This window comes from Caulobacter sp. KR2-114, assembly GCF_049446115.1.
Classification (GTDB): domain Bacteria; phylum Pseudomonadota; class Alphaproteobacteria; order Caulobacterales; family Caulobacteraceae; genus Acaudatibacter.
Genome location: NZ_JBMSEC010000009.1, coordinates 56365 through 170867, shown reverse-complemented (window position 1 = coordinate 170867; position 114503 = coordinate 56365). Strand labels below are relative to the sequence as shown.

Genomic DNA, 114503 nt, shown 5'->3' with positions numbered 1-114503 from the left:
CAGGGTCAGGAAGGCCTGGCGGCCGCGGGTCATCAGGAAGGCCAGCTGGCCCACCGGCGCCAGGGCCCGGCCAGCGACCATGACGATGGCGATGATCGCGCCCATGGAGATCTTGCCGGCGTCGAACAGGTAGAAGCCGCCCACCACCAGGCCGATGCTGATGCCCTGCTGGCACAGACCCGCCAGGTTCACCGCCACCGCCGACAGCTTGCGCAGCTGCTCCTGGGTGGCCGCCGACATGTCGGCGTAGCGGCGCCAGCGGCCGAGCATGCGGCCTTCGCCGCGCACCGCCTTGATGGTTTCCAGCCCGGAGATGGTCTCCACCAGGGTGGCGTGCTGCAGCGAGGAGTCGGCCTGGGCGTCGCGCAGGGCCGAGGTCATGTTGCGCTGCAGGCTGAAGCCGGCGGCGATCATCACCCCGATGCCGATCAGCGGCACCAGGACCAGCGGTCCGCCCAGCACCAGGATCAGGCCCAGGAACAGGAACACGAACACCATGTCGACCAGCAGCACGATGGTGGTCGAGCCGAAGAAGTCGCGCACGCTCTCGAACTCGGAGATGCGCTTGGCGAAGGCGCCGGTGTTGCCGGTGCGGGCCGAGAGCGGGGTGTTGACCACCTTCTCGAACAGTCGCTGCGACAGCCGCGCGTCGATGTCGCGGCCCACCTCGTCGACCAGCTGGGCGCGGGCATAGCGCAGCAGGAACTCGAAGCCGAAGGCGAACACCACGCCGATGGCCAGCACCCACAGGCTCGCCTCGGCCTTGTTGGGGATGATCCGGTCATAGACGTTCATGGTGAACAGCGGCATGGCGAAGCCCAGCAGGTTCACCGCCACCGCCGACAGGGCGACGAAGCCGAAGCTGCCGCGCGCCTTGTAGAGTTCGCTCCAGAACCAGTGGTCGCGCGCGCGGCGCACCATGTCGCCGCCATAGCCCCGCTCGCGCGAGGGGTCGGCCGAGACCACCAGCGCCCGCCCGGTGTAGTCCCCGGCCAGGGCGGTCAGCGCCTGCCAGGTCTCGACGCCGGTGCGGGGTTCATAGACCCGGCCCTGCCCCTCCCGGACCTCCAGCAGCAGCACCGCCCCGCGTTCGCCCATCTCCAGCACGGCCGGCGTGTGGCGCTTGTCCAGCCGGCGCAGGGGCACGGGCATCAGGTGGCTGCGGAAGCCCACACGCTCCAGGGCCGACTCCGCCTGGTGGAACGGCAGGCGGCCCCGCTCGTCGAGGGCGAGGCCGGCCAGCAGGGTCACCGACGAGGCGGGCCGATCGTAGAGCGTGGCCAGCCGCTGCAGGCAGGACAGCACGGGATCGGCGGACGCCTGCGTGGAGGCGCCGCCCCCGGCGGCGCCGGGGAGCGCCGGCGGTCCATCCAGGTCGAGGGGGTGGTTCAGGTCGACGGCACTCAGGGCGAACCCTCCACAAGCGTACTGGCGGCCGGTGTCTGGACGCCAGACACCGGCAAGGGGCCTTGGCCCATCACATCGAACTTATCGATGTGATCGTTTCCAATCGTTTAGGGCAAGACCTTGATGGAATAGCCATCATCAGTCCTGCCCCGCCCCCTTCTAGTCGACGTGATGCCGGGACATGGTCTCGGCCGGCGGGGTCGCCGCCACGCCGAAACGGTCGCGCGCATCGGCCTTGGCGTCCGAGGGCCGGCTGACCCCCAGCACGTCCAGCAGCTGGCCGGTGGCGGCCAGCACCTTGTACTCGGCGAACAGCTCGGCGAAGCGGGCCGTCTCGCGTTGGACCTGGGCGTTGTAGCGGGTGTTCTGGGCGTCCAGCACATCGAGCAGCGAGCGGCGGCCGACGCGGAACTGTTCGCGGTACGAGTTGACCAGATCGTCGGAGACCTTGGCCTGGGTTTCCACCTGGCCCAGCAGGACGGCCTGCTGTTCGCGGCGGTTCCAGGCCTGCTGCACGTCGGTGTCGACCTCGCGCATCACCTGCAGAAGCCGGTAGCGCTCCTCGCTGGCGCGGCGCACCTGCTCCTGCACGTTGGCCTGGTTGATACCGCCGCTGAACACGTTCCAGCGCATCACCACGCGGCCCAGGACGTCGGTGGTCTGGTTCTCGAAGCCGTCGATGTCGTTGCCGGCCCGGCCGGTGAACTCCAGCGACACCTTCGGCCCGAGCGCCGACTTGGCCTGGCGGATCAGCGCCAGCGCCGCATCCACGTCCGCCTGGGCGATCTTGACCCGGGGGTTGTTGGTGCGGGCCAGGCCCACCGCGTCGGTCTGGTTGGCCGGCAGCTGCGCCGTGATCGGCGGCGGCAGGGTGGCGCTGTCCAGGGTCACCCCGGTGCGCGCCGAAAAGCCGATCATGGAATCCAGCAGGTCTTCCTGCGCCTCGGTCACTCGGGCGCGGGAGGCGTGCATGCGTTCCTCGGCCTGCTGCAGGTCAGCGACGCTGATCGAGCCCTGCTGCACCCCCTGGCGCAGGTCGGAGACCATCGCCGAGTGGAAGGCGACGTTGTCCTGGCCGATGGCCACCAGCCGCTGTTCCAGCAGGAAGTTCAGGTACTCCTTGACCACGTCGAGGGCGATGAACTCCGAGCGCTCCGACACGCGGGTGGCCGCGCCGTCGCTGCGGGCCGCCTGGCGATCCAGTTCGGAGCGCCGGTAGCCGGAGTCGAACAGCGTCTCGGACGCCGTCAGACCGACCTCGACCGGCTTGAGGGTGCGGTTGTCGATCCCCAGGATGCGGCGGGTGGGATTGTCCAGCCGCTCGATGCCGGCCGACGCCTCAAGGTCGGCGCGCGGCAGGTACAGGCCCTGGGCCTGCTTGCGCTCGAACTCGATCGCCTGCTTGTCCTGCACGGCGGTCTGGATCTCGGGGTTGGAGGACACGGCCGCCTGGACCGCATCCTTCAGTTCGACGGCCATCGCCGACGGCGCGAACGCCGCGACCAGGGCAAGGGCGCTGGGCGCGAGATAGGCCCAGCGGAGCTTGTTCCGGAAAGTCATTTTGCGCCTCTTGATGATCATTGGCCGCCGACGGAGATCTCGACGCGGCGGTTGAGCGGTTCCTTGACCCCGTCCGCGGTCTGCACCGCCGGGCTGGTCTTGCCCTTGCCTTCGACGACGATCTGCTGGGCCGGCACGCCCTGGGCGGCCAGCATGTCGGCGATGTTGTGCGCCCGCCGCTCGGAGAGCGCCTGGTTGTAGCCGAGGCTGCCCGACAGGTCGGTGTGGCCGACCACGTGCAGGCCGCTCCAGCCGCAGGACTTCATGCCCTCGATGGCCTGGGCGACGATCGGGCCGGCCTCCGCCGGGGGCTGGTCGACGTCGAAGCCGAAGTAGACCTTCAGCGGCATCGGCGTGGAGCACACCGGCGCGGCCGCGGGCTGCGGCGGCGGGGGCGGCTCGGCCGGCGGCGGGGGCGGCGGCGCGGGGGCGGCCAGCATCCGCTGGTAGGCCGCATCGCAGATGTCGATGCTGGATTCATCCACCTGGCCGCTCTTGAAGAAGCCGATGGCGATGCCGCAGGCGACCTTGGCGTCCTGGGCGTCGTGGAAGCGCGGATCGGCGGCCTTCACGATCTCCGGCGCCGTGGTCATCTTGACCGCAGCGTCGAAGCGTTTCTCGACCTCCGCCCGCATCTCGCCCTGGGAACCGAGGCTCAGGATCGGCGATTTCGGCGCCCCCTGCGCGTGAGCGGCGCTCGCCCAGCAGGCGAGTCCCAAGGCTGAACAAAGCACTGTGTATCGGAAGGACATCGGACCCCCTCGCCCTCGGCGGATTTCAGATTGGTCTGGCGGCGGCGGCCGCGGGCGCGCGCTCAGACATGAGCGTGCGTCGCGGCCGCGTGGGCCATCATGGTGGACAGGATGTGCGCGGCGTCGCCGCCGCCGCCGCTGAAGGCGAACATGGCCGAGCTCGCCGCCAGGGCGTCGCCGCCGGCATGCGCCGGACCGGCCGCCAGGGTGGCGACGCCGGCCCCTTGCCCGCCGCTCACCAGCGCGCCCAGGTCGTGGGCGGCGTCGCCGGTGTGCAGGGCGTCGGCCAGGATCTTGGCCACCGCCTGGACGTTGGCCGCCGGCAGGCCCTGGCTGGACAGTGACGGCGCGGCACCCGCGGCGAACTTGCCGCCGGCCGTCCCGTCCATCGCCGCCAGGCCGCGCATGTCGATCCCCTGCGAGATCAGCGGCAGACCGCCGCCGCCGCCCGAGGTCAGCGCGCCCGGCGACGTCAGGCCCGACGCCAGCGGCGAGCCGGCCAGCGACGTCTCTGCGGAGAGCTCCGCGCCCGAGAAGGCGTGGGCTGCGCCGGCCGGCGCCGTCGTCACCGGGCTCACCGGTTCGGACAGCAGCGATGCGACATGTTCGCCGAGATTCGGCCCCTCGGAGACCGGCGCCGTCACCGGCCCGGCGAGGGTCGGCGTCGGCGTGGTGTCGGCGACCAGCGCCGCGGCGTGCGGCTGGGCGGCCGCGGCATGCCCGTGGTCGATGCCCGCCACCAGGCCGGCGGCGACGAGGCTGGCAGCCAGGCCGCTGCCCGGCGGCAGGTAGCCGCGCCCGGCGTCCACGGTGCGACCGGTCGAGGGCATGCTGCTGGAACCGGTGGTCGCCGGCGCCTGGCTGGTGGCGAACGCCGCGTCGGCCGCGGTGGTCGTCTGGCCGTTGGCGTAGGTCACCGTGGTGGTGCCCGCCACGCTCACGTCCCCGCCGGCGGCGACGTAGCTCTTGCCGTCGCTGGTCAGGTTGATGCTGGTGATGCCCATCTGGGCCAGGGTCTTGAACTCGCCCGCGTCGACCACGCCGTTGCTGTTGGCGTCGACCCACACCCCGAAGCTGGAGAACGGAGCGTCGGCCGCCGACAGCACGCCGTCGTGGTTGCTGTCGAAAGCGGTCAGGCCCTGCAGGTCGCTGGTGGCGCCCTGGACGAACTGGGAGAAGCTGATCACCAGCTTGCCGCCATTGTCGAGGGCCAGAATGCCGTCCTGCGGCGCGGCCCAGGCCGTGGAGACCAGGCCCGACCCGTAGTTGAAGGTCACGCCCGCCGCCTGGCTGAGGAACTGCGCCCCGTCGCCGTTCAGGTCGATCACCACCGGCGCCGCCAGGGCGAAGGGCGCGAGGCCATCGGCCACGTGCACGGTGAAGGCGCCCGAGGTGGCGACGTCGCCGTCGCCGTCGGACACGGAGGTGGTGAAGGTCAGGGTCTCGTTGACCACGGTCGACTGGGTGCCGGCGGCGATCAGCGACACCTTGCCGTTGCCGCTGGTGTCGTAGAAGTCGATGTAGTCGATGTAGGTCCCGATCGGGGCCGAGAGCTGCAGGCCGGCGCTGGAGTTGGCCGCGGTGATCTGCGCCGAGGTCAGCTGCATGATGCTCGAGCCGGCCGCGCTGCCGTCGGCGTTCTCGTAGACCACCTTCACGAAGATGGTGTCGGACGTCGAGAAGCCCGGCAGCTTGAAGTCGGCGTAGCCGATCAGCGGGCCGCTGAAGCCGCCGGCCGGCGGCGTGGAGACGTTCGCTTCGTGGAAGTCGAAGCGCATCAGTTCGCCGACGTTGAACACGTTGTTGTCGACGCCCCAGCCCGGGGTCGAGCCGTTGACCGCCGCCTGGGTCACCGTCCCGGCCCAGGTCGAGGTGTTGAAGCCCGAGGTCGTGAACCCTTCGACGATCGAGATGTTCTGCACGCCGGCGGTCAGGATCTGCTCGCCGGCCGGACCGGCGCCGAACGAGGTCGAGCCGCCGATCGGCGTGTTGACGATCGCCCCGTCCAGCTTGGCCAGCAGGTCGAAGGTGTACTGGCCCGACGTCCCGGCCGCGGGGTTCACGGTCAGGGTGAACACTTTCACCGTGTCCGTCCCGGCGTCATATGAGCCGTTGTTGTTGGCGTCCTGGTAGCCGGTCAGCACGCCGCCCGAGAAGCTGGTGACGATGTTGTGGCCGCCCGAGGTGATCGGGGCCGAAGCCGAGGCCGAGTAGGTGATGTTGGTCACCGAGCCGATGCCGTCGGCGCCCGGCGTCAGGTGCAGAGTGCCGGTCGCCAGACTGCCGACCGTCGAGCCCGTCTGCTGGCTCTGCACCGTGCCGATGGTCGGCACGTCGTCGATGGCGTTGACGGTGATGGTGTTGGTGACGGTGTTCCCGTTCGCGTCCGTCACCTTGTAGGTGAAGGTGTCGGCGCCGCTGACCGTATCGGTCCCGTTGTTCGCCGCCGGGCTCTCCGTGACCGGGCTGGTCAGGGTGTAGCTGTAGGTCCCGTTGGCGTTCAGCGTCAGGGTCCCGTGGGTCCCGGTGGCCGAGCCGACCAGGCTGTAGGTGAAAGGCCCCGTCCCGCCGCTGACGTTGTCGGCCACGGTGCCGGTTCCGGTCGCCGTGCCATTGCCGGCGTGGCTGCCGATCACCGCGATGCCGGCTTCGTTCACCGTCACCTGATCGTTGGTCGCCGACAGGCCGCTGTCGCTGAGGTGGATGACCAGCTGGGTGGTCGACTTGTCGCCATCGCCGTCAGTGACGGTGTAGCTGAAGGTGTCCGTGGCCCCGGCCGGCGGCACGAGGTTCGGCGTCGACACGTAGGTGTAGCTGCCGTCGGCGTTGATGGTCAGGGTCCCGAAGGAGCCGGCCACCGAGGTCGCGACGCTGCCGCTGGTCGAGGCCTGGACCCCCGCCGCGACGCCGGTGACACCGTGGCCCGCGCCGCCCTGGAAGCCGTCCGCCCCGGGCACGTCGTTCGCCAGCACGCCGGCGCCTGCCGCCACCGTCAGGGTCGCACCCTCGGCGACGTTGCCGGAGTCCGCATGGGCGGTCGGCGTGTCGTCGATGGCGTTGATGGTGATGCTGTTGGTGACCGTGTTCCCGTTGGCGTCCTTGACCTGATAGGTGAAGGTGTCCGCACCATTGATGGTGTCGGCCCCGTTGTTGGCCGTAGCCTCCGTCACCGGGCTGGTCAGGGTGTAGCTGTAGGTCCCGTTCGGGTTCAGCGTCAGGGTCCCGTGGGTCCCCGTGGCCGAGCTGACCAGGCTGTAGGTGTAGGGGCCCGTGCCGCCGCTGATGTTGTCGGCCACCGTGCCGGTCCCGGTCGCCGAGCCGTCGCCGGCGTGGCTGCCGATCACGGCGATGCCGGCTTCGTTCACCGTCACCTGGTCGCTGGTCGCGGCCAGGCCGCTGTCCGTCAGATGGATGACCAGCTGGGTGGTCGACTTGTCGCCGTCACCGTCGGTCACGGTGTAGCTGAAGGTGTCGGTCGCGCCGGCCGGCGGCACGAGGTTCGGCGTGGAGACGTAGGCGTAGCTGCCGTCGGCGTTCAGGGTCAGGGTCCCGAAGGAGCCCGCCACCGAGGTTCCGACGCTGCCGCTGGTGGAGGCCAGCGTGCCGGCCGCGACGCCGGTGACGCCATGGCCCGCGCCGCCCAGGAAGCCGTCGGCCCCCGCGACGTCGTTGCTCAGCACCCCCGCCGCGGCCGTCACGGTCAGGGTCGCGCCCTCGGCGACATTGCCGGAGTCCGCATGCGCGGTCGGCACGTCGTCGATGATGTCGACCTTCAGCGTGCCGCTGGCGGTGGAGCCGTCGCTGTCGGTGACCACCACGGCGAAGCTGTCGCCGGGGGCGACCGTGTCGGCGCCGTTGTTGGACGTCGCCTCGTTGACCGGCGTGGTCAGGGTGTAGCTGTAGCCGATCGAGCCGGCGGCGATGCTGGTGATCTGGATGTCGCCATGCGCCCCGTGGATCACCTGGCCGACGGCGGTCACCGCCGTGCCGCCCACGGTGACCGTGTCCGGGCCGTCGCCGGGGGTGTAGCTGATCGTGCCGTTGGTGACGTGCGACGGACCCGGGTTCGACCCCGTGGCCAGGCCCGCCTCGTTCACCAGCGCTCCGGCCGCGCCTTCGGTCGGCAGGGTCAGGGTCGGGATGGCGTTGCCGATGGCGATGGTCAGCGTCGTCGTCGAGGTGTCGCCGTCGCCATCCGTCAGGGTGTAGTGGAACACGTCCGAGACGCCGCCGGGCGTGCCGGCGTGGCGGACGTAGCTGTAGCTGCCGTCCTGCTGGATGGTCAGGTCGCCGTAAGTTCCGGTGACGGTTGTGCCGCCGCCCGGGACTGCGGTGACGGCCCCGGCGCCCTGCGCCGAGGAGACGTGCGCCCCGTCCGCGCCCTTGGTGTCGTTGCTCTCGACGTTGCCCACGATCGGGCCGTAGGTCCCGGCGGCCACATTGCCGGTGTCGGGGCTGGCCGTCGGCACATCGTCGATGGCGTTGACGGTGATGGTGTTGGTCGCCGTGTTCCCGTGCGAGTCCGTCACCTGGTAGGTGAAGGTGTCGGCGCCGCCGACCGTGTCGGTCCCGTTGTTGGCGGTGGGTTCGGTGACCGGGCTGGTCAGGCTGTAGCTGTAGGTCCCGTCGGGATTGAAGGTCAGGGTCCCGTGGGCGCCCGCGGCCGGGCTCAGCAGCGTGAAGCTGTAGGGGCCCGTGCCGCCGGTAACGTTGTCGGCCACCGTGCCGGTCCCCGTCGCCGAGCCGTCGCCGGCATGGCTGCCGATCACGGCCAGGCCGGCTTCGTTCACCGTCACCTGGTCGTTCGCCGCCGCCAGGTTGGTGCCCGCGACATGGATGGTCAGGGTGGTGGTCGACAGGTCGCCGTCGCCGTCCTTGACCGTGTAGACGAAGGTGTCGTCGGCGCCGGCGGGGGGCACCGAGTTGGCCACCGACTGGTAGGTGTAGCTGCCGTCGGCGTGCAGGGTCAGCGTCCCGTAGGCCCCGGCGATGCCGCTGTTCACCCCGGTGGTGACCGCGGTGGTGGTGTCGCCGCCGGCCGTGCGCACGCCAACCACGCCGCCGCCGGCGGCAAAGCCGTCAGCGCCGGGCACGTCGTTGCTGAGCACGCCCGAGGCGGCGACCGTCAGGGTCGCCCCTTCCGTCACCAAGCCGGTATCGGCATGGGCGGTCGGCACGTCGTCGATGATGTCGACCTTCAGCGTGCCGCTGGCGGTGGAGCCGTCGCTGTCGGTGACCACCACGGCGAAGCTGTCGCCGGGGGCGACCGTGTCGGCGCCGTTGTTGGACGTCGCCTCGTTGACCGGCGTGGTCAGGGTGTAGCTGTAGCCGATCGAGCCGGCGGCGATGCTGGTGATCTGGATGTCGCCATGCGTCCCGTGGATCACCTGGCCGACGGCGGTCACCGCCGTGCCACCCACGGTGACCGTGTCCGGGCCATCGCCGGGGGTGTAGCTGATCGTGCCGGCAGTCGTCGCCGAGGCGCCCGGGTTGGAGCCCGTGGCCAGGCCGGCCTCGTTCACCAGCGCCCCGGCCGCGCCTTCGGTCGGCAGGGTCAGGGTGGGCGTGGCGTTGCCGATGGCGATGGTCAGCGTCGTCGTCGAGGTGTCGCCGTCACCGTCGGTCAGGGTGTAGTTGAACACGTCCGAGACGCCGCCAGGCGTGCCGGCGTGGCGGACGTAGCTGTAGCTGCCGTCCTGCTGGATGGTCAGGTCGCCGTAGGTCCCGGTGACCGTCACGCCGCCGGCGGCCACCGCCGTGTCGGCGCCCGCGCCCTGCGCCGAGGAGACATGCGCCCCGTCCGCGCCGAGGGTGTCGTTGGTCTCGACATTGCCCACCACCGGGCCGTAGGTCCCGGCCGCCACATTGCCGGAGTCCGCATGTGCGGTGGGCACGTCGTCGATGATGTCGACCTTCAACGTCCCGCTGGCGGTGGAGCCGTCGCTGTCGGTGACCACCACGGCGAAGCTGTCGCCGGGGGCGACCGTGTCGGCGCCGTTGTTGGACGTCGCCTCGTTGACCGGCGTGGTCAGGGTGTAGCTGTAGCCGATCGAACCAGCGGCGATGCTGGTGATCTGGATGTCGCCGTGCGTCCCGTGGATCACCTGGCCGACGGCGGTCACCGCCGTGCCACCCACGGTGACCGTGTCCGGGCCGTCGCCGGGGGTGTAGCTGATCGTGCCGTTGGTGACGTGCGACGGACCCGGGTTGGAGCCCGTGGCCAGGCCGGCCTCGTTGACCAGCGCCCCGGCCGCGCCTTCGGTCGGCAGGGTCAGGGTGGGGATGGCGTTGCCGATGGCGATGGTCAGCGTCGTCGTCGAGGTGTCGCCGTCGCCATCCGTCAGGGTGTAGTTGAACACGTCCGAGACGCCGCCGGGCGTGCCGGCGTGGCGGACGTAGCTGTAGCTGCCGTCCTGCTGGATGGTCAGGTCGCCGTAGGTCCCGGTGACGGTCACACCGCCGCCCGCAACCGCGGTGTCGGCCCCCGTCCCCTGCGCCGAGGAGACATGTGCGCCGTCGGCGCCCTTGGTGTCGTTGGTCTCGACGTTGCCCACGATCGGACCGTAGGTCCCGGCGGCCACATTGCCGGTGTCCGCATGCGCGGTCGGCACGTCGTCGATGGCGTTGACAGTGATGGTGTTGGTGACGCTGTTCCCGTGGGCGTCCGTCACCTTGTAGGTGAAGGTGTCGGCGCCGCCCACCGTATCGGTCCCGTTGTTGGCCGTGGCCTCGGTGACGGGGCTGGTCAGGGTGTAGCTGTAGGTCCCGTTCGGGTTCAGCGTCAGGGTCCCGTGGGTCCCCGTGGCCGACCCGACCAGGCTGTAGGTGTAGGGCCCCGTGCCGCCGCTGACGTTGTCCGCGACGCTGCCCGTGCCCGTGGCCGAGCCGTCGCCGGCGTGGCTGCCGATGGCCGGCAGTCCGGCCTCGTTGACCGTCACCTGGTCGTTCGTCGCGGCCAGGCCGCTGTCGCTCAGGTGGATGACCAGCTGGGTGGTGGACGTATCGCCGTCACCGTCGGTGACGGTGTAGCTGAAGGTGTCGGTTGCCCCGGCCGGCGGCACCGCGTTCGGCGTGGAGACGTAGGTGTAGCTGCCGTCGGCGTTCAGGGTCAGGGTCCCGAAGGAGCCCGCCACCGAGGTTCCGACGCTGCCGCTGGTCGAGGCCAGCACGCCCGCCGCCACCCCGGTCACGCCATGGCCCGCGCCGCCCTGGAAGCCGTCGGCCCCCGCGACGTCATTGCCGAGCACGCCCGAGCCTGCCGTCACCGTCAGGGTCGCGCCTTCGGCGACGTTGCCGGAGTCCGCGTGCGCGGTCGGCGTGTCGTCGATGGCGTTGACGGTGATGGTGTTGGTGACGCTGTTCCCGTGGGCGTCGGTCACCTTGTAGGTGAAGGTGTCGGCGCCGCTGACCGTGTCGGTCCCGTTGTTGGCCGAGGGGGCCTCGGCGACCGGGCTGGTCAGGGTGTAGCTGTAGGTCCCGTTGGCGTTCAGCGTCAGGGTGCCGTGCGCGCCGTTGGCGCCGGACACCAGGCTGTAGGTGTAGGGGCCCGTGCCGCCGGCGATGTTGTCGGCCAGGGTGCCCGTGCCGGTCGCCGAGCCGTCGCCGGCGTGGCTGCCGATCACGGCGATGCCGGCTTCGTTCACCGTCACCTGGTCATGGGTCGCCGCCAGATGGCTGTCGGCCAGATGGATCACCAGCTGGGTGGTGGAGGTGTCGCCGTCGCCGTCGGTGACGGTGTAGGTGAAGGTGTCGGTCGCCCCGTTCTCCGGCACCGCGTTCGGCGTGGAGACGTAGGTGTAGCTGCCGTCGGCGTTCAGGGTCAGGGTCCCGAAGGCGCCCGCCACCGAGGTTCCGACATTGCCGCTGGCCGAGGCTACCGTGCCCGCTGCGACGCCGGTGACGCCGTGGCCCGCGCCCCCCAGGAAGCCGTCGGCGCCCGCGACGTCGTTGCTCAGCACACCGGCGCCGGCCGCCACCGTCAGGGTCGCGCCCTCGGTGACGGAGCCGGAGTCGAGGTGCGCCGTGGGCGTGTCGTCGATGATGTCGACCTTCAGCGTGCTGCTGGCGGTCGAGCCGTCGCTGTCGGTGACCACCACGGCGAAGCTGTCGCCCGCGGCCACGGTGTCCGCGCCATTGTTGGCGGTGGATTCCGTGACCGGCGTGGTCAGGGTGTAGCTGTAGCCGATCGAGCCGGCGGCGATGCTGGTGATCTGGATGTCGCCATGCGTCCCGTGGATCACCTGGCCAACCGTGGTCACCGCCGTGCCGCCGACAGTCACCGTGTCCGGGCTATCGCCGGGGGTGTAGCTGATCGTGCCGGCAGTCGTCGCCGAAGCGCCCGGGTTCGACCCCGTGGCCAGGCCGGCCTCGTTGACCAGCGCCCCGGCCGCGCCTTCGGTCGGCAGGGTCAGGGTGGGCGTGGCGTTGCCGATGGCGATGGTCAGCGTCGTCGTCGAGGTGTCGCCGTCACCGTCGGTCAGGGTGTAGTTGAACACGTCCGAGACGCCGCCAGGCGTGCCGGCGTGGCGGACGTAGCTGTAGCTGCCGTCCTGCTGGATGGTCAGGTCGCCGTAGGTCCCGGTGACCGTCACGCCGCCGGCGGCCACCGCCGTGTCGGCGCCCGCGCCCTGCGCCGAGGAGACATGCGCCCCGTCCGCGCCGAGGGTGTCGTTGGTCTCGACATTGCCCACCACCGGGCCGTAGGTCCCGGCCGCCACATTGCCGGAGTCCGCATGTGCGGTGGGCACGTCGTCGATGATGTCGACCTTCAACGTCCCGCTGGCGGTGGAGCCGTCGCTGTCGGTGACCACCACGGCGAAGCTGTCGCCGGGGGCGACCGTGTCGGCGCCGTTGTTGGACGTCGCCTCGTTGACCGGCGTGGTCAGGGTGTAGCTGTAGCCGATCGAACCAGCGGCGATGCTGGTGATCTGGATGTCGCCGTGCGTCCCGTGGATCACCTGGCCCACCGCCGTGACGGCGGTCCCGCCCACGGTGACCGTGTCGGGGCCATCGCCGGGGGTGTAGCTGATCGTGCCGTTGGTGACGTGCGACGGACCCGGGTTGGAGCCCGTGGCCAGGCCGGCCTCGTTGACCAGCGCCCCGGCCGCGCCTTCGGTCGGCAGGGTCAGGGTCGGGATGGCGTTGCCGATGGCGATGGTCAGCGTCGTCGTCGAGGTGTCGCCGTCGCCGTCCGTCAGGGTGTAGTTGAATACGTCCGAAACGCCGCCGGGCGTGCCGGCGTGGCGGACGTAGCTGTAGCTGCCGTCCTGCTGGATGGTCAGGTCGCCGTAGGTCCCGGTGACCGTCACGCCGCCGGCGCCCACCGCGGCGCTGGCGCCTGCGCCCTGCGCGGCGGAGACATGAGCCCCGTCCGCGCCCTTGGTGTCGTTGGTCTCGACGTTGCCGGTCACCGGACCGTAGCTGGCGCCGGCGACGCTGTTGGTATCGGCATGGGCCGTGGGCGTGTCGTCGACGATGTCGACCTTGAGCGTGCCGCTGGCGGTCGAGCCGTCCTGGTCGGTTACCGTCACCGCGAAGCTGTCGCCGGCCGGCACGGTGTCCGCGCCGTTGTTGGCGGCCGCCTCCGTGACCGGGTTGGTCAGGGTGTAGGTATAGCCGATCGCGCCGGCGGCGATGCTGGTGATGGTGATGTCACCGTGCGTCCCATGGATCACCTGGCCCACCGCCGTGACGGCGGCGCCGCCCACGGTGACCGTGTCCGGGCCGTCGCCGGGCGTGTAGCTGATCGTGCCGGCCGTGACGCTGGACGAGCCGGGGTTGGAGCCCGTGGCCAGGCCGGCCTCGTTCACCAGCGCGCCCGCCCCGCCTTCGGTCGGCAGGGTCAGGGTCGGCGACGCATTGCCGAGGCTGACGGTGAGCGTGGTGCTGGACGTGTCGCCGTCGCCGTCAGTCAGGGTGTAGCGGAACACGTCCGAGACGCCGCCGGGGGTGCCGGCGTGGCGGGTGTAGGTGTAGCTGCCATCCTGGTTGATGGTCAGGTCGCCATAGGTCCCGACCACGGTGACGCCGGCCGCGCCGACCGTGGCGGCGGCCCCCGCGCCCTGCACCGAGGTCACGTGAGCGCCGTCGGCGCCCTGGGTGTCGGCGCCCGTGCCGCCGCTGGTGGTCCCGGCGCCGGTCATCACGTTGCCGGACTTCGGACCATAGGCGCCAGCCGCCAGGGCGTCGGTGTCGGGGCGCGCCAGCGGCACGTCGTCGACGATGTCGATCGTCAGCGTCGCGGCCGCTACGTCGCCCGTCGCGTCGGTCACCGTGACGGTGAACGGATCGGTGACGTTGTCGCCCGAGGTGACGGTGTTCAGCGTGTAGGTGTAGCCGACCGTCGTGCCCGAAATCGAGGTGATCGACAGCACGCCGTCGGCGCCCTGGATGGTCTGGCCGACGCCGGTCACCGCAACGCCGTTGATCGCCAGCACCGCCGGCTGGTCGCCGGGCGTGTAGACGATGGTCCCGGACGCGGTCAGGCCGACTCCGGGATTCGATCCCTGAGGCAGGCCGGACTCGTTGACGGACTCGACCGCGTTGGCGACGCCCCCGACGGGGCCGCCGGGCACCTCGACGTCCACCGACGGCAGCTGGTTCGCCGCCGCGTTGGCCTGGGTGAAGGTGATCGTGCCGAACGCCAGCTCGGTGGGCGGCAGCAGGCCGGTGATGCCCAGCCCCTGACCGATGTTGCCCACCGGAACCGAGAAGTCGCCGCCCGAGCTGCCGGGCGGTCCGGCGGCGGGCTGCACCTGATTGGTGTTCTGCAGCAGGGCGGCCAGGTTCTCGGTCGGCACCTGGATGTCGCCGATGTCGATCTGCGGCGGAACCACCGCGCCGTTGACGATCAGGATCTTCGAGCCGTCCGGCAGGTCGACCACCAGGTCGTGCCCGGAGACGTGGATTTCCTGCAGGGTGACGTTGGCCGGCAGGTGCACCACCCCATCCGGCCCAGGCACGACCCGTGTCACCTTGCCCACGTGGGCCGCCGAGGCGACGAGCGTGGCCAGGGCGGCCGCCATGGGCGAGCCGACCGGCGACCCGGGCCGCGCGCCAGCCGCGCCGCTCAGCGCCGCGACTTCCAGCCGCCCGGCAGGGTGAACGGCAGCGCCGTCTTCACGAGCCGTGCGGGCTTCGCCATCGCTTCCAGAAACTCGACCGGACCGGTCCATGTCGCCAAGCCCCAACCTTAATGAATAATTAAGGAGACCAATAGCGCGCGGACGGGGCTACGGCAAACAGCGTTCGCCTAGAATGCGAATCTTGGCCAGACGGCACGTTTGATGCGCGATTGGCGCCTATTGCCGCGAAATTTGGGATGAATATTCCCGAAAGCCGCCGCTTCACGACCTCACGGTTAATAGGGCGGCATATCCTGTTATGCATGCCGCCGGCGCGGCGGGCATGGCGATGCTACTCAAATTGGTATCCAAATTACGAATATCCGCGCTATGTATTCACCAGATATATACCACGCAAGGCAAGCTTTCGTTCGCCAATAAAATAAAGCACGCCTTCACTTGAATCGCTCAGACTGTTGTCATGAGCAAAACGCTGTTCTCAAATCAGTATTTCGTTAGGCATAGCCGCGCCGCATCGGCGCGACGAGGGCGCAGCCTCGGCCTTGCCTGCCTGGCGATATTGCTTCAGTCCTGCGCCAGCGCGCCGACGACGGCGTCGCTCGGACCGCAACGAGCGCGGCCCATGCAGGCCGTCACGGCGCATCAGGTCGCGGCGACGCCCATGCTCCGCCCGGCGATCGACGCTCACCCCGCCAGCGCGCCCGCGGCCCCGGCCGTCACCCCGCCGCAGAGCCGCCTCGCCCAGGTGGAACAGCGCCAGCAGGTTGCGCCGCCGGCCGAGGCCGGGCGGCAGGACGACCAGCCCGCCGCCGTCACCCGCATTTCCTACACGCCCCCGGCCGCGCAGACGCCTGTCCGGCCGCACAGCTTTTCGCCCGCGCCCCCGGCCACCCAGGAACCTGGCGCGCCGAACCTGTTCGGCTCGGTGGCGCTGGCGGTGTCTCACACCGCCGAAGATTCCCAGTGGCGGCGGGTCGTCGACAGCCGCCTGCCGGACGGACAGGGGCCCTGGACCCGCATTCTCGATCGCGCGCGCGGTCTGCCGCTGCTCGAGCAGCTGCAGGTGATCAACGCGGGCGTCAACCAGGCCGTGACCTTCACCTCGGACATCCAGCAGTATGGCGTGGACGACTACTGGGCTACGGCGCGCGAGACCCTGACCAGCGGCCGCGGCGACTGCGAGGACTTTGCGATCGCCAAGCTTCAGCTGCTCGAGGCGCTGGGCGTGTCTCCGGACAGCCTCTATCTGGTCGTGGCGCGCGACCTGGACCGTCAGGCCGACCACGCGGTGCTCGCGGTGCGGGCCCAGGGCCGCTTCTGGATCCTGGACAGCGCCGCGGGCGTGATGACCGCCGAGAGCGTGCGCGACTATCGCCCGATCCTGACCTTCAGCGCCCGCCACGCCTGGGTGCACGGCTATCGCCGCGCGCCGGACGTGATGATGGCGTCGGCGGGCGAGGTCGGCGGCGCACACTGACCCTCGCCGGCCTGATGCTGTCCGGCCCGACGGCGGCCCTCTGATTGGCGAGGCTCGACAGGGCCGCGCCGCCAAGAAAAGGATCTTGTCGAGGCCCAGGTCTATACTGACTTGGCGGCCGGCTATTCTTCCAGGTCGGGGAATCCCAGCAACAACGGGCCGGCGCCGCCGGCGGCCGAGACGAAGCGGGTGCGCACCACGCAGCGGCCAGCGCCGTCGCGGAAGATTGCGTTGCAGCCGCCGACCGCACCGGTCTCCACCCCCAGCCGCTCGGCGATGGCCGGCGGCACGTCGATGACCGGCTGCGTTGACGCCTTCAGGGGCAGCCCCCGCTGGTTCAGCAGCGCCCGCATCGGCGCGTTCAGCTGCAGCACCTTCATCGTCCGGGTCAGCACCACCGCCGGCTGCGGCATGGCGTCGACCACCGCGGCCCAGTCGGGGCGCGCGCCGTTGGTCTCGGCGATCTCCAGCAGGTCCAGCAGATCGGCCGCATAGCGGGCGCGCAGGTGGGCGCTCTGATTCACACGCTGACCCAGCCGTCCAAGCGCGGCGGCCATCTCCTCGGCCAGGGAACGGCGGTTGCGCCGCGCCACCAGACCCATGACGGTCCAGAACACCGACTCCAGGCGGAACGCCTTGCGCTCGCCGGCGATGGAGATCACCCGGAACTGCGGCTCCAGCCGCGGGTCGCTGCGGGCGATGTCGAAGGCGGAGGGATCCTGGAGGGCGCTCATCGTTCGCGCAGCGCCTCCGAGCGCGCCTTGAGGACCGGCTTGAGCAGATAGTCGAGCACGGTCTTGCGGCCGGTGATGATGTCCGCCGTGCAGACCATCCCGGGCGTGATCGGCAGATTGCGCCCGCCCGCGGAGACGAAGGCCCTGGTGGTCTCCACCAGCACCGTGAAATAGGCCTCCTTGGCCTGTTCGTCGTAGATGCTGTCGGCCGACACCTGGACCACGTGGCCAGGGATGCCGCCATAGATCGAGAAGTCGTAGGCGGTGACCTTGACCAGGGCGGCCTGGCCGACGCGGATGAAGGCGATGTCGGCCGGCTTGACCCGGGTCTCCACCAGCAGCTTGTCCCCGACCGGGACGATTTCCATGATCTTCTGGCCGGCGTTGACGAAGCCGCCGACGGTGTTGACCTGCACGTCGTTGACCACGCCCTCCACCGGCGAGCGCAGTTCCGTGCGGTCGAGCTTGCCTTCGGCGCCGCGGCTGGATTCGTGGATCACCGCCAGCTTGGCGTTCAGCTGGCTGGCCTCGTCCATGGCTTCCTGGCGGAACTGGTAGACCGTCTCGGAGACCTGCGCCTGCGCCTCGGCGATCGCGGCCTGGGCGCGCGAGGCGGCCTGCTCCGACGCGGCCAGGCGGCCCTGGATGTCCGAGAGATCGCGGCGGGCCTGCAGCAGCTCGGTCTGGGGCACGATGGACTTGGCGGCCAGCGGCTCGAGCATGTCCACCTGCTTCTGCGCCAGCGCCTGGCTGTTGCGCAGGCTGGCGGTGGTGGCCTGGGCCTCGGCGAGGTCGCGACGCCGCTGCTCCACCGTCGCGAGCGCCGCCTCGCGCTTGCTGGACAGCGCCTGGGACCTGACCTGCTGCAGCTGCGCCTCCTTGGCGCAGTCGTCGGGCGAAGCGGCCTTGACGGCGTCCGGACAGGTGTAGGACTGCCCCTGCGCCTCCTGGCCGAGGCGCGCCGCGCGCACGGTCAAGGACCGGTCCTCGGCCTGGATCTGCCCCAGGGCGGACGAGGACTCGGTGTCGTCCATGCGCACCAGCAGCTCGCCCTTGGTGACCTTCTGCCCCCCGCGCACCAGGATCGCCCGGACGGTGGCCGGCTCCGAACTCTGGATGATCTGCCCCCGGCTGGAGGGGATCACCTTGCCCTGGGCCCGGGCCACCTCCTCAACCGGAGCAAAGGCCGCCCACGCCAGAAAGACGATCAGCCCGAACGCCGTCACCGCGATGACCAGGCGCGACCCGCGCAGCCCCTTCACCCAAGCGAGGCTCTCCTTGAGCCTATTTCCCGACATCATGCGCAACTTCGACTTCGCCATTACACCTACCGCACGAAAAGCGTGCTGCAAGAACCGCACCACGACAATAGTACGGCCGCCCAGCCCGGCAGCATAAGCCACATAACATGGGCATACCAAATTGATTAGGGGCAACCCTTATGCTATCGGTCCGGGCGCCAAGGGTTAATTTATGGTTAAGAAGAACCCAGGCTTTCCCCACCGGCGCACGGGGCGCGCCGCAGAAAACAGAGCCGACCGAAATGGTTGCCGTAGATGTCTTGAGCGCGCAGGCGCGCAGCGCCGCCGCCGGACGAAGGACGCGATGGGCCGCAGGCCTCACCCTGGGCGGCGCAGTCGCCCTGGCCGCCGTCTGGATGGCGCAGCCGGCGTCGAAGCCCGCGCCATCCGCCCGACCCGTCGCGCGCCCGGCGGCGCAGCCGGTCCACTTTTCCGAGACCGACCCCGCGGCCGGCGGCGCGCAGCTGACCGCCGAGGCGGCGGCGCAGATCAACGCCGCGATCCCGTTCTCGGCGCTGCCCGTCCGCGCCGCAGCGCCGTTCCGCCTGGCGGCCGGCGCCGACCATGACCGCGCCCTCGGCTGCCTGACCCAGGCGATCTACTTCGAAGCCGGCTTCGAGCCCCGCGAGGGCCAGGAAGCCGTCGCCCAGGTTATCCTGAACCGGGTGCGTCATCCGGCCTTCCCGAAGACCGTCTGCGGCGTCGTGTACGAAGGCGCCGGCGCGCCGGGCTGCCAGTTCACCTTCGCCTGCGACGGGGCCCTGGCTCGCACCCCGGCCGCGGCGGCCTGGGGCCGCGCCCGCGCGGTGGCCCAGGCGGCGCTGGAGGGTCACGTGCAGAGCCAGGTCGGCGAGTCCACGCACTATCACGCCGACTACGTCGCGCCGTACTGGGGCCGGCAACTGGCCAAGGTGGCCAAGATCGGCGCCCACATCTTCTATCGCTGGCCCGGCGCCTGGGGCGAGCCGCAGAGCTTCGCGATGCGCTATGCCGGCCACGAGACGCCCTGGTCGCCCACGCCCGCCGGGATCGCCGCGCCGCCGACGCAGGTCGCCGCCGCCGGGCCGGAAGAACCGCACGCGCCGGACGATGTCGGCGGTCGCGTGGTCGTCGGCCTCGGCTGGACCCCGGCGGCCCCGCAGCCGACGACGGATTCCCTGGCGAAGATCATGGCGAACCAGAACGGGACACCCGCCAGGACGGCCCAGGCCGCCGTGGCCGGCGGCGCGGGCGCCGGTGGCAGCTGAGCCGCGCCGCCAGGCGGGCATCCGCACGCGCCCGATCGGCAATGATCGGGTGCGCCCGCCTTCAGACTGTCAGACTTTGAGAGATTGATCCGCCGCGCTCCGGCGAGCGGCGTGGATCGCGCAGGTGTTCGCGCAGCCGTGGCTAGCGGAATTCCGGCGGCGTGCCGACGCCGAGCACCTCGCGGTAGAGCACGGTCTTCAGCCAGCGCTGATACTGTTCGGGGTTCCAGCCGCTCTCGCGCACGAAGGCGCGGAACACCAGGGGCCCGGTCATCGACCACAGGATGTCTGCGGCCTGGGTGGCGCTCAGCTTGGGCTTCAGCAGCCCCCGCTCCGCCCACTGGGTGGTGAACACCTTCAGCTCGTTCCAGCGGCGGCTCTGCTCGCGTTCCCACAGGCTGGCGAACGCCGGATCGACCTGAACGGCGCTCCATGCCGCGCCCACGCCGCGGGCGTTCTGGGCGCCGGCGTCCACCGCCCGCTGCACGATCGCCGTCAGCTGATCCATGGCGTCTTCCGGCGTGCGCGCCGGCGTCGACGGCAGGTCTTTCAGAGTCGACTTGGCGAACAGCCGGCTGAGGATCGCCCGGATGATGTCGGCCTTGGCCGGATAGTAGATGAACACGGTGCCGGTCGAGACGTTCGCCTGCTCGGCGATATTGGCCAGCGACGTCGACGAAATGCCGTGCTTGTCGAACAATGCCTCGGCCGCGTCGACGATACGTTCCTTCGTCGCCACGGTGTTGGACTCACGCTTCCCCACTGCCCGCCGCTCCTGTTCAACCCCCAAGCAGTTCAGACAAAGCTCAATTTGGGTAATCGAGCAAAGTCTGAGGTACCGATACCAAACGGCGCATCGATATTTTCAAGCGCAAGAGTACTGAAGCTTTTACGATTTGTACACCACCGCCTCTGCTGCAGAGCGACGCCGATTGCCGCAGGCATCAGAAGGGCCAAGCCGCCGGGCAGGCCGGCGGCCTCGTGGCGAGGCTATGAGGCGTGACTGAGGGCGGCCGGCAGCGGCGTCGTGGCGCGCCAGGCGCGCAGGCGCTCGGCGGAGCGGCTCATTTCAAGCCGGGCGATGGCGCGCTTGTGCACCTCGTCAGGCCCGTCGGCGATGCGCAAGGCGCGCAGGCCGGCGTAGCTGCGGGCCAGGCCGAAGTCCTCCGACAGGCCGCCGCCGCCATGCGCCTGCATGGCGTCGTCCAGCACCTTCAGGGCGGTGCGCGGCGCGGCGACCTTGATCATGGCGATCTCGAGCTGGGCGGCCTTGTTGCCGGCCTTGTCCATCATGTCCGCGGCCTTCAGGCACAGCAGGCGGGTCATCTCGATGTCGAGGCGGGCGTCGGCGATCCGCTGTTCCCAGACCGACTGGTCGGACAGGCGCTTGCCGAACGCCACGCGCGACTGCAGTCGCTCGACCATCTTCTCCAGCCCGACCTCGGCGGCGCCCAGGGTGCGCATGCAATGGTGGATGCGGCCGGGGCCAAGCCGCCCCTGTGCGATCTCGAAGCCGCGTCCCTCGCCCAGGATCAGGTTCTCCACCGGCACCCGCACGTCGCGCAGCACCACTTCGGCATGGCCGTGCGGGGCGTCGTCGTAGCCGAACACCGGCAACATCCGCACCACCTGGAAGCCGGGCGCGTCGGTGGGCACCAGGATCTGCGACTGCTGGGCATGACGCGAAGCCTCGGGATCGGACTTGCCCATCACGATCGCCACCTTGCAGCGCGGATCGCCGATCCCGGAGGACCACCACTTGCGGCCGTTGATCACATAGTGGTCGCCGTCGCGGCGGATCGAGGTCTCGATGTTGGTGGCGTCGGACGAGGCCACGTCCGGCTCGGTCATCAGGAAGGCCGAGCGGATCTCGCCCTCGAGCAGCGGCTGCAGCCACCGGGCCTTCTGGTCCGCCGAGCCATAGCTGCGCAGCACCTCCATGTTGCCGGTGTCCGGCGCCGAGCAATTGAACACTTCCGAAGCGAAGGCGACGCGGCCCATCTCCTCGGCGCACAGGGCGTATTCCAGGTTGGAGAGGCCCGCGCCCAGGTCATCGTGGTCCGAGGGGTTGAGGAACAGGTTCCACAGGCCCTCGGCATAGGCCTTGGCCTTGAGCCCCTCGATCGCCGGGATCACGCTCCAGCGTGCGGCGCCCTCCTGGGAGAGGTGCTGCTGCACCGCCGGGATGGCGCGGTAGACGTGCGCCTCCATGAACGCGCGCACCCGATCGCGCCACTCGACCTGCCGTTCGCTGAGACTGAAGTCCATCGTCCTGTCCTCTTGCTTTGGACGAAGGCCTAGACCGCAGCCGGCGTCCCGCCTTGAGACAGATCAACCGGCCGCCCGGGCCGGGAAGCGCCCTAGGCCCGCTTCACGTCCGCCACGCGGTAGGTCCAGGCGTGGTCATGCGCGTCGCGGAAGGTCACGTACTCGCCGATGCGGAAGTGGTGGTCGCCAAGGTGAAAGCCGCGCTCGTCCGGCTGTTCGTTGGTCGGGTCGTAGTCGATGAACCAGTTCTCGCCGCGCCGGGCCAGGTGGCCGGTGGTCGCCGGCTCGCCGTCGGCGAAGTGGCGGACCACGCACCTGGCGTGCTCGTGCGAGAAGGCCTCGCCGTCCAGCCGCCCGTCCGCATCCAGCGGCGCGACGATCACATAGCCGCGGCGATCGTCGCCCTCGGCGAACTCGGTTCCAGGGTTGCGCGCCATCTGCAGCACGATGCGGGAAAGAGACATGGCGTCCTCCGTCGAAAGTTGAGCTGCGATTAGCGGCGCCCGGCGCACGGGGCCTTGAGCGACGTCAAATGGCGCTCAAGGCCGCCACACCAACCGGAAGCTGATCTGGATCAAGGCGCGGCGCGGGCTGATGGCTCAATCAGCGGTTCCCATGGAACACGCCGTCATCCTCGCCCATCCGAACCCCGCCAGCGTGAACGCCGTTCTGGCCGGGGCCTACGCCGACACGGTCCGCAGCCTGGGTCACCAGGTGGTCGTGCGCGATCTCTATGCGATCGGCTTCGACCCCTGCCTGCACGCCGACGAGCTGCCCTGGGCGCCGGGCTTCGCCCCGCGGCCCGACGTGGTCGCCGAGCGCGCGCTGCTGGCGAACGCCAGGGTGATCGCCTTTGTCTATCCGTTCTGGTTCAACGCGCCGCCGGCGATGCTGAAGGGCTACGTCGACCGGGTGTTCGGCGAGGGCTTCGGCTTCGGTCCCGCGGCCGGAGGGACCAGTCCGCTGCTGACCGGCCGCTCGCTGATCAGCATCAGCACCTCCGGCGCCCCGGACCACTGGGTGGCGCGCACCAGCGCCCTGACCGACCTGCGCCGTGGGTTCGACGACCACGTCTCGGCGGTGTGCGGCCTGACGGTGCTCGAACACGTGCACGTCGGCGGCGTCACCCCCGGCATTCGCCCCGACGCGGTGGAGGCGATGGCCGCCCGGGTCGCCGACAGCGCCCGCAAGCACTTCGCGCCCGCCTGACCGGCCCGTCCCCTCGACAAGGAATCCCTGCGATGAGCTACGCCTCCCTCATGCTGCACGTCCGGCCCGGCCCCGAGGGCGCCCCGCTGCTGGCGGCGGCCGTCGATCTGGCCCGGCGGCTGAACGCGACCCTGATCGGGGTCGGCGCGGAGATGTTTCCGCCGGTGGTGTTCGACACCGGCTACGCCTACGTCGAGGGCGAGATCTACGCCGCCCTGCGCGAGACGCTGGAGCGCAACCTGAAGACGGCGCACGACGCGTTCCACGTCGCCACCGAGGGCCTGGCCGAGCCGGCGCTGTGGGAAGCGGGCCTGGAACAACCCGCCCCCGCGGTCGCCCGCGCCTCGCGCGCGGCGGACCTGATCATCGCCGCTGCGGCGACCGGACGGGTCGACCCGTTCCGCGAGGCGCCGCCGACCGACCTGGTAATGACCGCCGGGCGGCCTGTGCTGGTCCTCGCCTCGGAGGGCGAGCCGCTGGCCGGCGAACGCGTCGTCGTCGCCTGGAAGGACACCCGCGAGGCCCGCCGGGCGCTGGCGGACGCCCTGCCGCTGCTGGAGCGGGCCAAGGAGGTGCTGGTGCTGGAGGTCTGCGAGAGCGACGACGTGGAGGCGGCCAGGATTCGCGCCGGCGACGTCGCCCGGGCGCTGGAGCGGCATGGCGTAGCGGCCCGGCCGACGGCGTGCGCATCGCACGGCGACGCCGGCGGCGAGATCCTGCAGCAGGCCCGGCTGTTCGGCGCCGACCTGATCGTCGCCGGCGCCTATGGCCACAGCCGGCTCGGCGAATGGATCTTCGGCGGCGTCACCCGCGCCCTGCTGGCGCAGGCAACCACCCATCTTCTGCTCAGCCACTGACGCAGCCCTGATCCGGCTGTAGCCTGACCCCGGCGCAAGCGCGCCACCCCCCAAAGACAGGAGGCGGCGATGACCACGCGCAACCTGGACGCCCTGTTCCAGCCCAAGTCCATCGCCCTCATCGGCGCCAGCAACCGCCCGGCCAGCGTCGGCGGGGTGCTGGCGCGCAACCTGCTGGAAAGCGGCTTCAAGGGGCCGGTCCTGGCGGTCAATCCGCACGAGGCGTCGATCCGATCGACCCTGTGCTATCCCGACGTCGCCGCGCTGCCGGTGGCGCCGGACCTGGCGGTGATCGCCACCCCGCCGGCGACCGTGCCCGGGCTGGTGGCCGACCTCGCGGCCCGCGGCTGCCGCGCGGCCGTGGTGATCACCGCCGGCTTCGGCGAGGCCGGCGGCGGCGGCGCGGAGCTGAAGGCGGCGATGCTGAACGCCGCCCGGCCGACGGTGATGCGCATCGTCGGGCCCAACTGCCTGGGCGTGATCTCGCCGCGCGAAGGGGTCAACGCCAGCTTCGCCGACGGCGCCCCCCTGCCCGGCAACCTGGCCCTGGTCGCCCAGTCCGGCGCGGTGACCACGGCGGCGCTCGACTGGGCCACGGCGCGTGGCTACGGCTTCTCGCGCATCGTCACCCTGGGCGACATGAGCGACGTCGACTTCGGCGACATGCTCGACTTTCTGGCGCTGGACGCCGACACCCGGGCCGTCGTGCTCTATGTCGAGAGCATCACCCAGGCGCGAAAGTTCATGTCCGCCGCCCGCAGCGCCGCGCGCAACAAGCCCGTGGTGGTGATCAAGGCCGGGCGCAGCGCCGCCGGCGCCCGGGCCGCCCTGTCGCACACCGGCGCCCTGGCGGGCGCCGACGCCGTCTACGACGCCGCCTTCCGCCGCGCCGGCCTGCTGCGGGTGTTCGAGCTGCGCGAGCTGTTCAACGCCGTGACCACCCTGACCGCCGGCGGCGCGCCGGTGCGCGGGGAGCGGCTGGTGATCGTCAGCAACGGCGGCGGCGCGGGGGTGATGGCGGTCGATTCTCTCGACGCCCGCGGCGGGACTCTGGCCGAGCTGTCGGACGAGACCAAGGCGCGGCTGGCCACGGTGCTCCCGGCCGCCTGGTCGAAGGGCAATCCGGTGGACATCATCGGCGACGCCGGCCCCGAACGTTATACCGCCGCCCTGGACGCGGTGTTCGCCGACCCGGCCGCCGATGCTGTGCTGGCGCTGAACTGCCCCACCGCCGTCGCCGATTCCACCGCCTGCGCCCAGGCGGTGATCGAGGCGACCCGCGCGCACGGCCTGCGCCGGCCGGTGCTGACGGCCTGGCTGGGCGAGACCACCCCGGCCAAGGGCCGCGCCCTGTTCGCCGGCGCCCGCATCCCCACCTACGAGACACCGGACGAGGCGGTGCACGCCTTCGCCCAGATGGTGGAATACGCCCGCAACCAGGCGCTGCTGCTGCAGACGCCGCGCGGCGACAGCGACCCGCAGCCGGACCGCGCCGCCGCCCGGGCGCTGATCGCCGCCGCCAGGGCCGAGGGCCGCACCCGGCTCACCGACCCGGAAGGCAAGGCGCTGCTGGCCGCCTATGGCGTCCCGGTGGTGGAGACCCGCACCGCCGCCACCCCGCAAGAGGCCGGCAAGGCGGCCGCGGCGATCGGCGGACCCGTCGCCCTGAAGATCCTGTCGCGGGACATCAGCCACAAGTCGGACGTCGGCGGCGTGGTGCTGGGGGTGATCGGCGTGGACGCCACCGAGGCCGCCGCCAGCGCCATGCTGGAGCGCATCCGCCAGGTCGCGCCACAGGCCCGGCTGGACGGCTTCATGATCCAGCCGATGATCCAGCGGCCCCATGCCGAGGAACTGATCGCCGGCCTGAGCGTCGATCCTACCTTCGGGCCGGTGGTGCTGTTCGGCGCCGGCGGGGTGGCGGTGGAGGTGATGGCCGATCGCACCCTCGGCCTGCCGCCGCTCGACGACCGCCTGGCGCGGGACATGATCGGCCGCACGCGGGTGTCGAAGATGCTGGCCGGCTATCGCGACCGCCCGGCCGCCGACACCGCGGCGGTGGCCGACGTGCTGGTGCGCCTGTCACGGCTGGTGGCCGACCTGGAAGAGGTCGCCGAACTGGACATCAATCCGCTGCTGGCCGACGAGACGGGTGTGCTGGCGCTGGACAGCCGCGTGCGGCTGACCGAACCGGACGCCCCGCCGAGGGCGGCCATGGCCATCCGCCCCTATCCCGCCGGGCTGGAGCACGACCTGCCCGCCGGCGACGGCGATGTGCTGCACGTCCGCCCGATCCGTCCGGACGACGCCCCGCGCCTGATCGACCTGGTTGACCGCAGCGCTGCCGACGACGTGCGCCTGCGCTTCCGCAGCGGCCTGGCCCGCCTGCCCGACGTCTGGGCCGCGCGCCTGTCGCAGATCGACTACGACCGCGAGATGGCCTTCGTCGCCGAGGACGGCGGCGGCGACATCCTGGGCGTCGCGCGCATCGCCGCAGACCCGGAAAACGAGGAGGCCGAGTTCGCCCTGATGGTGCGCTCCGATCGCCAGCGCCTGGGCCTGGGGCATGCGCTGCTGTCGGACGTGGTCGCCTACGCCCGCACGCGCGGCCTGCGCCGGGTCTGGGGCGAGATCGCCCGCGACAACCACCGCATGCTCGACGTGGCCAAGGACCTCGGCTTCAGGCGCACGCCGTGCGAGGACCTGGCCTATGTGCGGGCGGTGATCGACCTCACGGCGCCCGCCCCGGCCCTGGACCAGGCCACCGCAGTTTCACCCTGAAGGGGGTTAGGCTAGCGCCCCCGCTCGCCCAGACGGCGGACGCGGCGCAGCATGCGTTGGCGCGAGGCCGGCTGGTCCACGGCCCCGAACAGCGTCCGCCGCACCGGGGCGAAGCCGCACAGCCGGAACAGGCCGCGCTCCAGCGCCCGCGTGCCGAAGGCGCCGAACGCCAGGGCGTAGACCGCGGCCGGCATGCCCATGGTGACGATCAGCCGCGCGGAACGCCCGGACAGCAGGCCCCGGCCCAGGCTCCCGGTCCCGGGCGCCGGGATGGCGAAGCCATAGCGGAAGACCTGCTCGAGAAAGCCCTTCAGCAGCGCAGGGGCGCCGCCCTGCCAGAGCGGGTGGACGATCACCAGGTGCTCGCACCACAGCACGGCGTCCTGGGCGGCCAGGATCGACGGGGCGGTGGCCGGGCCGGCGAAGGCGTCGGCGGTGCGGATCAGGGGGAAGTCCTGGGCCCCGACGTCGATGTGTCGCACCTCATGACCGGCCTCGACGGCGGCCGCAGCATAGACGTCGGCCAGCGCCGCGCAGAACCGCCGGGGATCGGGGTCCGGGTGGCCGTTGATCAGCAGAATCCGTGTCATGCCCGGTGCGGCGAAGGTCCCCGGACCAGATCGAGCGCCATGGCCAGCAGGCCGGCCGAGGCGGCGGCCACCGCCAGGGCGACGTAGCAGGACGGGCAGTGCAGCCCGCTCTCGTGCGGCTGGCCGCAGATCGGGCCCCAGGCCGACGCCGCCCAGACGGACGGGCGCATCAGGGCCTCGAACCAGACTCCGGCGCCGGCGAGTCCGGTCAGGCCGGACAGCCCCAGCAGGCCGGCCAGGCGGCGGGGCGTGATCGCAGGATGCATGCTGCTGGTCCTCCTTGGCCACAGCGCGCCGGGTCGCAGGCGCGCGGACGACAATGGCCACCCTGATGCCGCATCCGCCGCAGGGGGGCTTTGACATCGATCAAGGCGACGCTTCCGGGGCGCGGGCATGGCTCGGCCACGTTCAGGCAAGGCCGGGATTCCATGAGCACTACAGCTGTTCCAAACCGAGGCGCCACGTCGCCGCCAGCCGACGCGGTCGGCTGGTTGATCTTCTGCGTCGTGGGGGCGCTGGTCGCCACCCTCGCCACCGCGGCGTCGCCCGACCCGCTGTTCCGCTTCCAGGGCTACATCTTCATGGGCGGCCTGCTGGCCGGCGCCGTGATGCTGACCCTGGGCATGTCCTGGGACCGCTTCGCGCCCCAGCCGGACAAGTACATGGACGGCGTGATCAAGGCGGGCGCCATCGCCACCGTGTTCTGGGGGATCGCCGGCATGCTGGTGGGCTGCATCATCGCCGCCCAGCTGTCCTTCCCGAAGATCTTCTATTTCAAGGACTTCGGCTTCCTGAACTTCGGACGCCTGCGGCCGCTGCACACCTCGGCCGTGATCTTCGCCTTCGGCGGCAACGCCCTGATCGCCACCTCCTTCTGGGTGGTGCAGCGCACCTGCAAGGCGCGCCTGTTCGGCGGCGTGACGCCCTGGTTCGTGTTCTGGGGCTACCAGCTGTTCATCGTCCTGGCCGCGCTGGGCTACCTGGTGGGGATCACCCAGAGCCAGGAATACGCCGAGCCGGAGTGGCTCACGGACCTGTGGCTGACCGTCGTCTGGGTCGCCTACCTGCTGGTGTTCCTGGGCACGATCTGGAAGCGCAAGGAACCGCACATCTACGTGGCCAACTGGTTCTACCTGGCCTTCATCGTCACCATCGCCATCCTGCACCTGGTCAACAACCTGGCGATCCCGGTCAGCTTCCTCAACCACCGCAGCTATTCGGTGTGGTCGGGGGTGCAGAGCGCCCTGGTGCAATGGTGGTACGGCCACAACGCGGTCGGCTTCTTCCTGACCGCCGGCTTCCTGGCGATGATGTACTATTTCATCCCCAAGCGGGCTGAGCGGCCGATCTACTCCTACCGGCTGTCGATCGTGCACTTCTGGGCGCTGATCTTCATCTACATCTGGGCCGGCCCCCACCACCTTCACTACACCGCCCTGCCGCAGTGGACGCAGACCCTGGGCATGACCTTCTCGGTGATGCTGTGGATGCCCTCGTGGGGCGGCATGATCAACGGCCTGATGACCCTCTCGGGGGCCTGGGACAAGCTGCGCACCGACCCGGTGATCCGCATGCTGGTGGTCTCGCTGGCCTTCTACGGCATGTCGACCTTCGAAGGTCCGGTGATGTCGGTGCGCACGGTCAACGCCCTGTCGCACTACACCGACTGGACCATCGGCCACGTGCACTCCGGCGCCCTGGGCTGGGTCGGCTTCGTCACCTTCGGCTCGCTCTACTGCCTGGTGCCGTGGCTGTGGAAGAAGGACCGCCTGTATTCCGACGCCCTGGTGGAGTGGCACTTCTGGATCGCCACCACCGGCATCCTTCTTTACATCACCGCGATGTGGGTCTCCGGCATCATGGAGGGCCTGATGTGGCGCGAATACACGCCGCAGGGCTTCCTGGCCTACTCCTTCATCGAGACCGTCGCCGCCAAGCACATCGAGAACGTCGTGCGCCTGGTCGGTGGCCTGATGTACCTCACCGGCGCTCTGATCATGGCCTACAACCTGTGGCGGACGGTCCGTCTGCCCAGCTCCGAGCGCGCCCTCAACCCCGCCAACGCTGCGCCGGCCATGCCCGCGCCGCTGGCCATGCCCGCGGAGTAAGCCCCATGGCCAGTGTCTGGGCACGTCACGGCAAGCTGGAGCGGCATTCGCTGCTGCTGCTGATCGCCATCATCATCGTCGTCGCCATCGGCGGCATCGTCGAAATCACCCCGCTCTTCTATCTGGAGAGCACCATCGAGAAGGTGGACGGCATGCGCCCGTACACCCCGCTCGAGCTGGAAGGGCGCGACATCTACATCCGCGAGGGCTGCTACCTGTGCCACTCGCAGATGATCCGCCCCCTGCGCGACGAGGTGGAGCGCTATGGCCACTACAGCCTCGCCGCCGAGAGCATGTACGACCACCCGTTCCAGTGGGGCTCCAAGCGCACCGGGCCGGACCTGGCCCGGGTCGGGGGCAAGTACTCCGACGCCTGGCACCGCGACCACCTGATCAATCCGCGGTCGGTGGTGCCGGAATCGGTGATGCCGCCCTACGCCTTCCTGGCGGACAAGCCGCTCGACTACCGCGACGTCGCCGACAAGATGCGCGCCCTGCGCATCACCGGCGTGCCGTACACCGACGCGCAGATCGCCGCGGCGCAGGACGACCTGCAGAGCCAGGACGACCCCACCCAGAGCCAGCGTTCGCTCAAGAGCCACTACGGCCAGAAGGTCAACGTCCGGAAGTTCGACAGCCAGGCCGGCGGCCCGGTCACCGAGATGGATGCGCTGATCGCTTACCTGCAGATGACCGGGACCCTTGTGGATTTCTCCACCTACAAGGCCGACGCCCCGGCCAACAAGCGGTGACGGCATGACCTACGAAACCGTCTCCCGCATCGCCCAGCAGGGCGGCGCCGTCTACTTCCTGGTGATCTTCGTGATCGCCGTCGCCTACGCCTTCTGGCCCCGCATGCGCGACACCTTCGAGAAGGCCTCCCGCGCGCCCTTCGACGAGGAGCCCCCGCAATGAGCCACGATCCCAAGGACACCCACGTCGACGAAGCCTCGGGCGTCGCCACCACCGGTCACGAGTGGGACGGCATCCGCGAGCTCGACAACCCCCTGCCCCGCTGGTGGCTGTGGATCTTCTACGGCACCATCGCCTTCGCCATCGGCTACTGGGTGCTGATGCCGTCGTGGCCGGGCGTAACCGGCTACACGCCGGGCGTGCTGCACGACTCCGCGCGGGCCCAGGTGGTCAAGGATCTGGCGGCGCTGCAGCAACAGCGCGCCGCGCAGACCGCCCGGCTGCAGAACGCCTCGCTGGAACAGATCGAGAAGGATCCCCAGACCCAGGCCTACGCCCTGGCGGTGGGCCAGTCGATCTTCGGCGACAACTGCGCCACCTGCCACGGCACGGGCGGCACGGGAAGCAAGGGCTATCCCAACCTGCGCGACGACGTCTGGCTGTGGGGCGGTTCGCTGGAGGACATCCAGCGCACCATCACCTACGGCGTGCGCTCGGGCGACGCCCAGGCCCACGACCTGCAGATGCCGGCGTTCGGCCGCGACCAGATCCTGCCGCCCGAGCAGGTCAGCGACCTGACCGAGTATGTGGTCTCGCTGTCGCACCGCCCGGCCGACCCGGCCGCCGTCGCCCGCGCGGCGCCGGTGTTCCAGGCCCAGTGCGCCTCGTGCCACGGTCCGGCCGGCCAGGGCCAGGCCCGCCCCGGCGCGCCGAACCTGACGGACCGGGACTGGCTGTACGGATCCGACCGCGCGTCGATCCACGACCAGATCTGGAACGGCCACGGCGGCGTGATGCCGGCCTGGCGCCACCGCTTCGACGCCAACACCATCAAGGCGCTGGCCGTCTACATCCACGCCAACGCCGCGGGTCAGTAAGCCAAGCCGATGGTCACCGTGATTGACAGGACTGCGTCCAGCACCGCCCACGACCCCGCCTCGGCGGCGGCCGTGGCGCGGGGCAAGGGCGACGCCAAGGGCGGGCTCTACAAGCCGCGTACGCCCATCTATCCGAAGCTGGCGCACGGCCGCTGGCGGACGATCAAGTGGGTGATGCTGGTGCTGACCCTGGGGGTCTACTACGGCGCCCCCTGGATCCGTTGGCACCGTCCCGACGGCCTGCCGCAGCAGGCGATCCTGGTCGATTTCACCGGCCGGCGGTTCTACTTCTTCTTCATCCAGCTGTGGCCGCAGGAGGTGTACTTCATCACCGGCCTGCTGGTCATGGCGGCGCTGGCGCTGTTCCTGACCACCGCCCTGTTCGGCCGCCTGTGGTGCGGCTACGCCTGCCCGCAGACGGTCTGGACCGACCTCTATATCGCGGTCGAGCGGCTGTTCGAGGGCGACCGCAACGCCCGCATGCGCCTCGACGCGGCGCCGATGAGCTTCAACAAGCTGTGGCGCAAGGGCGGCAAGCACCTGGCCTGGCTGGCGATCGCCATGGTCACGGGCGGCGCCTGGGTGCTGTACTTCCATGACGCCCCCAGCCTGCTGAAGACCTTCTGGATCGGCCAGGCGCCGATGACCGCCTATGTCTCGGTCGCGGTGCTCACCTTCACCACCTACGCCCTGGCCGGGCACATGCGCGAGCAGGTCTGCACCTACCTGTGCCCCTGGCCGCGCATCCAGGGCGCCATGCTCGACGACCACTCGCTGCAGGTCACCTACCGCCGCGACCGCGGCGAGCCGCGCGGGCCGCACAAGAAGAACGAGAGCTGGGCGGGCCGGGGCGACTGCGTCGACTGCAACCAGTGCGTGGTGGTCTGCCCGATGGGCATCGACATCCGCGACGGCGGCCAGATCGAATGCATCAACTGCGGCCTGTGCGTCGACGCCTGCGACGAGATCATGCTGCGGCTGGACCGGCCGCGCAGCCTGATCAGCTACGACACCGACGCCGCCGTCGCCGACCGCGTGGCGGGGCGCAAGCCACAGTATCAGTTCGTCCGCGCCAGGACGATCTACTACGCCGTCGCCCTGACCCTGGTCAGCGGCCTGATGGTCTGGGGGTTCATCCACCGCAGCCCGGTGGTGTTCGACGTGCTGCGCGATCGCAACCCGACCTTCGTGCGGTTGCATGACGGCGCCATCCGCGACGGCTACACGCTGAAGATCGCCAACCGCAGCTTCCAGCGCCAGACCTACCAGGTATCGCTGACCGGGCTTCCGAACTACGCCCTGAAGACTCCCGGCGCCGCCCCGCTGACCGGCCCGATCTCCGTCGTGGTCGAGCCGAACCAGGTGGAGTCCGTGCGGCTGTTCGTCACCGTGCCCGCCGCCGCCGTCACCGCCCCCAGCCTGCCTGTCACCTTCCGCCTGAGCGCCGGCCCCACCCGGGCCGACACCCCCTCCGTGTTCCTGTCTGGAGCTGCGAACCCGTCATGAACCCCTCGGCCGCCCGACCCGGCTTCCGCATCAACGGCTGGCACGTGCTGGCGGCCCTGGTGCTGTTCTTCGCCGCCGACATCGCCATCAACACGCTTTTCATCGTGCGCGCCTACAAGACCTTCCCCGGCGAAGTGTCCGTCACGCCGTACGAGGACGGCCTGCTGTACGACGCGGCGCTGAAGCAGAAGACGGCGCAGGACGCCCTGGGCTGGCGCCTCACGGCCGGGGCGCTGGACGGCGAGCGGATCACCGTCACGGCGGCCGACGCCAAGGGGGCGGCGATCGGCGGGCTCACCGTCAGCGGCCTGCTGCAGCGGCCCGCCACCGAGACCGGCAAGCGCACCGTCGCCTTCCGCGAGGTGTCCCCGGGGACCTACGAGGCCCGCGCCGGCGACCTTGGCGGCGCCTGGGACCTGAATCTGACGGCCACGGACGCCAAGGGACACAAGTTCCTGGCCGAGCGGCGTCTGGTGCAACCGTGAGCGCCCTCGGCGTCGTCGCCCCCGGCGGCCGCACGCCCGCCCCCGGCCGCGCCAGCCTGGAGCTGCTGGTCCCCGGCGCCCGCTGCGCCGCCTGCATGTCCAAGATCGAGCGTGGCGTGGCCGCCCTGCCCGGCGTGGCCGAGGCGCGGCTGAACCTGTCGGCGCACAAGCTGAGCGTCACCTTCACCGGCCCGGCGGGCGATCCCACGCGCCTGATCGACGCGCTCGACAAGCTCGGTTACCGCGCCGCCCTCTACGATCCGGCCCGCGCGCGGGAGGCCGAGGACGAGGAAGGCCGCCGTCTGGCGCTGGCGCTGGGCGTCGCCGGCTTCGGCGTCGGCAACGCCATGATGTTCACGGTGCCGGTCTGGGCCGGCCTGTTCGGCCAGGAGCTGGAGCCCGCCACCCGCACGCTGATGTACTGGATGGCGGCGATCGTCGCCACGCCGTGCGCCCTCTACGCCGGCATGACCTTCTTCAAGTCGGCCTGGTCGTCGCTGCGCCGCGGCCGCGCCAACATGGACGTGCCGATCAGCATCGGCGTGATCCTGACCCTGATCGTCAGCTTCAGCGAGACCCTGCGCGGCGGCCGCCACGCCTATTTCGACGCCGCCGTCACCCTGATCTTCCTGCTGCTGATCGGCCGCTGGCTGGACCACAAGCTGCGCAGCAAGGCGCAGGGCGCCGCGCGCGACCTGCTGGCGCTGCAGAGCCCCATCGCCCGGCGCCTGGACGACGCCGGCGCGCCGCGCCCGACGCCGATCGGCGAGATCGTCGTCGGCGATCGGCTGGCGGTGGCCCCCGGCGAGCGCGTGCCCCTGGACGGCGTGGTGCTGAGCGGCGTGTCGACCCTGGACAACGCCCTGATCAGCGGCGAGACCGCGCCCGCGCCCGCGGCGCCGGGAACCGCGGTGCACGGCGGCGCCGTCAACCGCGACGCCCTGCTGGTGGTCGAGGTCAGCGCCCGCGCCGAGGACTCCACCCTGGCGGCGATCGCTCGGATGATGGAGGCCGGGGCCCAGGCCAAGTCGGTCTACGTCCGCCTCGCCGACCGCGCCGCCGCCATCTATGTGCCGGTGGTGCACAGCCTGGCGCTGGCCACCTTCATCGGCGTCTGGGCCCTGGGCCTGGGCGCGCACGAGGCGCTGATGCGCGCGGCCGCCGTGCTGATCGTCACCTGCCCCTGCGCCCTGGGCCTGGCGGTGCCGGCCGTGCAGATCGCCGCCTCGGGGCGGCTGTTCCAGAAGGGCGTGCTGGTGAAGTCGGGCGCGGCCCTGGAGCGGCTGGCCGAGATCGACCACGTCGTGCTCGACAAGACCGGCGTGCTCACCGAAGGCCGGCCGCGGCTGGTCGATGCGCCGCCCGTAGTGGTGGCGCGCGCCGCCTTGCTGGCGCGGGCCTCGCGCCATCCGCTGGCCCGCGCGGTGGCCGCCGAGGCAGGCCTCGGCCTGATCGCCGACCGCTGTGTCGAAACCCCCGGCCAGGGCGTCGAAGGGGTCATCGACGGCCGCACGGCCCGGCTTGGCAGCGCCGCCTTCGTCGGCGTCGCGACCCCGGGTCTGGAGACCGAGCTGTGGTTCGACGCCGGCGACGGGACCAAGGTGCGCCTGGTGTTCGCCGACGCCCTGCGCGCCGACGCCCGGGCGGCCATCGACGCCCTGAAGGCCCGCGGGCTGACCGTCGAGGTGCTGTCCGGCGACGGGCCGGAACCCGTGGCCAGGGCTTGCGCGGCCGCCGGGATCGAAAGCTGGAGCGCCCGCCTGACCCCGCTGGCCAAGTCGGACACGGTCAAGGCGCTGCAGGCGTCCGGCCGCAAGGTGCTGATGGTCGGCGACGGCCTGAACGACGCCGCCGCCCTGGCGCTGGCCCACGCCTCCATGGCCCCTGGCGCGGCCGTGGACGCGGCGCAGAACGCCGCCGACCTGGTGTTCGAAGGCTCCGGCCTGATGGCGGTGGTCGCCGCCGTGGACGTCGCCCGCGCGGCGCGGCGCCGGTCGCTGGAGAACTTCGGCTTCTCGGCCCTGTACAACCTGGTCGCCGCCCCGGCGGCGGTGTTCGGCCTGATCAACCCGTTCGTGGCGGCGATCGCCATGTCGGGCTCGTCGCTGGCGGTGACCCTCAACGCCCTGCGCATGGGCCTGGCGGCGCGCTCCGCGAAGACGCCCGCGCCCGTGAACGCCGGTCCAGCGGCAACGCGCCCAGATCTGGAACTGGCTCGCCCATGAACATCGTCCTGTTTCTCGCCCCGGCCTCGGTGCTGATCGCCCTGGTGGGCCTGGGGGCCTTCTGGTGGACCGTGCGCAGCGGCCAGTACGACGATCCCGCCGGCGACGCGGCGCGGATTCTCAATGACCAGATCGACGACCGGCCGGGTTGATCTGGATCACGGCGCGCCGGGGGGCGATCCGCCAGAAGACCGGTGAAGATTTGCCGGAGTCCCCCATGACCGTCGTCGACCGCACCGCCGCCATGCAGCTGCGTCGCCTGTCCCTGCTGCCGAAATACGACGGCCGCGCGCCGCGCTACACCAGCTACCCGACGGCGGTGCAGTTCACCGGCGAGATCGACGCCGACCGCTATGGCGCCTGGCTGGGCGAGCTGGCGCCGGACGAGGCGGTGTCGATCTATGCGCACATCCCGTTCTGCGCCCGGCTGTGCTGGTTCTGCGGGTGCAACACCCGCGTGGTGACCCGCCAGGATCCGATCCACGAGTATGTGCGGCTGCTGCAGCAGGAGATCGGCATGGTCCGCGAGCGCCTGCCCGGGCGGCTGAGGGCGCGGGAGATCCACCTGGGCGGCGGAACCCCGAACATGCTGTCCCCGGGCGATCTGGAGCTGCTGTTCGGCGCCCTGCGCGACGCCTTCGAGATCATTCCGGGCGCCGAGATCGCCGCCGAGCTGGATCCCCTGCGGCTTACCGACGACTGGATCTCCGCCGCCGCCGCCCAGGGACTCACCCGGGCGAGCCTGGGGGTGCAGGATCTGTCGCCGGACGTGCAGGCGGCCGTCAACCGGCACGAGCCCTTCGGCCTGATCCGCGACGCGGCCCACGCCCTGCGCGCCGCGGGCGTCGGCTCGCTGAACCTCGACCTGATGTACGGCCTGCCGCGCCAGCGCACCGCCGACGTGCTGAATACGCTCGACCAGGTGCTGACCCTGCATCCGGACCGCATCGCCCTGTTCGGCTACGCCCACGTGCCGTGGGTCAAGCCGCACCAGAAGCTGATCAACGACAAGGACCTGCCGGGCGCGGCCGAGCGGCTGGACCAGAGCCAGGCCGCCGCCGACCGGCTGGCGGCCGAGGGCTATGTCGCCATCGGCCTGGACCACTTCGCCCGTCCGGGCGACAGCCTGGCGATCGCGGCCGAGGCGGGCGAGATACGCCGCAACTTCCAGGGCTACACCACCGACGGATGCCAGACCCTGATCGGCTTCGGCGCCTCGGCGATCGGCCACATGCCGCAGGGCTTCGTGCAGAACCAGTCGGCCGAGCTGGCCTGGCGCCAGGCGATCGAGGCCGGCCGCCTGGCCACCGCCCGCGGCGCCGTGGTGACCGAGGAGGACCGCTTCCGCGGGGAGATCATCGAGGAGCTGATGTGCCGCCAGCACGTCGACCTCGAGGCCGTCTGCCGCCGCCACGGCCGCGCCCTCGCCGACCTTGCCGATGAGCTCGCCGCGCTGGAGGGCTTCGTCGAGGACGGGGTGGTGTTCCGGCACGGGCCGCTGGTGACCGTGACCCCGATGGGAGCGCCCTTCCTGCGGTCGGTCTGCGCCGTATTCGACGCCTATCTGGACCGCAGCCTCGTGCGCCACTCTGTGGCCGTCTGAGACGGCGCTCTCCGGACTTTCCCCAGACCCTCGCCGCGACTGGACTGGCTGGCTGGCTGGCTGGCTGGCTGAAGTTACGTGGCCGGGCTTGCCCGGCGACAGCACGCATGGCCCCCCAAATGCAAAGCGCCGCCTCCCGGGGGTTGGGAGGCGGCGCTGCTGCGCGGGAGAGGTTGGGCTCCTGCGCGGGTCCGGAGGCCGGGTGAGGGAGCGGCCGTCCGGCGTTCGGTGTCGATCAATCCTTCTTGGTCGGGGGCGGCGACAGCTGATCACGCAGGGACACGACGCCCAGGACGCCGGCGAAGGTGACAAAGCCGGCGATCACCAAGCCCATGTACAGGGTCTGGACCATGGTCGGCAGCAGCATGGGATTCCTCTCCGTTCTTGCAGGTGACTATTCGCAGAGCCCGGTGAGCGCCTCGCGGTCGGCCAGCCGCACGTGGCGGCAGCTGCTGACGGCGATGAGCTCGAGGCCCTGGAGCTGGGTGAAGGAGCGCGACACGGTCTCGATGGTCAGGCCCAGGTAGTCGGCGATGTCCTGGCGCGACATCGGCAGGTCGAAGGCGTCATGGCCGCCCAGGCGGCGGGCCACGTCCAGCAGGAAGCTGGCCACGCGCTCGGCGGCGCTGCGGTGACCCAGGCGCAGGACGTGCTCCTGGCTGCGCTGCAGGTCGGCGACCGCGGCGCGCCACAGCAGGCGGGCGAATTCCGGAGCGGTGTCGGCATTGTCCAGCAGGGCGGACCGGCGAACGGCCACCAGCTTGGTCGGGCCGAGGGCCTCGGCGCTGGTGCGGTGCACGGCGGAGGGCTCGAAGCCGAAGCAGTCGCCGGCCAGGTGGAACTCGCAGATCTGCCGGCGGCCGTCGGCCAGGATGCGGAAGGTCCGCACCGCGCCGCTCACCACCCGGTAGACGCTGTCCGCCCGCTCACCCTCGCCGAAGACCTCCTCGTCGCGCGAGAAGTTCAGGGTGGGGCCGTTCAGCTCCACCGTCTCGGCGGGCGAAGCGAAGCCGCCGGCCGCCACCCCCCACGGAACCGGGGTCGCGGGGACAAAGCTGTGGGCTGCGGCGTGGGCGGTCATGAGTGGGCTCCGTCTGGCTGACGGTTCATGCCTACCCGGGCCTGCGCGGCTCCGAAATTCGGGAGCAACACCTAAGGGATGTTACGTATCCGGCAAATCATTGCGTTTTTTCAAAGAGTTCGACGTTTTTGCCGAGACCGCGGACGACAGGCCTCAGCTGCGGGCCTCAGCCGCTGCGCGACACCATCACCATGCGCACCAGGTCGGACAGGCTCTTGGCCCCCATCTTGGTCATCACGTGCGCGCGGTAGATCTCGACCGTCCTGGGGCTGATATCCAGGTCGAAGGCGATGACCTTGTTGGCCTTGCCCAGCACCAGGCCGTCCAGCACCTGCGCCTCCCGCTGCGACAGGGAGTTGCGCCGCGCGACAATCTCCGCCCGCTCGGCCACCTGGGCGTCGCTCTCGGCGCCGGTGCGCAGCGCCTGGCGGACGGCGTGCAGGATGGCGTCCTCTTCGAACGGCTTCTCGATGAAGTCGGCGACGCCGGACTTCATGGCCTCCACCGCCAGGGGCACGTCCGCGTGGCCGGTGATGACGATCACCGGCAGGCCCACGCCCTGGGCCTTCAGCCGGCGCACCAGTTCCAGGCCGTCGATCTCCGGCATGCGGATGTCGGTGACGACGCAGCCGCGCGCCGCTTCGGCCACGTCGAGGAAAGCCTGGGCCGAAGGGTAGGTCGTGGCGGGCACGTCCACCGAGCTCAGCAGGAACTGAAGCGAGTCGCGCACGTCGGCGTCGTCGTCGACGATGTGCACCTGCGGCTCAGAGCTCATCAGCCATCCCGGTGTTGTTGGGCAGGGTGAACACGAAGGTGGCGCCGCCCGCTGGGTTGCCCTCCGCCCAGATCGAGCCTCCGTGCGCCTCGACGATCGTCCGACAGATCGACAGCCCCACGCCCATACCATCCTTCTTGGTCGTCAGGAACGGCTCGAAGAGGTGCTCCGCCACATCTGCGCTGATTCCCGGCCCCGTATCCGACACCCGCACCTCGGTCAGGCCTTCGCCGCGCTCCCGCGTCTCGATGGTCAGCTCCCGCCGGCGACTGGTGCGCATGGCGTCGATGGCGTTGCGGATCAGGTTGATCATCACCTGCTGGATCTGCACCCGGTCGGCCAGCACGCTGTCGACGCGGGAGTCGAAGCGCATGACCGTGCGGATGCTCCACTCGTGCGCGCCGACCATGGCCAGGGCGTTGGCCTCCTCGATGATCGCCGCCAGGCTCTCGATGCGCCGCTCGGTCTCGCCGCGGCCCATGAAGTCGCGCAGCCGCCGGATCACGTCGCCGGCCCGCAGGGCCTGTTCCACCGCCTTGTCCAGGCCGTTGCGGATGGCCGCCGCGTCCTCGGGCCGGCCACGCTCGATCATCCGCTGCGAGCCGCGCAGGTAGTTGGCGATCGCCGCCAGCGGCTGGTTGAGCTCGTGCGCCAGGGCCGAGGCCATCTCGCCCATGGCGGTCAGCTTGGAGACCTGCACCAGCTCCGACTGCAGGTGCTGCAGCTTGGCCTCGGTGCGGTCGCGCTCGGTCAGGTCGCGCACGAAGCCGGTGAAGAAGCGCCGGTCGCCGGAACGCATCTCGCCGACGGCGAGCTCCATGGGGAAGCTGGAGCCGTCGCGTTTCTGGCCCACCACCACCCGACCGATGCCGATGATCCGGCGCTCGCCGGTCTGCAGATAGTGGCTGATATAGCGGTCGTGGTCCTCGCGGGTGGGCGAGGGCATCAGGATGGCGACGTTGCGGCCGGCCACCTCCGCAGCGGTCCAGCCGAACAGCCGCTCGGCGGTGGCGCTGAACGACTGGATGCGACCGTATTCGTCGATCACCACCATGGCGTCCGGAACGGTGGCCAGGATCGAGCGCAGGTGCGCCTCGCGCTCGGCGACCACGGCGGTCGAGCGCAGCAGCCCGGCGCGGTTGCGCTGGAACCATTCGCCGCCGATGGCGAGGCCCAGGCCGATCACCATGAACAGGCCGGCCTCCACCGGCGTCGGCGGCTGGCGCCAGACCTCGATCTGGATGGCGACCGCCAAGGCCCCGCTCAGCAGCGTGGCCAGCAGGCCAGGGCCGAAGCCGCCGACGGCCGAGGCGACCAGCGCCGCCGGCACGAACAGCAGGAAGATCGAGCCGGCGGCGAGGTTCTGGTCCAGGATCACCCGCAGCGCCGCGGCGGCCAGCGCGCAGAGCACGGCCGTGGCGTAGCGGACGATCCGACGCGAGACGTTCGGGGTGGCCGAGCCGACCGGGGCCTGGCTCATCTCACCGTTCCAGCCGTCGGCGCCCCCCAGGGTGGCGTCAGAGTCGGTGACCACGCCACCCCACAGCGCCGGAAACCCAGGCCGGCGAAGCGGCGCGCGCCTGCGCCCGCGCGGGTGACCACATGCCCATGGCGACCGACAGCACGCCGATGGCGGTCAGCGCCAGTCCGGAGGCGCCGAAGCCCGACACCGCCAGGCCTGCGCCGCGCACGACCCGCTCCACGGCGCGCGCACGACCGCTGGTGTGCGAAACCACGACAGGGGTGGGGGGCGACGGCATGACAGGTCCTCCCTGGCCTGCGGCGGGCCGCGCCGCAAGGTGTTGAACGCGAACCCTGCCCCGGCCGGAGCGGTCGCGCCTTGATTCACGTCAATTCCGTGCGCAAGGCAAAGTTCCCTGCCCGCCACGCAAGATCGAATTCGATCAGGCGACGGGACTTCAGGAGCCGCTCCAGCGGCGCACCCGCCCGACGTCCACATGGACGAAATCCGAGGACGGGTAGTAGCCGACCCCGCCCGCGCCGAGGCTGAGCGCCGCATCGTGCAGATGGGTCAGCTCGACGCCCGGCACGCGGATATCGATCGCCTCGCCGAGCATGTGCAGGCTGCCGGTCGCCACCTCGCCGCTGCGGGCGTGCAGGGCGGCATTGGTCGTCGGTGAGCGGTAGCCGGAGATCACCTGGAAGCGTTGGCCGGTCTCCAGGCGAGCGGACAGCGTGTTGAGCAGGTCCAGCAGCCTGGGGCTGATCACATGCTCGTCGCCGGTGCGGAAGTCGCGCAGCACCCGGTTCACCGCCGCCAGGGCGTCCGGCACATAGGCGCCGTCCTCCCAGTACGCCACGTCCAGGGCCTCGTCGGTGTGCAGGTTGTGGAAGCCCAGCTTGCGGACGCCGGTGGAGGCCTGGGCCAGCCGCGGGGCCGCCGCCGACACGGCGACCATGGAGGCTGCGCCAAGCATGCGTCGCCGCGACCAGTCCATGCGCATCCCCGTCAGCTGCCAGGGCGGTATCCTAGCGCGGCTGCGGCGAACTGGCCACTGCGGCGCCCGGTCCCAGCAGCGCTGCGGCCAGTTGCGCGTCCCAGCCGTAAACGTCGGGCCGCGCCTGCAGTCGGCCCGAGGCGTCGGCCGCCGCCGTGCGGTAGACCACGAACACCGGCGTATGGACCGCCAGCGCGACGCGGCGCGTGGCCTTGGCGGCGATGGCCGCATCGATGTCCGCCCGGCTCCAGCCCTGCGCCGCCAGCAGCGCCGCGGCGAGCTCGCGCGGCGCTTCCAGGCGAATGCAGCCGTGGCTGAAGGTGCGTTGCGGCCGGGCGAACAGGGCGCGCGCGGGGGTATCGTGCAGATAGACGCCGAACGGCGAGGGCATGTCGATCTTCACCGCGCCCAGCGACGACCGCGGCCCGGGCGCCTGCACCAGCTGGCCGCGGATCACGCTGAACCCGTTGCGCGCGAGATAGCCCGGCGTGCGGCGCTCATGCGGATACAGCTCCTTCGCCGCGATCGAGCCGGGGACCACCCAAGGCGGATTGAACACCACCCCGTCGGTGGCCGAGGCGAAGCTGGGCGTGCGCCGGTCGGCCCGGCCCACGACCACCTTCATGGCCAGGGCGGGCCTGCCGGCCTGGAACAGGGTCAGGGTCTGGCTGGCGATGTCCACCTCGATGCGCGCCGGCGGCGGACTGGCCGGCATCCAGCGCTCGCGCTCGAGGTTGAGGTCGATGGTCTGCAGCCGCGCGGCGGCGGGCGCGTCGAGGGCGGCCTGGGTGGCGCCGTCGAGCGCGCCGGTCTGCGGCAGGGCATGGTTGGCCTGAAAGCTCGCCAGGGCCGCGGCGAGTCCGGGGTCGAGCAGGTTGGGATCGGGGGCGACCGGCGCGGTGAAACCGGGCGCAGGCCTTGCGGGGGCGGCCGGGGGGGCCGCCGGGGGGGCCGTGGTCGCGGCCGGGGCCTCGGGCGGCGCAGCGTCGTAGCCTTCCGCCGCCAGCCGCGCGCGCAGCAACGGAACACGAGGGTCCTTGCCGCCGGGCGGCGTAGTCGGCCCCGGACCGACGGCCGCCCAGCCGCCGGCCGCGACGATGGCGACATAGCGGGTGCGCAGCGCCGCCAGAGACAGATAGGCCGGGCCGCTCGGCCGCAGCTGACCGGCCCACGCGGCGATCCGGCCACCGCCGAGAGCGGCGGCCACGTCGGCGGCCGCGTCGTAGGGCGCCTTCAGCGCCCACTCGCGGTTCACCGCGGCGGGGCGGGCCAGGCGGCCGTGCGACAAGGCGGCCAGGTCGGTCGCGCCGGCGACCAGCGAGGCCTCCCCGAGACTGCTCTGGGTGGGATCCGGCGAGACGGCGTCCCGGGCCGCGGTGGCCAGATCCGGGGCCGGCAACCCGTCCGCGCTCGCAGCGCGAGCGGCGGCGACCAGGGCCGCGACGTCATCCGGGGTGAAGGCGGCCGCGGCGCAGGACGCGCCGCCGACGGCCACGACCGCGATCACCGTCGCGGCGAAAGCCAGCACACGCACGGCGGTGGTCAGGCGGCGTGGGACAGGTGGTCGGGGATCATCGGCACGCCGAACGCGCGCCAGACGGCCGGCAGCCGGAAGGCGGCGCGCGACGCCTCGGTCAGAGACCCGAAGCTGGTCGCCCGGGCGCTGTCGTCCTCCCAGACGACGCCCCCGGACGGCTCCAGGCGCAGGTATTTCTCGTGCGCGCCGCCGCCCTCGAAGCGGGCGACGATGGCAGGATGAGGCGCTTTCGGCTGTTGCTGGAGCATGGTGGCGTTCCCTTTCGCTGACCCGATGCTGGCCCCGCCAGCCGCCGCGATCCATTCGGGACCATCCCCTAAGCAATAGCCCTTAGCGCTGGCCGCCTGCGGACCCCGGGCCAGGAGATCGAGGGCCAGGAGATCGAGGGCGAAGTCGAGGCCGGCGGAGCGCCGGGAGCGCGGCCAGGGACTTGCGCCACGTCAAGGCGGCGCGCCACCGCGCGCGCCACCCTCGGGCCATCATGCCGGAGGTTTCATCGTGACCCTTAGCCCCTTCCCCGACGACGCGCTGACGCTGGCCGACGATCGTGGATTTCACCACTTCCTGGGGCGGGTCTATCTGCAGATCGCCGGCGGACTTGGACTGTCGGCGGCGATCGCCGCGGCAGTGGCCGGCGTTCCGCAGATCCAGGCGCTGTTCCTGCAGCATCTGGACGGTTCCGCGCTGGGCTTCACGGCGCTGGGGCTGGTGGCGGTGTTCGCCCCCTTGGGGCTGATGCTCATCGCCAGCCTGGGCGGCGGGCGCAACAGTCGCGCCGGCTCGTCCGCGCTCTACTGGTCGGTCTGCGCCACCCTGGGCGTCTCGCTCAGCATCCTGCTGATGGGCTACACCGACCAGTCGCTGACGTCGGCCTTCCTGACCGCGGCGGCGGCCTTCTGCGCCATGACCGTCTGGGGATTGACGACCCGGCGCGACCTGGTGGGCTGGTCGGGCTTCCTGACCCTCGCCCTGGCGGGCCTGCTGGTCGGCTGGCTGCTGGAGAGCTTCTTCCCCAACGCCGGCGGAAGCCTGTTGCTGGACAGCGTCGGCGTGATCGTGTTCGGCCTGCTGGTGGCGGTGGACAGCCAGCGGCTGCGCCGGATCTACCGGATGACGACAGCGGGCGAAGATCGGGCGACGGCGGTGAACCTGGCCGCGCTGTCCCTCTATCTGAACGTGCTGAACCTGTTCGAACTGCTGCTGTCCCTGACGGGCCGGCGCCGGCGCTGAGGCCATACGAGGCCGGATGAGACTATCCGACCTCGCGGGCGACCGCCCAGGCTCAACGCCACTCCAGCGCGCCCAGCAGCAGCTTGACGTGCCCTTCGCCCCAGGCGGGCAGCAGCAGGCGCTGGTAGGACCGCTCGGGGCCCTCGGCAGTGTGCACATAGACGGTGGGCGCCGCGGCCTCGACGGTGGCCTCCGCCTGGGCTCGCAGGAACTCCAGGGGGCTCGGCAGGGCGACCTCATCGATGAAGCGGTCCATCAGGTCGGCCTCGATCGCGGGCGCGTGCGGCGTATGCGCCAGGTCCATGCGGAAGCGCTCGGGCTTCTCGAACACGCCCAGCACGAAGCTGTCGCTGACCAGGGCGTTCACCGCGGCCATGTCGAGGTCGTCGGCGAAGGGCGTTTCGGCGCCGCCGCGCAGCAGGCCCCGCCAGTAGCTCGCCAGGCTGTCCAGGCGAGGGGGCAGGGGTGCGGTCACGGCGAACGGCGTGTGGCGTTGTAGCATTGTAGGCCTCCAGTCCATGCCGCGCAGCCTAGAATGTCCATGTCGGCTGGCCTTGATTCACCTCAAGGCCGCAAGCCGGGCCGCAGCGCCAGATGCCGGCCACCGTTCCCTGGTCTAGGATTGCCGTCATGTTCGCCATGTGCCTGGACGCCCCGGGGCAAGCCCTGCGAGGCGAGGAGCGGCCCGACCCCACGCCTGGACGGGGCGAGATCCTGCTGCGGATCTGCGCCTGCGGCGTCTGCCGCACCGACCTGCATGTGGTCGACGGCGACCTGGCCCAGCGGCGCAGCCCGATCGTGCCGGGGCACGAGGTGGTCGGCCGGGTGCTGGCCATCGGCGAGGGCGTCGAAGGCGTGGCGCTGGGCGACCGGCTGGGCGTCCCCTGGCTGGGGCGCACCTGCGGGACCTGCGCCTACTGCCGCGAGGGGCGCGAGAACCTGTGCGATGCGCCGCAGTTCACCGGCTGGACCCGCGACGGCGGCTACGCCGACCGGATGGTCGCGGACGCCCGCTACGCCTTCCCGATCCCGGACGCCTACGACGACCTGGAGGCCGCGCCGCTGCTGTGCGCCGGGCTGATCGGCTATCGCTCGTGGCGGATGGCCTGCGAGGGGCCGCCGGTGCGCCGGCTCGGCCTGTACGGCTTCGGCGCCGCCGCCCACCTGCTGGCCCAGCTGGCCCGCCACGAGGGCCAGGCGGTGTACGCCTTCACCCGACGCGGCGACGATGGCGCCCAGCAGCTGGCCGCCGAGCTGGGCTGCGCCTGGGCCGGTCCGTCGGACGAGGCCCCGCCCGAGCCCCTGGATGCGGCGATCATCTTCGCCCCCGCCGGCGAACTCGTGCCGACCGCGCTGAAGGCCGTGCGAAAGGGTGGGATCGTGGTCTGCGGCGGCATCCACATGAGCGACATTCCCGCCATGCCCTACAGCCTGCTGTGGGAGGAACGCCGGCTGGTCTCCGTGGCCAACCTGACCCGCCGCGACGCCGCCGAGTATCTGCCCAGGGCCGCCGCCGCCGGCGTGCGCGCCACCGTCACCCGTTATCCGCTGCGCCAGGCCAACCAGGCGCTGGAGGACCTGCGCCGCGGGGCGTTCAGCGGCGCGGCGGTGCTGACGCCCTGATCGATCCGGACGGCCGTCCGCCTGGCCTTGACCCATCGCAAGGCGGCGGCCCCGCGAGGCGGTCAACCTGCGCGGACATCGCAGGAGGCATCCCATGGATCGCTTGAAGAACAAGATCGCCATCGTCACCGGCGCATCCGTCGGCCTCGGTCGGGCGATCGCGCGCCGCATGCTGGACGAGGGCGCCAAGGTCGCCCTGCTGGACGTCAACGACGGGGCCGGCCAGGCCTTCGCCGAGGAACTGAACGTCTGCGGCTTCGACGCCGGATACTGGCACTGCGACGTCGGCCGCGAGGCCGAGCTGGCAGCGGTGTTCGAGGCGGTGGTCGGCCGCTTCGGGCGCCTGGACGTGCTGGTCAACAACGCCGGGGTCGCCGGCGCCAACAAGCCCACCCATGAGCTGACCGAAGCCGAATGGGATCACGTGCAGACGATCAACGTGAAGGGGGTGTTCTTCGGCGTGAAGCACGCCATCCCCCACCTGCGCCGCGCCGGCGGGGGCAGCATCATCAACCTGTCCTCGATCTACGGCCTGGTCAGCGCCCCGGACGTGCCGCCCTACCACGCGTCGAAGGGCGCGGTGCGGCTGATGACCAAGACCGACGCCCTGCTGTATGCGCCCGATCGCATCCGGGTGAACTCGATCCACCCGGGGTTCATCTGGACGCCTATGGTGGACGGCTTCCTGCACGACCAGGGCGACGTCGCCACCGGCCGCGCGGCCGTCGACGCCCTGCACCCGCTGGGCCACATCGGCGAGCCGGACGACATCGCCTGGGGCGCGGTCTACCTGGCCTCCGACGAGGCCAAGTTCGTCACCGGGGCGGAGCTGGTGATCGACGGGGGCTACACCGCGCGCTGAAGCCGGCGCGCCATGCCACAAGCGCCCTGGCCGCCGGGTGACCGGCGGCCTTCGCGTTTCAGCGCGACAGCAGGACCGGCAGCGTGGTCGCGCCCAGCACGGTGCGCGTGGCGCCGCCGAACACGGCCTCCGCCGTCCGCGAGCGGCCATAGGCGCCCATCACCAGCAGATCGGCGCCCAGCTCGGCGCAGGCGTCGAGGATCGCCGCCCCGGCCCGCCCCTCCCCGGCCGGACGGCGCACCGCCTCGGCGCGCACGCCGTGGCGCGACAGACAGCGCAGCACCTGCGCCTCGCCGGCCGTGTCGACCCGGCGCCCGGCGCGTTCGTCCACCATCAGCACGCTGACGCTGGCGGCCTCGCGCAGCAGCGGCAGGGCGTCGCCCAGGGCGCGCTGCGCCGAACGGCTGCCGTTCCAGGCGATCACGGCGTGGTGGAACGACCGCCGCCGGCCCGCACCCTCGGGGGTCAGCAGGCAGGGGGCGGCGGTGTTGAACAGCAGGGCCTCGACCAGCTCGCGCTGCGCCTCGTCGTGCGGCGCCGGGGCTTCGACGATCACCAGGTCGGCCAGTTGCGCCTGCTCGGCGCGCTCGCCCGGCGGGGCGTAGAGGGCGCACTGGCGCCAGCCGTACGAGGCGGCATGACCGGCGACGGCGCGCTCGAAAGCCATCCTGGCGCCCTCGACCATCGCGGCGATGGAGGCGTCGCGGGCGTCGATCACCGCGTTCACCGCCTTGGGGCCGACCGCGAAGCATTCGGCCAACGCCACCTCGGGCGGGTCGATCAGCCAGATGGCCGAGACGTGCGCGCCATGCCGCTGCGCGAGCGCCGCGGTCAGTTCCAGGCGCGCCTCGCACGGCGCCCCCGCCTTGAGGAAGACGGCGATTTCCTTGATGTCCATGGTCGGGCTCCGTGGCTGAGCTGAGCCTCGCCCTGCGGCCGCGTTCTCGCATTGAGGCGTATCAAGCGCCGTCAGTAGCCCCAGCGGCGCACGAACCACCGCTTCATCAGGTGGGCCGACACCGCATAGGCGGCCATCAGGGCGGTCACCGCGGGCCAGTACGCCAGCGGCAGCGGCGTGAAGCCGAGCGGCCCGGCCAGCGGACTGTAGGGCAGGCTGACGCCGACCACGCAGACCGCGAGGCTGGTGAAGGTCAGGGTGCGGCTGGCGCGGCTCTGGAAGAACGGCGTGCGAGCGGTGCGGATCACATGCACGATGAGCGTCTGGGTCAGCAGCGACTCCACGAACCAGCCGGTCTGGAACAGAGCCGGGTGCGTCCAGGCGTGGAACACAAAGATCATCAGGCCGAAGGTGGCGTAGTCGAAGATCGAGCTGACGGGGCCCACCAGCAGCACGAAGCGCAGCAGGCCGCCCAGCTCCCAGCGCCGCGGGCTGGCCAGCGCCTCCGGGTCGACGTTATCGGAGGGGATGCCGCTCTGCGAGATGTCGTACAGCAGGTTGTTGGTCAGCACCTGGATCGGCGCCATCGGCAGGAACGGCAGGAACAGGCTGGCGCCCAGGACGCTGAACATGTTGCCGAAGTTCGAGCTGGTCCCCATGCGGATGTACTTCAGCACGTTGGCGAACACCCGCCGGCCCTCGAGCACCCCGTCGCGCAGCACCGACAGGCTCTTCTCCAGCAGGATGATGTCGGCGGCGGCCTTGGCGATGTCGACGGCGTCGTCCACCGACAGCCCCACGTCGGCCGCCTTCAGCGCCGGAGCATCGTTGATCCCGTCGCCCAGAAACCCCGTCACGTGGCCGGCCCGCTGCAGGGCGCGGATCACCCGGGCCTTCTGCTCAGGGGTCAGCTTGGCGAAGACGTCGTTGGCCTCGACCGCGACGGTCAGGGCCGTATCGTCCATGCCGGCGATGTCCTGGCCCAGCACCACATGCTCGGCGGCAAGGCCGACGTCGTGGCAGATGCGCCGGGTGACGGCGCCGTTGTCGCCCGTCAGCACCTTGACCTTCACGCCGCTGCGCGCCAGGGCGGCCAGGGCCTCGGCGGCGTCGGCCTTGGGCGGGTCCAGGAAGCCGATATAGCCCAGCAGCGTCAGCCCGCTTTCATCGGCCACCGTGAAGCGTTGAGGGTGCGAAGCCGGGAAGTCGCGGCAGGCGACGGCGACGACCCGCACCCCGTCGGCGTTGAGCCGGTCCACCAGCTCGCGGGCGTGGCGCGCGTGGCTGTCGTCCAGCGGCCCCTCCTCGCCGCCCAGGCGGTAGCGGGTGCAGCAGGCGAACACCTCCTCCACCGCGCCCTTGCAGATCAGCGTGGCGCGCCCGTCCGCAGCGCCGACCACCACCGAGAGGCGACGCCGCACGAAGTCGAAGGGCAGCTCGTCCAGCTTGTGAAAGCCGCCCGCCGCGACCTGGGCGTCCAGGTCCTCGTGCGCCAGCACCGCATCGTCCAGCAGGTTCCTCAGCCCGGTCTGGAAGCGGGCGTTCAGATAGGCCTCGAACAGCACGGCCTCGTCCTCGTGGCCGAGCACGTCGAGGTGCAGCTTCAGCGCCACGCGGTTCTCGGTCAGGGTGCCGGTCTTGTCCGTGCACAGCACATCCATCGCCCCGAAGTTCTGGATCGCGTTCAGCCGCTTGACCACCACCCGCTTGCGGGCCATCGCCAACGCGCCCTGCGCCAGGTTGACGGTGACGATCATCGGCAGCATCTCGGGGGTCAGCCCGACGGCCACGGCCACGGCGAAGAACAGCGCCTGCAGCCAGTCGTGCTTGGTCAGGCCGTTGATCAGGAACACCAGCGGGGCCATCACCGCGATCAGCCGCAGCATCAAGAGGGCGACCCCGTCGATGCCGCGCTGGAAGCTGTCCTGTCCCTGTTCGGCCGCCGTGGCGTCGGCCAGGCGCCCGAAGCGGGTGTCGCGGCCGGTGGCCACCACCAGGGCCTGGGCGGCGCCGCTGGTCACGCTGGAGCCCATGAACACCAGGTTGGCGGCGTCCAGCAGTTCGGGCGGCGCCTCGCCGGCCTCGGCGTGCTTTTCCGCCGGCATGGACTCGCCGCTCAGCGCCGACTGGTCGACGAACAGATCGCGCGAGGCGATCAGGCGCAGGTCCGCCGGCGCCAGGTCCCCCGCCGCCAGGGCCACCACGTCGCCAGGGGCCAGGTCCTCGATCGGGCCCTCAACCGGCCGGTCCGAGCCGGGGCGCAGCACGCTGGCGCGCACCCTGACCATGGCGGCCAGCTTGGCGGCCGCCTCGCTGGAACGATGTTCCTGCAGATGTCCCAGTCCGACGCTCAGCGCCACCATCGCCGCGATCATCGCGCCGGACACCAGGTCCCCAAGCGCCACCGAGGTCAGGGCCAGGCCGATCAGCAGCAGGTTCAGCGGATTGCGCAGCCGCCCCGCCAGGTCACGCCAGACGGACAGCCGCCGCTCCTCGGCCACCCGGTTGGGGCCATGCGTCCGCACGCGCGCGGCGGCTTCGGCCGGCTCGAGGCCACGGTCCGAGCTCTTCAGGGCGCTCAAGGCGGCGGCGGGATCCAGCCGGGTGACGTCGCGCAGCTGGCGGTCGCCCGTGGCGTCCCGGAAAGCGCCGGCGGTGGCGGCCCCGGCGGCCATCAGCCGGGACCCAGAACCCGCCTGAGCCGCGCCAGCATGTCGGCCCGCTCGCGGTCGGAGCTCGCCGCCTCCAGCCGGTCGCCGAGGTCGGCCAGGAACGCCGCCCGCTGATTGTGCCAGTCGGGAGAGGCCACCGAGGCGGCTGCGAGCCTGGCGGCCGGCGCCTGCGCCGCCGTCGCCGTCGCGGCCGCCAGCCTGAAGCTTTCGTCCAGCGTCGGCACGATCAGCCGGCCCGGCGCGACGCCCGCGGCGTCCAGCCGCCGCCTCAGGCCGTCAAGGCCGGTGTTCTCGCCGTGCGCCAGGAAGACCGAGCCGCGGATCGGCGTGCGCGCCTGGGCCCAGCGCACCAGGGCGCTGGCGTCGGCATGCCCCGAATAGGCGTCCAGCATGCGCACGCGCGCCGCCACCCGCACGTCGTCGCCCTGGATGGAGACGTGTTTCGCCCCGTCGGCCAGCAGTCGGCCCAGCGTGCCGGCGGCCTGGTATCCGGTCAGCAGCACCGTCGCCTCGCGCCGCCACAGCAGCCGCTCCAGATGCTTGCGCACCCGGCCGGCGTCGCACATGCCGCTGGCGGCCATGATGATGTGCCAGCCCCGCAGCCGCTCCAGGCCGTCGCTCTCCCAGGGCGCGCGCAGGAACTTCAGCCGCTGGCCGCTGCGCACGCCGGCGAACGGGTTGTGGCCGCTGGCGCGGTTCCAGCCGCGGCGCTGGAAGATCTCGGTGGCCTCGATCGCCAGCGGGGAGTCCAGGAAGATCTCCGCCTCGGGGACCTTGCCGTCGTCCATCAGGGTCAGGATGTCGGCCAGCAGCTCCTGGGTCCGCTCGACGGCGAAGGCCGGGATCAGCAGCGGCCCTCCAGCCTCGTGAGCGGCGTTCAGTTCGTCGGCCAGCAGTCCCCGCCGCGCCTCCGGCGTCAGCAGCGGGCGCTCGCGGTCGCCGTAGGTGGATTCGATGACCAGGTGGTCGATCCCGGCCGGCCCCTCCGGATCGGGATTGTAGTCGCGTCCCCCCGGCCCCAGGTCTCCGGAGAACAGCAGCCGCATCGGCTCCTCGCCGTCGATGTCCAGCTGGATCGAGGCCGACCCCAGGATGTGGCCCGCCTCCCAGTAGGTGGCCGTAACGCCCGGCGCCACCTGCGCCGGCTCGTTGAGCACCGTCTTGCGGAACTGGCGCACCACCCGGCGACCGTCCTCGGCGGTGTAGATCGGCTCGACGGTGGCCCGTCCGCGGCGCTGATTGCGCCGGTTCAGGTGCTCCACCTCGCTCTCCTGGATCGAGCCGGAATCGGCCAGCATCACCTCGCACAGCTCGCGGGTGGCGGTGGTGGCCCAGATCGGCCCGTCGAACCCGGCCAGCATGAGCTTGGGCAGCAGGCCGGAGTGGTCGATGTGGGCGTGCGTCAGCAGCACGGCGTCGATCGACTTCGCATCGAAGGGAAACGGCTGATAGTTCAGCGCCTTGAGGGTCTTCGACCCCTGGAACATGCCGCAGTCCACCAGCAGCGTGGCCTGTGGCGTCTCCAGCCGGGCGCAGAAGCCGGTGACGCAGCCCGCGGCGCCGTGGAAACTCAATCGAACGCTCATCCCAGTTCCTCCTGCAGGGCTTCGGCCAGGACCCCGGCCAGGGGCGCGACGCCGAGCGGTCCGGCGCAGCTGTCCGTCGCGATCAGGCGCGCGACGCCCGCCGCCGACAGGGCGGCGCCGACCGCCTGGCCGCAGAGGGCATGGGCCACCGCCGCCTCGAGGCTCGCCGGCCCGACAGCGGCGACCTGCCGGGCGCCCGCCATCAGGGTCGCGCCGCTGGAGCAGATGTCATCCACCAGCACGACGCGCCGGCCCGCGAGCTGCGCCAAGGGCGCGGCGTCGATGGCGACGCTGCGGTCGCCCTGCCGGATCTTGTTCAGGAGGATGAAGCGCGCGCCCATCCGCGCGGCCAGGGACGCAACCCAGGGCGCGGATTCCTCGTCGGGACCGACCAGGACGGCCTGCGGATCGGCGCCGCCGAGCGCCCTGGCCAGGGTCTCGGCCGCGGACACGATGCCGACGGGAACGCCAAACACGGCGGCGAGGTCGGCGGTGCGGTGCAGATGCGGTTCGACGGTGACGATCCGGTCGAAGGCGCCGCCCAGCAGGCGGCCGATCACGTCGCGGCTCACGGGCTGTCCCGGAGCGAACACCTTGTCCTGGCGCAGGTAGGCCATGTACGGCGCGACCAGCACCAGCCGGCGCGCGCCGGCGCGGCGCCAGGCGTCGGCGGCCAGCAGCAAGGGCGCCAGCTTGCCGTCCGGTCGGTCGAGAGAGCGATAGACGATCACCGTCCGGCCGGCGGAGGCCGCCACCACCGGCAGGCTCTCGCCGTCCGGAAAGCGGTGAACCGAAACGAGCGCCGGGGCCGGCAGGTCGAGGGCCTGGGCCAGCCGGGCGGCGGGCGCGACCTCGTCGTCGAAGGCGTGGATCACGGCGCTCACGGCGCGAACCTGAAGCCGTCGTCGACGCCGGCGGCCTCGACCGCGAAGCCGAAGTCCGAGGGTTCCGAGGCGTGGATGCGGTAGAGCGGGTCGCCGCGCCGCACCGTGTCGCCGCGCTTCACGCACAGGTCGACGCCGGCGCCGGGGTCGGTGGGCGCCCCCGACAGGCGGGCGATGGCGGCGATGCGCAGGCAGTCGATGGTGTCGATCGCGCCGCTCCTGACAGCACGGACCTCGTGCGTCAGCTCGCCCAGCGCGCCGCTCGCCGGCGAGGGGCCCTGGGCCTCGATGATCGCCTCCAGCTTGGCGAGCGCCGCGCCGCTGCGCAGCAGCTCGGTGGCCCGGGCCAGCCCGGCGCCGCCGGGCAAGGCCGGATCGGCCTCAAGGATGGCCCCGGCCAGCATCAGCGCCTTGTCCCTCAGGTCGGCGGGGGCATCCGCCTGGCCGCGCAGCACCGCCAGCACGTCGCGCGCCTCCAGCGCCGGGCCGATGCCGCGACCGACCGGCTGCGGGGCGTCGGTGATCAGCACCTGCAGGTCGAGGCCGATGCCCCGGGAGACGAATTCGAAGGCCTTCTTCAGCTTCAGGGCGCTGCGCCGGTCGCGCACCTTGGCGGTGGGCCCGACCGGGATGTCGAGCACCAGGTGGGTGGACCCGGCCGCCAACTTCTTCGACAGGATCGAGGCCACCATCTGTTCGGGGGTGTCGATCGACAGCGGCCGCTCGACGGAGATCAGCACGTCGTCCGCCGGCGACAGGTTCACCCGGCCGCCCCACACGACGCAGCCGCCGCAGCGCTCCACCACGGCGCGCATCTCGTCCTCGGAAAGGTCGACGCGGGCCAGCACCTCCATGGTGTCGGCCGTGCCCGCCGGGGAGGTGATCGCCCTGGAGGACGTCTTGGGGATCAGCAGGCCGTGGGCGGCGACGATCGGCGCCACGATCAGCGAGGTGCGGTTGCCCGGCACGCCGCCGATGCAGTGCTTGTCGACCACCAGATCGCGATCCCAGGTCAGCCGGCCGCCCGCCGCGGCCATGGCCAGCGTCAGGTCCAGCGTCTCCTCGGCGGTCATGAAGCTGGCGCAGGCCACGAGGAAGGCCGAGATCTCGATGTCGGACCAGCGGTGTTCGGCCAGGTCGCGGGCGATCGCCTCATAGACCTCGCGCGACAGGGTCTCGCCGGCCACCTTGGCGCGGACCGCCTCCAGCGTGCCCAGGGGCGCAGCCGGCGACACCTCGACGCGGTCGCCTGGACGCAGGGCCAGTCGCCGCGCCAGCGGCTGCGGAATCCCTGCCTCGGAAGGGCCCACCAGGGCGGGATCGTCGCACAGCATGGGCACGGCCAGCATCACGCCGCCGCGGCCGCGCACCTCGACCTTGCGCACGCCGCGCAGTCGTTCGGGCCGCAGGGCGAGGCAGTCCCGCGACAGCAGGATCACGTTCTCGCGGAAGGTATCCAGCTGCAGCGGCTTGGCGGCGAGCGTGCGATCGACCCCGCCCCCCAGGGGCGCGCTCGGTTCGGACTTCCCCGGGTCAGGCAGAGGGGGGCGCATGATGCTGGCGGGCGGCGGATCAGTGGCTCAGCAGCACGCAGCGGTCGCCGTGCGCCAGCAGGTCGCGCGTCATGCCGCCGAATACCCACTCGCCCAGCCGGCTGTGGCCGTAGGCGCCGGCGACGATCAGCCCGGCGTCGAAAGCGTCGGCCTCGGCCATCACGTCGTGCCCGCTGGCCGCGGTGCGCACGGAAACGTCGGCCTCGGCCGCCACGCCGTGCCGGCGCAAGGCCGCAGCGACGTCGTTGGTGCGGATCCGGGCGTCGTCGGCCTCGTCGCCATGGCACAGTTCCAGCACCCGCACCGCTTCGGCGCGCTGCAGCAGCGGCAGGGCGTCGGACATCGCCCGGCGGGCCTCGCGCGTGTCCTTCCAGGCCAAGAGCACGCGCCGCAGGTCGAGCGGCCGCGGCGTCGACGGCGGGATGAACACCGGCCGGCCGGAAGCGATCGCCAGTTCGGCAGGGTCCGCATGGCGATGGATGTCGCCGCCCTGCGGGCGACTGGCGACGATCAGGTCCGCGGCGCGCGACGCCAGCACGACGGCGCCGGTGGGATAGCGCAGGCCGCACTCCCAGACCGCGGGTCTGGCCAGGTCCTTGGCGGCTTCGCGGAACTGGCTTTCGGCCGCCTTCAGGCGCCGGTCGATCTCGTCGGCCATCAGCACGTACCAGTTGTCGGCGAAGCCATAGCCGCTGTCGGCGATCGGCGGCGTCATCTCCGCCCCGACGCCGATCAGGGTGGCGTCGAACCGCGCCGCCAGGTCGTGGGCGCAGGCCAGGCGCGGCTGGGCCGCCGCCTCGGACGACACGTGCAGCATGATGGATGCATAGGACATCAGGAGCCTCCCGCAGTGATGGGCCGCTGCAAGGCGACCGCGAGCAGGTCTAGGGGGGACGCGCCAGCCGCGAAATTCCGGGCGCCCCCCTAAGGGTTTCTACGGGTCGCTGCGACCTCAGCCTTCTCCGACCCAGACCAGCGTCGGCGCCTTGCGCGCCGGCCGCTCCGGCGCGCCGCGCGGACGCCCGACGATGATCGGCGCGACCACCCGCCAGTCGTCCGGAATGGCCAGCCAGGAACGGCCGGCCTCACTGGCCAGCCAGGCCTCGGCGAAGCCGATCCAGCAGGTCCCCAGGCCGCTGTCGGCGGCGGCGATCATCAGGGTCGCGGCGGCCAGGCAGGCATCGGTCACCGCCATCGGTCCCGCCTCGGTGGCGCAGACCACGATCAGCGCCGGGGCGTTGTAGAAGATGTCGAACTCGGGACTGGCCAGCATCGCCGCCAGTTCGGGCCCGAGGTCGGCGGCGGAGGGGGCCAGCGCGGCCTTGGCCAAGGCGGACGCCTGCGCCAGGCGCTCGCGGCCGAGCACGATGGCGAAGGCCCAGGGCTGGCGGTTCATGCCGCTGGGCGCCTGGACGGCGATCTCCACCAGGCGCTCAAGCTCCCCGCGCGCCGGCGGGTCGGGCGCGTAGTCGCGGATGGCGCGTCGCCGGTAGATGGCGTCGATGGCGTCCATGGGAATCTCCGCTCGGCGCCCGGAGACAGGTCCGGGGCGCGCGCCGGGAGCATGGACCTGGCGGGTCTGCGGGCCTTGATCTGCCGCAAGCCGGCCGCGGTTCAGGCCGGCGAGAAGCCGTTGATGGCGGCCTTCTGCGCCGCGCGCAGGGTGAAGTGGAAGGTGGCGCCGCCGTCCGGATTGTCGTTGGCCCAGAAGGCCCCGCCGTGGCCTTCGATGATGCGCTTGCAGATCGACAGGCCGATGCCGACACCCTGGGGCTTGGTGGACACAAAGGGTTCGAACAGCCGCTCGCGCACGGCGGACGTCAGGCCGCAGCCGGTGTCGGCCACGGCCACCTCGAACATGTCGCCGTCCCGGGCCGCCGACAGTTTCAGCTCGCGACGCGGGCGCTCCTCCATGGCGTCGAGGGCGTTGCGGATCAGGTTGAGCAGCACCTGCTGCACCTCGATGCGATCGGCCATCACCAGATCCTGCGGGACCGGACCGGTGCGGCTGACGGTGACCCCGCGCTGGCCGGCGTCGAGGGTCGCCAGGGCGGCGGCGTCCTCCAGCATCTGGTTCAGGGACTGCGCGGTCTGCTCACCCTCGTCGCGGCGGGCGAAGGCCCGCAGGCGGCGCACCACCTCGCCGGCGCGCAGGGCCTGGTCGGAGGCGCGCTGCAGGGCGTCGGCCACCCGGGGCAGGGCCGCCGGCCCGAGAGTCTCGATCAGGTTCTGGCCGCCGCGCAGATAGTTGACGATGGCGCTGAGCGGCTGGTTCACCTCGTGGGCCATGGTGGCGGCCATCTGCCCGAGTTCGCTGAGGCGCGCCGCATGCAGCAGTTCGATCTGCTGTTCGCGCAGGCGTTCATGGGCCTGCCTCAGGGCCTCCTCGCCCGCCCTCTGGGCCGTGATGTCGCGCGCCACCTTCGAGGCGCCGATGATGGCGCCGGACTCGTCGAGGATCGGGGAGACGGTCAGGGAGACCAGCACGATCGCCCCGTCCTTGCGCCGCCGGCGCGTCTCGAAGTGGTCGACCCGCTCCCCACGCCGCAGGCGCTGCAGGATGTCGGGCATCTCGGCTTCCTGGCCGGGGACCGCCAGGCGGTTGATCGGCGCGCCGATCATCTCCTCGGCCCTGTAGCCGAAGATCCTTTCCGCCCCGCCGTTCCACGAGGTCACCACGCCATCCACGGTCTTGCTGATGATGGCGTCGTCGGACGACGCCACGATGGCGGCCAGGAGGCGGCTGGCGTGGTCAGAGGCGAGGTCAGGGGTCGCCGACATGGCCGCGACGCTAGTCGCGGTCGCAGTAAGCTTCAAGGTTTGCGGTGTCGCAGCGCCGTTCGGCTCAGGCGTGCGGCAGGGTCTGCCGTCTGAGCGACCTGAAATAGGCCAGGACCGCGGCCTGTTCGTCGTCGGTCATGTAGATCGGCGGCATCTGCACGTGGCCGTGCTGGGCGACGCGGGAGACGGCCAGCTGCAGTTCGCTGTCAGAGCGTCGGGCCACGAGGCTGCGGAAATTCGGCGCGGCGGGATCGCGCGGCGCGCCGCTGGTCCCGACCGCATGGCATCCCGCGCAGGCGCGGGCCACGAAGCCCGCCCCCGCCGTGGCCACCGGATCGGGCTGCGGCTTGCGCCAGCCCAGGTCCGCGCAGCCGCCCAGCGGGAGCAGCGCCGCCAGCAGCAACGCCCCCGCCCGTCGCGCGGCCCGCCTCACGACCAGAGCGCCAGGGAGAACAGGACCGTCAGCAGCAACCCGAGCAGCGCCCAGATCACCAGCATGGCGCTCTCGCGCTCCTGGCGGCCGGCGTTGTTGGGGTCGGGCGGCAGATCATCCAGGCGGTCGAAGGACATGGCGTTGGTTTCCAGGCGTTGGCTGATCCTGGCGTGGGACGGGAGGGCCCGCCTTGACCAGGATCAAACCGCCGGAACGTCAGAACTTCACGCCGAGACCCGCGGAAATGACCCAGGGATCCAGGTGGACATGCGACTTGAAGGCGCCGCCGTTGATGTCGGCGTCGGTGCGGAAGAAGACCTTCTTGACGTCGACGTTGACGTTCACGCGCTTGTTCACCGCGAAGTCGGCCCCGCCCTCGACCGCCGCGCCGAAGCCGTCGTGCGGACGCACGGTGAAGCCGTTGTAGTCCTTGCCGCTGTAGAAGATCATGTAGTTCACGCCGGCGCCGACGTAGGGGCTGAACTGGCTGTGCGGCGCGAAGTGGTATTGCAGCGAAACCACCGGCGGCAGAACCCAGGTCTTGTGCACCAGCGTGCTGCCGCTGGAACTCACCGCCGAGATGGAGTGCTCGGACGTGGCCAGGATCAGCTCCGCGGCGATGTTGTCGGTGAAAAAGTAGCTGATGCCCAGCGACGGAACGACGCTGCTGTCGGCGGTGGCGCTGAGGCCGGTTGCGCCGCCGGCGGCGGTGAGGATCGGCGAGGAGCCGACCGGATCGACCACGGTGCCGCGCAGGTTCACGATGATGGCGCCGGCATGCTTGCCCACGGTCACTTCATCGGCCGCATGCGCCATCGGCGCCAGCGTGATGGTGGACAGCAGAGCCACGCTGAACGCGGCGGCGAGACGTTTGGACATAGAAGATCCCCTTCTTGATGGGCGGCTGACACCGCTTGGGGGGCCTTAAACGGCCGTTTGAATCCTCCAACCTTGATCGACGTCAAACGCCCGGCGCGCGGGCGGAACCCGACTCTCCAAATAGGGTAGTGTGGCGCTGCCGGCGCCCGTTCGCGGCGCCCCGAGCGCAGCGCGCGATTGATCCGGCGCAAGGCGGTGGGCGGACGATGCGCCTAGTGTTTCGCGCATGGCCCGCTACTGCATCAGGCTCATGGACAAGGCCGGGGCGCTCCAGGAGGAGCGTTTGCGGGACTTCGAAAGCGACGACGACGCCATCGACTGCGCGGGCGCGGTCGATCATCCCTACGCCATCGAGGTCTGGCAGGCTCAGCGTCACGTGGCCGCCTTTCCGCCCGTGGGAGCCCTGAGAAGTCTGTACGGCGGCGCGGCGCACGGCTGACGCCGCGAGGCCGGTTCAGCGCCCGGAGGCGCCCGCCATCGACGTGCTTGCGATCCGCGCCGCCTTGCGACCCGGCGCCAGCGGCGGGGCTTCACCCTCGCCGAACGGCTCGGAGGGGCGCGGTCCGCCGTCAGCCACGGCTGCGCAGCCTCGGATCTGGCGCCAGTATTCCTCAGCCACGTCCGCATCGACGTCCTGCGGCTGGGTTATGCGGCCGTAGAGGCCGTCGACGCCGTCACGCCGGGGGCCGGAAATCCAGAAAATCCGGCCCGAGTCGATGTCGATGTAGTTGGCCTTGAAGCCGTGCCCTTTGAGACTCTGAAAGGACCGACCGCCGTATCGCAGCGTGGCGCCGGTCTTTGAGAAGGTGACTCGGCCGATCCGGCACGGCCCGACTAGGCCGCCCGACTTGTCCTCGATGTACATGATCCGCGAGCGCATAGGGCAAACTACACCAACCACCCTGGAGGGCAAAAAAGGGGCGCCGATGGTCGTGGGGCGGGCGCCGCTCAGGCCAGCGCCGCCGGCGCTAGTATTACGATTGGATCAAATCGTAATACTGCTATGAAGACCGCATGAACCTCGCGCCCTTCCCCCCGCTCGCGCGCCTGAGCGTCAGCCTGCCGGCGGAACTGCTGGCCCAGCTGGACGTCATGGTGGCGCAGCGCGGCCTGGCCAGCCGCTCGCAGATGATCGCCGAGCTGATCCGCCATGAGCTGGCCGAGCACTCCGAGGGGATGCCGGGCGTGGTGCTGGCCGGCACTGTGACCCTGATCTACCGCGCCGAGAGCGGCCGCGTTCGCCAGGCCCTGGCCCAGGCGCAGTCGGATTTCCTGAAGGAGGTGATCTCGGCGCAGCACGTCTTCCTGGAGGACGACCAGTCCTTAGAGGTGCTGCTGGTGCAGGGTCCGTCGGAGCGGCTGAAGGCGCTCTGCGACCGGCTGCGGCAGATTCGCGGCATCCACCAGATCACCCTGGTGACGGCGACCGCCCTGCTGCCCCCGCTGCATGCCCACTCCAATACAGCCTCCGCGCCGGCCAGCGTGCCGGCGGCGGACAACGACCGCCCGGAGGAGACGCCATGAGCGACACCCTGGCCAGCACGGCCGACCCCGCCAGCGCGCGCGCCCACGCCCGGGCGATGAGCGGGACCCGGGTCGAGTGGATGCCCACCGTGCCGGCCACCGACGCCGCCGATCTGCCCGCCGGCGTCGACGCCGAAAGCGTGCTTTGGGACGAGACCATCGCGCCCGGCGGCTATGCGGCCAAGCGGCTGAACCGCGGCGCACGGCTGCGGCTGACCGACCTGAAGGGCGACGCCTGTGTCTCGATGCTGGTGTTCAACGCCGAGCGGCCGATCGAGCGGCTGAACGTGGCCGACACCCAGAAGGTGCAGTGGAACGCCTACCTCAAGGTCGGGTCGCTGCTGCTCTCGGACATGGGCAAGGTGCTGATGAGCATCACGGAAGACACCTCCGGCCGGCACGACGCCTTCTGCGGCTGCTCCAACGCCGCCGGCAACGCCGCCCGCTACGGCGATGGCGACAACTGGGGGGCGCATCCGAACGCCCGCGATCGCTTCCTGCTGGCGGCGGCCAAGTTCGGCCTGTCGCGCAGGGACATCCACCCCTGCGTCAGCTGGTTCAAGGGCGTCGCCATCGGCCCGGACGGCGAGACCCGCTTCGACGGCGCGCAGGGGCCGGGCGCCGCCATCACCCTGCGCGCCGAGATGGACGTCATCGTCGCCCTGGCCAACTGCCCGCACGTGCTGGACCCGCGGCCGGACTACACGGTCACCGCCGCCCGGGCGCTGGCCTGGCGCGGCGCGCCGACGCCGGCTGACGACGCGATCCGCAACGCCACGCCGGAGGGCCTGCGCGCCTTCCTCAACACCGAAGAGGATCTGCGCCGATGAGCTCCTCCCCAGACCTGGCGGGCGCGATCGTGCTCGATGAAGTCGTCCCCGCCCGCGCGCCGTGGACCGCGGTCGTGCGCAAGGGCCAGACGCTGCGCATCGTCGACCTGGAGGGCAACCAGGCGGTCGACTTCCTGATGTACGCCCTGGAGGACGACGCCGAGCGCTACAGCGCGCAGGACACCATCGCCGCCCAGGGCAACATCTTCCTGCGCACGGGGTCGGTGCTGCGCTCGAACGAGGGCCGGCCGATGGCCACCCTGACCGGCACCTCGGTGGCCTATCACGACACCATCGGCGGGGCCTGTTCCTGCGAGAGCAACACCCTGCGCTATGGCCACCACACCAAGGCCCAGCACGCCTGCGTCGAGAACTTCCTGCAGGGCAACGCCCGCTACGGCCGCGGCAAGCGCGACATGGTCTCCAACGTCAACTGGTTCATGAACGTGCCGGTGGAGGCGGACGGGACGCTGGGCATCGTCGACGGCATCTCGGCCCCCGGCCTCTACGTCGACCTCCGCGCGGAGATGGACCTGACGGTGGTGGTCTCCAACTGCCCGCAGATCAACAATCCCTGCAACGGCTTCAACCCGACGCCCGTGCGCATGATCGTCGCCGCCTGATCGAAGGGTACAGCGTGTTTTCCAAGGTCCTGATCGCCAATCGCGGCGCGATCGCCAGCCGCGTCATCCGCACCCTGCGACGCATGGGCGTGGCCTCGGTCGCCGTCTATTCCGACGCCGACGCCGGCTCGCCCTATGTCAGCGAGGCGGACGAGGCGGTGCGCATCGGCCCGGCCCCGGCGGCCGAGAGCTATCTGCGCGGCGACGTCATCCTGGCCAAGGCCAAGGCCACGGGCGCGCAGGCGATCCACCCCGGATATGGCTTCCTCAGCGAGAACGTCGGCTTCGCCGAGGCCTGCGCGGCGGCCGGCATCGCCTTCATCGGCCCGACGCCGGACAACATCCGCGCCTTCGGCCTGAAGCACACCGCCAGAGACCTCGCCAAGGCGCACGGCGTGCCCTTGGCCCCCGGCACCGACCTGCTGACCGATGCGGCGGCCGCGCGCGCGGCGGCGGCGAACATCGGCTACCCGGTGATCCTGAAGGCCACGGCCGGCGGCGGCGGCATCGGCATGCGGGTCTGCGAGGACGACGGGGCGGTGGCGGAGGCCTTCGCCAGCGTCGCCCGGCTGGCGGGGGCCAACTTCTCCGACAGTGGCGTCTTCCTGGAGCGCTATGTGCGCCGCGCCCGGCACATCGAGGTGCAGGTGTTCGGCGACGGCGCCGGCAAGGTGCTGGCGCTGGGCGAACGCGACTGCTCGCTGCAGCGGCGCAACCAGAAGGTCGTCGAGGAGACCCCGGCGCCGAACCTGCCCGCCGCCACCCGCACGGCCCTGATCGACGCCGCGGTGCGCCTGGCCGCCGGCGTGAACTACCAGTCGGCCGGCACGGTGGAGTTCCTCTACGATCCCGACCGCGACGACTTCTTCTTCCTGGAGGTCAACACCCGCCTGCAGGTGGAGCACGGGGTCACCGAGCAGGTCACCGGCGTCGACCTGGTGGAATGGATGATCCGCGGCGCGGCCGGCGACTTTGCGTTCCTGGACGCCCCGCCGCCGGTCCCGCGCGGCGCCTCGATCCAGGCCAGGCTCTATGCCGAGGACCCCGGCCAGGACTACCGGCCAAGCTCGGGCGTGCTGACCCAGGTGCGCTTCCCTGCCGACGCACGGGTCGACGGCTGGGTGGCCGACGGGGTCGAGGTCAGCGCCTTCTACGACCCGCTGCTGGCCAAGCTGATCGTCACGGCCGACGACCGGCCGGCCGCCGTCGCCGCCCTGCGCCAGGCGCTGGCCGCGACCCGGCTGGAGGGGCTGGAGACCAACCTCGCCTGGCTGCGCGACGTCGCCGCCACCCCCATGTTCGAGACTGGCCAGGTCTCCACCCGCGCCCTGGCCGAGATTCCCTATCGTCCGCGGACCGTGCGGGTGCTGACCGGCGGCGCCTCGACCACGGTGCAGGACTATCCCGGGCGCCTGGGCTTCTGGGACGTCGGCGTGCCGCCGTCGGGGCCGATGGACGCCCTGTCCCTGAGGCTCGCCAACCGCCTGCTGGGCAACGACGAGGGCCTGGCCGGGCTGGAGATCACCGCCCAGGGCCCGACCCTGGCCTTCGAGGCCCCGGCGCTGCTGTGCCTGACCGGCGCGGCGCTGGACGCCACCCTGGACGGCGCGCCGATCGCCCCGTTCACCCCGTTCCGCGCCGAGGCCGGCCAGACCCTGAAGCTGGGCCGGGTGCGCGGCGCGGGCCTGCGGGCCTATCTGGCGGTGAAGGGCGGCTTCGACGTGCCGACGTATCTCGGCAGCCGGGCCGGCTTCACCCTGGGCGGCTTCGGCGGCCACGCCGGGCGGGCGCTGAGCGCCGGCGACGTGCTGCGCCTGACCGCCGGCGCCGCCGACGGCGCGCCGGGCCCGGCGTTGCCCGGCAGCCTGCAGCCGGCGATCGGCAAGCGCTGGACCCTCCGCGTCCTTTACGGCCCGCACGGCGCGCCGGACTTCTTCACCGAGGACGACATCGCCATGCTGCGCGCCACCGAATGGCGCGTGCACTATAATTCCAACCGCACCGGGGTGCGGCTGGTCGGGCCCAAGCCGCAGTGGGCCAGGCGAGACGGCGGCGAGGCGGGGCTGCACCCGTCGAACATCCACGACAACGCCTATGCCGTGGGCGCGGTCGACTTCACCGGCGACCTGCCGATCATCCTGGGTCCCGACGGCCCGTCGCTGGGCGGTTTCGTCTGCCCGTTCGTGGTGATCCAGGCCGACCTCTGGAAGGTGGGCCAGCTGGCGCCGGACGACGTGGTGATGTTCGAGGCGGTGGCCGACGACACCGCGACGGACGCCGAGCGGGCGCAGGACCGGCTGGTGGCCACCCTGGCCGCGGCGCCGGAACCGAAGCCGGCGGCGCCGGCGGCCAGCCCGATCCTGACCCGCATCGCGGCGCAGGGGCAGCGGCCCGAGGTGGTCTACCGCCGTCAGGGCGACCGGCACCTGCTGGTGGAATACGGGCCGATCGTGCTGGACCTGGAGCTGCGCCTGCGGGTCCATGCCCTGATGCAGGAACTGCAGCGCCTCGACCTGCCCGGGGTGATCGACATCACCCCCGGCATCCGCTCGCTGCAGGTGCACTACGACAGCCGCGCGATCAGCCAGTCACGGCTGCTGGACGCCCTGGCCGGCGCCGAGGAGCGGCTCGGCGGCCTGGACGGCTTCGAGATCCCCTCGCGCATCGTCCACCTGCCGCTGTCCTGGAAGGACCCGGCGATCTACCAGACCATCGACAAGTACATGCAGGTGGTGCGCGACGACGCCCCCTGGTGCCCGGACAACATCGAGTTCATCCGCCGGGTCAACGGCCTGGCCTCCGAGGAGGACGTGCGGCGCATCGTGTTCGACGCCCGCTACCTGGTGATGGGCCTGGGCGACGTCTACCTGGGCGCGCCGGTCGCCACCCCGGTGGACCCGCGCCACCGCCTGGTCACCACCAAGTACAACCCCGCCCGCACCTGGACCCCGCCCAACGTGGTCGGCATCGGCGGGGCCTACATGTGCATCTACGGCATGGAGGGTCCGGGCGGCTACCAGCTGTTCGGGCGCACCATCCAGGTGTGGAACACCTGGCGCCAGACCGGCCCGTTCGAGGCCGGCAAACCGTGGCTGCTGCGGTTCTTCGACCAGATCCGCTTCTTCCCGGTCACCGCCGACGAGCTGACCGAGTGGCGGCGCGACTTCCTGGTCGGGCGCCGCGAGATCGAGATCGAGCCCTCGGTGTTCCGCCTCTCGGAGTACCGCCGGTTCCTGGCCGACAACGCCGAGAGCATCGGCGCCTTCGAGACCACCCGCCGCGCCGCCTTCGACGCCGAGCGCGCCGACTGGGAGGCCCGGGGCGAGTTCGCCCGGGTCGAGGCCCTGTCGGCCGAGCTCTCCGCCGACGCAACAAGCGAAGTGATCGTCGCCCCCGAGGGCGCCGAACTGGTCGAGGCCCCCCTGGGCGGCAACGTCTGGAAGATGCTGGTCAAGGCCGGCGACCGGGTCGAAAAGGGCGACGTGATCGCGGTGATCGAGGCGATGAAGACCGAGTGCGACGTGCCGAGCCCCGCCGCCGGGGTGGTGCGCGAGGTCTACGCCGCCGAGCGCCAGACGATCTCGTCCGGCGCGCCGATGATCGCCCTTGAACCTGCCTTTTGGGAGCCCGCGTGATGGCGGCGCTTCGGGAGGGCGAGCTGGCCCGCGACATCGCGGCCGACGTCGCCGCCGGCCGGCGCAGCGCCGAGGCGGTGGCCCGCGAGGCGCTGGCGCGTATCGCCGCCTACGACGCCGTCCAGCCGCAGGCCTGGATCGAGCGCCCGACCCCCGCGGCCGTGCTGGCCCGCGCCCGGGCGGTGGACGCCCAGGTCGCCGCCGGCGAGGTCCTGCCGCTGGCGGGCGCGCCCTTCGCGGTGAAGGACAACCTCGACGTCGCCGGCCTGCCCACCACCGCCGCCTGCCCCGCCTTCGCCTATCGTCCCGAGCGCACCGCCGAGGTGGTGGCCCGGCTGGAGGCCGCCGGCGCGGTGCTGATGGGCAAGACCAACCTCGACCAGTTCGCCACCGGCCTGGTCGGCGCGCGCAGCCCCTATGGCGTCCCCGCCTGCGTCACCAACCGCGCCTACGTCAGCGGCGGCTCGTCGTCCGGCTCGGCGGTGGCGGTGGCCGCGGGCCTGGTGAGCTTCGCGCTGGGCACAGACACGGCGGGCTCCGGCCGGGTGCCGGCGGCGTTCAACGGGCTGATCGGCTTCAAGCCGACCAAGGGCCGCTGGAGCACCCGCGGGCTGGTCCCCGCCTGCCGCTCGCTGGACTGCGTGACGGTGTTCACCGCCGACGCCGCCGACGCCGCCCTGGTGGACCAGGTCGCGACGGCCTTCGACCCCGAGGACCCCTTCTCCCGGCGCGCCCCGGCCGAGCCGCCGCCCGCCCTGCCCGCGCGCTTCCGCTTCGCCGTCGCCCGGCCCGACCAGCTGCGGTTCCTGGGCGATGCGGAGAGCGAGCAGCTGTACGCCGGCGCGGTCCGCCGCCTGGCGCAGGCCGGCGGCGAGCCCGTGCAGGTGGACATCGAGCCGCTGCTGGAGGCGGCCAGGCTGCTCTACAGCGGCCCCTGGGTGGCCGAGCGCACGGCGGCGCTGGAGGATCTGCTCCGCGACAATCCCACCGCCATCCATCCGGTGGTGCGCGCCATCGTCCAGGGCGGGGCCGCGGTCAGCGGGGTGGAGACCTTCAAGGGCCTCTACGCCCTGCAGGCCTTCGCCCGCGCCGCCGAGGCGATCTGGACGGCGGCCGACGTGCTGCTGCTGCCCACGGCGCCGACCATCTACCGGATCGCCGAGCTGCTGGCCGAGCCCTTCGCCTTGAACGCCAACCTCGGCCTCTACACCAACTTCGTGAACCTGCTGGACATGAGCGCCATCGCCGTCCCCGCCGGCTGGCGGGGCAACGCCACCGGCTTCGGCGTCACCCTGATCGGCCCGGCCTGGGCCGACGGGGCCTTGCTGGATCTGGCCCGCCGCTATGAGGAGATCGCCCCCATGCCCGACGCCCCCGCGCCCGATACGAATGGCAAGCCGCAGACCGTGAAGCTGGCCGTGGTCGGCGCCCACCTGGCCGGCATGCCGCTGCACTGGCAGCTGACCTCGCGCGACGCCCGCCTCGTGGCCCGCACGAAGACCGCGCCAGTCTATCGCCTGTACGCCATGGCCAATTCCCAGCCCCCCAAGCCCGCCCTGATCCACGCCGGCGAGGCCGACGGCGCCGGCATCGAGGTGGAGGTGTATGACCTGGGCGTGGAAGCGTTCGGCAGCTTCGTGGTCGAGGTCCCCGCGCCCCTGGCGATCGGTTCGGTGACGCTGGAGGACGGCTCGACGGTCAAGGGTTTCGTCGCCGAACCGCGCGCCATCACCGGCGCGAAGGACATCACCGCCCTGGGCGGCTGGCGGGCGTACATCGCCGGGCTTTGAGGGGGGCGTCCATCACCTTGCCCTCTTCCGTCATCCCCCTCGTCTGTCATCCCGGAAAGCCGCGCCAGCGGCTTATCCGGGACCGCCGGAAACGCTGATGGTGAGCGCCGTAGCAGGCGCCAGCGCTTGCCGCGGTCCCGGATATCCGCTGCGCGGATTCCGGGATGACAAAAAGAGAGAGCGCAGGGGAGCGGAGCCCCCCTACCCCGCCTTCCGCGGCGCCTCGGGCTCGGGCAGTTCGCCGTGCGCGTGCAGGGGCGGCAGCAGGGACTGGGTGGTCACCAGCTTCAGCTGCTGCACCGCCCGAACCGAGCGCAGCCGGTCGCAGAGGCTGCGCAGCCGCTCGGTGGAGCCCTGCACCAGCAGCACCTCCAGCGACTTGTCCTCCTCCAGGAAGACGTGCTGCGAGGAGATCACCTCGGGCAGGAACTCGCTCTGCAGCTTGGCCAGGGCGTGGCGCACGCGGCCGCTCTCGGCGCGGTAGATCAGGGTGATGGTGCCGGCCAGCACGTCGCCTTCCAGGCCGTTTTCCGGGTCGGCCAGCTCGTGGCGGATCAGCTCGGCGATCAGCTGCGAGCGGCCCGGCAGGCCGCGCTCGGCCACCATGGCGTCCAGCTGGTCCAGCAGCTTCTTGGGCAGGCTGATGCCGATCCGGGCGAGCTGCGAGGCGTCGGGTTGCGCTTTCATGGCGTCCGGGGAAATCGGCAACGAAGCCGCATGGTCGCATGCCGGCAGGGGACTGATCAATGTTCCGCCACTCATGTCGCGGCCTCCTCCAGCACGTCCAGACGCCGCCAGCGCCCCCCGCCGTCCGGCGTGATCTCGGCGGGCTCCGCGCCGGCCGGCAGCATCGCCCGGCCTTCCAGCCAGGGCATCGACGACAGCCGGGTGATCCAGGCGCCGCCCTCGCTGCGCCGGGCGTAGCGGATGCGCGTGCCCAGCAGGGCCTCGGCCGCCGCTCGCCGGCCCGCCGCCAGCTCGGCCTCGACCAGCACCGCCAGCGATGGGCCGACCGGCGCCGCGCCGGGCCGGGCGACGAACTCGATCAGGTGCTCGCCGCCGATCACCAGCAGGCCCTCGCGATCGGCCCCCTCCAGCCGATAGGCCGCCTGGGGCGAACGGCTGGCGGCCTCGCGCCGCCAGATCTCCTGGTAGTCGGCGTGCAGGCCGTCCTCGACCAGCACCTCGCCATCCTGCGAGCAGCGCGCCTCGTCGCGGTCGCCCGACGCCGGCTGCACGTCGAGATCGCGGCGCCAGAAGAAGGTGTCGCCATCGACGGCCAGCTGGCCGGCGAAGCCCTGGATGCGGGCCAGGGTGATCAGCTCGGCGTCGGCATAGGCGCCGAAGCCCTCCCCCTGCGGGCCGGGGCGGTCGATGGGCACGCGGATGTCCGCGTACCAGGTCTCGGTCTGCAGCCACAGCACGCGGGTGGTTTCGTCGCGAAAGCCCGGGGCGGTGATCACCTCCCGGCGCCACAGGCCGCGACTGGGTTCGGGAACGGGCGGGACGGCGGGGGTCATGTCAGGCGGTCCTTCGCGGTCAGTTGCGCAGCGGCCGGTCACGGCCCATCAGCTTGGGCAGATCGCCGATCGTGGCGAGCAGGCCAAACACCGAAAAGCCCACCGTCATGAACAGCACCGCGGCCACGCACATGGTCGGCTCGTAGCCGGACCGCATGTTGGAGAAGATGCGGATCGGCAGGGTGGGGATGGTGAAGCCGGCCACCAGGTAGGCGATCAGGTACTCGTTCATGCTCAGCACGAACACATAGGCCAGGGCGCAGACGATATAGGGCGTCATCACCGGTCGGATCACCATGCGGAAGGCGTCGGTCTCGCCCGCGCCCATGGTGCGGGCGGCCTCCAGCAGCCCCTTGTCGATGCTCTCGAAGCCGACCGCCAGCAGGGTCAGCGGGATGCCGAGAAAGATAGCGGCGTGGCTGATCACCACGTTCTCCAGCCGGCCGACGTGGCCGGTGAAGCCCCAGAAGGCGCTGAACATCACCGCCACCACCACCCCCGGCAGCAGGAACAGGCCCGCGCCCAGGCCCGCCATCGCCTTGGACAGGCGCGAGCCGTAGCGCCAGACGGCGTAGGCGATCGGCAGGGCGATGGCCACCGACAGCAGGGCGGCCCCGGTGCTGATGGTCAGGGTGGCGCGCAGCGAGGCCATCCAGTCCGGATCGGTGAAGAAGGCCTTGTACCAGGTCAGGCTGAACTCGCGGGGCGGGAAGCTCATCCGCCTGGTGGCGTTGAACGAGACGCCGGCGACCACCACCAGCGGCGCGGCGATGAACAGGGCCACCAGGGTCATGAAGGCGCGCTGGGCCCAGAGGCTGACGGCGTGCGAAGCGGTGTTGCGCATGGCGTCAGGCTCCCGCCAGCCGCGAGCGGCCGAGCCAGCGCACGGCCGCCAGCAGGGCGGCGATCGCGCTGACCAGGGCCACGGCCTGGGCCGCCGCCAGCGGCAGGTTGCCGGCTTCCATGGCGGTGTTGCTGAGGTGCACGCCCACCGTCCACTGCGCCGGCCGGCCCAGCACCAGCGGGGTCAGGTAGGAGCTGACCGTGAAGATCATCACCAGCGCCAGGGCCGAGACCAGCGGCCCGCGCATCAGCGGCGTGGTAACCAGGAAGAAGCCGCGCATCGGCGAGGCGCCCATGGTGGCGGCCGCCTGGGGCATCTCCTCGTCCAGTTTCGACACCGCCGGGTAGAGGAACAGGATCACGTACGGCAGCACCAGATAGACCAGGCAGACCAGCACCGCGCCGATGTTCGGGTAGAGCGAATGCGCCGAGGCCATGACATGCAGGTCGACCAGGGTCTTCACCAGCGCCCCGCCGCTGGACAGCAGCACCTGGAAGGCGAACACCACCAGCACCTCCGACAGCGACAGGGCGCCGAGGATGAACACCAGCCAGGCCACCTGCGCGCGCCGGCGCATGCGACTGATGAAATAGGCGGCCGGGAAGGCGATCGAGACGGTGAGAACCGCGGCGCAGGCGGCCAGACCCAGGGAGAAGGCCGAGACCTTGAGGAACACCGGGTCGGCCAGCTGGGCGTACTGGGACAGCTCGAAGGCCGGGCTCCACAGCCCCCCCTCGGCGTGGTGCGCGACGCTGATCTGCAGCAGCAGCAGCACCGGGGTGACGCAGAAGGCGGCCAGGAACAGGGTCGGGGCGGCCAGGATCGCGGCCTGGGCGAGGGTTTCCCGGCGCAGGCGGCGGGCGGCGGCCGGCACGGCGAGCGGGGCCACGATCCCGGTCACGCCGCCAGCACCCGGCAGTGGTCCCGGGGCAGCCAGACCTGGGCCTCGTCGCCCGCGTCGCCGCCCGACCAGTCGCGCGGCTGCAGCACGGTCAGCAGGCTGCGCCCCTCGAATTCCAGCTGCACCTCGACGTTGGAGCCGAGGTCGCGCACCCGCGTGATCCGGGCGGCGACCGTGTTGCCGTCCGCGCCGCCCGCCGGCCCGGCGGCGAGGCGCACCTCTTCCGGACGGATCGACAGCATCGCCTGTCCGCCGCTGGCGTGGTTGGCGGTGGAGGGCACCGCCAGGGTCCGTTCGCCCAGGCGTACGGTCTGACCGTCCAGCACCTCGACCGCCAGCAGGTTGGACAGGCCGATGAAATTGGCGACGAAGCGGTTGCTGGGCGCGCGGTAGATCTGCGCCGGGGGACCATGCTGCTGGATTCGCCCCTCGCCCATGACGACGATGGAATCGGCCAGGGTCATGGCTTCGCGCTGGTCGTGGGTGACCAGGATGGTGGTGATCTTCAGCGTCTCCTGCAGCTGGCGCAGCTCGGCCTGCATCTCGTCGCGCAGCTTGGCGTCGAGCGCGGAGAACGGCTCGTCCAACAGGAACACCTGTGGCTCCTGCGCCAGGGCGCGGGCGATGGCGACACGCTGGCGCTGACCGCCGGAGAGCTCGCTCACCGCGCGCTTCTCCAGGCCCGACAGGCGTACGAGCGACAGGAGCTCAGCCACCCGCGCGCGCCGCTCGGCGACCGGCTTGCCCTGCAGTTTCAGGGAGAAGCCGATGTTGTCGCCAACGGACAGGTGCGGAAACAGCGCCAGCGACTGGAACACCATGCCGAAGCGCCGCACGTTCGGCGCATCCTGGGTGATGTCGCGGCCGTTGAGGCTGATCGTGCCCGCGGTGGGCTCCTCCAGCCCGGCGATCATCCGCATCAAGGTGGTCTTGCCGCACCCCGAGGGCCCCAGGAAGCAGACGAACTGGCCATGCGGGATGGTCAGGCTGACATCGTCCACGGCCATCTGGCCGTCGTAGCGCTTGGACAGGCGATCGAGGGCGAGACCGAACATCGCTTGGCTTCCTTCAGCTGGCGGCCATCTGGTTGAACTGCTGCACCATGAAGTCGAGGTGCTTGGAGCGGGCGGCCAGGTTGGTGGCGATCGGCTCGTTCGGGCTGGTGACCAGGGCCGCGGTCTCCGGCGAGAGGGTCAGCAGTTCCTTGCGGATCAGCGGCGGGACGTTGACCTTGGAGGCCAGCAGGTTCTGCGCCTCGGCGGTGCACATGAAGTCGATGAAGGCCTCGGCCTCGGCGGTCTTCTTCGAGGCGCTGGGCTGGCACCAGCAGCCGTAGTCGATCAGCGCGCCTTCCTTGGGGAACACCGCCTGGACCGACACCCCGCTGTCGGCCATGGTCTTGGCCACGTCGCGGAAATAGGTGCCGCCCTTGACCTCGCCGTTCTCCAGCGCGGTCTGCATGGTGCCCTCGGAGTCCCACCACAGCTTGGTGTTGGGCTTCAGCTCGGCCATCTTGGCGACCACCTTGCGGATGCCATCCTCGGTCTCGAGGATCTGCGTACCGCCGAAATAGGTTCCGGCGGTGATCTCGAACATGCCGCTGCCGCCGCCGCCGGACAGGCCCCAGGCGTCCTTGAAGCCGGGCTGCCACAGCGCCGTCCAGCTGTCCGGCACGGGGTGGACCAGCTTGGGGTTCATCACCATCACCAGGAACCAGCCCACCGCGCCGATGCCGTCGACGCCGTTCGGGCCGCGGGCGATGTACTGGTCGGGCAGGTTGCCGGCGTTGGGGACCGTCTTGAGGTCGCGGATCTTCCAGACGTTCGCCTGACGCCCGCGCAGCACATCCTCCGAGGCGGCGATGCAGACGTCCATCGGCGGCATGCCCGCCTTGTTGGCCTCGATCAGTTGCAGCAGGAACTGCACCCCGGCGGGCTGGGCCTGCGAGACGACCTTGATGCCGGTCTTCTGTTCGAACAGCGGATAGATGTGCGCGGACATCGCCCGCTCGAAGTTGCCGCCGTAGGCGGAGACGCGCAGGGTGCGTCCGCCGCCCGCCCCGCCCCCGGCCGGCGAGCAGGCCGCCAGCAGCCCCGAGGCGCCGGCGCCCAGGATCAGTCCACGACGGCTCCAGCGCGGATCGCGGGCTGGAAGGGGCTTGTCCCGGCCGTCGTCTGGACCTTGCATGCATGAACTCCGGTGCTGCTGCCTGGACACTCGGCGCGCGCCACGCGGCGCGGCCAAGCCCCGGCGACGAGGCGCCCGCAAGGCGTCGGCGTTTGCCCTCACGATGGGCGCCCCGCCGATGGCCCGCGACTACGTTCTGGGCAATTCGTATTACTGGGCGGGCGCGGCCGCGCCGTCGGCCGATGAGCGTTGCGAAGTTCCTCCCCGGCCTGCCGGCCAGAGTGTTCGCAGGCCCCCACCACCCTCGGGCTGACGCCCGACGGTCCCCCTCCCCCGCTCCGCTTCGCTGCGCGGGTGAGGAGAGGCGGCCTCGACACTGCGCTCCGCCCCCGTGAAACGGGGGAGGGGGACCATTCGGCCGAAGGACGAATGGTGGAGGGGGCCCAGGGAGGAGCCGGCGCCTTAACCTAGCAGAGGCGCAACCCGCTCGGCGCGAAAAAGTCGGCGGGCCGGGCGCGGTGGAGCCGGCCCGCCGAGATCAAGGCTTGTGAGGCGGGGATTAGGCCTCGGCCTTTTCCGGGGCCGCTTCAGGCGCGGGTTCCTGGAACTCGTTCACCGCCTTGCGCTTGAACGGGTTCTCCTTGTGGATCGGGAAGTCGATCTTGATCTCGCCGCGCACGATCTTGCGGCGCAGGTGCTTGGCGCCGTTGACGCTGAAGCCGGCCAGATGGTCGCCGGCGACGATGCGGTTGTACTTCGGCGGATTGTCCTCGCTGACGAACGCCGGCAGCGGCTCGATCACCGTGTGGTAGTCGACGGCAAAGAACAGCGGCATGGAGAAGCGTTCCTTGCCGGTGTTGACCACGCGGTGCTGGGTGGCCTTGAAGCGGCCGTTGCTCCAGCCCTCCAGCAGATCGCCGATGTTGACGATGAAGGTGCCCTCGATCGGCGGCGCGGCCACCCACTCGTCGGCGGCGTTCATCACCTGCAGGCCGGGCGCCAGCTGGTTGAGGATGGTGAAGCACTCGAAGTCGGAATGGGCCCCGATGCCGAGGTTCTTGTTGTCCATCGGCAGGTCGTTCTCGGGATAGTGCAGCAGACGCAGCTGCGAGGGCGCCTTGGTGGTCAGCCTGTCGAAGAAGTCCGGCTCCAGGCCCAGCCGTTGCGCGAAGGCGTGGAACAGCTGGCGGCCCACCTCGGTGACCGCGTCGTAGTACTCCATGACCTGTTCGCGGAACTGCGGGATCCAGTCCGGCCACTGGTTGGGCACCAGCATCAGGTTGCCGGCAAGGAAGTCGGGGTCGTCGTCCGGCAGCTCCAGCGCCACGTCGAAGGCGGCGTGCAGGCGAGGATGGGTCAGGTAGTCGTGATCGGGATTGGGCTCGACCAGGCGGTACAACTCGGGATCGCCGTCGTCGTCGTCCTTGGACACCGGCACCCAGCCGCGGGTGCCGGGCGAGTGACGCATGTGCACCCGCTCCTTCTGTTCCACCGGCGAATAGTGGAACCGGCGCGAGAGCTCATAGGTGCGCTGGATCAGCGCCTCCGGGACGCCGTGGTTCTTGATGTAGAAGAAGCCCACTTCCTCGCAGGCCTTGCCGATCTCCGCCACCGTCGCGTCGATGGCGGCCTGGTCATCGCCGCGCAGGGCGGAGATGTCGATCACCGGGATCGCCGAGAACGCCATCAGCTTGGCGCCCATCTCCGCCGTTGGGCCGGTTTCGGAAGGAGCCGGGCTCTCGGTGGCGGCGCTCATGCTGTCTCTCCAACTGCAAGCCAGCGGAGGAAAAGCCCGCGCGGGCGCCCGCGAAAGGGGGTGGGCGAAAATGCCCGCCGGACACCTCGAAAATCATACGTTTTGTCTGGAACGTAGCCAGCGCCTGCCCGGCGCATGGGCGCCGCCAGACCAATTGTGGCAAGCGGTCAGCCCTGCCCGAGCGCGGCGACCAGCGGGCCGAGGTGGCGGCGGTAGCGCTCCGCCGCGCCCACAGAGCGCGTGTGGACGGGCGCGCGCGCCTGCGAGGCGCTGGCGGTCATCACCGGGGCGTCTCCGGCGGCGGCATCCAGGCATTGCGGCTCTATCGCCAGGCCGAGCCGGGGCATCAGCCCGGCCAGGGTCGCGGCCGGGTCCGCGGCGAGGTCCTCGTAGGCCACCTCGATCAGCCGCGCGCCCAGCGCCGCGCGCCAGTGCTGCATCAGCGCGTCGTAGGCCCTGTGGTAGGCGCCCAGTTCGGCCAGGTCGTAGGACCAGGGATAGGCCTCGGCGAACAGGGTCTTGTAGATCGCCACGCAGGCGTCGAGCGGGCGGCGGGTGATGTGCACGATCGCCGCCTGCGGCAGCGCCCGGGCGATCAGGCCGGCGTACAGCATGTTGATCGGCAGCTTGTCGGTGAAGCGGGGCCGTTCGTCGCGGAGCGGGGCCACGCCGGCGAGGTAGTCGGCGCCGATGGCCGAGGGATCGGCCAGGGCGCTCGCGGCGATCAGGGCGGCCTTGCCGGCGGGCGGCTGAGGCGCCGCACGCCGGGCGCCGGCGACCACCGCGGCGCCGAAGGTCTGCAGCTCGCCCAGCGGCTGCACCTGGCTGTGGCGGCCGAGCATCGTCTCCAGCAGGGTCGAGCCGGTGCGCGGCAGGCCCAGGATGAAGATCGGCCCCTGCCCCGAGGCCCCCGTCCCGACCTCGCGGCCCGGCGCGCACCAGGCGGCGTCGAAGGTCCGCGCGATCAGCGCCAATGTCTCCACGTCCTCGCGCACGTCATAGCGCATGTGGCTGCGCCGCAGGCGCGCGCCGCGGTCGAAGGCGGCGAAGGCGCCGTCGTGGTCGCCGAGGTCCTCCAGCTCCTTGCCGAGCGCGAACTCCAGCTGCACCCGCCCGGGCGGCGGGATGCGCCCCGAATGGAGCAGCCGGGTCAGCTCGGCCACGTGGTTGGCCTGCGGCGTCTGGCGACGCAGCTCCGAGCGGTTGCGCCAGGCCTCCCAGGCGTCGGGCGCCGCGGCGATCACCCGGTCGTAGGCGTCTTCCGCCTCGGCGGCGCGGCCGAGGAAGCGGGCCGTGGTCGCCAGGTTGAACAGCACCCCCGGCTGGCCAGGCGCCAGGGCGGCGGCGCGGGTGAAGGCGGCGTGCGCCTCGCCGGGGCGCTGGGCCAGCGTCAGGGCGTTGCCCGCGAGATCGAGCGAGGCGGCGTCCAGCGCCGGATCGGCCAGGGCCGAGACGGCGGCCGTCGCGGTCTCGGCGAACCGGCCCAGCAGCGCCTGCGCATAGGCCACGCGGGCCGCCACGCGCGGATCGCCGCGCGCCCCGGGCGGCAGGCGCGCGACCAGCGCCAGGGCCTCGGCCGGACGGCGTGCGCGCAGCAGCCCCTGGCACTGGGCCAGCGCCTCGGCCACCGGATCGCTGGACGCCGCCCGGACCGGGCCGCCGCTAGAGGTCATCAGTACTTGTAGCCAAAGCGCAGCCCCACGGTGAGCGGCCGCGACAGACGGTTGTCGATCGCCCGCACATCGTAGGAGGCGACGTTGTTGGACGATAGCACACCGCGCTCGTTGGTGATGTTGTTGGCGAACAGCGAGACACGCATCGGGCCTTTGCTGACGCCGATCGAGGCATTGAGGATGGCGAAGCCCGGCAGGTTGGTGTTGATCGACGGGGTCAGCGAGGTGGTCATGCCGCTGCGATAGCTGACGTCGCCGTGCAGGGTCAGGGTCAGGCCGTTCAGGACCGGATGCTCGTAGTCGGCGCCGAAGCTCAAGGTGTTGGCCGGCGTGCCGGGCAGGCGCGTGCCGGCCGCGCCGTAGCTGACCCCGCCGACGACGATGGCGTCCAGCAGCTCGGCCTTGTTGTAGCTGTAGGTCGCGCTGAGCACGATGTCGTCGGTGACCTGGGCCTTGGCCTCCAGGTCGACGCCGCGGGAGCGCGCCCGGTCGCCGTTGACCACCGCCGGGAAGGCGCCCACCGGGGTGGAGACGTTGACCTGCGGGTCGTGCCACTCGATCCAGTAGAAGGCCCCCGAGAACTGGAACCGCCCGCCCAGGCGGCCCTTCAGGCCGACCTCGTAGTTGTCGACGGTGTCGGGCTTGAAGAACAGGAATTCCGGGCTGGCCCCGAGGATGCCCTGGGTGGGCACGCCGTTGGCGCCGCCGCGCCGCTCGCCCTGCGAATAGGTGGCGAAAGCCAGCAGGCTGTCGGTGATCTGGTACGAGGTGTTGGCCTTGAACAGGGCCTTGGTGACGATCTCGCGGCTGCCGCCGCCGGACAGGCCCAACGGGTTCACCCCGTCGTTGGAGCAGAACACGCCGCAGATCGGCAGCTCGATGGTGGAATTCAGGTCCAGGTCCTGGCGGTACACCCGCACCCCGCCGGTGACCTGCCACTTCGGCGTCACGTGGTAGGTGGCCTCGCCGAAGAAGGCCAGGTCCTCGAAGTGGATGTGCCGGTCGTACTGGTAGGCGAGGTCCGTGCCGGTGGGGACGCCCAGCGCCGCCGAGTAGTCGGCGAAGCCCGGGATCACGTCATCCTGCAGCAGGTGGTTGGTCTGGTTCATGTAGAAGGCGCCCACCGACCAGTTCAGCCGGCCGGACGACTTGGAGACCAGCCGCACCTCCTCGATGGCCGCATGGTCGGTGTAGTGCCGGTGGCTGGCCAGCATCAGCCGCGGATAGCCCTCGTACAGGAAGCCCAGGCTGGCCTGGTAGAAGCCGGAACTGTCCGAGGTCGCCTGGCTGGTGTTCTGGTACCAGGAGGTCACCGAGGTCAGGGTGGCGAAACCCAGGTCGTAGGACGCCTCCACCGAGGCCAGGTCGACGTCGCGGTTGTAGGGCGTCAGCAGGAACTGGCCGCTCTCGTACTGCCGGAAGGTCGAGGGGAAGGCGGCGTCGAAGCCGTCGTTCTGGAAGCCGGGCGACGAATTCGGGTCGCCGGTCGACGAATAGGCGGTCGGCGCCGGGCCGCCGGGATAGCTGTCGACGTCGTCGCCGTCGGCGTGCTCGTGCTGGTGCTGATAGGTGAACAGCACCGAGAATTTGTCGTGCTCGTACTTGAGCATGGGCCGGACGTACCAGACGCTGGCGTCGTCGATGTCCTTCTTCGAGGTGGAGACCGGCAGGCTGTGGATCGGGTCCGCGGGGTTGGCGAGCACCGGCGCGCCGTTGGCGTCCAGCTGGAAGAGGTGCGGGGCGTTGATGAAGCCGTTGTCGAATTCGTAGCCGGCGGCGAGGCGGAAGGCGGTGTCGGCGTTCAGCGGCGCATTGATCACGCCGTCGAGGCTGTAGTTTGGTCCGGACGCATGCTTGGTGTCGCTGACCTCACCGCTGAGCTCGGCCGAGAACTTCGACGGATCGGGCTGGTTGAACAGCACCCGCACGGTGCCCGCGATCGAGGCGACGCCATACAGCGTGCCCTGCGGTCCGCGCAGCACCTCCACGCGCTGCACGTCGGCCAGCTTGAGGTTCACGAACGACGGCGTCTCGTCCACGTAGACCGACACCGGCGCCACGGTGGGCAGCGGCTGGTCGCCGCTGTTGGACACGTCGTCCAGGTTCAGGCCGTGCAGCACGAAGTTGTTGGTGGCGCCGCCCGAGCGGATCGAGCCGCCGTTGTAGACCAGGCCCGGCACCGTTCGCGACAGGTCGCGGAAGTCCTTCACCCCCGCCTTTTCCAGGTCATTGCCGGTGACGGCCGAGATGCTGATCGGCGTCGAAAGCGCGGTCTGCTGGCGGCGCGCGGCGGTGACCACCACCTCAGACAGCGTCCCGGCCGCGGCCACCGTCGAGGACTCCGTCGACGAGGCCGCGTCGGCCGCCGCGTCCGCCGCCCGGGCCGGGTGGGCCATGGCCAGGTCCACGGCCGCGAGCAGGGCCAGGGTGCTGATGGCGCCGAACCGGCGATGCGCGCGCGAAGTCATGACGTCTCGATCCTTCGACAGGAGGCGAAATGAGGAGAGCTTTCCCGGCGCGCCTTGCCGCGGACGAGGCCTCTGGCGGGCCGCTGACCACGAAGAACGAGTGTTACGAACTGGACAATACGTAATAAGTCCTCCTGCGCTGGCCGAAGGAAATTCGCCAACTGGCGACGAAAACGCGGCCGCTCATGAGATTTGGGCAAACCAGGACCGCCGGCGCCTTTCGCTTGCGCATCGCGCCGGGAGGCAGGGCCGGCTTTGGCGCAGGGCCGGGCTGTGGCATCGTCCCCCGCCGGCGCCGCGCCGGAGGTGAAGGAGCGCGCGTTGGCCGTGCCGGAGGACGACAGCGGGGACGTCGAGCGTGACGTGGGCGCCCAGTTCGCGCGGCTGAGCCTGAGCCTGCCGTCGGGCCTGCTGGAACAGCTCGACGCCATGACCCTCGAGCGCGGCCATCCCAGCCGCTCGCAGACGGTCGCCGAGCTGGTGCGCCACGAGCTGGCCGAGCACGACCGTCGCCGGGCGGACCCGTTGCTGGCCGGCACAATCACCCTGATCTATCGCGCCGAGAGCGGCCGGGTGCGCCACGCCCTGGCCCAGACCCAGCTCACCTATCTGAAGGAGGTGATCTCCTCGCAGCACGTCTTCCTGGAGGACGACCGCTCGCTGGAGGTGCTGCTTGTGCAAGGCCCCGCCGACCGGCTGCAGCAGCTGTGCGACGACCTGCGCAGGGTGCGCGGCGTGCTGCAGATCAAGCTGGTCACGACCAGCGCCCTGCTGCCGCCGCTGCACGACCATGGGGCGGAGGACGGCGCACCGGCCCCGCCGGGTCTCTAGCCGACGGCGGCGTAGGCCGCCGCGATCAAGGCCGCGCCGCGCGGATCGCCGCGCAACTGTTCGCCCATCCGGTTCATCACATAGCTCATCGCCAGGCCACGGTCGGGATCGGCGAAGGCGAACGACCCGCCCCAGCCCGAGTGGCCAAAGGTGCGCGGCCCCGGGCCGTAGAGGCCGTCGTCGTTGACCAGGAAGCCGGCGCCCCAGCGGGCGAAGAGGTTCAGCACCAGATCGACGCCGGCGGTGCGCGGCGCGGTGGCCTGGGTCAGCACCTCAGGCCCGACCAGCGGCGCATCCGGCGCCAGCAGCAGGCCGTAGACCCCGGCCAGGGACCGGGCATGGGCGAAGCCGTTGGCCGACGGCAGCTCGGCGGCGCGCCAGGCGGCGGTGTTCGGCAGGCGTGGGTCGAGCGGCGGATTGGCCAGGGCCGCGACCTGCGCCGCGGTCATGGCGCCGATGGAGGAAGAGGCCATGGCCGGCGGGGCGACGATCTCGGCGGCCAGGTCGTCGAGCGACGGGTCGAGGCCGATCGACAGGTCCAGCCCGTGTGGCCCGGCGATCTCATCAGCCACGAACTGGCGGATCGTGCGCCCCTCGATGCGCCGGAACAGCGCCGCCGACAGGATGCCGATGCTGATGGCATGGTAGCCGGAGCCGGTCCCGAGGGGCCAGATCGGCGCCTGGGCGGCCAGCCGCTCCGCCGCCGCCTCGCCGGCATAGAGGTCGTCCACGGTGGCCGGGCTGCTGAAACCGCACAGCCCGGCCTGGTGCGAGAGCAGGTCGCCGAGGGTGACCTTGCTCTTGCCCTCGGCGGCGAACGCCGGCCACCAGCGGGCCACGGGATCGTCGTAGCCGGCCAGCCCGCGCTGTACGAGCATGGCGAAGCAGGCCGCGTTCACCCCCTTGGTGCTGGACCAGACGTTGACCCGGGTGTCACGGGTCCAGGGCCGGGTCCGCGCGCCGTCGCGCCAGCCGCCCCACAGGTCGATGACCACCTCCCCGCCCAGCCTGAGGCAAACGGCGGCGCCGACCTCGTCCCGGGCGGCCAGGTTCTCGGCGAAGGCCGCGCGGACGGCGCTGAAGGCCGGGGCGCAATGGCCGTGGACCTCGATGACGGTGGCGCTCAAGGCTCTCTGCTCCCGGTCAGTAGCGGTAGGACAGCTCCACGCCGAAGGTGCGTGGGGCGTTGTAGTTGCGGTTGACGATGCCCAACGAGGCCAGGTCCGTGCCCTGCACCTCGTAGCGGGTGTCGGCCAGGTTCTTGCCCCACAGGGCCAGCTCCCACTTCGCCGAGGGCGAAGAGACGGCCACGCGGGCGTTGAACAGCCAGTAGTCGCCGGCGGCGATCAGCGGATCGTTGCCGGCGTCCTTGAACACGGCGCCGGAATAGTGCGCCTCGCCCTGGACCGCCGCATGCAGGCGCCCGCCAAGGATCGGCCACTCGTAGCGGGCCGAGCCGGAGAAGCTGACGCTGGGCGCGTTCGGCAGTCGGTTGCCGGCCGGGACCACCCCGGCGGCCGTGGTGAAGGACGACAGCCGCGTGTGCAGCAGGCCGAGTCCGCCGCTCAGCGTCAGGCCCTGGATCGGCCGCCAGCTGGCGTCGATGTCCGCGCCATAGGCGGTGGCGCTGTCGACGTTGCCCACCTTCTGCACCGACAGGCCGGTCGCCGGATCGACATAGCGCACGAAGGTCTGGGGATCGCCGTAGTCGTAGTAGAAGACCGAGGCGTTGAAGGTCAGGTTGCGGATCACCTGGGTCTTGGCCCCGACCTCGTAGGCGCGCAGCGACTCCGGCCTGTACGGCAGCAACTGGCCCTCGTTGTTGGTGAAGCCGCTGAAGAAGCCGCCGCTCTTCACCCCGCGCGAGGCGGAGACGTAGAGCAGCACGTCCGGCTGCAGCCGGTAGTTCAGGCCCAGCTTCCAGGTGACGTTGTGGTCGTGGATCCTGGCGTCGAGGAAGGTGTCGTTGATGCCGAACAGCGGCGAGGGCGTGTCGAAGGTGGTGCCGCCGACATAGTGCCGATCCTCGCCAGTGTAGCGCAGCCCGGTGACCAGATCGAGGTTGTGGCGCACATGCCAGGTGGCGTTGCCATAGACCGCGGCCGAACGGGTGATCTGGTCGTAGGTGGTCTTGCCTGCGCCGCTCGCGGCGCCCACCAGCAGCAGCGGCCACTGTTCCGTGAGGTTGGTGTTGTCGCCCAGCACGTGGTCCCACGAGAAGAAGGCGCCGCCGATCAGGTCGACGAGGGGGGTGTCCTTGGCCAGCCGGAATTCCTGGGTCGCCTGGCGGACGGCCTCGTCCTCGATGAAGTCGAACTCGTGCAGCGGCGTGGCGTCCACGTCGATGTGGTAGAGGCGCGAGAAGTTGATGTAGCCGGTGATCGAGGTCAGCTGCACCCCGGCGAGGGTGTAGTTGATGGTCGAGGTCACGCCGTACTGGTCGATGTTGTAGGGGAAGGTCCCCGCCCAGTCGCCGTGGAACGGGTCGGCGTGGGTGTTCTGGTAGCCGTAGGCGTCGGCGCACTGGCTGTTGTCGAGCCGGCCGGCCAGCACCGGGGCGCAGGGCGCGAACGGCATGCCGGGGGTGAAGGTCCCGTAGCTCTGCGGCACGCCCATCTGCGAGCGCGAGCGCTCTCCCTCGAGCTTGAGGTTGATCGACAGGTCAGGCGTCGGCTGCAGCGCCAGCTGCAGGCGGCCCAGCCAGACGTCACGCGAGCCGATGTCGCGCGCGCCAGGCGATCCGTCGGCCAGCAGGTCGCTGTGCCAATAGCCCTCGCCCTGCTGGATGGTCTTGCCGCTGGCGCGCAGCTGCGCCCGGTCGGAGAGCGGGAGGTTGACCATGCCCTCGGCCTCGAAGGCCTGGTAGTTGCCGTACCCCAGTTTGGCGAAGGCCTCGACGTCCTTGGCCGGCCGGGCGGAGATGATGTTGATCGCCCCGGCGGTGGTGTTGCGGCCGTAGAGGGTGCCCTGCGGGCCCTTCAGCGTCTCGATCCGCGCCAGGTCGAGGAAGTCGCCGCTCATCAGGCCGGGCGAACTCAGCGGTATCTCGTCGATGTAGATGCCGGCCGCCGGACTGCTGGTGGTGGAAAAGTCGTCAAGGCCGATGCCGCGGATGGTCACGGTCGGCAGGGCGCCGGGCACGGTCTCCTTGATGTCCACGTTCGGCGCGAACGACGACAGGTCGTTGAGGTCGGCGACCCGGGAGGTGCGCAGCTTCTCCGCCGAGAGGGCCGTGATGGTGGCGCCGACATTCTGCGCCCGCTCCTCGCGCTTGAAGGCGGTGACCACCACCTCGCCGATGGCCTGATCCGTCCCGGCCGGCGGCGCCTCGGCCGCGACGGCCGCATCCGCGGCGAACGCCAGCACCGAAACCCCTGCCGCCAGGACCAGGCGCATGCGCCCACCGCCCGCGGGCCGAGCCCGCCTGGATGCCGTACCGGACATGTTTCCCCCTGTCGTTCTTGATTGCAGCTTTTGCTGACAGTTGCGTATGTATCTCGGCGTCATACTCAAGTGTCAATGGGATTGTTCCTGGGGTATGACGTGACCGGCCATCACTCGGCATGCTGTGGTGGGGCCGCGGGACGAGGTGCGGATGCGATCACTGGCAGGCGCGGCCAAGGCGGCGCGGCATGCGGCGGTGCTGGACGAGGCGGCGATCGAGTTCAATCGCGCGGGCGTCGCCGGGGCGAGCCTGGCGAACATCGCCGAGCGGGTCGGGATCAGCCGCGCCGGGCTCTACAACTACTGCGCTGACCGCGAGGATCTGGTGCAGCAGGCGTATCTGCGCGCCTGCGCCCTGACCGACGCCGACTTGCGCCGCGCCGGCCTGTCGGCCGCCACCGGCCTGGACCGGGTGGTCAGCTTCCTGCGCCTGGCGCTGGACCTCGACCACGCGCCGATGGCGGTGCTGAGCGAGATCGCCTTCCTCTCGCCAGACCGGAGGGCGCCGGTGCTGGCGGCGCGGGCGCGCAACATCGCCGGCCTTGGCGCCTTGATCGGCGCCGGGATCGAGGATGGCTCGATCCGCCCGTGCGACGTGGACCTGGCCTGCCAGTCGATCCTCGGCATCCTGTCGTGGACGCCGCTGTCGCGCGGCTGGTCCGAGAACCCGGACGAGCTGTTCGCAATCCGCATGGCGGCCGCGATCCCGACCCTCGTGGCGGACGGGGTCGCCGCGCCGGGCGCGCCCCTGCCGCAAGCGACCGCCTCGCTCGCCCAGGCCGTCCCGCCGTCGGCCGCGCCGACCGAACTCGACCAGAAGCTGGAAGCCCTGGGTCGGGAAGGGTCACGGCTCTTCAACCAGCGGGGCATCGACGGCGTCTCGCTGGACGACGTGGCCGCCGCGGTCGGGGCGACCAAGGGCTTCGTCTACCACCACTTCGACAACAAGCTGGCGTTCGTGGCCTTCTGCTACGCCCGCGCCTTCGATCTCTATGACCGCCTGATGGCCGCCGCCGGGGCCTGCGCCACGGGGCTGGAAGCGGCGATGACCGCGGTGGAGCTGAACGTCCAGGCCCAGATCGAGGGTCTTCACCCCATCTCGCTCTCCACCGGCTTCGAGATGTTCACTGACGACCAGCGCAAGGCGTTCACCGCGCGCACCAGCCGCCTGGCGGACCGGTCGGTCGCCATCGGCCGGCGAGGCATCAAGGACGGCACCCTGCGCGCCTACGACCTGGAGGCCGTGTCCATGGCCTCCGCAGGCACGTTCAGCTACCTCTCCAAGTGGCTGCCGCCCGGCGACAACCGGCCCGCTCAGGCGATCGGCCGCGAGATCGCGCGGTTCTTCACCCTGGGCCTGCGGAACAGGTCGGACTGAACCCGGTTCCGCGTTCGCGAGAAGCGGGTCGGCTCAGCCCCTGCGCCCCAGCCGGAAGGGCACCGTGCGGCGCTCGTGCCGGGGGACGTGCAGGCCCTGGTCGACCGGGGGGAAGGCGCGCTGGGCGCAGTCGTCGCGCTCGCAGATGCGGCAGCTGACCCCGATCGGCGTGGCCGGCCCCTTCAGGTCGACGCCCTCGGAATAGACCAGCTCGTGGGCGTGGCTGATCTCGCAGCCGAAGCCGAGCACATAGCGGCGGTCGGGAGTCAGGTAGGATTCCGAACTCTTCACCACGTTGCGGGCGATGCACAGATAGCGCGCGCCGTCGGGCATCTCGGCCAGCTGCACCAGGAAGCGGTCCGGCGCGCCCACCGCCTCGTGCACGTTCCACATCGGGCAGGCGCCGCCGAAGCGGGCGAACTGGAAGCGCGTGGCGCTGTGGCGCTTGGTGATGTTGCCGGCGTAGTCCAGCCGCACGAAGTACAGGGGCACGCCACGGTCGCCCGGACGCTGCAGGGTGCTGAGCCGGTGGCAGACCTGCTCAAGGCTGGCGCCGAACATCAGCGCCAGCTGCTCCACGTCGTGACGCCGCGCCCGCGCCGCCTGGGCGAAGCGGCGATAGGGCATCAAGAGGGCGCCGGCGGCGTAGTTGCCCAAGCCGACGCGACAGACGTCCACCGCCTCGGGGCTGCGGAACCGGGCGCGCGCCAGCTCCCCCTCGATCAGGTCGCCGAGGGTGGTGGCAGCGATGTGGAAGGCCATCTGGAAGGCGCGGGTGGTCGCCGGCTGGGCGGCGTTGAGGGTCAGTTCGTGGGCGACGGGATCGTAGCGCCGCATCAGGTCGCCGGCGGTGGCGCGCCGCACGGTCAGGCCCAGCCGCTCGCGCAGGTGCATCTCCAGCAGCACCTCGGCCGGCGCGTCCGGCTCCAGCCCGATCTCCCGCGACAGGTCTTCGGCCGCCCGGTCCAGGCCGTCCAGATAGTTGTCCTTGTAGTGGAAGAAGTCGCGCACCTCCTCGTAGGGCAGCAGCGAGCTGGCGGCCGTAGTCTCGTCCAGGGCCACCGCTTCCTCGGTGACGCGCAGCCGTTCGCGCAGATGCTGGTTGGCGCGCTGCAGGTCGAGGAACCGGTGCGCCAGCGTCGGGGCGAACTGGGCCACCTGGCGCAGCTCGCTGAGCGGCACGGGATCGGCCCCGCGGCCGGCGTCGGCCACCGCCTCGCGCAGGTCGGAGACCAGCAGCTGGGTGGTGTCGGCGTCGAAGGTCTCGGCCGGCGCCTCGAACACCTCGGTCAGGGCCAGCATCACCCGCTGGGTGACCGGCCGCTTGTTGGCCTCGATCTGCGACAGGTAGCTGACGGAAATGCCCAGCCGCGCCGCGCAGGCCTCGAGCTTCCAGCGGCGCTCTTCCCTCAGCGCGCGGACCGTCGGGCCGACGAACAGCTTGTAGTCCATTTTACAATTTCACAAACGGGGGCTGACGCGGTGTGAAGGCTTCGCACGTTCTCGTTTGAAAATCACGCAAATTCAAAGCTGAATGCGCCCGCGCCGCCGGGGGGCCGGTTTGCACAGAGTCTGCTCAACTTCACTAGTGCGCCCAGCTCCACGATGTCCCCAGGCCCCTGCCCCACGGGCCACAGCCGGAAGACCCATCCCATGACCGACGACAACATCCGTCACCTGCCGCGCCTTCGCATCGGCGAGGCCATGAAGCTGTTCGACATGACCGCGCGGGCGATCCGCTACTACGAGGAGCGCGGCCTGATCGAGGCGCGGCGCGACCGCATGAACAGCCGCTTCTACGACCAGACCGCCCGTCGCCGGCTGGGCTGGATCCGCCAGCTGCGCGGCGCCGGCCTGGGCCTGCGCGACATCCAGGACGTGATCGAGGCCGATGAGGACCGCGGCGCCGGCAATGCCGTCGCCCTGGAGCGCCTGGCCGCTCGCCGCGCCTCCATCGAGGCCGAACTGGCCGGCGTCGACGAAGCCATCGGCCGCCTGACCGCGCCCCCGCCCAAGACCCTGCTGCGCAAGTAGCGTTTCAGCGCGCGGATGGGCCGGCGCGCCGCGTCGCTCATCCGCCGCCTGAGATCTCTGCGAGGCGCTTGCGCAGGTCCGCGTTCTCGGCCTCCAGCGCCTTCAGCCGGCTCATGGTCGGAACCAGCGCTTCGGCGATCTGTCCCTGGGTGAAACGCGGCGTGATGTGCTGCGGACAGTTCCAGTCGAAGGCGTGCAAGGTCAGGCGGATGGCCCGCTCGGGCCTCGCCTTGTACCCCTCCAGCGCCAGCCGCGCCGCAAGCTCGGGATCCTCGTCCAGGCCGACCGTCTCGACATGCCCGAGCAGCTTCAGCCGCGCCTGGTTGGGATAGTCCACCAGGATCAGCGCCGCACGGTCGTCCGCCGCCAGGTTGCCGACGCTGATGTACTGCCGGTTGCCGCGGAAATCGGGAAAGGCGAGAGTCCGCTCGTCCAGCACCTTGATGAAGCCGGGCGGGCCGCCGCGGTGCTGCACATAGGGCCAGCCGCTCTCGGACACCGTGGCCATGTAGAAGCTGTCGCGCTCGGCGATGAACTCGGCTTCGCGCGGCGTGAAACGGTCGAAGCTGCGATCACCGGCAAAGCGTTCCCACATCTGCGCGACCCCGTTGGCCGCCTGGGCGGCCTTCACCGAAGGCGTCGAAAGGGTGTCGAGAAATCCGTAGCTCATGACGCGTCCCGCCCTGCCCACGGCCAAACCGGCCGGGCGCGATACATGCACCCACGCCCGCAGAATGGTAATAGCGCTTTCCAGCAGTTCATTGCTTCAGAATTGGCAACAATCATGGACCAGCTCGACGCCATGCGCGTGTTCGTCGCGGTCGCCGAAGCCGGGGGCTTCGCGGCCGCCAGCCGGCGCCTGCGATTGTCCTCGGCCGCGACCAGCCGCGCCGTCGCGCAGCTGGAGGACCGCCTGGGCCTGATGCTGCTGGCGCGCACCACTCGCAGCGTGCGCCTGACCGAGCGCGGCGCGGTCTATCTGGAGACCTGCCGGCGGGTGCTCGCCGACCTGGACGACGGCGAGCGGCTGACCCGCGGCGAGGACGCCGATCCGCGCGGCGTTCTGACGGTCTCGGCGCCCGTGCTGTTCGGCCGGCTGCACGTGCTGCCCGTCGTAGAGGCGATGATGCGACGCCACCCGCGGCTGGACGTGCGGCTGATGCTGTCGGACCGGCAGGTAAGCCTGGTCGAGGAAGGCGTCGACGTGGCCCTGCGCATCGGCGAACTGGCCGACAGCGCCCTGGTGGCGCGCAGGGTCAGCGCCGTGCAGCGGGTTCTGGTCGCCTCGCCGGACTATCTCGCGGCGCGCGGCGCCCCGGCGACGCCGGCGGACCTGGAAGGGCACGACATCGTCGCCTTCGAGGGCGTGGACGCCACCCTGGACTGGCGCTTCGGCGGCGAGGGGCGCCAGAGCGTGCGGCCCCGCCCACGGCTCTCGGTGAACAGCGCCGACGCTGCGGTCGCCGCGGTCGAGCGCGGCCTCGGCATCACCCGCGCGCTGTCCTACCAGGTGCTGGACGGTCTCGCGGCGGGCCGCCTGGCCCTGGTGCTACAGGCCTTCGCCCCCGCCCCGATCCCGGTCAGCCTGGTGCATCCGCCTACCCGGCTCGCCTCGCCCAACGTCGGCGCCTTCATGACGGCCGCCTCTCAGGCGATCGCGCGCCTGCCGCTGCTGCCGAACTGACGCGGCGGCGCCGAACCGGGCGGATTCGGTGTTTTGTTGTGGCGGATAGATGGCGGGATTGCGGCTGAACCCCCGGTTGGTGGTATAGCCGGCGCGAACAGTGCTGTGTGGCGATTAATGATCAAGCTCGGACCTTATACAAAGGTGGAGGCCCAGGTGGCCGTGGCCCGGATCCGGGCGTCGATCGGCGACGAGGCGGCCGCCACGGTGTGCATCCGCGTGGACGAGGACAGCCTGTCGGAGAACGACCGACTGCTGCTGCGCGCCTCCCGCGGGGCCACGGACAAGGCCAACCCGCCACCGCCCGGCGAGGTCGATGACGCCCTGGCCTTTCTCAGCTGGTTCCAGCTCGGCGAGCAGCTGAAGGTTTTCCATATCGAAGTGGCGGGCGCCGACGCGGCCCTTGCCGACCGCATCCACCGCGAACTTCAGGATTGAATACAGCCAGGACGCGCACACTCGCCCGGCGATCGGGATTTCAATTGAGAGGGAGCCGCGCCCGGCGAATACACGGCGCGACTCGGCAAATTATGCAACTGTGTTGCAGATCCAGACTTCGTGGCGCCGTCGCGCCAGGTCGATCCAGTCCCCGAGCCTCTTCGGACGAACAGAATCTGGGCGAGACGCCGTATCGGATTTCTCCGCAACGGCAACCGGCGCCAGCGAAAGCCGTCGATACAAGCATTCACCGGCGAGCTTGAAGACAAGGCGTTCCCTCGCCACGGGCGACCGTTAACCAAGCCTTCAGGCCAGGACACACATCCTCTGGTCGAACCGTGGCGGGAGAGGGACCCGCCGCCTGTGTTCCGGAGGGGCCTACGATGTTCAACCGCAAGCCGGGCAAGGCCGCGTCTGCGCAGAGCGCGCAGCGCGAGATGGTGGCCAAGCTGGCCGCGCTGATGCGCTCCCAGGCGGTGATCGAGTTCCAGCTGGACGGCACGATCATCACCGCCAACGACAACTTCCTGAACGCGGTGGGGTATGCCGCCTCGGAAGTGATCGGCCGCCACCACAGCATGTTCATGGACCCCGCAGAGGCGCAAAGCCCCGAGTACAGGGCCTTCTGGCGCCGGCTCAACGAAGGCGAGTTCATCGCCTCCAAGTTCCGCCGCCTGGGCAAGGGCGGGCGCGAGGTCTGGATCCAGGCCTCGTACAATCCGGTGCTGGATGAGGCCGGGCGTCCCTACAAGGTGATCAAGTTCGCCGCCGACATCACCCAGTCGGTGCGCGAGGAGTACGAGCGGGCCCGGGCGGAGGGCGAGCGCGCCGCTGAGGAGCAGAACGCCGTGGTCTGCGCCCTGGCCGAGAGCCTGCGCCGTCTGTCGCAGGGCGACCTGACGGCGAGGGTCGACGGCCATTTCGAGGGGAACTACGCCCGCATCCGCGACGATCTGAACCAGGCGGTCGAGGCGGTGCGCGCCGCGATGAGCGCCATCGCCGGCTCGACCGGCTCGCTGCGCAGCGGCTGCGACGAGATATCCCAGGCGTCGGACGACCTTTCGCGCCGCACGGAACAGCAGGCCGCCGCCCTCGAGGAGACCGCCGCGGCCCTGGACGAGATCACCGCCACGGTCCGCCGCAGCGCCGACGGCGCCAAGCAGGCCTCCGGCGTCGCCAGCGCCGCCAGAGCCGACGCCGAAAGGTCCGGCCAGGTGGTGCGCCAGGCGGTGGAAGCCATGGGGGCCATCGAACAGAGCTCGCAGCAGATCAGCCAGATCATCGGGGTGATCGACGAGATCGCCTTCCAGACCAATCTGCTGGCGCTGAACGCGGGGGTGGAAGCCGCCCGCGCCGGCGAGGCGGGCCGCGGCTTCGCCGTGGTGGCCTCCGAAGTGCGGGCCCTGGCCCAGCGCTCGGCCGAAGCCGCCAAGGAGATCAAGGCGCTGATCTCGGCTTCGACCGCCCAGGTCGGCGCCGGCGTGAAGCTGGTCGGCGAGACCGGCCAGAGCCTGTCGACCATCGTCACCCAGGTCGCGCAGATCGACGGCCTGATCGCCGAGATCGCCCTGTCCTCCCAGGAGCAGGCCACCGGCCTGAATCAGGTGAACAGCGCGGTGAACCAGATGGATCAGGTGACCCAGCAGAACGCGGCCATGGTCGAGGAGGCCACCGCCGCCGCCGCCAGCCTGCGCGCCGAGGCCGTGCAGCTGGCCGACCACGTCGCCCGCTTCCAGCTGGGCGAGACGGCCGGCCGCACGGAGCGACGCCAGGCGGCCTGAGGCCGGCCGAAACCTGACCGGTCGGCCAGCCGTTCCCCTGCAGAACCGCCGCATCTTGCGGCGCAGGAGGAAACGACATGCCTGACCAAGGCCCCTGGCAAGACCGTCGTCCGGAATGGGACCGCATGGGCTGGGAGGACCGCGACCGCGGCCCGCGCGGCCGCCACGCCCAGGAGCGCTACGCCCAGGAGCGCTACGCCCCCGACAGCGACGCCTACCGCCGCGACGACCGCTTCGACGGCGCCCGCGCCGACGAGGCGCGCAGCTTTGGCGACCGCGGACCGGCCGGCCCCTACGACGAGCGCCGCTTCGGCGAAGGCGCGGTGAACCGCGAATACCGCACCCTCGGCGGCTATCCCTACGACGACCGCGGGCCCTACCAGGGCTCCGCCGAGCCGTCCGCCGCCTCGCGTTACGCCGAGCGCATGGATGCCTATCGCCGGGCCTATGGCGCGAGGCCATCGAGCATCGGCGCGACCTATGGCGGCGGACGCGGCGACTATGACTCCGGCCGGCCTGCGCCCGATCCGCGCGAAGGCCGCGGCGAGGACGACGGTCGCAGCTTCTGGGCCATGGCCGGCGACGAGGTGGCCTCCTGGTTCGGCGACCGCGGGGCCGAGCGCCGCCGCACGGCGGACGCGCGACACGCCGGGCGCGGCCCCAAGAGCTACAAGCGCACCGACGGGCGCATCCACGAGGACGTCAACGACAGGCTCACCGAAGACCCCTATCTCGACGCCACGGACATCGACGTGCTGGTGAAGGACGGCGAGGTCACGCTGAACGGCTTCATCCTCGACCGCGGCGACAAGCGGCGGGCCGAGGATCTGGCCGAACGGGTGTCGGGCGTGCAGCACGTGCAGAATAATCTTCGCGTGCGCCCGGCCGGTTTCGCCGGGGCGCAGGACACCGCGCGAAGCGCCTCGGGCGAGCCGGTCTCGACCCGCGTCAGCCGCATCAGCGACAGCGACGCCTGAGCCGCAAGGGCTTGGTTCCATGCGGTTTGTCGCCGCCGGATGACTTTTCTCCCCCCGGCCGAGAGCGCCACGGCGGGGGGATTTTTCGTGCGATCCCGAACATTTCCAGGCGGATGCGAAGCGTACGCATTGGCGCAATCCGATTCCTCTAAGCCGGCGCCTCGTCGCTCGCGGCACTTGACGCGGCGGCTTGTGATCGCAATCACCAGCCCGGAACGCCTTCAAAAGACGACTGAAGTCGCGGGGCTCTCCGGCGGATCGGCCTTGGCCGGTTCACCAAAACTGTGAGCCTGAAGGGGGCTGAATGTCGAAGGCCGCGCCGTTCCTGCTGTCAGCCTGCCTGGCGATCGCCCTGGCAGGGTGCGGGAACAAGTCCAAGCCGGCGCCGCCCCCGCCCGTGGTCACCGTGGCGACGCCGCTGCAACAGACCCTGGTGGACTGGGACGACTACACCGGCCAGTTCATCGCCGTGGACAGCGTCGACATCCGCCCGCGGGTGACCGGCTACCTGCAGTCTGTGGCCTTCAAGGACGGCGACTATGTCCGCAAGGGCCAGGTGCTGTTCGTCATCGACCCGCGGCCCTACCAGGCGGTCCTGGACCAGGCCAAGGGCGCCGAGGCGCACGCGCAGGCGGCCCTGACCAACGCCAGGACCGAGGCGGCCCGGGGCGCGACCCTGCTGGCCGCCAAGGCCATCTCGCAGCAGGCCTACGACACCCTGGTCGCCACCGAGCGGCAGGCCACCGCCGACATGCTGTCGGCCCAGGCCAACGTGCACGCCGCGGCCCTCAACGTCGGCTTCACCCGGGTGACGGCCCCGCTCAGCGGCAAGATCTCCGACCGGCGCGTGGCGCCCGGCAACCTGGTCACCGCCGACACCACCGTGCTGACAAACATCGTCAACCTCGACCCGATCCGCTTCGAGTTCACCGGCTCCGAGGCCCTGTTCCTGAAGTACCAGCGCGGCCAGGGCGGCGGCCTGCACACGGCGGCGACGCCGGTGCAGATCAAGCTGCAGGACGAGCCGACCTATCGCTGGAACGGCAAGCTGGACTTCGTCGACAACGCCATCCAGCCCGGTTCCGGCGCCATCCGCGGCCGCGCCGTGATCTCGAACCCGCAGCACTTCCTGACGCCCGGCATGTTCGGCCACATGCGCCTGATGGGCTCGCAGCCCTACCAGGCCCTGCTGGTGCCTGACGCCGCCCTGACGACCGACCTGTCGCGCCAGGTGGCCTACGTTGTCGGGCCGGACCGCGTGGTGGCCGAGCGCGTGGTGGTGGAGGGCCCGCTGTACAACGGCCTGCGCGTGATCCGATCCGGACTGCAGCCCGGCGACCGGGTAATCGTCGACGGCATCCAGCGCGCCAAGCCCGGCCAGAAGGTCTCTCTCCGCAACGGCCGCATCGCGGTCGAACCGATCCCGCCGGCCGGTCCCGGCGCAGGCTTCATAGCGCCCCTGCCGTCGTCGGCGACGCCACCCGACCAGATCACGGCGCCCTGATGCGGCTGTCCCACTTCTTCATCGACCGGCCGGTGTTCGCGGCCGTGGTCGCGATCCTGATCACCCTGGTCGGCGCCATCGCCTACCCCGCCTTGCCGGTCGCCCAGTATCCCGAGATCGCCCCGCCGACCGTCTCGGTGAGCGCGGCCTACCCGGGCGCCTCCGCCGAGGTGCTGGCCGACACCGTCGCCGACCCGATCGAGGAGCAGATCAACGGCGTCGAGAACATGCTCTACATGTCCTCGCAGTCGACCGCCGACGGCCACGTCAACATCACCGTCACCTTCAAGCTCGGCACCGATCCGAACGCCGCCCAGGTGCTGGTGGAAAACCGCGTGGCGACGGCGACTCCGCACCTGCCGCCGGAAGTGGTCGCTTCCGGCGTCACGGTGCGCAAGAGCTCGCCGGACTTCCTGCTGGCGATCCACACCTATTCACCCGACGGCTCGCTGGACCAGAGCTACATCGCCAACTACGTCGGCCTGCACATCAAGGACGAGATCCTGCGCGTTCCGGGCGTCGGGGATGTCGGCTCGCGGGCTGCGCGCGACTATGCAATGCGCATCTGGATCGATCCTGACCGCGCCGCCGCCCGCGGCCTGACGGTGGACGACATCACCGGCGCACTGAAGAGCCACAACGTGCAGGTCGCTGCCGGCGCCATCGGCCAGCCGCCACAGGGGCTGGGTTCCAGCGCCCTGCAGTACAACATCGAGGCCCTGGGGCGACTTTCGACGCCTGGGCAATTCGCCGACATCATCATCAAGACGGACGCCCACGGCCAGCCGACCCGGATCGGCGATGTGGCGCGCGTGGAGCTGGGCGCGGCCGACTACACCACCAACGCCTACCTCAACGTCCAGCCGGCGGTGGCCATGGGCGTGCTGCAGCAGCCCGGCTCCAACGCCGTCGAGACCGCCGAGGCCATCAAGTCCACCATGGAGCGGCTGAAGAAGAACTTCCCGCCCGGCCTCGACTACAAGATCATCTACAACCCCACCGAATTCGTCAGCGCCTCCATCGACGAGGTCGAAAAGACCCTGTTCGAGGCCATGATCCTGGTGGTGCTGGTGGTCATGGTGTTCCTGCAGAGCTGGCGCGCCGCGATCATCCCGATCGTCGCCATCCCCGTCTCGCTGGTCGGCACCTTCGCGGTGATGGCCGCGGCCGGCTTCTCCTTGAACAACCTCAGCCTGTTCGGCCTCGTCCTGGCCATCGGCATCGTCGTCGACGACGCCATCGTCGTGGTCGAGAACGTGGAGCGACACCTGCGCCAGGGCATGTCTCCGCGGGAGGCCGCGCATCTGACCATGGACGAGGTCGGCGGCGCCCTGCTGGCCATCGCCCTGGTCCTGGCCGCCGTGTTCGTGCCCACGGCCTTCATCAGCGGCATTTCCGGCCAGTTCTACAAGCAGTTCGCCCTGACCATCGCCACCGCGACCCTGATTTCGCTGGTGGTCTCGCTGACGCTGTCGCCGGCGCTGGCCGCCCTGCTGATGCGCGCTCACGACGTCGAGGCGCACAGGATCACCTGGCGGCGGCACCCGATCCAGCGTTTCGGCCAGTTGTTCAACCACGGCTTCGACAAGCTCAGCGACCGATACTCGCGCGTCACCCACAAGCTGGTGCACATGATCGCGATCATGCTGGTGATCTATGTCGGCCTGATCGCCCTGACGGGGTGGCGCCTCGCAGCGACGCCGCGGGGATTCATCCCGCCGCAGGACCAGGGCAACCTGCTGATATCCGCCTCCCTGCCGCCGGGCGCTGCGCTGCAGCGGACGGACGCCATCATGCGCGAGATCGGCAAGCGGGTGCTGGTTGCGCCCGGCGTGAAGGCCGCATCGATCTACGCCGGGGTGGACGCCACCAGCAACTCGACGGCCTCCAACGGCGGCCAGATCTACCTGATCCTTCAGTCGTTCGAGTATCGGGCCCAGCATCATCTGACACAGCAGGGCATCATCGATGACCTGAAGCACCGGCTGTCGACCATCGACGGCGCCGACATCCGCATCATCGCCCCGCCGTCGGTGCGCGGCATCGGCACCACCGGCGGTTTCCGGATGATCATCGAGAACCAGACCGGGGCAACGCCGCAGCAGTTGGAGGCCGTGACCCACGACCTGATCGACGCTGCCAACAAGTCCGATGCGGTGACGGGGGCCTTCACAAGCTTCAACACCAGGACCCCACGGCTCTACGCCGACATCGACCGCACCAAGGCGGAGATGCTGGGGGTCAGCGACAGCTCGGTGTTCAACACCCTGCAGACCTATCTGGGCTCGACCTTCGTCAACGACTTCAACCTGTTCGGCCGCACCTTCCAGGTGCTGGCGCAGGCCGACCAGAACTTCCGCAACGACGAGTCGCGCGTCGGCGAGCTGCGCACCCGCTCGACCACCGGGGCCATGGTGCCGATCGGCTCGGTGCTGAACATCAGCCATATCACCGGCCCCTATCGGGTGCTTCGCTACAACCTCTATCCGTCGGCCGACATCATCGGCGACACCAAGCCCGGCTATTCCACCGGTCAGGCGATGGCGACCATGGAGCAGCTGGCGCGCGAGCGCCTGCCCGCGGGCTACGGCTTCGAATGGACGGACCTCGCCTACCAGCAGCAGCTGGCCGGCAACACGGGCGCCCTGGTCTTCGTCCTGGCCGTGGTGTTCGTGTTCCTGCTTCTCGCGGCGCTGTACGAGAGCGTCACCCTGCCCTTCTCGGTGATCCTGATCGTGCCGATGTGCCTGCTGGCGGCCATGCTGGGCGTGAACCTGCGGGGCATGGACAACAACATCCTGACCCAGATCGGCCTGGTGGTGCTGATCGGCCTGGCCGCCAAGAACGCCATCCTGATCGTCGAGTTCGCCCGCCAGGGCGAGCTGGACCACGGGCTGGAGGCGCACGAGGCCGCCGCCGAGGCGGCGCGCACCCGCCTGCGGCCGATCCTGATGACCTCCGCCGCCTTCATCCTGGGCGTGGCCCCCCTGGCCTTCGCCGTCGGCGCGGGCGCGGAGATGCGCCAGGCGCTGGGCGTGGCGGTGTTCTTCGGCATGATCGGGGTGACCGCCTTCGGCCTCGCCTTCACGCCGGTGTTCTATGTGGTGATGCGCAAGGTCTCCGCCGTCCTGCCCAAGCCCGCCAAGGGCAAGAGCCGTCACGAACAGGCCGCGACGTCGGCGCAGACGCCGCTGCAGGGCCAGTTGCTGCCGCCGGGGCCGGAGGACGTGCCGTGAGGATCGCCGCCCGCCTTTGCGCCATCGCCGCCGGCGCCCTGGCCGTGAGCGCCTGCGCCGTAGGCCCGCGCTACCAGGCCCCCTCCACGCCGGCGACCGCCAGCCAGCCGTTCGTCTCCACCCAGGCCGGCGTGGCCGAGGATCAGCCCCTGCCGGCCAACTGGTGGCGGCTGTACCAGGACCCGGTGCTGGACGGACTGGTGCAGCAGGCCCTGGCGGAAAACCAGGACCTCAAGGTCGCCGCCTCGAACCTGGCCTACGCCCAGGCGCTGGTGGAAGAGGCCAAGGCCGGGCGGTATCCGTCCACCGACCTCTCGGCCGGCGCCAACTACGGCAAGTCCGCCCAGGAGGCGGCCGCCGGCGCGAACGCCCACTGGACCTATTCGGCCGGCTTCACCGCCGCCTACCAGGTCGACCTGTTCGGCAAGATCCGCCGCACCATCGAGGCCGCGCGCGCCAACGCGGAGGCCTCGCGCAGCGCCGAGGACGCCGTGCGGGTGACGGTGGCCGCCGAAACCGCCTCGGCCTACGCCAGCGTCTGCGGCCTGGGCGAACAGCTGAGCGTGGCCCGCCGCTCGGTGGACCTGGTGCAGCAGGCCTACGACATCACCGTGCGCCAGCGCGACGCCGGCGCCCTCTCCGACTTCGACGTGGCGCGCGAGGGCGTGCTGCTGCAGCAGGCCAGGGCCGCCGTCGGCCCGCTGGAGGGTCAGCGCCGCGCCGCGCTGTTCACCCTGGCTGCGCTGGTTGGCAAGACGCCGGCCGAGGCGCCCGTCGCGGCCCAGACCTGCGCCACGCCGCCGAAGCTGGCGCAGGCGCTGCCGGTGGGTGACGGCGCGGCGCTGCTGCAGCGCCGGCCGGACATCCGCGAGGCAGAGCGGACCCTGGCCAGCCAGACCGCCCGCATCGGCGTCGCCACCAGCGAATACTTCCCCAGCGTCTCCCTGGGCGGCTCGGTGTCCAGCGCCGCCGGCGGCGTCGGCCAGCTGTTCAGCGCCGCCACCACCGCCTACACCGGCGGGCCGCTGGTGACCTGGAGCTTTCCGAACGTGACCCTGGCGCACGCCCACGTGGCCGAGGCGAGGGCCCAGGCCGAGGGCGCCCTGGCGAGCTTCGACTCGGTGGTGCTGCAGGCGCTGAAGGAAACCGAGCAGGCCCTGTCGACCTATGCCGCCGAGCTCGACCACCACGCCGCCCTGTCGCTGGCGCGCCAGCACGCCGCCGAGGCGCTGCGCCTGGCGCAGATCCAGTACCAGGCCGGCAGCGCCAGCTTCCTGGACCTGATCACCGCCCAGCAGACCCTGGTGTCGGCCGACCAGCAGCTGGCCGCCTCGGACCAGGCGATCTCCGCCGATCAGGTGGCGGTGTTCCAGGCGCTGGGCGGCGGCTGGGAGCAGGCGCCGCCGGTTTCGCCGCCAAAGCTGCCGGGACGCTGACCGCAGGCGAGCACAGCGGGTCCCCATTCTGCGGGAAACCCGGATTGACGCGCTACGGTCAAGGTTCTCAAGTGCGCGCGCAGGAAGGAACCGCCTTGGCCCGCATTCGCCCGTACCAGAGCGGCGATCTCGACGCCCTCTACGACATCGCCCTGAAGACGGGCGAGGCCGGGGACGACGCCACGCATCTCTACCGCGACCCCAGGCTGGTCGGGCACATCTACGCCGCCCCCTATGGCGAGCTGGAGCCGCGTTCGGCGTTCGTCGCCGAGGATGACCAGGGGGTCGCCGGCTACATCGTCGGCGCCGTCGACACGCGGGCGTTCGAGGCGCGCTGCGAGGAGGCCTGGTGGCCCGCGCTGCGGGGGCGCTATACCGATCCGGACACGCAGTCGCCCGACACCTGGACCGCGGACCAGACCCGCGCCTACCAGATCCACCATCCGCATCCCGCGCCGCGCCGGGTGGTCGCCCTCTATCCCAGCCACCTGCACATCAACCTGCTGCCGCGGCTGCAGGGCCAGGGCGTCGGCCGGCGGATGATGGACGCCTGGCTGGGCGCGATGACCGCCGCCGGCTCCCCGGGCGCCCACCTGGGCGTCGCCACCACCAACGCTCGTGGGCTCAGGTTCTACCGCGCCTACGGCTGGACCCAGCTGGAGCTCGGCCTGCCGGACCTGGGCTCGATCTGGTTCGGCATGATGCTGCCGCGCTAGCGGGTCGCAAGCGGGGGGCGGAACCCCTCACCTTCCCAAGCTCAACGCTGTCGCGTCGACCTTGGGCCCCTCCCTCTCCCTATGGGAGAGGTGAACTAAACTGTTGGCCATGCTAAAGAAATTACCTCTCCGATAGGGAGAGGAAAGGGCCCGCGCGGCTTGCGTGAGCAAGTCGCGTGGGAAGGTGAGGGGTTCCGCCGCCTCAGGGCAGGCCTAGCCCCTACCCGTACATCTCCGCTTCCATCATCTCCCGGGTGATGCGCCAGGCGCCGTCCAGCCAGTCGAGGATTTCCTGCGCCGCGGGCACGTCGGCATGCGGCGCATAGCGGTCGCGCAGGCGGGCCTTGACGTCGTCAGCCAGGGCGTCGAGGCCGGTGTCGTTCATCACCCCGATGTGCCGTTGCAGCATGGCGCCCAGCTCGGGGCCCATCACCTCCGCCGCCGCCTTCTGGAAGGCCGCCAGATACTGGTAGTCCTCGCCCAGGCGGTAGCTCTCGGCCAGGCTGATCGCCGGAATCCGGGTCAGGGCCGGCTGCAGCGCCGGGTTCACCGCGTGGGCGGCGATGTGCGGGGCGATGCTCGCCGGCCGGCCGGTGAACGGGCGGATGTAGAGATAGGGCGACATCCGCGGCCCGTCGTTGACCGGGTAGTTGTCCCACAGGAACGGCTTGCGTCGCAGCTGCCCGGCGACCCGCCGCAGGTGGCCGGGGCTGAATTCCTTGGAACAGGTCTCCTCGCCGGTCCAGAACACCTCGATCGAGGGATCCAGCGCCGCGCCGAACTCTTCCAGATAGCCCTCCGGCCGCCGGCCGAAGGCGATGTCCAGGCCGACGTCGTCGTTGTAGTACGTCGGGCAGGCGATGATCCGGCTGGCCTTCGTGCGGCCGGCGATCCAGTGCAGGATCTCCACCTGGGTCTTCGCCACCCCCGGCAGGTCGCCGCGCATGTCGTCGAACAGGATGCCGAGGTCCTGGACGCCCAGCGCATCGAGCTCGTCCAGCTTTCGCCCCAGCGCCGCCTTCGCCTCGTCGCCGAAGTCGCGGTAGATCTCGAACGGGCTGAGGCCGACGCCGAACCTTACGGCGTGCGCCGCGCAGTGCGCCGCCAGGTCCTTCAGCGCCGTCGTGTACTCGGCGGGATGCGGCTCCTGCCAGCGCTTGCGCAGGTACGGATCGGCCTTGGGCGCATAGATGTAGAAGCCGTAGCCGTGCGGGGCCAGGCCGCTGACCTGGTCGCGCCGCGCCTGCCAGCTCCACGGCTTGCCATAGTAGCCCTCGATGATCCCCAGCTCGACCTTCGCCCCCCCGACCTTCGTTGGTGCGGCCATACAATCACTCCCCTTTGTCTTCACGGCCCGTCCTGCAGGCGCTCGAGCGTCCAGGCGCCGATGGCGGCCATCCGCGGATCGTCGGCCAGGCCGGCGTCCAGCAGCATCAGCCCATAGAGCACCGCCCAGCCCCGCGCACGCCTCCACGTGGCGGCGGAGACCTCCGGCAGGGCGGCGACGGCCCGGGTCCGGGTCCGCGCCCGGGGCAGCAGCATCCAGACCGCCGCGAGATCCGAGGCCCGGTCGCCGCGCGCCATGTCGCCCCAATCGATCACCGCGCTCAGCCGGCCGCCCCGCACCAGCACGTTGCGCGGATGCGGATCGCCCTGGATCCAGGTCGGCGCGGCGTCGTCCGGCGCCGCCAGGGCGTCGGCCCAGATCGCGTGGATCGCCGGAGTGACCAGGTCCGTCCGGCCGGACAGCTTTCGTAGGCGATCGTCGAACACGAAGGCCCGTTCGGCCAACGGCACGCCGCGCAGCGGATTGTGCGGCGCCGCGTCGGGAGCCGGCACGTGCAGCGCGCGAAAGAAGCCGGCCAGCGCCTCGCCCTGATCGTCGTCCGGCGGCGCCAGGTCGGCCGTCTCGCCCTCCAGCCAGGGCGTGATGCTCCACGGCCAGGGGAAGCCCTCGCCCGGCTCCCCGATCCGCACCGGCGCGGGGATATCCAGCGGCAGGCGGTCCTTCAGCACGGGCAGCCAGCGCTGCTCGTGCGCGATCAGCCGCGCCCCCACCGCACGCTGCGGCAGACGCAGCAGCAGGTCGTCGCCCAGCCGGAAGATGGCGTTGTCCCAGCCCGAGGCCAGGAAGCGGATCGGCCGGTCCGCCAGGTCCGGATGCTGCGCCGCCAGCAACCGCCCGGCCAGCGCCGCATCCACGGCGATCTCGGCCGCCGGCGTACCGGACGGGGGGGTCTGGGTGGTCATCACCATTTCCGTAGCGGCCGTTGGTCGATCAGCAAATCCCCCGCCCTTCGCATTCGTCACCCCGGACAAGGGCGCGACAGCGCCCGCCGATCCGGGGCCGGCAGCTCCGCGACCGGGACGAGGTCCAGCGCAGGGCTGACGGGTCGGCGGCCAGCCGCCGTCGTCTATGGATCGGCTCGGCTGGCCCCGGGTCTGCGCTGCGCTCCGCCCGGGGTGACGGGGGATGTGCTAGTACCGCGCCGCCGCGCGCGAGATCACTCCGTCGTCGGTGAGCGCCAGGTGGGTCAGGGTCTGCTCGTCGTGGGTCATGCGCCAGGACAGCAGCTTCTGGGCGTAGTCCAGCATCACCGGGGCATAGGCCGGATCGCCGGCCAGGTTGTTCAGCTCGTCCGGGTCGGCTTGCAGGTCGAACAGCAGCGGCGGCAGGCGGTTGAAATGCACGTACTTGAAGCGGCCGTCGCGGATCACGTTCAGGCTGCACTGATGCAGGGTCAGGCCCAGCTTCGCCTCGGCCGCGGGATCGGTGACGTCCCGGAAGTCGTATTCCCAGTGCGCCTCGGCGCGCCACGCGGCCGGGGCCGGCTCGCCGCGCAGGAACGGGCCGAGATCGGCGCCGTCGCACTGGACGGGGACCGGCGAGCCGATCGCCGCCAGCAGGGTCGGCATGATGTCGACGTTCTCGCTGAACGCCCGCACCACCCGCCCCCGTCCGGCGTCGGCGCTGGCGCGGGGATCGCGGACGATCAGCGGGATGCGGTAGGAGCCGTCGAAATAGCCGCATTTGCCCAGCAGCCAGTGGTCCCCCATCTGCTCGCCGTGGTCGGACGTGAAGATGATCAGGGTACGATCGATCAGGCCGGACGCGCGCAGGAAGCTCACGATTCGCCCCACCTCGTCGTCCACCCGGCTCATCAGGCCGTAGTAGACCGCCTTCAGCCGGCGCAGCTTCAGCTCGTCCTCGGGCGCGCGGAACTGGCGCTTCGACAGCTGGTGGGCCAGCCAGGGATGCTGGGCGGCCTCCTCGTCGGCACTGGCGGCGCGCCGGAAACCCGGCACGGCGCGAGGGTCGTAGAGGGCGTTGTACGGCTCGGGCGCCACGAACGGCGGGTGCGGGCGCAGCCATGACAGGTGCGCGACGAACGGCGCCTTGGCGGCGGCCATGTAGTCGATCAGCCGGTCGGTGAGGAAGGCGGTGTCGTCGACCTGCGCCGGGAAGGCCAGCGGCCGCGGGTGCGGCGCGCCGTCCTCGTACTCGGGACCCGGCGCGCGCAGGCCGTAGGCGTAGCCCGGATGGTCGGGGGTCTCGTAGCCCTGGGTGTTCAGCCAGTCGGTCCAGGCGGTGGGGCGACCGTCCATCGCCGTGATCACCCGGATGCCGGGCAGCGGCCCCTCGTAGGTGCGCAGCCAGGGATCGTCCTCGGCCAGCTCGCGCGGGTCGCGGCTGGTGTCGGTGTAGCCGAACAGCACCGGGTCGTAGCCGAGCCTGCCCGCCTCCAGCGCCCAGTTGGTGTGCCGCCCGTCCAGCGGCGTGCCGTTGGTCCCCGACCGGTGGTTCTGCAGATAGAGGCCGGTGTGCAGGCAGGCCCGGCTGGGGCCGCACGGGGCGGTGTTCGCGAAGTGATTGGCGAACAGCACGCCCTCGGCCGCCAGCGCGTCCAGATACGGCGTGCGCACCATCGGATGCCCCAGCGCCGACAGGCAGTCGCCCCGCCACTGGTCGGCGGTGATGAACAGCACGTTCAGCGGCTCGGCCATGTCTTCGCTCCCCTTGGGACAGGCAACTTATCGGCGGCGTCGGGATTGACAACGGCCCGCTTTGGCCGGCCCGATACAGTGTAAACAAGCAACGAGGATCGGGAGGTCCCCATGGCCGACGGCGTCACCGCAGCCAGCACCGGCACGCAAACGGATCAGGGCGCGGAGGTCCTCTACGAGGTCGCCGACCACGTCGCCACCATCACCCTGAACCGGCCCGAGCGGATGAACACCATCTCCGGCCCGATGCTGAACCAGCTGACCCAGCATCTGCTCAAGGCCGACGCCGACAAGGACGTCCGGGTGGTGATCCTGACCGGCACGGGCCGGGCGTTCTGCGCCGGCCTGGACCTGTCGGAGGCGACCCGCGCCAAGGGCTCCGACGGCATCCTGTCCAGCGCCGGGGGCGGCGGCTTCAACGACCTGGACCTGCGCAACACCCCGCCGACCGTGCTGTTCAACATGGGCAAGCCGACCATCTGCGCCCTCAACGGCTCGGCCGCCGGCTATGGCATGGACACGGCCCTGGGCTGCGACATCCGCCTGATGGCCAAGGGGGCCAAGATGGCGGCCGCCTTCACCAAGCGCGGCATCGTGCCGGAAAGCGGCGGCACCTGGTTCCTGCCGCGGCTGGTGGGCTGGTCGAAGGCCGCCGAGCTGATCTTCACCGGCCGCACGCTGACCGCCGACGAGTGCGTCGAGATGGGCCTGGCCTCCGCGGCGATCCCCGAGGCCGACCTGGCCGCGGCCGCGCGCAAGCTGGCGCTCGAGATCGCCGGCAACGCGCCGCTGGCGGTGCAGGCCTCCAAGAAGCTGATGCGCATGGGCCTGGAGGAGACCTTCAACGACCACGTGCACCACGTCTTCCTGCAGCTCCTGCCGCTGGTGCGCACGGCCGATGCGGCCGAGGGCATGCGCGCCTTCATGGAGAAGCGGCCAGCCGAATTCACCGGTCGCTGATCCGCAGTCGGGGCGGCCGCGTACCAGGGGGCGAAGGGGGTCGCGCATGGGCGAACTGGCGCAGCTGCTGGTGATCAACGCGGGGGTTTCCGCCGCGTGCTTCCTGGCCCTGTGGGGCATCGGGGTCGCGCTGAAGGACGTCACCTTCGTCGACGCCTGGTGGGCGTTCGGCATGCTGGTGCTGGCGCTGTCCAGCTATCTCGTCACCTGGCCGGCCAGCCCGCACAAGTTCGCCCTGGTCTGCCTGACCGCCGCCTGGAGCCTGAGGCTGGGCTTCCACCTGCTGTGGCGCTGGCGCACCCAGGGCAAGGACCGGCGCTATGTGACCATGCTGGGCAAGGCGCAGAGCGAGCGCGGCTGGGGCTTCGCCAAGGCGTCGCTGCTGCTGGTGTTCGCCCTGCAGGCGCCGCTGCAGTTCATCGTCGCCCTGCCGGTGCAACTGGGGCAGCTGGCGCCGGATGACGCGCGGCTGGGCCCGGTCGGGGTCGCCGGCGTGGCGGTGGCCTGCCTGGGGCTGCTGTTCGAGGCGGTGGGCGACTGGCAGCTGGCCCGCTTCAAGGCCGACCCGGCCAACAAGGGTCAGGTGATGGACCGGGGCCTGTGGCGCTTCACGCGGCACCCAAACTACTTCGGCGACGCCTGCGTCTGGTGGGGCCTGTTCCTGATCGGCCTGGAGACCCGCTACGGGATCTGGGCGATCCCGGGCCCGATCCTGATCACCTTCCTGCTGACCCGCTGGAGCGGCGTGCCCACCGTCGAGGGCCGCCTGCGGCGCACGCGGCCGGGCTATGAGGAATACGTGGCCCGCACCTCGGGGTTCATCCCCTGGTTCCCGAAAAAGGCCTGACGTTTCCGAAAAAGGCCTGACCGGCCAACGGCCCAGCGCACGAAGAGGCCCGGCCATGCAGCCGGGCCTCTCGCCTCGCGCAGCGGCGTCCACTACCAGCCGCGCGGGGTGTAGCCGATGTCGTAGGTCACCTGCTGCATGCCATCGCGGACCGCGTCAGCATAGCAGTAGGCCCCGTCCTCATCCTCGGCCTGGGGCCGGGCGCCGAGCTGGTCGCAGGCCGACCGGGCGGCGTCCTCGATCCGCGCCTTCAGCCGATAGGCGTCGCGGCGCGAGCCGAGGTCCAGCTCGGCATAGCGCACGAGGCGCGCGCTGGAGACCTGATAGGGCCGCTCCTCGATCGGTCCGCCGATGTTGGCGCGGCCGTCATGCCCGTCGGTGTGGGCCCCATAGGGAGCCACCACCACGCCCTCGACGGTGTCGCCGTCGCGGACGTCCTGCGCGCGGGCGGGCGTCACCGCCAGGCCCAGGGCAAGGGCGCCGGCGGCCGCGCCGCACAACGCCTCACCGAGGATCGAGAGATTGAAGCCGGTCATGAGCGTTCTCCCTCTGGGACGTTCTCAGTCAGGTCCGGCCTACCAGTCGCCCGGCGTGTAGCCGATCTGGTAGGCGGCATCGTGCAGGCCGTGGCGCACGGCGTCGGCGTAGCAATCGCGCGCGCCGTTGTCGGCGTCGTACGGATAGTCGCGATCCAGCTGGTCGCAGGCGTCGCGGGCGGCGCGCTCGATGCGGGCCTTCAGCACGTGGGCGCCGTAGCCGGTGTCCACGTCCAGGTCGTCGTAGCGCACGGTGCGCGAGGCCGAGACCAGATCGATGTCCGCGCCGATCGCCGAGCGCCCCAGGTGGCGCGGCGCGGTGACCGTCAGGCCTTCCTCGTCGACATAGCGGCTGTTGTCGTCATAGCTCGAGGCCGGGGCATAGCCATTGTCGTAGTAGCCGTCGTCCTGGGCGTGCGCCGGGATCGCGGCGAGGCCAAGGCTGAAGGCGCCGGCGGCCAGGCCCATCACCCCACGCTTCATCACAGCGATAGTATTGATGGTCATGATTGGCTCCTTGATCAGGTATTCGACGCGGGAGACAGCCAATCCCGGACCCTTGGTCCAAGCGGGTCAGCACACCCGGAATGTCGTCGTGGGAAGACAACACACGATCAGGTGGGCGGTTCCTTGGCTTGCGCGCAAATCCATGAGCAAGAGCGCCAAACAGGCGATGCCGGACCGACGGCTTCGCTTGCCTGATCCGCATCCGGGCACAAGCCGTGGCCGTCGTAGTCCGGCAGCGGACCTAGGCCTGGTACAGCAGCCTGCGCGGCGCCCAGCAGGCATGCGTGCCGCTGCAGATCTTGTGCGGCAGGGCGACGCGGGCCACGGGGCCGTCCTGGATGCGCCGGGCGTCGAGGATCAGGCACTCCGAGCGGCCGGCGGTCTCGTCGGTGATAAAGCTCACCAGATATCCGTCATCCTCCGCCACCGCGCCGACCCGCGGCGCGAACGGCGCCTCGCTGGCGTAGCGCCCCTCGTCCAGGGTCAGCGACCAGCTCTCTCCGGTCTCGAGGTCGTGCTTGACGAAGCCGTTGAACAGGAACCAGCCGGGTTTGGTGGTGGTGGAATAGGCGTAGCGGTACTTCCGCCCGGCGTAGGCCTGATTGAACATGCCGAACTCCAGCACCCGGTCGTCCAGCCGCTGCTCGCGGGTGGTCCCGTCCCTCAGGTTGAAGCGCCAGCGGTGCAGCTTGGAGCGGAAGCTGTGCTCGTCCAGGTAGGCCATCATGTGCTCGAAGCCGGGCGGGGCGTCGCGCCGCGGGCGCGGCATCGGCTCTTCCTGGAAATAGCCGTCGAGGAGCACCTCGTCGCCCTCCTCATAGGCGTTCAGCCAGTGCAGCACATAGGTCGGCGCCGCCTCGAACCAGCGGATGTCCTCCGTTCGCCCGTGCCGCGGCACCAGGGCGAAGCGCGAGGGCAGGCCCTCGTGCAGGCGCACCGCATGGATGTTGCGCTTCAGCAGCTCGGCGTCCCAGAACACCGGCAGGTCGTTGAGGATCGACCAGTGCTCGGAAAACGCCATGTCGTGCGGCAGGCGCGGCCCAGGCAGCGGCACCGGGATGTAGGTCTTCAGCCGGTTGTCCGGTCCGACGACGCCATAGTGCATGTACGGCGGGTGCTTGGAGTAGTTGAAGAACATCAGCTCGCCGGTGGCCTCGTCGACCTTGGCGTGGGCCGAGATGCCGTCGATGGGGACCCAGCCCTCGACCCCGATCGTTTCCAGCGTCGCCGGGTCCATTCGGTAGCCCTCGCCACACTGGTAGAAGGTCGACAGCGCCTTGCCCGCGTGCACGACGATGTCGGTGGACGATGCATCCTTCAGCGCCCCATGCGCACCGAAGCCCGGGCGCAGGGCCAGCGCCGGCGGATCGGCCAGTCCGCCCCACAGCGAGCCGCCCGCCTCCTGTTCCGCCTGGAAGCCGCGGGTGCGCACGAAGCGGTTGCGATAGTTCGCCCGGCCCTCCCGGAAGTCGATCTGGTGCACCATGGCGTCGCCGTCGAACGGATGGAACCGGCCGAGCGGCTGGTGGATCTGGTTCTCGGTGTTGCGCAGGTAGACCCCGTCCAGGTCCTTCGGAATCGCCCCCTCGATCACCTCGAGGTCCGTCGCGTTGACCTCCTCCATCAGCGGCGTCCAGGCGCCGTTGAGATAGGGGTGGTTGCTGGGCTGCAGCGAGCTGACGATCGGGGCCAGGCGCTCGACGAGCATGGACGTGCCTCCCGCGCCCTCTGGAACGGGGCGCCTGGACGGAGTGGAAGGCCGCAGCAGGATGCGGTCAAGGGCTGCAAACGCGCATGGCGATCTCATCCTTCTCCCCTTGCGGGAGAAGGTGGCCCGCGCCAGCGGGTCGGATGAGGGGTCGATGATCCCCTTGTGCCTAGCCTGCCGACACCCGCGCCGCGCCAACCGGAGGCGCTTGTCGACCCCTCATCCGTCTTGCTGCGCAAGACACCTTCTCCCGCAAGGGGAGAAGGACCACTAGGGTGCAGTCCAAAGATCGGGGGGAACAGCATGTCACTCGCCAGCACGCCGCCCTGGACCCTGCCGGACGCCCAGCCCTTCGAGGTCCTGGACCACGTGCAGGTCGTCATGGCCGATGGCGTGCGCCTGTCGGTCCGCCTCTGGCTGCCGCAGACCCGTCCGGCGCCGGCCGTGCTGGAGATGATCCCCTACCGCAAGCACGACCTCTACCGCGGCCACGACGACGCCTGGGGCGCGGCGCTGGCCAGCCGCGGGATCGCCTATGCGCGCGCCGACGTCCGCGGCTCCGGCGACTCCGGGGGCGTGCTGACCGACGAGTATGCCGAGGCCGAACTGGCCGACGGGGAGGCGCTGATCGCCTGGCTGGCGGCGCAGCCCTGGGGCAACGGCGCCGTGGGCATGCGCGGCCTCTCGTGGGGCGGCATCAACACCCTGCAGGTGGCCGCGCGCCGGCCGCCGGCGCTGAAGGCGATCATGCCGTTCGGGACCTGCGACGACCGCTTCACCGACGACGCCCACTACCTCGGCGGCGCCCTGGCGCGGGCCAATTTCCAGTGGGGGGTGGGCTTCAAGACGGTGATGGCCGCCCCGCCGAACCCGGCGGTGTTCGGCGCCGGCTGGGAGGACGCCTGGCGGCAGCGGCTGGCGGCGACGCCGCCGATCCTGGAGCGCTGGCTGTCGCACCAACGCTTCGACGCCTACTGGCGGCGCGGCTCGGTGCGGCTCGACCCGGGCGCCATCGCCTGCCCGACCTACGTCGTGGCCGGCTGGGCGGACACCTATGTCAACGCGGTGGACCGGCTGCTGCGCAGCCTGACCGTCCCGCGCAAGGGGCTGGTCGGACCCTGGGGGCACACCTACCCCTGGGCCAGCAATGTCGGCCTCGACTGGGCGCACGAAGAGGTGCGCTGGTGGCGACACTGGCTGATGGGCGAAGCCACCGGGATCATGGACGAGCCGATGCTGCGGGCGTTCATGCCCGGCCAGACCACCGCCCAGGCCGCGCCGGCGCCCGCGACGGGCCGCTGGATCGCCGAGCCCGTCTGGCCGCCCTCGCAACACCCCGGCCGCCGCCTCCACCTCGCCCGCGGCGGGCTGAGCCTGGCGGCGGCGCCGGACGCCGGCGCGGTCGCCGTCGACGGCGCGCGGGTCGTCGGCCTGAGCAAACCGGAATGGCTGGACCGCCTGCCGGCCGACCAGGCCCCGGACGACGCCCGCTCGGTGGTGTTCGACACCGGCCCCCTGGCGGAGGACCTCGAGATCCTCGGCGCGCCGACGGTCCGTTTGCGCCTGTCCGCCGACCGCCCCGTCGCCCAGGCGGCCGTGCGGCTGTGCGCCGTCGACCCGGACGGCGCCTCCTGGCTGGTGGCCTATGGCCTCAGGAACCTCGCCCACCGGGCCTCGCACGCCGAACCCACGCCGCTAACCCCCGGCGAGGTGTTCGACGTCGACCTGCCGATGGCCTTTGTCGCCCACCGCTTCAGCCGCGGCCAGCGCATCCGCCTGGCGATCAGCGAGAGCCTCTGGCCCCTGGTCTGGCCCTCGCCGGAGCCGGCGACCCTGATCCTCGACCTGGCCGGCTGCCGCCTGGACCTGCCGGTCCGCCCGCCGGAGGCCGAGCCCGCCCCCTTCCCGATCCCGATCCTGCCGCGGGGACCGGGCGAGGCGCGCTCGATCGCCCAGGCGCCGGGCGCCGACGGCCGCTACGTCCTGGCCGACGCCCCGCCCGCCACCACGACCCGGCCCCGCGGCGCAGACGTCGCCGTCACCCGCCAGCGCACCAGCCTCAGCGAGATCACGCCGGGCGACCCCGCCAGCGCCCACTGGGCGCAGACCGCGCGCACGCGCTTCGAAGGGGCAGGGTTCGAGGCGACGGTCGAGGCGGCCTACGACCTCACCGCCACGGACGCGATGTTTCACCTCGTGGAGTCGGTGAAGGCCTGGAAGGACGGGGCGCTGGTGTTCGAGCGCGAGACGCGGGCGGAGGTCGCGCGGGACTTGCTGTGAGCGCCGCCGTGTCTTCCACCCTCCCCTTTATGGGGAGGGACAGATCGCGCAGCGATCAGGGTGGGGAGATGCGACGCTCCCGCCGAACCCGATGATTTCTTTGTCCCGGCAGGCGTTCCCCACCCTGGCGGCTTCGCCGGCTGTCCCTCCCCATAAAGGGGAGGGTGGCAATCACGCCGCCCCCACCCCTTCGAACCAGGCCTCCACGGCCGGCAGCACCAGGTCCGGGGTGTTGAAGCCGCGGGTGACGAGGCCGTAGGTCCCCTCGGCGCTGGGGCCGGCGACCAGGGTCGGAAAGCCGGTGACGCCGGCGCGCTGCGAGACGCCGTAGTCGGCCCAGGTCTCCATCTTCAGGTTTTCGTCGCCCAGCAGGGTTTCGAACTGGCCGGCGTCGAAGCCGAGTTCTCCGGCCAGCCGTCCCAGCACGGCCGGATCGGTGACGTCCTGGTTCTGGGCATAGAAGGCGCCCTGGATGCGCACCAGCAGCGCCAGCGCCAGGGTCGCGTCCTGCCGCCGGGCCAGCACCACGGCGCGGGCGGCCGGGTCGGTGTCGTAGACGAAGCCTTCGCGCTCGAAGAAGCTCCAGTCGAACGGCTGCCCGGAGGCCTGCTGCACGTGCTCCCAGTGGTGGCGGGTGTCGGCCTTGGCCGCCTCGGTCATCGGCCGGTCCGTGCCGGGGCGGAGACCGCCCATCACCAGGCGGATCGGCAGCGCGTCGCCGAAGCGCCGGCGGATCAGGGCCATCACCGGCACGAAGCCCCAGCACCAGGAGCACATCGGGTCGGCGAAATAGACGAGGTGGGGGCGCATCTCTTCCATGGCCCAGGAGGCTAGCACCGCCGCGCCGGGACGTCCCGCCCCCTCCCCGGCTTGTGAGCGGGGTGGGTCCTTATGAGAAATTGTCGATTGAGCCGCCCGCCGCCCGCACTAGGGTCTGTGCCAACCGCGCAAGGGAGGACGACATGCTGGACCTGCACTATTGGCCGACGCCGAACGGCAAGAAGGTGACCATTCTGCTGGAAGAATGCGGCCTGCCCTACCGCATCGTACCGACCAACATCGGCAAGGGCGACCAGTTCACCGCCGACTTTCTGAAGATCAATCCGAACAACCGCATGCCGGTCCTGGTCGACCAGGAGCCGGCCGACGGCGGCGCCCCGATCAGCGTCTTCGAGTCCGGCGCGATCATGATGTACATTGCGGAAAAGGCTGGGAAATTCTATCCGCAGGACGTGCGCGGCCGCTACGAGGTGAACCAGTGGCTGATCTGGCAGATGGCCAACCAGGGGCCCAAGAGCGGCGAATGCGGCCACTTCCGCCGGCTGGGCGACACCCAGGGCGACCAGTCCTATGCCGTGCGCCGCTTCACCGACGAGGTGAACCGCATGTACGGGGTGCTGAACAACCAGCTGTACAACCACCGCTACCTGGCCGGCGACGCCTATTCGATCGCCGACATGATCTGCTACCCGTGGACCGTGAACATCGCCGGACAGGGCTCCGACATCAACGATTTCAAGTATTTCAAGCGCTGGTTCGACGAGCTGAACGAACGGCCGGCGGTGCAGAAGGGCATGGCCGTGACCGCCGGCCCCACGGAGGACTTCGCCGCCCTGTCGCCGGAGGAACGCGAACGCCGCCAGAAGCTGCTGTTCAACCAGCGCGCCCGCCCGGCCCCGGCCACCGGCGGCATCGAGGCCTGAGGATGCGATGACATCCGCAGGGCCCGGCGCGGACACCCGGGCCCGCGTCGCTGACATCCTCGGCTGGAGCCCTGCGGAGTGGCGCCCGGCCCATGGCGGCTACACCCCGGCGGCGCGATGGCGCGTGGCGGGGGATAGCGGGCGGCGCGCGTTCGTCAAGCTGGCGACGACGCCGCTGACCGCGCGGATGCTGCGCGGGGAGATCCGAGCCTACGCGGCGCTGTCCGGCCCGTTCATGCCGCGTGCGCACGGCTGGCGTGACGATCCGGCGGCGCCGCTGCTGGTGACCGAGGACCTGGGCGCGGCGCACTGGCCGCCGCCGTGGCGGGATGGCGACGTCGCCGCGGTGGTGGCGGCGATCGAGGCGCTGCACGCCGCCACGGCCGACCTGCCGCCTTTCTCGAAGGCGCACGCGGACAACGGACCGGGCTGGGGAGCGGTGGCGGCGGATCCGGACGCCTTCCTCGGACTGGGCCTGGTCTCGGCGGACTGGCTGGCGCGCGCCCTGCCCGCCCTGATCGAGGCCGAGGCCGCCTGCCCGACCGCCGGGAACGCGCCCTGCCACCTGGATCTGCGCAGCGACAACCTGTGCCTGGACGCTGACGGCGTGCGGCTGATCGACTGGGCCGCGGCCTGCCTGTCCAACCCGCGGCTGGATCTCGGCTTCTGGCTGCCCAGCTTGGCCTTCGAGGGCGGGCCGCCGCCGGAGGCCATCCTGCCCGACGCGCCGGAGGTGGCCGCCTGGACCAGCGGCTTCTTCGCCGCGCGGGCCGGCCTGCCCGACATCCCCGACGCCCCGTTCGTGCGGCGGGTGCAGCGCGAGCAGCTTGGCCCGGCGCTGGCCTGGGCGATCCGGGCGCTCAGGCTCGAGGGCGTCTAGTTCGGGCCGTCAGCCCACCACCGCGTCGGCGTTCAGCGCCTGACGCCATTCGTGCTGCTTGGCCTTCAGGGCGTCGGTCAGGCCGAGGGCGGACATCTCCGAGCCGTCGACCTCCTCCAGCACCTCATAGGCGAAGGCGTCGGCGCCCTGGGCCTTGAACACCGCCTGCAGCGCCTTGTTCGGGTGCGAGCCGAGCTTCAGCGTGAACCAGACGCTGTTCTGCTGCTGGCCGATGTTCTTCGAGGTTCCGACCCACGCCTGGCCGGTCGCCGCGCAGCGCAGGGCGAAGATCCCCGCCGGCCGCTTCTCCTCACGATAGGCCTGCAGCATCTCGCGCTTGCGGGACTTGTCCATGGTGCGGCTCCTCTTGGGGAGCTTCATAGCAAATCCGCGGCGTCAGCGCTTTGGGCTTTGCGCCCGCTTCAGCAACTTCAGATCGCCCGGTCCTGCCAATAGGCGTCCTTAAGCAGCCGCTTATAGAGCTTGCCGGTGGGCAGCCGGGGCATCTCGGCGATGAAGTCGATGGAGCGCGGGGCCATGTAGTGGGCCAGGGTCTCGCGGGCGAAGTGCAGCAGTTCGGCCGCCAGCTCGTCGGTCGGCTCGACGCCCGGCGCCGGCTCGATCACCGCCTTGACCGCCTCGCCCATCTCCTGGTCCGGCACGCCGAACACCGCCACGTCGCCCACCTTGGGATGGGTGATCAGGGCGTCCTCGATCGCCTGCGGGTAGATGTTCACCCCGCCGGAGATGATCATGAACGCCTTGCGGTCGGTCAGGTACAGGTAGCCGTCGGCGTCCAGGTAGCCGACGTCGCCGAGGGCGTTCCAGTTCGGGTGCTGCGGGTGGCGGGCCGCCCGGGTCTTCTCCGGGTCGTTGTGGTACTCGAAGGTCGCCGTCTCGCGCTCGAAGTAGACCAGCCCCGCCTCCCCCACCGGCAGCTCGTTCCCGTCGTCGTCGCAGACGTGCAGCACGCCCAGCGCCGCGCGGCCCACCGAGCCCGGATGCTGCAGCCAGTCCTCGCTGGTGATGAAGGTCGAGCCGGAGCCTTCGGTGCCGGCGTAGTATTCGTAGAGGATCGGCCCCCACCACTCGATCATCTGCCGCTTGACCTCCACCGGGCAGGGCGCCGCGGCGTGGATGGCGACCTGATGGCTGGAGAGGTCGTGCACCCCGCGCGCTTCCTCCGGCAGCTTCAGCATGCGCACGAACATGGTCGGCACCCACTGGCTGTGGGTCACCTTGTACTGGTCGATCAGGCGCAGCGCCTGCTCGGCGTCGAAGCGCTCCATCATGATCACCGTGCCGCCGAACGACTGCACGCTCAGCACATAGGCCAGCGGGGCGGCGTGGTAGAGCGGCGCGGGGGACAGGTAGACGCTGTCCGCCGTCAGACCGTAGCGGTTGACCAGCTGGCGCGCGGCGAAACCCTCGGCCGGGGTCATGTCCGGCAGCGGCCGCAGGATGCCCTTCGGCCGGCCGGTGGTGCCGGAGCTGTAGAGCATGGAATCGCCCATCCACTCCTGTGCCAGCGGCTCAGGCGAGGCGGAGGCCAGGGCGTCCTCATAGGATTCGTAGCCGTCGATCGTCCCGTCCAGCATGAGCCGCACGGGGCAGTCCGGGATCAGCTCGAGCAGCGCCTGCGCCGTCTCGCGCTTGGCGTAGGAGGTGATCAGCGCCTTGGCCCCGCAGTCGCCGATGATGTAGGCGGCCTCGTCGGGCGGCAGGTAGCGGTTCACCGAGGTAAGGTAGAAGCCGGAGCGGAACGCCGTCCACACCGGCTCCATGAAGCGCAGGTTGTTCTCCATCAGCACGGCGATGTGGTCGCCCCGCCGGAAGCCCTGGGCATGAAGGTACTGCGCCAAGCGGTTGGAACGCTCGTCGAGCTCGGCGTAGGTGACCTGGGCCCCGGTGTCCGCCGAGATCATGGCGGGCTTGTCCGGGGTCAGGCGGGCGTGGTCGGCGAGGTACATGGCGTCAGTCCAGGTCCATGCCGTTCATGCCGGCGTTCTTGCGCGCCTTGCTCATCATGTCGGCCACCAGGGCGCCCATCTCGTGCGGGTCCTTGGTCGGCTTGGCCGTGGGGCCGCGGTGCCAGCCCTCGGCGATGGCCAGGACGTTGCCGCTGGCCTCGAACATCCGGCCGCTGACGTCGGCGGACTGCTCGCTGGCCAGCCACACGGCGATCGGCGCCACCCACTTCGGATCGCCCGACTCGCGTCTTTCCTCGGTGATCGGCCCGCCCAGATCCTCGGTCAGCCGGGTGAGCGCGCCCGGCGCGATGGCGTTGACGGTCACGCCGTAGCGGCGCAGCTCGCGCGAGGCGATGATGGTGAAGGCGGCGATGCCCATCTTGGCCGCGCCGTAGTTGGTCTGGCCGATGTTGCCGTAGATGCCCGACACCGAGGAGGTGTTGATCAGCCGCGCGTTGGCGCTCTCGCCGGTGGCCTTGTTGAGGTCCCGCCAGTAGTTGGCCGCATGGTGCGACGGGGCGAAGGTGCCCTTCAGGTGCACCTTGATCACCGCGTCCCATTCGGCCTCGGTCATGTTGACCAGCATGCGGTCGCGCAGGATGCCGGCGTTGTTGATCAGAACGTCCAGCTTGCCGAAGGTCGACACCGCCTGGTCGATCATCCCCTTGGCCTGGTCCCAGTTGGAGACGTCGGCGCCGTTGGCCACCGCCTCGCCGCCCATCGCCCGAATCTCGTTGACCACTTCGTCGGCGGGACCCAGGTCCGCGCCCTCGCCATCGCGCGCGCCGCCCAGGTCGTTGACCACCACCTTGGCCCCCTCGGCCGCCAGCATCAGGCAGTACTCGCGCCCGATTCCCCGCCCGCCGCCGGTGACGATCGCCACCCGGCCTTCGCACAATCCCGCCATCGCTCTTCCTCCGTTCATGGCTGCGCCGGCGACGGAGACATTCGGGCGGGTCGGAACGGCGGCGATGCGCGGCCGCAAGCGGCCACATCCCTCCCCGACACTGACAGGTCCCGCGTCCTTCGACGGCGCGAATTTCTTGTTGCCGTAAGGGATACGCCGAGGCCCGCGACACCTGCAACCGTGCCCCGGGGGTAGGTCGCTACGTAAGGTCTCCTTTCCCCGTGAACGGGGAGGTGTCGGCTAAGCGTAGCGGGCGACGATGGGGCATCTTTGCCTCGTCACCCCGGGCGAAGCGCAGCGTAGACCCGGGGCCAGCCGCGCGGACGCTTAGAGGATGGTGAAAGCGCCCTGCCCAAGCAGCGCCAAGCTGGAGCGCTTCTAAGCCACGGAACCGCCGGCCCCGGCTCTGCGCTGCGCTCCGGCCGGGGTGACGAAAAGGGGCAGGACACGTCCTCGCAAGCAAGCGGGGGAAGGCCTCAGGCGCGCAGCTCCTGGCTGCGGCTCACCTGCGCATACAGGGCCTCGTCGTCCCAGATCTCCACGGCGTTACAGCTGGTGTGCTCGACCAGCAGCTGGTCGGCGCGAAGGCGGGCGGCGTCTTCATCCGGCCAGAGCGACAGCTCCATGGCCGGGATGCCGCCGTCGGCGCGCACGCAAAGGAAGGTGAAGGTCTTCATCGTTCACCGGCCCGTCCCGGCGCCGCAGCGCCCGAACAGTTCTGACCCTCTGGCCCACCACGGAACAGCCTCCGCTGCCGTGACCTTGAGCGCGAGAACAGGAAAACGCCAGTGAAAACAGCGTCGGATACCCGAC

Annotated in this window: 95 protein-coding genes (1 of these 95 running past the window's edge); 39 read left to right on the top strand and 56 right to left on the bottom strand. The window is 71.0% G+C overall.

What is annotated here, in order from left to right:
* From ACO2Q3_RS25545 to ACO2Q3_RS25530, 4 genes are all read right to left on the bottom strand, one after another.
* A protein-coding gene (locus ACO2Q3_RS25545; RefSeq protein ID WP_423311890.1) for a type I secretion system permease/ATPase crosses the window boundary here: on the bottom strand, positions 1-1305 show its 5' portion. 792 nt of this gene lie to the left of the window's left edge; 1305 of the gene's 2097 nt are visible here — the first part of the coding sequence; the start codon lies at positions 1303-1305; its stop codon lies off the left edge, out of view.
* Positions 1306-1566: 261 nt separating this feature from the next.
* Complete coding sequence (locus ACO2Q3_RS25540; RefSeq protein ID WP_423311888.1) at positions 1567-2967, bottom strand: TolC family protein; 1401 nt, start codon at positions 2965-2967, stop codon at positions 1567-1569.
* A gap of 17 nt (positions 2968-2984) precedes the next feature.
* Complete coding sequence (locus ACO2Q3_RS25535) at positions 2985-3560, bottom strand: OmpA family protein (RefSeq protein ID WP_423311886.1); 576 nt, start codon at positions 3558-3560, stop codon at positions 2985-2987.
* Between the two features lie 221 nt (positions 3561-3781).
* Positions 3782-14743 carry an Ig-like domain-containing protein gene (locus ACO2Q3_RS25530; RefSeq protein ID WP_423311884.1) on the bottom strand — a complete coding sequence of 3654 codons (10962 nt, stop codon included), beginning with the start codon at positions 14741-14743 and terminating at the stop codon, positions 3782-3784.
* A 682-nt stretch (positions 14744-15425) separates the two neighbouring features.
* Here ACO2Q3_RS25530 and ACO2Q3_RS25525 point away from each other — a divergent pair.
* Positions 15426-16280 (top strand): transglutaminase-like cysteine peptidase, encoded by an 855-nt coding sequence (locus tag ACO2Q3_RS25525; protein WP_423311882.1) that lies wholly within the window; start codon positions 15426-15428, stop codon positions 16278-16280.
* A gap of 122 nt (positions 16281-16402) precedes the next feature.
* On the opposite strand, the gene ACO2Q3_RS25520 is transcribed toward ACO2Q3_RS25525, so the two are convergent.
* Both ACO2Q3_RS25520 and ACO2Q3_RS25515 read right to left on the bottom strand, forming a co-directional pair.
* On the bottom strand, positions 16403-17014 hold the full coding sequence (locus ACO2Q3_RS25520) for a hypothetical protein (protein ID WP_423311880.1): 612 nt from the start codon (positions 17012-17014) through the stop codon (positions 16403-16405).
* Positions 17011-18276: an HlyD family type I secretion periplasmic adaptor subunit gene (locus ACO2Q3_RS25515; protein WP_423311878.1), complete on the bottom strand. Its 1266-nt coding sequence runs from the start codon at positions 18274-18276 to the stop codon at positions 17011-17013. The genes ACO2Q3_RS25520 and ACO2Q3_RS25515 overlap by 4 nt, the downstream gene beginning before the upstream one ends.
* 299 nt (positions 18277-18575) lie before the next feature.
* Between ACO2Q3_RS25515 and ACO2Q3_RS25510 the strand changes: the two genes are divergently transcribed.
* The gene (locus ACO2Q3_RS25510) at positions 18576-19562 is read left to right on the top strand and encodes a cell wall hydrolase (protein ID WP_423311877.1); all 987 of its coding nucleotides are present in this window, start codon (positions 18576-18578) and stop codon (positions 19560-19562) included.
* Between the two features lie 142 nt (positions 19563-19704).
* On the opposite strand, the gene ACO2Q3_RS25505 is transcribed toward ACO2Q3_RS25510, so the two are convergent.
* From ACO2Q3_RS25505 to ACO2Q3_RS25495, 3 genes are all read right to left on the bottom strand, one after another.
* Positions 19705-20325 carry a TetR/AcrR family transcriptional regulator gene (locus tag ACO2Q3_RS25505; protein WP_423311876.1) on the bottom strand — a complete coding sequence of 207 codons (621 nt, stop codon included), beginning with the start codon at positions 20323-20325 and terminating at the stop codon, positions 19705-19707.
* A gap of 227 nt (positions 20326-20552) precedes the next feature.
* Positions 20553-21830: an acyl-CoA dehydrogenase family protein gene (locus ACO2Q3_RS25500; RefSeq protein ID WP_423311874.1), complete on the bottom strand. Its 1278-nt coding sequence runs from the start codon at positions 21828-21830 to the stop codon at positions 20553-20555.
* 92 nt (positions 21831-21922) lie between these two features.
* Positions 21923-22294: a hypothetical protein gene (locus ACO2Q3_RS25495; protein WP_423311873.1), complete on the bottom strand. Its 372-nt coding sequence runs from the start codon at positions 22292-22294 to the stop codon at positions 21923-21925.
* Positions 22295-22445: 151 nt separating this feature from the next.
* Between ACO2Q3_RS25495 and ACO2Q3_RS25490 the strand changes: the two genes are divergently transcribed.
* The 3 genes from ACO2Q3_RS25490 (at position 22446) to ACO2Q3_RS25480 (ending at position 26677) form a co-directional block, all read left to right on the top strand.
* Positions 22446-23039, top strand: coding sequence for an NAD(P)H-dependent oxidoreductase (locus ACO2Q3_RS25490; protein ID WP_423311871.1), 594 nt, complete (start codon positions 22446-22448; stop codon positions 23037-23039).
* A 32-nt stretch (positions 23040-23071) separates the two neighbouring features.
* Positions 23072-23896, top strand: a complete 825-nt coding sequence (locus ACO2Q3_RS25485) for a universal stress protein (protein WP_423311869.1) — start codon at positions 23072-23074, stop codon at positions 23894-23896.
* Between the two features lie 69 nt (positions 23897-23965).
* The gene (locus ACO2Q3_RS25480; RefSeq protein WP_423311867.1) at positions 23966-26677 is read left to right on the top strand and encodes a GNAT family N-acetyltransferase; all 2712 of its coding nucleotides are present in this window, start codon (positions 23966-23968) and stop codon (positions 26675-26677) included.
* A gap of 11 nt (positions 26678-26688) precedes the next feature.
* Here the strand turns inward: ACO2Q3_RS25480 and ACO2Q3_RS25475 are convergent, their stop codons facing one another.
* Entirely contained in the window at positions 26689-27267 is a 579-nt protein-coding gene (locus ACO2Q3_RS25475; protein ID WP_423311866.1) for an NAD(P)H-dependent oxidoreductase, read from the bottom strand.
* Positions 27264-27533 (bottom strand): hypothetical protein, encoded by a 270-nt coding sequence (locus tag ACO2Q3_RS25470; protein WP_423311865.1) that lies wholly within the window; start codon positions 27531-27533, stop codon positions 27264-27266. The genes ACO2Q3_RS25475 and ACO2Q3_RS25470 overlap by 4 nt, the downstream gene beginning before the upstream one ends.
* A gap of 162 nt (positions 27534-27695) precedes the next feature.
* Here ACO2Q3_RS25470 and ccoN point away from each other — a divergent pair, with 162 nt between their 5' ends.
* The 9 genes from ccoN (at position 27696) to hemN (ending at position 36984) form a co-directional block, all read left to right on the top strand.
* Positions 27696-29375 carry a cytochrome-c oxidase, cbb3-type subunit I gene (gene ccoN, locus ACO2Q3_RS25465; protein WP_423311863.1) on the top strand — a complete coding sequence of 560 codons (1680 nt, stop codon included), beginning with the start codon at positions 27696-27698 and terminating at the stop codon, positions 29373-29375.
* Between the two features lie 5 nt (positions 29376-29380).
* Positions 29381-30127, top strand: a complete 747-nt coding sequence (gene ccoO / locus ACO2Q3_RS25460) for a cytochrome-c oxidase, cbb3-type subunit II (protein WP_423311861.1) — start codon at positions 29381-29383, stop codon at positions 30125-30127.
* Positions 30128-30131: 4 nt separating this feature from the next.
* A complete protein-coding gene (locus tag ACO2Q3_RS25455) occupies positions 30132-30290 on the top strand; it encodes a cbb3-type cytochrome c oxidase subunit 3 (protein WP_423311859.1) in 159 nt (52 codons plus the stop codon).
* Positions 30287-31165 (top strand): cytochrome-c oxidase, cbb3-type subunit III, encoded by an 879-nt coding sequence (gene ccoP, locus ACO2Q3_RS25450; protein WP_423311857.1) that lies wholly within the window; start codon positions 30287-30289, stop codon positions 31163-31165. The genes ACO2Q3_RS25455 and ccoP overlap by 4 nt, the downstream gene beginning before the upstream one ends.
* Before the next feature lie 9 nt (positions 31166-31174).
* Positions 31175-32671: a cytochrome c oxidase accessory protein CcoG gene (gene ccoG / locus ACO2Q3_RS25445; protein WP_423311855.1), complete on the top strand. Its 1497-nt coding sequence runs from the start codon at positions 31175-31177 to the stop codon at positions 32669-32671.
* Positions 32668-33156 (top strand): FixH family protein, encoded by a 489-nt coding sequence (locus ACO2Q3_RS25440; RefSeq protein WP_423311853.1) that lies wholly within the window; start codon positions 32668-32670, stop codon positions 33154-33156. Before ccoG ends, ACO2Q3_RS25440 begins: the two co-directional genes overlap by 4 nt.
* On the top strand, positions 33153-35381 hold the full coding sequence (locus ACO2Q3_RS25435) for a heavy metal translocating P-type ATPase (protein ID WP_423311851.1): 2229 nt from the start codon (positions 33153-33155) through the stop codon (positions 35379-35381). The genes ACO2Q3_RS25440 and ACO2Q3_RS25435 overlap by 4 nt, the downstream gene beginning before the upstream one ends.
* Positions 35378-35533 carry a cbb3-type cytochrome oxidase assembly protein CcoS gene (gene ccoS / locus ACO2Q3_RS25430; RefSeq protein WP_423311849.1) on the top strand — a complete coding sequence of 52 codons (156 nt, stop codon included), beginning with the start codon at positions 35378-35380 and terminating at the stop codon, positions 35531-35533. The genes ACO2Q3_RS25435 and ccoS overlap by 4 nt, the downstream gene beginning before the upstream one ends.
* Before the next feature lie 65 nt (positions 35534-35598).
* Positions 35599-36984 carry an oxygen-independent coproporphyrinogen III oxidase gene (gene hemN, locus ACO2Q3_RS25425; RefSeq protein ID WP_423311848.1) on the top strand — a complete coding sequence of 462 codons (1386 nt, stop codon included), beginning with the start codon at positions 35599-35601 and terminating at the stop codon, positions 36982-36984.
* Between the two features lie 235 nt (positions 36985-37219).
* Here hemN and ACO2Q3_RS25420 read toward each other — a convergent pair whose 3' ends face one another.
* The 8 genes from ACO2Q3_RS25420 to ACO2Q3_RS25385 all read right to left on the bottom strand — a co-directional run bounded on the left by ACO2Q3_RS25420 (position 37220) and on the right by ACO2Q3_RS25385 (position 43084).
* Complete coding sequence (locus tag ACO2Q3_RS25420; RefSeq protein WP_423311847.1) at positions 37220-37351, bottom strand: hypothetical protein; 132 nt, start codon at positions 37349-37351, stop codon at positions 37220-37222.
* A gap of 27 nt (positions 37352-37378) precedes the next feature.
* Positions 37379-38065, bottom strand: a complete 687-nt coding sequence (locus ACO2Q3_RS25415; RefSeq protein WP_423311845.1) for a helix-turn-helix domain-containing protein — start codon at positions 38063-38065, stop codon at positions 37379-37381.
* 166 nt (positions 38066-38231) lie between these two features.
* On the bottom strand, positions 38232-38840 hold the full coding sequence (fixJ, locus tag ACO2Q3_RS25410; protein WP_423311843.1) for a response regulator FixJ: 609 nt from the start codon (positions 38838-38840) through the stop codon (positions 38232-38234).
* Positions 38830-40374 carry a PAS domain S-box protein gene (locus tag ACO2Q3_RS25405; RefSeq protein ID WP_423311841.1) on the bottom strand — a complete coding sequence of 515 codons (1545 nt, stop codon included), beginning with the start codon at positions 40372-40374 and terminating at the stop codon, positions 38830-38832. Before ACO2Q3_RS25405 ends, fixJ begins: the two co-directional genes overlap by 11 nt.
* Positions 40358-40531, bottom strand: a complete 174-nt coding sequence (locus ACO2Q3_RS25400) for a hypothetical protein (RefSeq protein ID WP_423311839.1) — start codon at positions 40529-40531, stop codon at positions 40358-40360. The genes ACO2Q3_RS25405 and ACO2Q3_RS25400 overlap by 17 nt, the downstream gene beginning before the upstream one ends.
* A gap of 228 nt (positions 40532-40759) precedes the next feature.
* The gene (locus tag ACO2Q3_RS25395) at positions 40760-41299 is read right to left on the bottom strand and encodes a DUF882 domain-containing protein (protein ID WP_423311837.1); all 540 of its coding nucleotides are present in this window, start codon (positions 41297-41299) and stop codon (positions 40760-40762) included.
* A gap of 31 nt (positions 41300-41330) precedes the next feature.
* The gene (locus tag ACO2Q3_RS25390; RefSeq protein ID WP_423311835.1) at positions 41331-42833 is read right to left on the bottom strand and encodes a L,D-transpeptidase family protein; all 1503 of its coding nucleotides are present in this window, start codon (positions 42831-42833) and stop codon (positions 41331-41333) included.
* 8 nt (positions 42834-42841) lie between these two features.
* The gene (locus ACO2Q3_RS25385) at positions 42842-43084 is read right to left on the bottom strand and encodes a hypothetical protein (protein ID WP_423311833.1); all 243 of its coding nucleotides are present in this window, start codon (positions 43082-43084) and stop codon (positions 42842-42844) included.
* Positions 43085-43334: 250 nt separating this feature from the next.
* Here ACO2Q3_RS25385 and ACO2Q3_RS25380 point away from each other — a divergent pair, with 250 nt between their 5' ends.
* Positions 43335-44066, top strand: coding sequence for a Bax inhibitor-1/YccA family protein (locus ACO2Q3_RS25380; RefSeq protein ID WP_423311831.1), 732 nt, complete (start codon positions 43335-43337; stop codon positions 44064-44066).
* Between the two features lie 52 nt (positions 44067-44118).
* Here the strand turns inward: ACO2Q3_RS25380 and ACO2Q3_RS25375 are convergent, their stop codons facing one another.
* A complete protein-coding gene (locus ACO2Q3_RS25375) occupies positions 44119-44568 on the bottom strand; it encodes a hypothetical protein (protein ID WP_423311829.1) in 450 nt (149 codons plus the stop codon).
* 128 nt (positions 44569-44696) lie between these two features.
* Here ACO2Q3_RS25375 and ACO2Q3_RS25370 point away from each other — a divergent pair, with 128 nt between their 5' ends.
* On the top strand, positions 44697-45689 hold the full coding sequence (locus ACO2Q3_RS25370; protein WP_423311828.1) for a zinc-dependent alcohol dehydrogenase family protein: 993 nt from the start codon (positions 44697-44699) through the stop codon (positions 45687-45689).
* Positions 45690-45783: 94 nt separating this feature from the next.
* On the top strand, positions 45784-46551 hold the full coding sequence (locus ACO2Q3_RS25365) for an SDR family NAD(P)-dependent oxidoreductase (protein ID WP_423311827.1): 768 nt from the start codon (positions 45784-45786) through the stop codon (positions 46549-46551).
* Positions 46552-46609: 58 nt separating this feature from the next.
* On the opposite strand, the gene ACO2Q3_RS25360 is transcribed toward ACO2Q3_RS25365, so the two are convergent.
* The 11 genes from ACO2Q3_RS25360 to ACO2Q3_RS25310 all read right to left on the bottom strand — a co-directional run bounded on the left by ACO2Q3_RS25360 (position 46610) and on the right by ACO2Q3_RS25310 (position 58237).
* Positions 46610-47449 (bottom strand): universal stress protein, encoded by an 840-nt coding sequence (locus tag ACO2Q3_RS25360; protein ID WP_423311825.1) that lies wholly within the window; start codon positions 47447-47449, stop codon positions 46610-46612.
* Between the two features lie 71 nt (positions 47450-47520).
* On the bottom strand, positions 47521-50124 hold the full coding sequence (mgtA, locus tag ACO2Q3_RS25355) for a magnesium-translocating P-type ATPase (protein ID WP_423311823.1): 2604 nt from the start codon (positions 50122-50124) through the stop codon (positions 47521-47523).
* Positions 50124-51707 (bottom strand): MBL fold metallo-hydrolase, encoded by a 1584-nt coding sequence (locus tag ACO2Q3_RS25350; RefSeq protein ID WP_423311821.1) that lies wholly within the window; start codon positions 51705-51707, stop codon positions 50124-50126. The genes mgtA and ACO2Q3_RS25350 overlap by 1 nt, the downstream gene beginning before the upstream one ends.
* Positions 51704-52591, bottom strand: a complete 888-nt coding sequence (gene prs / locus ACO2Q3_RS25345; protein ID WP_423311819.1) for a ribose-phosphate diphosphokinase — start codon at positions 52589-52591, stop codon at positions 51704-51706. Before prs ends, ACO2Q3_RS25350 begins: the two co-directional genes overlap by 4 nt.
* Complete coding sequence (locus tag ACO2Q3_RS25340) at positions 52588-54144, bottom strand: thymidine phosphorylase family protein (RefSeq protein WP_423311817.1); 1557 nt, start codon at positions 54142-54144, stop codon at positions 52588-52590. Before ACO2Q3_RS25340 ends, prs begins: the two co-directional genes overlap by 4 nt.
* A 19-nt stretch (positions 54145-54163) precedes the next feature.
* The gene (locus ACO2Q3_RS25335) at positions 54164-54979 is read right to left on the bottom strand and encodes a universal stress protein (RefSeq protein ID WP_423311815.1); all 816 of its coding nucleotides are present in this window, start codon (positions 54977-54979) and stop codon (positions 54164-54166) included.
* 117 nt (positions 54980-55096) lie between these two features.
* Positions 55097-55657: a nitroreductase family protein gene (locus ACO2Q3_RS25330; protein WP_423311813.1), complete on the bottom strand. Its 561-nt coding sequence runs from the start codon at positions 55655-55657 to the stop codon at positions 55097-55099.
* A gap of 101 nt (positions 55658-55758) precedes the next feature.
* The gene (locus ACO2Q3_RS25325) at positions 55759-56925 is read right to left on the bottom strand and encodes a sensor histidine kinase (RefSeq protein WP_423311811.1); all 1167 of its coding nucleotides are present in this window, start codon (positions 56923-56925) and stop codon (positions 55759-55761) included.
* Between the two features lie 64 nt (positions 56926-56989).
* Positions 56990-57358 (bottom strand): c-type cytochrome, encoded by a 369-nt coding sequence (locus ACO2Q3_RS25320; RefSeq protein WP_423311809.1) that lies wholly within the window; start codon positions 57356-57358, stop codon positions 56990-56992.
* Positions 57355-57495 (bottom strand): hypothetical protein, encoded by a 141-nt coding sequence (locus ACO2Q3_RS25315; RefSeq protein WP_423311807.1) that lies wholly within the window; start codon positions 57493-57495, stop codon positions 57355-57357. The genes ACO2Q3_RS25320 and ACO2Q3_RS25315 overlap by 4 nt, the downstream gene beginning before the upstream one ends.
* Positions 57496-57574: 79 nt before the next feature.
* Entirely contained in the window at positions 57575-58237 is a 663-nt protein-coding gene (locus ACO2Q3_RS25310) for an OmpW/AlkL family protein (protein WP_423311805.1), read from the bottom strand.
* 226 nt (positions 58238-58463) lie between these two features.
* Here ACO2Q3_RS25310 and ACO2Q3_RS25305 point away from each other — a divergent pair, with 226 nt between their 5' ends.
* The gene (locus ACO2Q3_RS25305; RefSeq protein ID WP_423311803.1) at positions 58464-58676 is read left to right on the top strand and encodes a hypothetical protein; all 213 of its coding nucleotides are present in this window, start codon (positions 58464-58466) and stop codon (positions 58674-58676) included.
* A 15-nt stretch (positions 58677-58691) separates the two neighbouring features.
* Here the strand turns inward: ACO2Q3_RS25305 and ACO2Q3_RS25300 are convergent, their stop codons facing one another.
* Positions 58692-59102, bottom strand: a complete 411-nt coding sequence (locus ACO2Q3_RS25300) for a hypothetical protein (protein WP_423311801.1) — start codon at positions 59100-59102, stop codon at positions 58692-58694.
* A 149-nt stretch (positions 59103-59251) separates the two neighbouring features.
* On the opposite strand from ACO2Q3_RS25300, the gene ACO2Q3_RS25295 reads away from it, so the two are divergent.
* From ACO2Q3_RS25295 to atzF, 5 genes are read left to right on the top strand one after another with little or no spacing between them, the layout of a single operon-like run.
* Entirely contained in the window at positions 59252-59761 is a 510-nt protein-coding gene (locus ACO2Q3_RS25295; protein ID WP_423311799.1) for a CopG family ribbon-helix-helix protein, read from the top strand.
* Positions 59758-60591, top strand: coding sequence for an urea amidolyase associated protein UAAP1 (locus ACO2Q3_RS25290; protein ID WP_423311797.1), 834 nt, complete (start codon positions 59758-59760; stop codon positions 60589-60591). Before ACO2Q3_RS25295 ends, ACO2Q3_RS25290 begins: the two co-directional genes overlap by 4 nt.
* Positions 60588-61214, top strand: coding sequence for an urea amidolyase associated protein UAAP2 (locus ACO2Q3_RS25285; RefSeq protein ID WP_423311795.1), 627 nt, complete (start codon positions 60588-60590; stop codon positions 61212-61214). Before ACO2Q3_RS25290 ends, ACO2Q3_RS25285 begins: the two co-directional genes overlap by 4 nt.
* Positions 61215-61228: 14 nt before the next feature.
* Positions 61229-64849, top strand: a complete 3621-nt coding sequence (uca, locus tag ACO2Q3_RS25280; RefSeq protein WP_423311793.1) for an urea carboxylase — start codon at positions 61229-61231, stop codon at positions 64847-64849.
* A complete protein-coding gene (gene atzF, locus ACO2Q3_RS25275) occupies positions 64849-66639 on the top strand; it encodes an allophanate hydrolase (RefSeq protein ID WP_423311791.1) in 1791 nt (596 codons plus the stop codon). Before uca ends, atzF begins: the two co-directional genes overlap by 1 nt.
* Positions 66640-66840: 201 nt before the next feature.
* On the opposite strand, the gene ACO2Q3_RS25270 is transcribed toward atzF, so the two are convergent.
* From ACO2Q3_RS25270 to ACO2Q3_RS25230, 9 genes are all read right to left on the bottom strand, one after another.
* Positions 66841-67326 carry a CopG family ribbon-helix-helix protein gene (locus tag ACO2Q3_RS25270; protein ID WP_423311789.1) on the bottom strand — a complete coding sequence of 162 codons (486 nt, stop codon included), beginning with the start codon at positions 67324-67326 and terminating at the stop codon, positions 66841-66843.
* Between the two features lie 71 nt (positions 67327-67397).
* Entirely contained in the window at positions 67398-68159 is a 762-nt protein-coding gene (locus ACO2Q3_RS25265) for a hypothetical protein (protein WP_423311787.1), read from the bottom strand.
* Positions 68160-68178: 19 nt separating this feature from the next.
* Positions 68179-69003: an ABC transporter permease gene (locus tag ACO2Q3_RS25260; RefSeq protein WP_423311785.1), complete on the bottom strand. Its 825-nt coding sequence runs from the start codon at positions 69001-69003 to the stop codon at positions 68179-68181.
* A 4-nt stretch (positions 69004-69007) separates the two neighbouring features.
* Positions 69008-69904: an ABC transporter permease gene (locus ACO2Q3_RS25255; protein WP_423311783.1), complete on the bottom strand. Its 897-nt coding sequence runs from the start codon at positions 69902-69904 to the stop codon at positions 69008-69010.
* Positions 69901-70959, bottom strand: coding sequence for an ABC transporter ATP-binding protein (locus tag ACO2Q3_RS25250; protein ID WP_423311781.1), 1059 nt, complete (start codon positions 70957-70959; stop codon positions 69901-69903). The genes ACO2Q3_RS25255 and ACO2Q3_RS25250 overlap by 4 nt, the downstream gene beginning before the upstream one ends.
* 13 nt (positions 70960-70972) lie before the next feature.
* Complete coding sequence (locus ACO2Q3_RS25245) at positions 70973-72091, bottom strand: ABC transporter substrate-binding protein (RefSeq protein ID WP_423311779.1); 1119 nt, start codon at positions 72089-72091, stop codon at positions 70973-70975.
* Positions 72092-72590: 499 nt separating this feature from the next.
* Positions 72591-73787 carry an isopenicillin N synthase family dioxygenase gene (locus ACO2Q3_RS25240; RefSeq protein ID WP_423311777.1) on the bottom strand — a complete coding sequence of 399 codons (1197 nt, stop codon included), beginning with the start codon at positions 73785-73787 and terminating at the stop codon, positions 72591-72593.
* 167 nt (positions 73788-73954) lie between these two features.
* On the bottom strand, positions 73955-75460 hold the full coding sequence (locus tag ACO2Q3_RS25235; RefSeq protein ID WP_423311775.1) for a sulfotransferase: 1506 nt from the start codon (positions 75458-75460) through the stop codon (positions 73955-73957).
* The gene (locus ACO2Q3_RS25230; RefSeq protein ID WP_423311773.1) at positions 75460-77928 is read right to left on the bottom strand and encodes a TonB-dependent receptor; all 2469 of its coding nucleotides are present in this window, start codon (positions 77926-77928) and stop codon (positions 75460-75462) included. Before ACO2Q3_RS25230 ends, ACO2Q3_RS25235 begins: the two co-directional genes overlap by 1 nt.
* 363 nt (positions 77929-78291) lie before the next feature.
* On the opposite strand from ACO2Q3_RS25230, the gene ACO2Q3_RS25225 reads away from it, so the two are divergent.
* Positions 78292-78759, top strand: coding sequence for a CopG family ribbon-helix-helix protein (locus ACO2Q3_RS25225; protein ID WP_423311961.1), 468 nt, complete (start codon positions 78292-78294; stop codon positions 78757-78759).
* Here the strand turns inward: ACO2Q3_RS25225 and ACO2Q3_RS25220 are convergent.
* On the bottom strand, positions 78756-79886 hold the full coding sequence (locus tag ACO2Q3_RS25220; RefSeq protein ID WP_423311771.1) for a serine hydrolase domain-containing protein: 1131 nt from the start codon (positions 79884-79886) through the stop codon (positions 78756-78758). The genes ACO2Q3_RS25225 and ACO2Q3_RS25220 overlap by 4 nt on opposite strands.
* Positions 79887-79902: 16 nt before the next feature.
* Positions 79903-82155 (bottom strand): TonB-dependent receptor, encoded by a 2253-nt coding sequence (locus tag ACO2Q3_RS25215; protein WP_423311769.1) that lies wholly within the window; start codon positions 82153-82155, stop codon positions 79903-79905.
* Positions 82156-82354: 199 nt separating this feature from the next.
* Here ACO2Q3_RS25215 and ACO2Q3_RS25210 point away from each other — a divergent pair, with 199 nt between their 5' ends.
* Positions 82355-83581: a TetR/AcrR family transcriptional regulator gene (locus ACO2Q3_RS25210; RefSeq protein WP_423311767.1), complete on the top strand. Its 1227-nt coding sequence runs from the start codon at positions 82355-82357 to the stop codon at positions 83579-83581.
* Between the two features lie 33 nt (positions 83582-83614).
* On the opposite strand, the gene ACO2Q3_RS25205 is transcribed toward ACO2Q3_RS25210, so the two are convergent.
* Entirely contained in the window at positions 83615-85033 is a 1419-nt protein-coding gene (locus ACO2Q3_RS25205) for a helix-turn-helix domain-containing protein (protein ID WP_423311765.1), read from the bottom strand.
* Between the two features lie 201 nt (positions 85034-85234).
* Here ACO2Q3_RS25205 and ACO2Q3_RS25200 point away from each other — a divergent pair, with 201 nt between their 5' ends.
* Positions 85235-85615 (top strand): MerR family transcriptional regulator, encoded by a 381-nt coding sequence (locus tag ACO2Q3_RS25200; RefSeq protein ID WP_423311763.1) that lies wholly within the window; start codon positions 85235-85237, stop codon positions 85613-85615.
* Positions 85616-85652: 37 nt separating this feature from the next.
* On the opposite strand, the gene ACO2Q3_RS25195 is transcribed toward ACO2Q3_RS25200, so the two are convergent.
* Entirely contained in the window at positions 85653-86285 is a 633-nt protein-coding gene (locus ACO2Q3_RS25195; protein ID WP_423311761.1) for a pyridoxamine 5'-phosphate oxidase family protein, read from the bottom strand.
* 114 nt (positions 86286-86399) lie between these two features.
* On the opposite strand from ACO2Q3_RS25195, the gene ACO2Q3_RS25190 reads away from it, so the two are divergent.
* The 8 genes from ACO2Q3_RS25190 (at position 86400) to ACO2Q3_RS25155 (ending at position 97387) form a co-directional block, all read left to right on the top strand.
* The gene (locus tag ACO2Q3_RS25190; RefSeq protein WP_423311759.1) at positions 86400-87299 is read left to right on the top strand and encodes a LysR family transcriptional regulator; all 900 of its coding nucleotides are present in this window, start codon (positions 86400-86402) and stop codon (positions 87297-87299) included.
* A gap of 156 nt (positions 87300-87455) precedes the next feature.
* Positions 87456-87737, top strand: coding sequence for a hypothetical protein (locus tag ACO2Q3_RS25185; protein ID WP_423311757.1), 282 nt, complete (start codon positions 87456-87458; stop codon positions 87735-87737).
* A 383-nt stretch (positions 87738-88120) separates the two neighbouring features.
* A complete protein-coding gene (locus ACO2Q3_RS25180) occupies positions 88121-89518 on the top strand; it encodes a methyl-accepting chemotaxis protein (protein ID WP_423311755.1) in 1398 nt (465 codons plus the stop codon).
* A gap of 77 nt (positions 89519-89595) precedes the next feature.
* Positions 89596-90495 (top strand): BON domain-containing protein, encoded by a 900-nt coding sequence (locus ACO2Q3_RS25175; RefSeq protein WP_423311753.1) that lies wholly within the window; start codon positions 89596-89598, stop codon positions 90493-90495.
* Between the two features lie 304 nt (positions 90496-90799).
* Positions 90800-91999 (top strand): efflux RND transporter periplasmic adaptor subunit, encoded by a 1200-nt coding sequence (locus ACO2Q3_RS25170; protein ID WP_423311752.1) that lies wholly within the window; start codon positions 90800-90802, stop codon positions 91997-91999.
* Positions 91999-95235 (top strand): efflux RND transporter permease subunit, encoded by a 3237-nt coding sequence (locus tag ACO2Q3_RS25165; RefSeq protein ID WP_423311750.1) that lies wholly within the window; start codon positions 91999-92001, stop codon positions 95233-95235. Before ACO2Q3_RS25170 ends, ACO2Q3_RS25165 begins: the two co-directional genes overlap by 1 nt.
* Positions 95232-96671, top strand: a complete 1440-nt coding sequence (locus ACO2Q3_RS25160) for an efflux transporter outer membrane subunit (protein ID WP_423311748.1) — start codon at positions 95232-95234, stop codon at positions 96669-96671. Before ACO2Q3_RS25165 ends, ACO2Q3_RS25160 begins: the two co-directional genes overlap by 4 nt.
* 95 nt (positions 96672-96766) lie before the next feature.
* Positions 96767-97387 (top strand): GNAT family N-acetyltransferase, encoded by a 621-nt coding sequence (locus ACO2Q3_RS25155; protein WP_423311747.1) that lies wholly within the window; start codon positions 96767-96769, stop codon positions 97385-97387.
* A 220-nt stretch (positions 97388-97607) separates the two neighbouring features.
* On the opposite strand, the gene ACO2Q3_RS25150 is transcribed toward ACO2Q3_RS25155, so the two are convergent.
* The 3 genes from ACO2Q3_RS25150 to ACO2Q3_RS25140 all read right to left on the bottom strand — a co-directional run bounded on the left by ACO2Q3_RS25150 (position 97608) and on the right by ACO2Q3_RS25140 (position 101392).
* Positions 97608-98714, bottom strand: coding sequence for a beta-N-acetylglucosaminidase domain-containing protein (locus ACO2Q3_RS25150; RefSeq protein WP_423311745.1), 1107 nt, complete (start codon positions 98712-98714; stop codon positions 97608-97610).
* A 20-nt stretch (positions 98715-98734) separates the two neighbouring features.
* Positions 98735-99637 (bottom strand): aminoglycoside phosphotransferase family protein, encoded by a 903-nt coding sequence (locus tag ACO2Q3_RS25145; RefSeq protein WP_423311743.1) that lies wholly within the window; start codon positions 99635-99637, stop codon positions 98735-98737.
* Positions 99638-99865: 228 nt separating this feature from the next.
* A complete protein-coding gene (locus ACO2Q3_RS25140) occupies positions 99866-101392 on the bottom strand; it encodes an alkaline phosphatase family protein (protein ID WP_423311741.1) in 1527 nt (508 codons plus the stop codon).
* Between the two features lie 111 nt (positions 101393-101503).
* Between ACO2Q3_RS25140 and ACO2Q3_RS25135 the strand changes: the two genes are divergently transcribed.
* Together ACO2Q3_RS25135 and ACO2Q3_RS25130 are read left to right on the top strand one after the other, a co-directional pair.
* Positions 101504-102352: an enoyl-CoA hydratase/isomerase family protein gene (locus tag ACO2Q3_RS25135; RefSeq protein ID WP_423311739.1), complete on the top strand. Its 849-nt coding sequence runs from the start codon at positions 101504-101506 to the stop codon at positions 102350-102352.
* Between the two features lie 46 nt (positions 102353-102398).
* A complete protein-coding gene (locus ACO2Q3_RS25130) occupies positions 102399-103199 on the top strand; it encodes a DUF1295 domain-containing protein (RefSeq protein ID WP_423311737.1) in 801 nt (266 codons plus the stop codon).
* 92 nt (positions 103200-103291) lie between these two features.
* On the opposite strand, the gene ACO2Q3_RS25125 is transcribed toward ACO2Q3_RS25130, so the two are convergent.
* The 3 genes from ACO2Q3_RS25125 to ACO2Q3_RS25115 form a co-directional block, all read right to left on the bottom strand.
* Positions 103292-103735, bottom strand: a complete 444-nt coding sequence (locus tag ACO2Q3_RS25125; RefSeq protein ID WP_423311735.1) for a UrcA family protein — start codon at positions 103733-103735, stop codon at positions 103292-103294.
* Positions 103736-103774: 39 nt separating this feature from the next.
* Complete coding sequence (locus tag ACO2Q3_RS25120) at positions 103775-104242, bottom strand: UrcA family protein (RefSeq protein ID WP_423311733.1); 468 nt, start codon at positions 104240-104242, stop codon at positions 103775-103777.
* A 241-nt stretch (positions 104243-104483) separates the two neighbouring features.
* Positions 104484-105950 carry a carotenoid oxygenase family protein gene (locus tag ACO2Q3_RS25115; protein WP_423311731.1) on the bottom strand — a complete coding sequence of 489 codons (1467 nt, stop codon included), beginning with the start codon at positions 105948-105950 and terminating at the stop codon, positions 104484-104486.
* 303 nt (positions 105951-106253) lie between these two features.
* On the opposite strand from ACO2Q3_RS25115, the gene ACO2Q3_RS25110 reads away from it, so the two are divergent.
* The gene (locus ACO2Q3_RS25110) at positions 106254-108230 is read left to right on the top strand and encodes a CocE/NonD family hydrolase (RefSeq protein ID WP_423311729.1); all 1977 of its coding nucleotides are present in this window, start codon (positions 106254-106256) and stop codon (positions 108228-108230) included.
* 171 nt (positions 108231-108401) lie between these two features.
* Here ACO2Q3_RS25110 and ACO2Q3_RS25105 read toward each other — a convergent pair whose 3' ends face one another.
* Positions 108402-109040: a DsbA family protein gene (locus ACO2Q3_RS25105; RefSeq protein ID WP_423311727.1), complete on the bottom strand. Its 639-nt coding sequence runs from the start codon at positions 109038-109040 to the stop codon at positions 108402-108404.
* Positions 109041-109192: 152 nt separating this feature from the next.
* Between ACO2Q3_RS25105 and ACO2Q3_RS25100 the strand changes: the two genes are divergently transcribed.
* Both ACO2Q3_RS25100 and ACO2Q3_RS25095 read left to right on the top strand, forming a co-directional pair.
* Positions 109193-109933 (top strand): glutathione S-transferase N-terminal domain-containing protein, encoded by a 741-nt coding sequence (locus tag ACO2Q3_RS25100; protein ID WP_423311725.1) that lies wholly within the window; start codon positions 109193-109195, stop codon positions 109931-109933.
* A gap of 7 nt (positions 109934-109940) precedes the next feature.
* A complete protein-coding gene (locus tag ACO2Q3_RS25095) occupies positions 109941-110813 on the top strand; it encodes an aminoglycoside phosphotransferase family protein (RefSeq protein ID WP_423311723.1) in 873 nt (290 codons plus the stop codon).
* A 9-nt stretch (positions 110814-110822) separates the two neighbouring features.
* Here the strand turns inward: ACO2Q3_RS25095 and ACO2Q3_RS25090 are convergent, their stop codons facing one another.
* The 4 genes from ACO2Q3_RS25090 to ACO2Q3_RS25075 all read right to left on the bottom strand — a co-directional run bounded on the left by ACO2Q3_RS25090 (position 110823) and on the right by ACO2Q3_RS25075 (position 114367).
* The gene (locus ACO2Q3_RS25090) at positions 110823-111167 is read right to left on the bottom strand and encodes a GIY-YIG nuclease family protein (protein ID WP_423311721.1); all 345 of its coding nucleotides are present in this window, start codon (positions 111165-111167) and stop codon (positions 110823-110825) included.
* A gap of 77 nt (positions 111168-111244) precedes the next feature.
* Positions 111245-112783, bottom strand: coding sequence for an acyl-CoA synthetase (locus tag ACO2Q3_RS25085; RefSeq protein ID WP_423311719.1), 1539 nt, complete (start codon positions 112781-112783; stop codon positions 111245-111247).
* Between the two features lie 4 nt (positions 112784-112787).
* Positions 112788-113690 (bottom strand): SDR family oxidoreductase, encoded by a 903-nt coding sequence (locus ACO2Q3_RS25080; RefSeq protein WP_423311717.1) that lies wholly within the window; start codon positions 113688-113690, stop codon positions 112788-112790.
* A gap of 476 nt (positions 113691-114166) precedes the next feature.
* Entirely contained in the window at positions 114167-114367 is a 201-nt protein-coding gene (locus ACO2Q3_RS25075; protein ID WP_423311715.1) for a hypothetical protein, read from the bottom strand.
* Positions 114368-114503 lie beyond the last annotated feature (136 nt).

Bases quoted from the DNA above. Each gene is read 5' to 3' on its own strand.
- ACO2Q3_RS25540 (WP_423311888.1), bottom strand. From the start codon at position 2,967: ATGACTTTCCGGAACAAGCTCCGCTGGGCCTATCTCGCGCCCAGCGCC.
- ACO2Q3_RS25535 (WP_423311886.1), bottom strand. From the start codon at position 3,560: ATGACCACGGCGCCGGAGATCGTGAAGGCCGCCGATCCGCGCTTCCAC.
- ACO2Q3_RS25530 (WP_423311884.1), bottom strand. From the start codon at position 14,743: ATGGCGGCCGCCCTGGCCACGCTCGTCGCCTCGGCGGCCCACGTGGGC.
- ACO2Q3_RS25525 (WP_423311882.1), top strand. From the start codon at position 15,426: ATGCAGGCCGTCACGGCGCATCAGGTCGCGGCGACGCCCATGCTCCGC.
- ACO2Q3_RS25520 (WP_423311880.1), bottom strand. From the start codon at position 17,014: ATGAGCGCCCTCCAGGATCCCTCCGCCTTCGACATCGCCCGCAGCGAC.
- ACO2Q3_RS25500 (WP_423311874.1), bottom strand. From the start codon at position 21,830: ATGGACTTCAGTCTCAGCGAACGGCAGGTCGAGTGGCGCGATCGGGTG.
- ACO2Q3_RS25495 (WP_423311873.1), bottom strand. From the start codon at position 22,294: ATGTCTCTTTCCCGCATCGTGCTGCAGATGGCGCGCAACCCTGGAACC.
- ACO2Q3_RS25490 (WP_423311871.1), top strand. From the start codon at position 22,446: ATGGAACACGCCGTCATCCTCGCCCATCCGAACCCCGCCAGCGTGAAC.
- ACO2Q3_RS25485 (WP_423311869.1), top strand. From the start codon at position 23,072: ATGAGCTACGCCTCCCTCATGCTGCACGTCCGGCCCGGCCCCGAGGGC.
- ACO2Q3_RS25480 (WP_423311867.1), top strand. From the start codon at position 23,966: ATGACCACGCGCAACCTGGACGCCCTGTTCCAGCCCAAGTCCATCGCC.
- ACO2Q3_RS25475 (WP_423311866.1), bottom strand. From the start codon at position 27,267: ATGACACGGATTCTGCTGATCAACGGCCACCCGGACCCCGATCCCCGG.
- ACO2Q3_RS25470 (WP_423311865.1), bottom strand. From the start codon at position 27,533: ATGCATCCTGCGATCACGCCCCGCCGCCTGGCCGGCCTGCTGGGGCTG.
- ccoN (WP_423311863.1), top strand. From the start codon at position 27,696: ATGAGCACTACAGCTGTTCCAAACCGAGGCGCCACGTCGCCGCCAGCC.
- ccoO (WP_423311861.1), top strand. From the start codon at position 29,381: ATGGCCAGTGTCTGGGCACGTCACGGCAAGCTGGAGCGGCATTCGCTG.
- ACO2Q3_RS25455 (WP_423311859.1), top strand. From the start codon at position 30,132: ATGACCTACGAAACCGTCTCCCGCATCGCCCAGCAGGGCGGCGCCGTC.
- ccoP (WP_423311857.1), top strand. From the start codon at position 30,287: ATGAGCCACGATCCCAAGGACACCCACGTCGACGAAGCCTCGGGCGTC.
- ccoG (WP_423311855.1), top strand. From the start codon at position 31,175: ATGGTCACCGTGATTGACAGGACTGCGTCCAGCACCGCCCACGACCCC.
- ACO2Q3_RS25440 (WP_423311853.1), top strand. From the start codon at position 32,668: ATGAACCCCTCGGCCGCCCGACCCGGCTTCCGCATCAACGGCTGGCAC.
- ccoS (WP_423311849.1), top strand. From the start codon at position 35,378: ATGAACATCGTCCTGTTTCTCGCCCCGGCCTCGGTGCTGATCGCCCTG.
- hemN (WP_423311848.1), top strand. From the start codon at position 35,599: ATGACCGTCGTCGACCGCACCGCCGCCATGCAGCTGCGTCGCCTGTCC.
- ACO2Q3_RS25420 (WP_423311847.1), bottom strand. From the start codon at position 37,351: ATGCTGCTGCCGACCATGGTCCAGACCCTGTACATGGGCTTGGTGATC.
- ACO2Q3_RS25415 (WP_423311845.1), bottom strand. From the start codon at position 38,065: ATGACCGCCCACGCCGCAGCCCACAGCTTTGTCCCCGCGACCCCGGTT.
- fixJ (WP_423311843.1), bottom strand. From the start codon at position 38,840: ATGAGCTCTGAGCCGCAGGTGCACATCGTCGACGACGACGCCGACGTG.
- ACO2Q3_RS25395 (WP_423311837.1), bottom strand. From the start codon at position 41,299: ATGGACTGGTCGCGGCGACGCATGCTTGGCGCAGCCTCCATGGTCGCC.
- ACO2Q3_RS25385 (WP_423311833.1), bottom strand. From the start codon at position 43,084: ATGCTCCAGCAACAGCCGAAAGCGCCTCATCCTGCCATCGTCGCCCGC.
- ACO2Q3_RS25375 (WP_423311829.1), bottom strand. From the start codon at position 44,568: ATGCTACAACGCCACACGCCGTTCGCCGTGACCGCACCCCTGCCCCCT.
- ACO2Q3_RS25370 (WP_423311828.1), top strand. From the start codon at position 44,697: ATGTTCGCCATGTGCCTGGACGCCCCGGGGCAAGCCCTGCGAGGCGAG.
- ACO2Q3_RS25365 (WP_423311827.1), top strand. From the start codon at position 45,784: ATGGATCGCTTGAAGAACAAGATCGCCATCGTCACCGGCGCATCCGTC.
- ACO2Q3_RS25360 (WP_423311825.1), bottom strand. From the start codon at position 47,449: ATGGACATCAAGGAAATCGCCGTCTTCCTCAAGGCGGGGGCGCCGTGC.
- mgtA (WP_423311823.1), bottom strand. From the start codon at position 50,124: ATGGCCGCCGGGGCCGCCACCGCCGGCGCTTTCCGGGACGCCACGGGC.
- ACO2Q3_RS25350 (WP_423311821.1), bottom strand. From the start codon at position 51,707: ATGAGCGTTCGATTGAGTTTCCACGGCGCCGCGGGCTGCGTCACCGGC.
- ACO2Q3_RS25340 (WP_423311817.1), bottom strand. From the start codon at position 54,144: ATGCGCCCCCCTCTGCCTGACCCGGGGAAGTCCGAACCGAGCGCGCCC.
- ACO2Q3_RS25335 (WP_423311815.1), bottom strand. From the start codon at position 54,979: ATGTCCTATGCATCCATCATGCTGCACGTGTCGTCCGAGGCGGCGGCC.
- ACO2Q3_RS25330 (WP_423311813.1), bottom strand. From the start codon at position 55,657: ATGGACGCCATCGACGCCATCTACCGGCGACGCGCCATCCGCGACTAC.
- ACO2Q3_RS25325 (WP_423311811.1), bottom strand. From the start codon at position 56,925: ATGTCGGCGACCCCTGACCTCGCCTCTGACCACGCCAGCCGCCTCCTG.
- ACO2Q3_RS25315 (WP_423311807.1), bottom strand. From the start codon at position 57,495: ATGTCCTTCGACCGCCTGGATGATCTGCCGCCCGACCCCAACAACGCC.
- ACO2Q3_RS25310 (WP_423311805.1), bottom strand. From the start codon at position 58,237: ATGTCCAAACGTCTCGCCGCCGCGTTCAGCGTGGCTCTGCTGTCCACC.
- ACO2Q3_RS25305 (WP_423311803.1), top strand. From the start codon at position 58,464: ATGGCCCGCTACTGCATCAGGCTCATGGACAAGGCCGGGGCGCTCCAG.
- ACO2Q3_RS25300 (WP_423311801.1), bottom strand. From the start codon at position 59,102: ATGTACATCGAGGACAAGTCGGGCGGCCTAGTCGGGCCGTGCCGGATC.
- ACO2Q3_RS25295 (WP_423311799.1), top strand. From the start codon at position 59,252: ATGAACCTCGCGCCCTTCCCCCCGCTCGCGCGCCTGAGCGTCAGCCTG.
- ACO2Q3_RS25290 (WP_423311797.1), top strand. From the start codon at position 59,758: ATGAGCGACACCCTGGCCAGCACGGCCGACCCCGCCAGCGCGCGCGCC.
- ACO2Q3_RS25285 (WP_423311795.1), top strand. From the start codon at position 60,588: ATGAGCTCCTCCCCAGACCTGGCGGGCGCGATCGTGCTCGATGAAGTC.
- atzF (WP_423311791.1), top strand. From the start codon at position 64,849: ATGGCGGCGCTTCGGGAGGGCGAGCTGGCCCGCGACATCGCGGCCGAC.
- ACO2Q3_RS25270 (WP_423311789.1), bottom strand. From the start codon at position 67,326: ATGAAAGCGCAACCCGACGCCTCGCAGCTCGCCCGGATCGGCATCAGC.
- ACO2Q3_RS25265 (WP_423311787.1), bottom strand. From the start codon at position 68,159: ATGACCCCCGCCGTCCCGCCCGTTCCCGAACCCAGTCGCGGCCTGTGG.
- ACO2Q3_RS25260 (WP_423311785.1), bottom strand. From the start codon at position 69,003: ATGCGCAACACCGCTTCGCACGCCGTCAGCCTCTGGGCCCAGCGCGCC.
- ACO2Q3_RS25250 (WP_423311781.1), bottom strand. From the start codon at position 70,959: ATGTTCGGTCTCGCCCTCGATCGCCTGTCCAAGCGCTACGACGGCCAG.
- ACO2Q3_RS25245 (WP_423311779.1), bottom strand. From the start codon at position 72,091: ATGCAAGGTCCAGACGACGGCCGGGACAAGCCCCTTCCAGCCCGCGAT.
- ACO2Q3_RS25240 (WP_423311777.1), bottom strand. From the start codon at position 73,787: ATGAGCGCCGCCACCGAGAGCCCGGCTCCTTCCGAAACCGGCCCAACG.
- ACO2Q3_RS25235 (WP_423311775.1), bottom strand. From the start codon at position 75,460: ATGACCTCTAGCGGCGGCCCGGTCCGGGCGGCGTCCAGCGATCCGGTG.
- ACO2Q3_RS25230 (WP_423311773.1), bottom strand. From the start codon at position 77,928: ATGACTTCGCGCGCGCATCGCCGGTTCGGCGCCATCAGCACCCTGGCC.
- ACO2Q3_RS25215 (WP_423311769.1), bottom strand. From the start codon at position 82,155: ATGCGCCTGGTCCTGGCGGCAGGGGTTTCGGTGCTGGCGTTCGCCGCG.
- ACO2Q3_RS25210 (WP_423311767.1), top strand. From the start codon at position 82,355: ATGCGATCACTGGCAGGCGCGGCCAAGGCGGCGCGGCATGCGGCGGTG.
- ACO2Q3_RS25205 (WP_423311765.1), bottom strand. From the start codon at position 85,033: ATGGACTACAAGCTGTTCGTCGGCCCGACGGTCCGCGCGCTGAGGGAA.
- ACO2Q3_RS25200 (WP_423311763.1), top strand. From the start codon at position 85,235: ATGACCGACGACAACATCCGTCACCTGCCGCGCCTTCGCATCGGCGAG.
- ACO2Q3_RS25195 (WP_423311761.1), bottom strand. From the start codon at position 86,285: ATGAGCTACGGATTTCTCGACACCCTTTCGACGCCTTCGGTGAAGGCC.
- ACO2Q3_RS25190 (WP_423311759.1), top strand. From the start codon at position 86,400: ATGGACCAGCTCGACGCCATGCGCGTGTTCGTCGCGGTCGCCGAAGCC.
- ACO2Q3_RS25180 (WP_423311755.1), top strand. From the start codon at position 88,121: ATGTTCAACCGCAAGCCGGGCAAGGCCGCGTCTGCGCAGAGCGCGCAG.
- ACO2Q3_RS25175 (WP_423311753.1), top strand. From the start codon at position 89,596: ATGCCTGACCAAGGCCCCTGGCAAGACCGTCGTCCGGAATGGGACCGC.
- ACO2Q3_RS25170 (WP_423311752.1), top strand. From the start codon at position 90,800: ATGTCGAAGGCCGCGCCGTTCCTGCTGTCAGCCTGCCTGGCGATCGCC.
- ACO2Q3_RS25165 (WP_423311750.1), top strand. From the start codon at position 91,999: ATGCGGCTGTCCCACTTCTTCATCGACCGGCCGGTGTTCGCGGCCGTG.
- ACO2Q3_RS25150 (WP_423311745.1), bottom strand. From the start codon at position 98,714: ATGGCCGCACCAACGAAGGTCGGGGGGGCGAAGGTCGAGCTGGGGATC.
- ACO2Q3_RS25145 (WP_423311743.1), bottom strand. From the start codon at position 99,637: ATGACCACCCAGACCCCCCCGTCCGGTACGCCGGCGGCCGAGATCGCC.
- ACO2Q3_RS25140 (WP_423311741.1), bottom strand. From the start codon at position 101,392: ATGGCCGAGCCGCTGAACGTGCTGTTCATCACCGCCGACCAGTGGCGG.
- ACO2Q3_RS25135 (WP_423311739.1), top strand. From the start codon at position 101,504: ATGGCCGACGGCGTCACCGCAGCCAGCACCGGCACGCAAACGGATCAG.
- ACO2Q3_RS25130 (WP_423311737.1), top strand. From the start codon at position 102,399: ATGGGCGAACTGGCGCAGCTGCTGGTGATCAACGCGGGGGTTTCCGCC.
- ACO2Q3_RS25125 (WP_423311735.1), bottom strand. From the start codon at position 103,735: ATGACCGGCTTCAATCTCTCGATCCTCGGTGAGGCGTTGTGCGGCGCG.
- ACO2Q3_RS25120 (WP_423311733.1), bottom strand. From the start codon at position 104,242: ATGACCATCAATACTATCGCTGTGATGAAGCGTGGGGTGATGGGCCTG.
- ACO2Q3_RS25115 (WP_423311731.1), bottom strand. From the start codon at position 105,950: ATGCTCGTCGAGCGCCTGGCCCCGATCGTCAGCTCGCTGCAGCCCAGC.
- ACO2Q3_RS25110 (WP_423311729.1), top strand. From the start codon at position 106,254: ATGTCACTCGCCAGCACGCCGCCCTGGACCCTGCCGGACGCCCAGCCC.
- ACO2Q3_RS25105 (WP_423311727.1), bottom strand. From the start codon at position 109,040: ATGCGCCCCCACCTCGTCTATTTCGCCGACCCGATGTGCTCCTGGTGC.
- ACO2Q3_RS25100 (WP_423311725.1), top strand. From the start codon at position 109,193: ATGCTGGACCTGCACTATTGGCCGACGCCGAACGGCAAGAAGGTGACC.
- ACO2Q3_RS25095 (WP_423311723.1), top strand. From the start codon at position 109,941: ATGACATCCGCAGGGCCCGGCGCGGACACCCGGGCCCGCGTCGCTGAC.
- ACO2Q3_RS25090 (WP_423311721.1), bottom strand. From the start codon at position 111,167: ATGGACAAGTCCCGCAAGCGCGAGATGCTGCAGGCCTATCGTGAGGAG.
- ACO2Q3_RS25085 (WP_423311719.1), bottom strand. From the start codon at position 112,783: ATGTACCTCGCCGACCACGCCCGCCTGACCCCGGACAAGCCCGCCATG.
- ACO2Q3_RS25080 (WP_423311717.1), bottom strand. From the start codon at position 113,690: ATGGCGGGATTGTGCGAAGGCCGGGTGGCGATCGTCACCGGCGGCGGG.
- ACO2Q3_RS25075 (WP_423311715.1), bottom strand. From the start codon at position 114,367: ATGAAGACCTTCACCTTCCTTTGCGTGCGCGCCGACGGCGGCATCCCG.